Source organism: Winogradskyella psychrotolerans RS-3, from assembly GCF_000427335.1.
In the GTDB taxonomy this organism is placed as follows: Bacteria; Bacteroidota; Bacteroidia; order Flavobacteriales; family Flavobacteriaceae; genus Winogradskyella; species Winogradskyella psychrotolerans.
Genome location: NZ_ATMR01000081.1, coordinates 1 through 93,905 on the forward strand (window position 1 = coordinate 1; position 93,905 = coordinate 93,905).

71 protein-coding genes, 1 tRNA gene and 8 pseudogenes are annotated in these 93,905 nt (G+C 32.9%); 44 read left to right on the forward strand and 36 right to left on the reverse strand.

Features of this window, described 5'->3' with window-relative positions:
• Positions 1 to 64 precede the first annotated feature (64 nt).
• Positions 65 to 1,454 (reverse strand): annotated as a pseudogene (locus ADIWIN_RS05435) (dipeptidase).
• 154 nt (positions 1,455 to 1,608) lie between these two features.
• Between ADIWIN_RS05435 and ADIWIN_RS05440 the strand changes: the two are divergent.
• The 4 genes from ADIWIN_RS05440 to ADIWIN_RS20305 all read left to right on the forward strand — a co-directional run bounded on the left by ADIWIN_RS05440 (position 1,609) and on the right by ADIWIN_RS20305 (position 3,766).
• Positions 1,609 to 1,690, forward strand: a tRNA-Leu gene (locus ADIWIN_RS05440).
• A gap of 642 nt (positions 1,691 to 2,332) precedes the next feature.
• On the forward strand, positions 2,333 to 2,560 hold the full coding sequence (locus ADIWIN_RS22135) for a PLDc N-terminal domain-containing protein (RefSeq protein WP_020895873.1): 228 nt from the start codon (positions 2,333 to 2,335) through the stop codon (positions 2,558 to 2,560).
• A gap of 100 nt (positions 2,561 to 2,660) precedes the next feature.
• Positions 2,661 to 3,293, forward strand: a complete 633-nt coding sequence (locus ADIWIN_RS20300) for a phospholipase D-like domain-containing protein (protein WP_161624666.1) — start codon at positions 2,661 to 2,663, stop codon at positions 3,291 to 3,293.
• A gap of 44 nt (positions 3,294 to 3,337) precedes the next feature.
• Complete coding sequence (locus tag ADIWIN_RS20305; RefSeq protein ID WP_235047039.1) at positions 3,338 to 3,766, forward strand: phospholipase D-like domain-containing protein; 429 nt, start codon at positions 3,338 to 3,340, stop codon at positions 3,764 to 3,766.
• 254 nt (positions 3,767 to 4,020) lie between these two features.
• On the opposite strand, the gene ADIWIN_RS05450 is transcribed toward ADIWIN_RS20305, so the two are convergent.
• The 3 genes from ADIWIN_RS05450 to ADIWIN_RS05460 are packed head-to-tail and all read right to left on the reverse strand — an operon-like array spanning position 4,021 to position 5,508.
• Positions 4,021 to 4,371 (reverse strand): hypothetical protein, encoded by a 351-nt coding sequence (locus ADIWIN_RS05450; protein WP_020895876.1) that lies wholly within the window; start codon positions 4,369 to 4,371, stop codon positions 4,021 to 4,023.
• 58 nt (positions 4,372 to 4,429) lie between these two features.
• Positions 4,430 to 4,837, reverse strand: coding sequence for a hypothetical protein (locus tag ADIWIN_RS05455; protein WP_020895877.1), 408 nt, complete (start codon positions 4,835 to 4,837; stop codon positions 4,430 to 4,432).
• Positions 4,838 to 4,854: 17 nt separating this feature from the next.
• Complete coding sequence (locus ADIWIN_RS05460; protein ID WP_020895878.1) at positions 4,855 to 5,508, reverse strand: sigma-70 RNA polymerase sigma factor region 4 domain-containing protein; 654 nt, start codon at positions 5,506 to 5,508, stop codon at positions 4,855 to 4,857.
• 352 nt (positions 5,509 to 5,860) lie between these two features.
• On the opposite strand from ADIWIN_RS05460, the gene ADIWIN_RS05465 reads away from it, so the two are divergent.
• The gene (locus ADIWIN_RS05465) at positions 5,861 to 6,514 is read left to right on the forward strand and encodes a BON domain-containing protein (RefSeq protein ID WP_020895879.1); all 654 of its coding nucleotides are present in this window, start codon (positions 5,861 to 5,863) and stop codon (positions 6,512 to 6,514) included.
• A gap of 79 nt (positions 6,515 to 6,593) precedes the next feature.
• Here ADIWIN_RS05465 and ADIWIN_RS05470 read toward each other — a convergent pair whose 3' ends face one another.
• The 8 genes from ADIWIN_RS05470 to ADIWIN_RS05505 all read right to left on the reverse strand — a co-directional run bounded on the left by ADIWIN_RS05470 (position 6,594) and on the right by ADIWIN_RS05505 (position 11,340).
• A complete protein-coding gene (locus ADIWIN_RS05470) occupies positions 6,594 to 6,959 on the reverse strand; it encodes an arsenate reductase family protein (protein WP_040756620.1) in 366 nt (121 codons plus the stop codon).
• Positions 6,960 to 7,181: 222 nt separating this feature from the next.
• Positions 7,182 to 7,388, reverse strand: coding sequence for a hypothetical protein (locus ADIWIN_RS05475; protein ID WP_020895881.1), 207 nt, complete (start codon positions 7,386 to 7,388; stop codon positions 7,182 to 7,184).
• A 283-nt stretch (positions 7,389 to 7,671) separates the two neighbouring features.
• Positions 7,672 to 8,052, reverse strand: coding sequence for a hypothetical protein (locus ADIWIN_RS05480; protein WP_040756622.1), 381 nt, complete (start codon positions 8,050 to 8,052; stop codon positions 7,672 to 7,674).
• A 243-nt stretch (positions 8,053 to 8,295) separates the two neighbouring features.
• On the reverse strand, positions 8,296 to 8,484 hold the full coding sequence (locus ADIWIN_RS05485; RefSeq protein WP_040756623.1) for a hypothetical protein: 189 nt from the start codon (positions 8,482 to 8,484) through the stop codon (positions 8,296 to 8,298).
• A 57-nt stretch (positions 8,485 to 8,541) separates the two neighbouring features.
• The gene (locus tag ADIWIN_RS05490; protein ID WP_051155417.1) at positions 8,542 to 9,138 is read right to left on the reverse strand and encodes a BON domain-containing protein; all 597 of its coding nucleotides are present in this window, start codon (positions 9,136 to 9,138) and stop codon (positions 8,542 to 8,544) included.
• Between the two features lie 185 nt (positions 9,139 to 9,323).
• Positions 9,324 to 9,539, reverse strand: a complete 216-nt coding sequence (locus tag ADIWIN_RS05495; protein WP_020895886.1) for a hypothetical protein — start codon at positions 9,537 to 9,539, stop codon at positions 9,324 to 9,326.
• Between the two features lie 20 nt (positions 9,540 to 9,559).
• Positions 9,560 to 10,006 carry a hypothetical protein gene (locus ADIWIN_RS05500; protein ID WP_020895887.1) on the reverse strand — a complete coding sequence of 149 codons (447 nt, stop codon included), beginning with the start codon at positions 10,004 to 10,006 and terminating at the stop codon, positions 9,560 to 9,562.
• Between the two features lie 245 nt (positions 10,007 to 10,251).
• Positions 10,252 to 11,340 (reverse strand): L,D-transpeptidase, encoded by a 1,089-nt coding sequence (locus ADIWIN_RS05505; RefSeq protein ID WP_051155418.1) that lies wholly within the window; start codon positions 11,338 to 11,340, stop codon positions 10,252 to 10,254.
• 221 nt (positions 11,341 to 11,561) lie between these two features.
• Here ADIWIN_RS05505 and ADIWIN_RS05510 point away from each other — a divergent pair, with 221 nt between their 5' ends.
• The 5 genes from ADIWIN_RS05510 to ADIWIN_RS05525 all read left to right on the forward strand — a co-directional run bounded on the left by ADIWIN_RS05510 (position 11,562) and on the right by ADIWIN_RS05525 (position 17,861).
• Positions 11,562 to 12,620 carry a response regulator gene (locus ADIWIN_RS05510; RefSeq protein WP_020895889.1) on the forward strand — a complete coding sequence of 353 codons (1,059 nt, stop codon included), beginning with the start codon at positions 11,562 to 11,564 and terminating at the stop codon, positions 12,618 to 12,620.
• A 371-nt stretch (positions 12,621 to 12,991) separates the two neighbouring features.
• Positions 12,992 to 15,511 (forward strand): cation-translocating P-type ATPase, encoded by a 2,520-nt coding sequence (locus tag ADIWIN_RS05515; protein ID WP_020895890.1) that lies wholly within the window; start codon positions 12,992 to 12,994, stop codon positions 15,509 to 15,511.
• A gap of 78 nt (positions 15,512 to 15,589) precedes the next feature.
• Complete coding sequence (locus tag ADIWIN_RS05520) at positions 15,590 to 16,150, forward strand: helix-turn-helix domain-containing protein (RefSeq protein ID WP_040756633.1); 561 nt, start codon at positions 15,590 to 15,592, stop codon at positions 16,148 to 16,150.
• An 855-nt stretch (positions 16,151 to 17,005) separates the two neighbouring features.
• Positions 17,006 to 17,173 carry a lmo0937 family membrane protein gene (locus ADIWIN_RS20310; RefSeq protein ID WP_152487221.1) on the forward strand — a complete coding sequence of 56 codons (168 nt, stop codon included), beginning with the start codon at positions 17,006 to 17,008 and terminating at the stop codon, positions 17,171 to 17,173.
• A gap of 13 nt (positions 17,174 to 17,186) precedes the next feature.
• On the forward strand, positions 17,187 to 17,861 hold the full coding sequence (locus tag ADIWIN_RS05525; protein ID WP_040756624.1) for a DUF6565 domain-containing protein: 675 nt from the start codon (positions 17,187 to 17,189) through the stop codon (positions 17,859 to 17,861).
• A gap of 282 nt (positions 17,862 to 18,143) precedes the next feature.
• Here ADIWIN_RS05525 and ADIWIN_RS21205 read toward each other — a convergent pair whose 3' ends face one another.
• The 7 genes from ADIWIN_RS21205 to ADIWIN_RS05545 form a co-directional block, all read right to left on the reverse strand.
• Complete coding sequence (locus ADIWIN_RS21205) at positions 18,144 to 18,737, reverse strand: ShlB/FhaC/HecB family hemolysin secretion/activation protein (protein ID WP_020895894.1); 594 nt, start codon at positions 18,735 to 18,737, stop codon at positions 18,144 to 18,146.
• Positions 18,738 to 19,159: 422 nt separating this feature from the next.
• Positions 19,160 to 20,911, reverse strand: a complete 1,752-nt coding sequence (locus ADIWIN_RS21210; RefSeq protein WP_020895895.1) for a hypothetical protein — start codon at positions 20,909 to 20,911, stop codon at positions 19,160 to 19,162.
• A 65-nt stretch (positions 20,912 to 20,976) separates the two neighbouring features.
• Positions 20,977 to 21,807, reverse strand: a complete 831-nt coding sequence (locus ADIWIN_RS21215; RefSeq protein WP_020895896.1) for a metallophosphoesterase family protein — start codon at positions 21,805 to 21,807, stop codon at positions 20,977 to 20,979.
• Between the two features lie 34 nt (positions 21,808 to 21,841).
• The gene (locus ADIWIN_RS05535) at positions 21,842 to 24,157 is read right to left on the reverse strand and encodes a hypothetical protein (RefSeq protein ID WP_020895897.1); all 2,316 of its coding nucleotides are present in this window, start codon (positions 24,155 to 24,157) and stop codon (positions 21,842 to 21,844) included.
• Positions 24,158 to 24,173: 16 nt separating this feature from the next.
• Positions 24,174 to 24,689 (reverse strand): Pycsar system effector family protein, encoded by a 516-nt coding sequence (locus ADIWIN_RS21220; protein ID WP_020895898.1) that lies wholly within the window; start codon positions 24,687 to 24,689, stop codon positions 24,174 to 24,176.
• Positions 24,690 to 24,702: 13 nt separating this feature from the next.
• Positions 24,703 to 25,341 (reverse strand): HD domain-containing protein, encoded by a 639-nt coding sequence (locus ADIWIN_RS21225; RefSeq protein ID WP_020895899.1) that lies wholly within the window; start codon positions 25,339 to 25,341, stop codon positions 24,703 to 24,705.
• A gap of 287 nt (positions 25,342 to 25,628) precedes the next feature.
• Positions 25,629 to 27,020 carry a M20/M25/M40 family metallo-hydrolase gene (locus ADIWIN_RS05545; RefSeq protein ID WP_051155419.1) on the reverse strand — a complete coding sequence of 464 codons (1,392 nt, stop codon included), beginning with the start codon at positions 27,018 to 27,020 and terminating at the stop codon, positions 25,629 to 25,631.
• Positions 27,021 to 27,681: 661 nt separating this feature from the next.
• Here ADIWIN_RS05545 and ADIWIN_RS05550 point away from each other — a divergent pair.
• Together ADIWIN_RS05550 and ADIWIN_RS05555 are read left to right on the forward strand one after the other, a co-directional pair.
• Positions 27,682 to 28,802, forward strand: a pseudogene (locus ADIWIN_RS05550) (MFS transporter).
• A 542-nt stretch (positions 28,803 to 29,344) separates the two neighbouring features.
• Positions 29,345 to 29,524: a hypothetical protein gene (locus ADIWIN_RS05555; protein WP_020895903.1), complete on the forward strand. Its 180-nt coding sequence runs from the start codon at positions 29,345 to 29,347 to the stop codon at positions 29,522 to 29,524.
• 91 nt (positions 29,525 to 29,615) lie between these two features.
• Here ADIWIN_RS05555 and ADIWIN_RS05560 read toward each other — a convergent pair whose 3' ends face one another.
• The 4 genes from ADIWIN_RS05560 to ADIWIN_RS05575 all read right to left on the reverse strand — a co-directional run bounded on the left by ADIWIN_RS05560 (position 29,616) and on the right by ADIWIN_RS05575 (position 38,591).
• Positions 29,616 to 32,498: an alpha-amylase family glycosyl hydrolase gene (locus ADIWIN_RS05560; RefSeq protein WP_040756635.1), complete on the reverse strand. Its 2,883-nt coding sequence runs from the start codon at positions 32,496 to 32,498 to the stop codon at positions 29,616 to 29,618.
• Between the two features lie 66 nt (positions 32,499 to 32,564).
• Positions 32,565 to 33,704, reverse strand: a complete 1,140-nt coding sequence (locus tag ADIWIN_RS05565; RefSeq protein ID WP_020895905.1) for a SusE domain-containing protein — start codon at positions 33,702 to 33,704, stop codon at positions 32,565 to 32,567.
• Positions 33,705 to 33,720: 16 nt separating this feature from the next.
• Positions 33,721 to 35,646 (reverse strand): RagB/SusD family nutrient uptake outer membrane protein, encoded by a 1,926-nt coding sequence (locus tag ADIWIN_RS19970; RefSeq protein WP_020895906.1) that lies wholly within the window; start codon positions 35,644 to 35,646, stop codon positions 33,721 to 33,723.
• Positions 35,647 to 35,660: 14 nt separating this feature from the next.
• On the reverse strand, positions 35,661 to 38,591 hold the full coding sequence (locus ADIWIN_RS05575; protein ID WP_020895907.1) for a SusC/RagA family TonB-linked outer membrane protein: 2,931 nt from the start codon (positions 38,589 to 38,591) through the stop codon (positions 35,661 to 35,663).
• A 360-nt stretch (positions 38,592 to 38,951) separates the two neighbouring features.
• Between ADIWIN_RS05575 and ADIWIN_RS05580 the strand changes: the two genes are divergently transcribed.
• The 16 genes and pseudogenes from ADIWIN_RS05580 (at position 38,952) to ADIWIN_RS05655 (ending at position 62,612) form a co-directional block, all read left to right on the forward strand.
• Positions 38,952 to 39,998 carry a LacI family DNA-binding transcriptional regulator gene (locus ADIWIN_RS05580; RefSeq protein ID WP_020895908.1) on the forward strand — a complete coding sequence of 349 codons (1,047 nt, stop codon included), beginning with the start codon at positions 38,952 to 38,954 and terminating at the stop codon, positions 39,996 to 39,998.
• Positions 39,999 to 40,130: 132 nt separating this feature from the next.
• Positions 40,131 to 41,489 carry an MFS transporter gene (locus ADIWIN_RS05585; protein WP_040756625.1) on the forward strand — a complete coding sequence of 453 codons (1,359 nt, stop codon included), beginning with the start codon at positions 40,131 to 40,133 and terminating at the stop codon, positions 41,487 to 41,489.
• Between the two features lie 4 nt (positions 41,490 to 41,493).
• On the forward strand, positions 41,494 to 42,150 hold the full coding sequence (gene pgmB, locus ADIWIN_RS05590; protein WP_020895910.1) for a beta-phosphoglucomutase: 657 nt from the start codon (positions 41,494 to 41,496) through the stop codon (positions 42,148 to 42,150).
• Positions 42,151 to 42,195: 45 nt separating this feature from the next.
• Positions 42,196 to 44,502, forward strand: coding sequence for a glycoside hydrolase family 65 protein (locus ADIWIN_RS05595; protein WP_020895911.1), 2,307 nt, complete (start codon positions 42,196 to 42,198; stop codon positions 44,500 to 44,502).
• Positions 44,503 to 44,856: 354 nt separating this feature from the next.
• Positions 44,857 to 46,619: pseudogene (locus ADIWIN_RS05600) on the forward strand (glycoside hydrolase family 13 protein).
• Between the two features lie 80 nt (positions 46,620 to 46,699).
• Entirely contained in the window at positions 46,700 to 49,081 is a 2,382-nt protein-coding gene (locus ADIWIN_RS05605; protein WP_020895913.1) for a TIM-barrel domain-containing protein, read from the forward strand.
• A gap of 4 nt (positions 49,082 to 49,085) precedes the next feature.
• The gene (locus tag ADIWIN_RS05610; protein WP_020895914.1) at positions 49,086 to 50,966 is read left to right on the forward strand and encodes an alpha-amylase family protein; all 1,881 of its coding nucleotides are present in this window, start codon (positions 49,086 to 49,088) and stop codon (positions 50,964 to 50,966) included.
• Positions 50,967 to 51,094: 128 nt separating this feature from the next.
• Entirely contained in the window at positions 51,095 to 52,771 is a 1,677-nt protein-coding gene (locus ADIWIN_RS05615) for an alpha-amylase family glycosyl hydrolase (protein WP_040756638.1), read from the forward strand.
• A gap of 48 nt (positions 52,772 to 52,819) precedes the next feature.
• On the forward strand, positions 52,820 to 54,940 hold the full coding sequence (locus tag ADIWIN_RS05620; RefSeq protein ID WP_020895916.1) for a glycoside hydrolase family 97 protein: 2,121 nt from the start codon (positions 52,820 to 52,822) through the stop codon (positions 54,938 to 54,940).
• A 253-nt stretch (positions 54,941 to 55,193) separates the two neighbouring features.
• Positions 55,194 to 56,755: pseudogene (locus ADIWIN_RS05625) on the forward strand (protein adenylyltransferase SelO).
• 23 nt (positions 56,756 to 56,778) lie between these two features.
• A complete protein-coding gene (locus tag ADIWIN_RS05630) occupies positions 56,779 to 57,504 on the forward strand; it encodes a flavodoxin family protein (protein ID WP_020895919.1) in 726 nt (241 codons plus the stop codon).
• Positions 57,505 to 57,566: 62 nt separating this feature from the next.
• Entirely contained in the window at positions 57,567 to 57,848 is a 282-nt protein-coding gene (locus ADIWIN_RS05635) for a DUF427 domain-containing protein (RefSeq protein ID WP_020895920.1), read from the forward strand.
• 9 nt (positions 57,849 to 57,857) lie between these two features.
• Positions 57,858 to 59,075 (forward strand): bifunctional alpha/beta hydrolase/OsmC family protein, encoded by a 1,218-nt coding sequence (locus ADIWIN_RS05640; RefSeq protein WP_020895921.1) that lies wholly within the window; start codon positions 57,858 to 57,860, stop codon positions 59,073 to 59,075.
• Positions 59,076 to 59,091: 16 nt separating this feature from the next.
• Positions 59,092 to 60,249, forward strand: coding sequence for an ergothioneine biosynthesis protein EgtB (gene egtB, locus ADIWIN_RS05645; RefSeq protein WP_040756639.1), 1,158 nt, complete (start codon positions 59,092 to 59,094; stop codon positions 60,247 to 60,249).
• Complete coding sequence (locus tag ADIWIN_RS05650) at positions 60,250 to 61,188, forward strand: L-histidine N(alpha)-methyltransferase (protein WP_020895923.1); 939 nt, start codon at positions 60,250 to 60,252, stop codon at positions 61,186 to 61,188. It begins immediately after the preceding gene.
• 110 nt (positions 61,189 to 61,298) lie between these two features.
• Positions 61,299 to 62,612, forward strand: a complete 1,314-nt coding sequence (locus tag ADIWIN_RS05655) for a DUF2254 domain-containing protein (RefSeq protein WP_040756626.1) — start codon at positions 61,299 to 61,301, stop codon at positions 62,610 to 62,612.
• A gap of 3 nt (positions 62,613 to 62,615) precedes the next feature.
• On the opposite strand, the gene ADIWIN_RS05660 is transcribed toward ADIWIN_RS05655, so the two are convergent.
• The gene (locus ADIWIN_RS05660; RefSeq protein ID WP_020895925.1) at positions 62,616 to 63,425 is read right to left on the reverse strand and encodes an SdiA-regulated domain-containing protein; all 810 of its coding nucleotides are present in this window, start codon (positions 63,423 to 63,425) and stop codon (positions 62,616 to 62,618) included.
• A gap of 84 nt (positions 63,426 to 63,509) precedes the next feature.
• Here ADIWIN_RS05660 and ADIWIN_RS05665 point away from each other — a divergent pair, with 84 nt between their 5' ends.
• Positions 63,510 to 64,727: a BaiN/RdsA family NAD(P)/FAD-dependent oxidoreductase gene (locus ADIWIN_RS05665; RefSeq protein WP_020895926.1), complete on the forward strand. Its 1,218-nt coding sequence runs from the start codon at positions 63,510 to 63,512 to the stop codon at positions 64,725 to 64,727.
• Here ADIWIN_RS05665 and ADIWIN_RS05670 read toward each other — a convergent pair.
• Complete coding sequence (locus ADIWIN_RS05670; RefSeq protein ID WP_020895927.1) at positions 64,694 to 66,910, reverse strand: response regulator; 2,217 nt, start codon at positions 66,908 to 66,910, stop codon at positions 64,694 to 64,696. The genes ADIWIN_RS05665 and ADIWIN_RS05670 overlap by 34 nt on opposite strands.
• A gap of 347 nt (positions 66,911 to 67,257) precedes the next feature.
• Between ADIWIN_RS05670 and ADIWIN_RS05675 the strand changes: the two are divergent.
• From ADIWIN_RS05675 to ADIWIN_RS05735, 13 genes and pseudogenes are all read left to right on the forward strand, one after another.
• A pseudogene (locus ADIWIN_RS05675) lies at positions 67,258 to 67,708 on the forward strand (DUF1697 domain-containing protein).
• A gap of 73 nt (positions 67,709 to 67,781) precedes the next feature.
• Positions 67,782 to 68,891 (forward strand): diphosphomevalonate decarboxylase, encoded by a 1,110-nt coding sequence (locus tag ADIWIN_RS05680; RefSeq protein ID WP_020895930.1) that lies wholly within the window; start codon positions 67,782 to 67,784, stop codon positions 68,889 to 68,891.
• A 34-nt stretch (positions 68,892 to 68,925) separates the two neighbouring features.
• Positions 68,926 to 69,855 carry a mevalonate kinase family protein gene (locus ADIWIN_RS05685; RefSeq protein ID WP_020895931.1) on the forward strand — a complete coding sequence of 310 codons (930 nt, stop codon included), beginning with the start codon at positions 68,926 to 68,928 and terminating at the stop codon, positions 69,853 to 69,855.
• 65 nt (positions 69,856 to 69,920) lie between these two features.
• Complete coding sequence (locus ADIWIN_RS05690) at positions 69,921 to 70,823, forward strand: geranylgeranylglycerol-phosphate geranylgeranyltransferase (protein ID WP_020895932.1); 903 nt, start codon at positions 69,921 to 69,923, stop codon at positions 70,821 to 70,823.
• A 107-nt stretch (positions 70,824 to 70,930) separates the two neighbouring features.
• Positions 70,931 to 71,791: a pseudouridine synthase gene (locus ADIWIN_RS05695; RefSeq protein ID WP_020895933.1), complete on the forward strand. Its 861-nt coding sequence runs from the start codon at positions 70,931 to 70,933 to the stop codon at positions 71,789 to 71,791.
• A gap of 126 nt (positions 71,792 to 71,917) precedes the next feature.
• A complete protein-coding gene (locus ADIWIN_RS05700) occupies positions 71,918 to 72,298 on the forward strand; it encodes a hypothetical protein (RefSeq protein ID WP_152487222.1) in 381 nt (126 codons plus the stop codon).
• A gap of 824 nt (positions 72,299 to 73,122) precedes the next feature.
• Positions 73,123 to 74,571 (forward strand): arginine decarboxylase, encoded by a 1,449-nt coding sequence (locus ADIWIN_RS05705; RefSeq protein WP_040756628.1) that lies wholly within the window; start codon positions 73,123 to 73,125, stop codon positions 74,569 to 74,571.
• 28 nt (positions 74,572 to 74,599) lie between these two features.
• A pseudogene (gene speB / locus ADIWIN_RS05710) lies at positions 74,600 to 75,539 on the forward strand (agmatinase).
• Positions 75,529 to 76,506, forward strand: a complete 978-nt coding sequence (locus tag ADIWIN_RS05715) for a deoxyhypusine synthase family protein (RefSeq protein WP_020895940.1) — start codon at positions 75,529 to 75,531, stop codon at positions 76,504 to 76,506. Before speB ends, ADIWIN_RS05715 begins: the two are co-directional and overlap by 11 nt.
• A pseudogene (locus ADIWIN_RS05720) lies at positions 76,506 to 78,037 on the forward strand (carbon-nitrogen hydrolase family protein). The gene ADIWIN_RS05715 and the pseudogene ADIWIN_RS05720 overlap by 1 nt, the downstream one beginning before the upstream one ends.
• A 134-nt stretch (positions 78,038 to 78,171) precedes the next feature.
• On the forward strand, positions 78,172 to 78,498 hold the full coding sequence (locus tag ADIWIN_RS05725; protein WP_020895942.1) for a hypothetical protein: 327 nt from the start codon (positions 78,172 to 78,174) through the stop codon (positions 78,496 to 78,498).
• Between the two features lie 121 nt (positions 78,499 to 78,619).
• A complete protein-coding gene (locus ADIWIN_RS05730; RefSeq protein ID WP_020895943.1) occupies positions 78,620 to 79,033 on the forward strand; it encodes a VOC family protein in 414 nt (137 codons plus the stop codon).
• Between the two features lie 171 nt (positions 79,034 to 79,204).
• Entirely contained in the window at positions 79,205 to 79,576 is a 372-nt protein-coding gene (locus ADIWIN_RS05735; RefSeq protein ID WP_020895945.1) for a hypothetical protein, read from the forward strand.
• Positions 79,577 to 79,604: 28 nt separating this feature from the next.
• On the opposite strand, the gene ADIWIN_RS05740 is transcribed toward ADIWIN_RS05735, so the two are convergent.
• The 5 genes and pseudogenes from ADIWIN_RS05740 to ADIWIN_RS05760 form a co-directional block, all read right to left on the reverse strand.
• Positions 79,605 to 80,996 (reverse strand): MptA/MptB family glycosyltransferase, encoded by a 1,392-nt coding sequence (locus tag ADIWIN_RS05740; protein ID WP_020895946.1) that lies wholly within the window; start codon positions 80,994 to 80,996, stop codon positions 79,605 to 79,607.
• A pseudogene (locus ADIWIN_RS05745) lies at positions 80,993 to 82,482 on the reverse strand (cellulose synthase family protein). The gene ADIWIN_RS05740 and the pseudogene ADIWIN_RS05745 overlap by 4 nt, the downstream one beginning before the upstream one ends.
• Positions 82,479 to 83,171 carry a glycosyltransferase family 2 protein gene (locus ADIWIN_RS05750; RefSeq protein WP_020895949.1) on the reverse strand — a complete coding sequence of 231 codons (693 nt, stop codon included), beginning with the start codon at positions 83,169 to 83,171 and terminating at the stop codon, positions 82,479 to 82,481. The pseudogene ADIWIN_RS05745 and the gene ADIWIN_RS05750 overlap by 4 nt, the downstream one beginning before the upstream one ends.
• 269 nt (positions 83,172 to 83,440) lie before the next feature.
• Positions 83,441 to 85,030 (reverse strand): 4Fe-4S binding protein, encoded by a 1,590-nt coding sequence (locus tag ADIWIN_RS05755; protein WP_040756630.1) that lies wholly within the window; start codon positions 85,028 to 85,030, stop codon positions 83,441 to 83,443.
• A gap of 2 nt (positions 85,031 to 85,032) precedes the next feature.
• Positions 85,033 to 86,337, reverse strand: a complete 1,305-nt coding sequence (locus ADIWIN_RS05760) for an NAD(P)/FAD-dependent oxidoreductase (RefSeq protein WP_020895951.1) — start codon at positions 86,335 to 86,337, stop codon at positions 85,033 to 85,035.
• A gap of 96 nt (positions 86,338 to 86,433) precedes the next feature.
• Here ADIWIN_RS05760 and ADIWIN_RS05765 point away from each other — a divergent pair, with 96 nt between their 5' ends.
• A complete protein-coding gene (locus ADIWIN_RS05765) occupies positions 86,434 to 87,441 on the forward strand; it encodes a glycoside hydrolase family 113 (RefSeq protein ID WP_020895952.1) in 1,008 nt (335 codons plus the stop codon).
• A gap of 20 nt (positions 87,442 to 87,461) precedes the next feature.
• Here ADIWIN_RS05765 and ADIWIN_RS05770 read toward each other — a convergent pair whose 3' ends face one another.
• On the reverse strand, positions 87,462 to 88,991 hold the full coding sequence (locus tag ADIWIN_RS05770) for a carboxypeptidase-like regulatory domain-containing protein (protein WP_020895953.1): 1,530 nt from the start codon (positions 88,989 to 88,991) through the stop codon (positions 87,462 to 87,464).
• Positions 88,992 to 89,161: 170 nt separating this feature from the next.
• Between ADIWIN_RS05770 and ADIWIN_RS05775 the strand changes: the two genes are divergently transcribed.
• Positions 89,162 to 89,893 (forward strand): metallophosphoesterase family protein, encoded by a 732-nt coding sequence (locus ADIWIN_RS05775; RefSeq protein ID WP_020895954.1) that lies wholly within the window; start codon positions 89,162 to 89,164, stop codon positions 89,891 to 89,893.
• Here the strand turns inward: ADIWIN_RS05775 and ADIWIN_RS05780 are convergent, their stop codons facing one another.
• The 5 genes from ADIWIN_RS05780 to ADIWIN_RS05800 form a co-directional block, all read right to left on the reverse strand.
• Positions 89,894 to 90,736: a TIGR04283 family arsenosugar biosynthesis glycosyltransferase gene (locus ADIWIN_RS05780; RefSeq protein WP_020895955.1), complete on the reverse strand. Its 843-nt coding sequence runs from the start codon at positions 90,734 to 90,736 to the stop codon at positions 89,894 to 89,896.
• Between the two features lie 32 nt (positions 90,737 to 90,768).
• On the reverse strand, positions 90,769 to 91,629 hold the full coding sequence (locus tag ADIWIN_RS05785; protein WP_020895956.1) for a DUF547 domain-containing protein: 861 nt from the start codon (positions 91,627 to 91,629) through the stop codon (positions 90,769 to 90,771).
• A 27-nt stretch (positions 91,630 to 91,656) separates the two neighbouring features.
• A complete protein-coding gene (locus ADIWIN_RS05790) occupies positions 91,657 to 92,565 on the reverse strand; it encodes a sterol desaturase family protein (RefSeq protein ID WP_020895957.1) in 909 nt (302 codons plus the stop codon).
• A gap of 71 nt (positions 92,566 to 92,636) precedes the next feature.
• Complete coding sequence (locus tag ADIWIN_RS05795) at positions 92,637 to 93,449, reverse strand: purine-nucleoside phosphorylase (RefSeq protein WP_020895958.1); 813 nt, start codon at positions 93,447 to 93,449, stop codon at positions 92,637 to 92,639.
• A partial coding sequence (locus ADIWIN_RS05800) for a TIGR04282 family arsenosugar biosynthesis glycosyltransferase (RefSeq protein ID WP_040756631.1) occupies positions 93,442 to 93,905 on the reverse strand: 464 nt, incomplete at its 5' end. The genes ADIWIN_RS05800 and ADIWIN_RS05795, both read right to left, overlap by 8 nt.

Genomic DNA, 93,905 nt, shown 5'->3' on the forward strand with positions numbered 1-93,905 from the left:
CCTTATGATTAGTACTAATCATAAGGCTTTTTTGAAATTAAATAAGTGTTTTTAAATCACTTAATTATTTTGATAATTCTGTAAAATATTTATAAAACCATGGAATAGTTTCAATGCCTTTAAGGTAATTCCATACTCCAAAATGTTCGTTTGGTGAGTGAATCGCATCGCTATCTAAGCCAAAGCCCATTAAAATCGTCTTACTATTTAATTCTTGCTCAAAAAAGCGATACAATAGGAATACTTCCTCCACTACGTTGAGGGATTGGCGTTTTTCCAAAAGTTTCTTCATAAGCTTTTGAAGCTGCTTTGTAACCTAAACTATCAATAGGAGTCACGTAACCTTGTCCACCATGATGTGGTGTTACTTTTACTGTCACTCCTTTCGGAGCGATACTCTCAAAATGTGTTTTAAACAATTCTGTAATCTCTTCCCATTCTTGGTTAGGTACTAAACGCATAGAGATTTTGGCATAAGCTTTACTAGCAATTACTGTTTTGGCACCTTCACCTGTATAACCTCCCCAAATACCGTTAACATCTAATGTTGGTCTAATGGAGTTACGCTCATTGGTAGAATACCCTGCTTCACCATAAACAGCATCGATATCTAAGGATTTTTTATAGGCGTCTAATGAAAATGGAGCTTTTGCCATTTCAGCACGTTCAGCATCTGATAGATCTTCAACCTTATCATAAAAGCCAGGGATGGTAATATGATTGTTTTCATCGTGAAGCGACGCAATCATTTTCGTTAATACATTAATTGGATTGGCTACTGCGCCACCATAAAGTCCAGAATGTAAATCTCTATTTGGTCCTGTAACTTCAACTTCAACATAACTTAAACCTCTTAAGCCAGTTGTAATTGAGGGTACATCTGGTGCTATCATACCAGTATCTGAGATTAAAATCACATCATTTGCTAATTTTTCTCTGTTTTTTGCTACAAATTTTGCCAAGTTTACACTCCCAACTTCTTCTTCACCTTCAATCATGAATTTCACATTACAAGGCAATTCGTTGTTAGCCGTCATGTATTCCATGGCTTTCACGTGCATATACATTTGACCTTTATCGTCACAAGCTCCTCTAGCGAAAATGGCACCTTCAGGATGTAACTCTGTTTTTTGAATAATAGGATCAAAAGGAGGTGAATTCCACAAATCTAAAGGATCTGGTGGTTGCACATCATAATGACCATATACTAATATTGTTGGTAAATTTTTATCAATTATTTTTTCACCATAAACAATAGGATAACCTTCAGTTTCGCAAATTTCGACATGGTCGCAACCTGCTTTTTCTAAACTTATTTTAATGGCATCCGCTGTTTTTAGAACATCCGCTTTGTAAGCAGAATCTGCACTTATCGATGGCATTTTTAATAAATCGATAAGTTCGCTAAGAAAACGGTCTTTATTGTCGTTGATATAAGATTTTATTGATTGCATAATAGAGCTTTGATTTTAATCAAAAGTAGGAATTTAAAGAGGAATAAATTAATCATGACCAAACTTTAAGAAATCATTTAGAATTCTTGAAAATTTAGTATTTGTTTATTCAAACTATTGTTTATATTTGCAACCCAATATTTATTGGATAGTTGCAGGCGTGGTGGAATTGGTAGACACGCTAGACTTAGGATCTAGTGCCGCGAGGTGTGAGAGTTCGAGTCTCTCCGCCTGTACTAAAAGCCGAAGAGAAATCTTCGGCTTTTTTTGTTTAAAATTGACCTCAAAAAATCAGTGGTACAACATTTTATCATTTTCGTTGACTTAAAATTATGGGCGTAAATCTCATAATACTAGGTGAATGTCAACGGTTCTAATTTTGTTATCACTATTAGTAAAACTAAACCTTTCAAGAAATTTAAAGGTTTTTTTTAAAATAGTGGAGAATATCATTGTCATTCTTCGACTTAATAACTTCCATTTTTATTCAGTAATTTATATAAAATTAAATTTTTAATTTACCTAGTAACCCAGAATAGCGCTTCTCAGGGGTTGTTATTGTTGTTATGAATTGAGTAATTTTTATATCGCTTTAATCAGAAAAGGTAATCTCTCCTAGAATTGTTTCTGCTTTAAAAATGGGTTCATTATCGCTTGTAAATCGCATTGAAGGATTTTTTTTATTAATAATTAATACGATTATCAATGAAAGAGAGGCTATCGGTTTGGTTTAGTTACTGATATGATTTAAATCAGCTCATACTATATTTTAAATAGGGAAATTTGTTCTGCAATTTAAATTTTACAATAGGACTAAGATTAAGATTTTGATGATTAGTCTTTTGTTGTAAGGTGAAAAATAGTTGAACCTTATCGTTATGGTTGTAGCACTTATTTTATACTTTCTTGTAGCCATTTTTTTAATGGTTAAGTTATTGCTTTACGGCGTTAGACCCACTAAAACATTAGCATGGTTATTGGCTGTTTTTACGATTCCAATTGCCGGAATGCTATTCTATTTTGTACTTGGTCGCAACAAAAAAAAGAACAAGTTCTATAAGCAAAAGAAAACTAAAGATATTAAGCAGTATCTGAAAAAAAGTTGAAGATTATTATAATACTATTGATGTAAAAGAAGAAGAAATTCCATTTGAACTTAAGGATCATATTAAACTAGTAAAACTAATTACAAAAAGTGCTAAATTTTTGCCTTGTACAAAAAATGAATTGACTCCTTTAGAAGACGGAGTAGCCACTTTTGATGCCATTTTTAAAGCGATTGAAAGTGCAAACCAATTTATACATATACAGTACTATATTTTTGAAGAAGGTGATTTGGCGCAACGATTTTTAACCCTCTTAAAACAGAAAAAAAAAGAGGGTGTAGAAGTGCGATTTATGTATGACGATTTAGGGAGTAGGCTATTAAGCCATAACTATCTAAATCTGCTTAAAGAAGCAGGGATAGAAGTGACTAGTTTTTTGCCTATGCGTTTTGGTCGACTTATGTCTTCTTTAAACTATCGTAATCATCGAAAAATTGTTATAGTAGATGGTTTGGTGGCTTTTACTGGTGGTATTAATGTCTCAGACAAATACATAAAAGGTGATCCCAATCTAGGTGTTTGGTACGATATGCACCTACAATTAAAAGGACCCATTGTAAATAGTCTACAATCTGTTTTTGCAATAGATTGGAGTTTTGCGAGTGGAAAAGATGATCTTTTGTCTTCCAAGTACCTCATAACACATCCTGGTATAGGGACCTCAATAGCTCAAGTTATTTCTAGTGGGCCAGACTCAGATTTTCAATCGATACATCAACTTTTTTTTCAATAATTACCAGGGCAAAAAAGTATGTCTACATTACCAATCCGTATATAATTCCTGGAGAAGCTTTAATGGCAGCTATGCAGGTAGCTGCGTTAAGTGGTGTTGATGTGCGGATTTTGCTGTCATCTAATTCGGATAGTTTTCTTGTTAAATGGACAGTCCGCTCATATTTTGAAGATTTTTTAGAGGCTGGAGTGAAAATCTATATTTACCCTGATGGCTTTCTGCATAGCAAGGTTATAATTTCTGATGATGAGTTAACAACAATCGGAACCGCTAATTTAGATATTAGAAGTTTTGAACAAAATTATGAGGTAAACGTGTTAATCTATGAAAAGGAATGTACAACAAAGCTAAGACAAGATTTTTTAAAAAGATGCGAAAAAAGTATACAAATAAACTATGAGGAGCACCTAAAAAGACCAAAAATTGAGCGCTTAAAAGAAGGCTTGGCTAAAGTTTTTAGTCCTATTTTATAGTTTTTTCAGATGATTATAAAATTTTTCAATTCAGAGAATACAAATACTTTTACATTAAAATAGCTATATAATGACAAATGGATTTATTCAACATCTTTGCGAAAATTAAGGCAAATGGAAGCACAAAGAGATAGGGTTACAATCGTTTTTAATGACATTAATAATTATTGCCTTTAATTCACAATTTGTAGATAAAAACGAGGATGCTTTGGTATCACATTAATTTAAAAATCAAAGCTAATTTTTAAATATGCTCATTCGAGAAAACGTTCTAAAAGATTCACCTGCCATTTACCTACAACACCTAGCTCAACATCTGCATTAATAAGTAAAAGTCCATATCCTAATTGGGAGAGTTTACAATCACTAATAATTTTAGAATTCACCTGAGTAAAAATAGGTAAAAAATGCTTTTCTATTTTTAAGCCAGAAGATTTGCCAACCTTAATTGCTTTTAAAATAGCGTCAGTAATTTGCGGAGGAGACAATCCTTTTTTTAATAAATCGCTAGCCAAATATGTCATGTTTGTTGTATTGTAAAACCTAAGAAAACGATCTATAGTATCTACATTTTTATATTCCTCTCTGTAAAGTATTACTTCCATATTTGGTGTTTTTTAAAACTAAAAATGAGCTCATTAAAATCTAAAATCTTTTTTAATCTTAAAGCTGCTTGGCGTAATCAAAAACGATTTTTTTAAATGCACGGAAATCATTTGTAAACGTTGTCATTCTGTCTTTGATTTTACGATGCTCTTCTCTATATGTTCCATCTGCTAACCCTTTTTTACCATCTTCAATTTTTGAAAGTTGGCGCTCGTGTTTCATAATAGTTGCTTGCAAATCCTCAAAAAGGTCTTTATGGATTTTGTCTAAAGTTGTTAGCATTTTTGAGTGTTCTTTTTGCGCTTCATTTTTTGCTTCTTTATTTTTTAGCAAATTTTCAAAAAATCGAGCTTCATCTTTCCAAAAGGCGATGTCTTCTAGCCATTCTTGACTTTCAAAATGTAGAATGTCTAATCCTGCGCCGAGTAATAATGCTGTTTTTGGGTTTAGTTTTTTAGTTTTCATAATTTATAAATTCGTGTTTATGTTTTAGTAGTTAAATATCTGTTTAAAAAGCTGTTACGAATTCTGTTTCTTGTATTCTTTATTTGCTTATCAACCTCTTTTGTGGTTAAACTTTTAATTTTTGCTATTTCTTCTGTATTGAAGTTATGACTTGTGAATAGATTAAAAACAGTTTGCATGTGTATTGGTAGTTTGTGTAATACCATTTGCATATGTTTTTTTACTTCTGCTTTACTTAATTCTTTATCAAGTTTGTCTATATAATCTTTCTCATTATCTTCAATGAAAACATGATTTAAGGTATAATCATTATGGTTATAAGAACTATCAGCTAACTCTTCAATCAGTAGTAAATCGCCCCCTCCATCTGTACTAAATTTTTCTTCCATTGCATCCCATTCAGGTTTAGAATAATCGTCAATATTCTTAAAAAATAAGTCGTCAAATTCTTCTTCTACGATGATATCTTCAAGTAGTTTATCTGTTTTTTTAAACAGCCATAAGTAAAAATCTTTTGCTTCTTTTACTTCATCTATGTGATCGTAGACTTCAATAAATAGTTGATCTACAAAATCATTTGCTTTGTACTTGTTTTTAGAGAAATGCCCATTATGAATTGCGGTAACCAATCTTCCATTAATATACTTTTTAATATTTGGTAGTATTTTCAATATTAATTTATTGAAAGCTTCTTGATCCTCCTCTTTTTTAATTGAATGAGATTAGGAAAGGTTCGTTCAACAAACATGTGAAATTCGCGTTGCTTGTAAAATCTGACAGTCTTTTTCATCTTTTTATATTTATTTACAGCTTTTAACTTAAATAGTAAAGTTGCATAATTACTTTACGATTTGAAATGATATATATCATTCACAGTATAATTTTAATTGCTAAAAATCAATCTGTTAAATGTTTGGTGACAGCCGTGGCTTAATATTCAAACTGATAATTATCATTCCCGTAGGGTAATAATGATTGTACATTTAATAAGACAAATGATTGTTTAATTAAATCTATTTAAAAATGAAAACAGATGTAGAAATCAGAAATGATGTCCTCGATGAATTAGCTTGGCAACCAAATATAGATGAAGCGGAAATTGGTGTTATTGTAAAAGATGGTATTGTAACTCTAACGGGAACAGTTGATAATTACAATAAAAAAATTGCTGCTGAGAACGCTGTAAAAAGTGTTAAAGGTGTTAGGGCAGTGGCTGAAGATATCGAAGTAAACTATGGTAGCTCTTTCAAAATGAATGATACAGAAATTGCAAAAGCGGCGGTTACTTCTCTCGAATGGAATGCTTCTGTTCCAAATGAAAAAGTATTGATAAAAGTTGAAAATGGCTGGATAAACTTAACAGGTGAAGTGCAATGGTCGTATCAAAAAGATGCAGCAAAAATGGCTATTGAGAATTTGCAAGGAGTACGAGGTGTTAGTAATTTAGTAACTATTAAACAAGCCGTAGAACCCTATCAAATTAAGGAAAACATAAAAAAAGCCTTGGAGCGTTCTGCGGAACTTGAAGCAAAAAACATAATGATAACTGTAGATGGTCATAATGTTAAACTAACTGGTAAAGTACACTCACTTACTGAAAAAGATGAAGCTCAAAAAGCAGCCTATTTTGCTCCAGGCGTTTGTGAAGTAGATAATGAATTGGAAGTTACGTGTTAGCAACAGTTTGTAAAGAAGCCCTAACTGAGAATATTAGTTAGGGCTTCTTTTTTTAGCATATTGGCTATATTGGTCTTTGCTATAATTTTAAGATGTCACTTGGTGTATTTACATGTATGGTCTTATCTCCAAGAAGCACAATTGGCTCCTTTATTAAATGAGGATTCTTACGCATTATTTTTATCCAATCATCATCACTGAACGTTGAATATTCAAAATGTGTTTTAAAATCCGGGTGTTCTTTATTTACCAATCCATCAATTTTTAAATGAAGTTTATCGGCAAGCTCCTCCAGTTGTGTTCCGGTAAAAGGCGTTTTTAAAATATCTACATCTCTCACGGCATATCCTTCTGCTTTGGCATATGCTAATACTTGTTTGCCAATTATAGAGTTGGGATTGTAAAATAAGATAAGTGCTCTGTTTGATGTGGCTATTTCTCCCATCATTTAGTCTTTTTGAAGTGTTTTTTTGAGGTTTTAATTGTCTGATCAATCCGTTTTATTTGAAAAAAATTGATTAAAATTAGCGATAATTACGGATGGTGACACATCTATTCTAGACGATTAAAAAGTCCAAGTCCTGTGCCAATTATAGCTGTTGCTTATAGATCTAAAAAGGATATTTATACTATTGTTTTGTGTAATTTTAGAGTTCTAATTAAGTACTTATTCATTTGAATTTTCTTTTTCGAATAGAATTGTTAATGTAAAATGAAATTGTTCTTCTTCAGAAAAAGTGTTGTAATACGACGATTCAGATTGTGCAATTTCCGTGGCGGAATAATGCTCAAGGTACATTTCGTTAATTTCTTTATTAGCTTTTTCTATAGCCTCTGTTGGGTTTTTTTGAGAAGTGAATGTTTTTAGAATCATTTTCATCTATTTTAAATTGTCCATTATATTTTATTCTTGCATAACTAATGTGTGGCTATCCTTCTTTTAAAATGGGATTAAAATACCGTTGCACAGGTTCTGGCAAACTATCCAATTGATTTTTCTGAAATCTCTAATGAGATTTGCTTTTTGATTGCGCAAAAAGATCTTTTATGTGTTTGCTCAATTTTGTGGACAGATTTATTTTGCCAATGACAAGAGTTAATATATGAAATCCAGTTAGGGTGAATATAATTATTATGCTCTGCACCTTTCAGATATCCTATTCAATTCCGAAATGTTTCCTTACAAAAGCATCTTGTTGATTGTCTGACATTTTATCTGCGGCTTCAATATCAATTTTTATATCCTTGAAATGTAAATCAGTATTCAGGTAATTATGTAGCTCTGTTTTGGCATTGGTTGGACCAAACAAGAGTACATGTTTATATTTCAAAATTTCATCTGAAATCTCTTTATAATATGCTTCATTCATTTGTTGACGCTTATTATGCATAAGATTTTCGCTTCTTGTTAATGCTTCTTCTTTTGTATCAAAAGTGAATTTTGACACTATAGAATAACTGTTTTTTTTAGAATTTAAATCAATCATATTTGCAGTTGAATGATCCATCCAAATACCTAAATTTTTTTGTGTTTTCATGTGTTTCTTTTTTAGTTGTCAGATGGAATTCGCCAATAAACATGTTGGTTGGTGTCAACTGAATTGTGATGGCTCATTCTATAAGACTATTTTGAAATAGGGTTATTACCAAAGTTAGGCATGTTGCTTAGTAATAGAAATGATATTAGTCATCTAGGTTTTTTAATGTGAACTTAATTTGTGTTCCTATTTTGAATTGAAAACCTCTCCGAATCTAAAATCTGAGAGGTTTGTAACCTTATTTTAAAACTTAGGATGTAATCTTTTCATTAAATCTGCAAGCTCTTTTTCTGTTTGTTTTAATTCTTTTTGAGCTTCTATCAATTTATCCGTTTCATTATTAGAAGAATGGTCATAAACATTCATAGAAAATCTTTTATGTCGATCATGTAATGCCGCTAATTGATTGCGTTCGTCTGGGTGATGTTGCATAATATTTGAATTTTAAATTAATACTATTTAATTATTGAATTTCTTTGTTTTTAAAGTTTATGAAATAATCTCTAATTCGTTCTCTATCTCATAAATGCCTGGTGCATAAAATGCCGCTTTTTGTGCTTCTATTTTTTCGGCAAACGAATTTACTTTACCTCGTAGTTTTATAATATGAGCATCTACTAACTCCACAGTAATAGTGTTAGCATCAATATATGCCGAGCGCTCAAATGCTTTTACAATGCGTTCTTTTATCTGATATAGTTTTTCTGCCTTTTGCTTAATAGAGATATTATTAATGATGCCTTTAACTCCTATTAGATGTTGTGCAACGCGTTTTGCGGCTTCCCTTTGATACCACCATTCTACTTTTCCGGATAAATAGACCCACCCATCTTCAACTTTTATGCTTATATTATTTTTTGGTACAGCTATATTCCAAGCTAAGGCATCTATAACTACATTTGCAATTTCGGTATCGGTTTTATGGTCTTGCGAATCATATCCAACCTCAATATCTTCAGCTACAGCTTTCACTCCTTTAATTTTTTTTACCGCTTTTTCTGCCGCAATTTTATTGGCATAACTAAACACTTGTCCTGTTAGAGTAACCACACCATTTTTTAACAATGACACCAATTTGGGTTTCATCTATACTGGGTTGAAATACTAGCTCATCTAAGACATCTTGTTTAATTTGTGCATCTGTTCTCATAACACCTTGCTTTTTTAATTGTATTAATCCTCATTTTTATTAAAAAGGTCAGTTATTGCTATACCACTAGTTACGGCAATTAAAAACGTTTTGTTTTTCATAATACTAGAATTGAATAGTGTTATTTTTTGTCTTTATGAGATTTTATGTAATGATTCAATACTTGTTTTAAATCGTCTAAATACTCTTTCATTATTTTTTTATTCATATTTGGATGCTTAAAAGCAGGTATGGTTATAGGTTGTTCATCTAGAAATGTATAGAGTTCAGGGTGATCCGTTTCGATAGTGTTGGTTAACGCTGTGATTTCGGTTAGAAGGGTTTTTAAATCAGACATTTTGAAGTGTTCTTTTGATACTATTTTAATAGTCCACTCAATGTATCACCATCTAAAACGCGCTTTGTAATCATAAAAACATCGTTACGGCTTTTTCTAAATGATTTTACAAACAAAGCAATGTTATCTTCAAGTTGTTCGTGCTTAGCTCGAAATGCGTGTGAATCATTTTTAAAAGGATCGTCTATTAAGTTTCCCAAATAGATTAAATGTTTCGCTATTTTAGTTTCTAAGTGGCTACAATTATTAGTTGTTTCTACTAGAATAGTCTCTATTTCCCTAACATCATCAATATCCTTTTTGCTAGCCATCCGAATAAAATATTTGTCTATAATGTGCTGCAAAAATTCTAAATCGAGTAGATAAAATTCTAAATCGCTTTTCCAATGCTCTGTTAGCACAAATAATTGTTCCCAATTAGCTTCTTGTATGTAATCATCTTTAGGTCTAATTCTAAATTTATTCATAATCAAGTGTTTAATAGTAATGTAAAGTTAGATAGACATAAAGACAACCCAAATGATATAAATCATCTAGAACTATGGTTTAATTAAGAATGGCCTGCTAATGATTTTAAAAGCATCCGGAAAATTATATTTAGGGATAAATTGATGTGATGATTGTATAACTAAAATTAAGTCCTTAGAAAGGGAATAGGTGAATTTTTAGTTGACCTGTTTCTGTTTTTAATATTATAAATAGACATTCTATCTCACTTTAAAGTACTGCAATTGCAAACAGGAATTGGTTCTCCATCAATTGCTTGTAGAGCTGCTTCTATGGCCTCTTTTCTATATGTTTTATTTTCAAATCCTGGATAGATATTTGTAAGTTGAATGTCATTGCCTTCCTCATCCTTACCGCGTAAATCATACCTAATAACTACTTTTGTGTTTAAGGGAGCATAGTAATACACAAACCAGGCATCAGATTCTCTTAAGCCTATGCAACCATTAGAATAGGCTTTTCCTAAAGTAGCCATATTCGTTGTAGGATGTATAAGTTGACCAAAGCGTTGACCATTTATTTCTGGCTCTATCCACGGTATTGCTGGTAGCTTCGTTACATTATTGTCATCTCGTTTTGTGGTGTAGTATTTATGGTTGTCTTTGGGATTAATAAATAAAGGTGCTTTATTAACTCTAACTATTTTACCTATTCCAGGTTTTGTCCGCATATCGACTTCGCGTTTTGCCATTTCTAAATAACGTTGATTATTCTGGCCAACTCGTACAGGAAATCTGTGAAGTTCTTTTCCATTTTCTATAATTCTGAGTTTAAACTCTGGTACATTAACATCAATATAGGTATTTGCCATGCGTTCCCTAATGTTAAGGGTTTGTATAGAATCTGGTAAAACTAAAATTTGCCCTTTTTGAAGTGCGAGTAACGATTGAGAATCTTCGTTAAAAATTCCTTTTTCTTTTAAGTAATAATAATCTGTATGTGCCAATGTATCTAATATCCAAGGATTAAATCTTACAATAATATACTCATCAATAGAATAATTGCTTTTTTCATTTTGCGTTGTAACCAAACTGTCCATCCATTTAAAATAGGAACGTATCGTCACATCTTTTTTAACCGTTATTTTAGTATTAATAATTGGTTTTTTTAGAACACTGTCTTTTTTAATCGATTGTTCGGCAATAGTAGTTGAGTCTAAAGCAGAATTGCTCTTATTTACATATTCGCAGCTAGTAAGACAACTAAATGATAGCAGAACTACAAAAACTATAGGTTTTAATTGAGGCCTCTTTTTAGTACTTAAAAATATAAGGGTTCGGGATATCTTTATCATGCAGTATGTTTTAAAATATTAAGGTAGACATGAAAAATGTATGTCCAAATGATAGATATCAGTACTTGTAAAATAATGTGAATTGTAATTCTTATTATTATTTAGACAAACCATATCCTTTTTGGATAAATAGCTATATATCTATATAAATGAGGTATATTATAAAATAATCAAAAAATGCGGCAAGCTTAAGATTGTTCATGCTAATTCGATATTAAGTGATGAAAAAAACCATATTATTAATTAAATACGATAAAGCCTTATTAGAAAGTACATCAGAGCTTTTAGAATTAGAAGGCTATAATGTTATTACAGCCACTAATGGCGAATATGGAGTTGAAAAAGCTAAAGAGATTATACCAGATGTTATTCTTTGTGATTTAATGATGCCAGAAATTGATGGTTATGACGTTTTAGAGATGTTGTCTAATCATCATACTGCAAATTATATTCCTTTCGTATTTCTATCTAATAGTTCATCGCTTAAGGAGGTTCATAAAAGAATGGATTTTGATACCGATGATTATGTTACAAAACCATTTACTAATGAGAATTTAATTACAACTATAGAAAAACGTTTAGAAAAGTCAACACTACTAACCCGAGTTTTAGAAAAAGAAAATGGCTCTAACAAAACGGCAGCTGAAAGTGAAATTAATAATTTAAACGACCTCAAAAATTTTTTCGATAACAATGGAGAACTCACTAATTATAAAGAAGGACAAGCCATTTATAGTAATGGTGATCATTCTAATAACGTTTATCTAATAATAAAAGGAGTTGTAAAATGTTTTAGAGTAGATGAAAAGGGTAAATTATTTACAACAGCACTTTATAAGCCTGATGAATTTTTAGGTTTTGCCTCTTTTAAAAAAAACACAATTTATCACGAATGTGCTTCTGCCTTAAATGATGTGCAACTTGCAGGAATATCAAAAAAAGAACTTAATAAAATTCTGAATGAGGACAATAATATATCTATGGAATTAATGGAGATGCTCAATCAAGATCTCGAAATAATAAAAGAACAATTACTGCGTATGGCTTATGGTTCGGTCCGTAGAAAAACAGCACAATCCTTATTGTATTTTGCCGAAGCATTAAATAAAAAACCTAAAGAAAACATGCAAATTTTAAGAACCGATATAGCAAATGTTGCAGGCATTGCTACAGAAACTTTAATTCGCACATTGTCGGTATTTAAAGAAGCGGGTTATATAGAAGTTGATAAACAATATATTAGAATCATTGACCAAGATAAGCTTCAATTAATGAAATAAGTACTTACCTTTTGTAGTCTTTAAACAGCCCAATTTTTAAGAAAATTGGGCTGTTTTTGTTCGTGTTTAGATCTTAATTTATTTAGATAGGACTGATAATTATCATTGACTTCAATTTATTACTCATCTATATTTGGTTAATAATGCGAACTAGATCTTCAAGTTAAAAGCAAAATATTCAACCATTAAGTAAATATTTTAAAGCCGAAGTAAAACAATATGAGATGATAATACCTCTTACCATAAATCTGGCATTATATAAAAACGCTAACGTAGATTGTTTAATTCCAGCCCATAGATTGATGCATCTATTGCCAGTAAATAACGTTGAGTTCTAAAATAAACATAGGCATTTAAAAAGAGTACTTAAAATGATAGAAAACAATTTTAATATAACAGGATTAACACAAAATCAGGTACTTGAAGCGAGAAAAAAGTATGGACATAACATATTGCATTTTAAGAAAGAAAGTGGGTTTCTGTATTTAGTAAAGAACCTCATTAAAGAACCGATGGTTATTTTGCTATTGGTTACCTCTTCGATATATTTTATTACAGGAAATAGTGGTGATGGTGTTTTTCTAGCGGTCGCGATTGTTTTAGTCTCAGCAATTTCTTTGTATCAGGATTCTAGAAGTCGTGATGCTTTAGAAAAATTAAAAATTTATACACAGCCCAATTGTAAGGTCATTAGAGAGGGTGTAATAACCGAGATTAAAATCGAAGAATTAGTTATTGGAGATTGTATGATGGTGGAAGAAGGTACTACAATACCAGCAGATGGCAACATTGTGCATTCTAACGATTTTTCGGTTAATGAATCTATTCTCACCGGAGAATCTTTTTCTGTTTATAAAAATCAAATAGAAGGCACTAATTCAATTTATATGGGAACAATGATTGCTAGCGGACTAGCCATTGCTATCGTAACCCATATTGGTAACGAAACTAAATTAGGAAAAATAGGAAAAAGCCTTGAAGATGTATTAGAAGAAAAAACACCATTAGAAGTACAAATCAACAATTTTGTAAAGAAAATGGTGATTGTAGGTGTTGTCATTTTCCTAATTGTTTGGGTCATAAATTATTTCAATTCTTATAATGTATTAGACAGTTTACTCAAGGCACTTACTCTCGCGATGAGTATTTTGCCAGAAGAAATTCCGGTAGCATTTACCACTTTTATGGCAATGGGAGCTTGGAGACTTATGAAAATGGGCGTTGTTGTAAAGCAAATGAAAACCGTTGAAACCTTGGGCAGTGCCACTGTAATTTGTTCAGACAAGACAGGTACTATTACTGAAAATAAAATGAGTCTTGCAAAACTTTATAGTTTTGAAAGCAAAAGAATTATTTCAACCAAAGAAGAAATAAATAAAGAGGAAAAAGAACTGATCCGAACCGCTATGTGGGCAAGCGAGCCCATTCCGTTTGACCCTATGGAAATAGCGTTGCACGAAAATTATAACAAATTCTTTACGTTAGACGAAAGGCCGTTATATAAAATGTACCATGAGTATCCATTAGATGGTAAACCACCAATGATGACCCATATTTTTCAGGATGATGCTGGTAATAGAATTATTGCTGCTAAAGGAGCACCAGAAGCCTTATTAAATGTTTCCAATCTCATTCCTTTCGAAAGAAAACAAATTGAGGAAACCATAAATATTTTGGCTAACGATGGTTATCGTGTGCTAGGCGTTGGTAGAACTGTTTTTAAAAGTGATAATTTTCCTTCTAAACAACAAGATTTTCAATTTTCGTTTAAAGGATTGGTAGCGTTTTATGATCCACCAAAGCAAAACATTCAATCTGTTTTTGATGATTTTAATACTGCAGGAATTACAGTAAAGATAATTACAGGAGATAATGCTGCTACTACTAGAGCCATAGCAAAACAGATTAGTTTTAAAGATTATGACAAAAGTATTTCAGGAGATGAGTTAATGAATTTATCTGATTCAGAACTGTCTAAAACAGTTTCAGAAACTCAAATATTCACTCGAATGTTTCCAGAGGCCAAACTCAAAATTATTAATGCCTTAAAGTTAAATGGGGAAGTGGTCGCTATGGTAGGTGATGGCGTTAATGATGGACCAGCATTAAAAACAGCTCATATTGGGATTGCTATGGGTAAAAAAGGAACGGAGATAGCCAAAGATGCCGCTTCACTTATTTTAGTTGACGACGATTTGTCTAAAATGGTTGATGCTGTGGCAATGGGCAGAAAGATTTATACCAATCTTAAAAAGGCCATTCAATATATCATATCTATTCATATTCCAATAATTTTAACGGTATTCATTCCATTAGTGTTAGGTTGGATATATCCTAATATCCTATCTCCAATTCATATTATATTATTAGAATTAATAATGGGGCCAACCTGCTCTATTGTTTATGAGAATGAACCTATGGAAGAAGATACAATGCTTCAAAAACCACGTCCATATTCAGTCGCTTTTTTTAATTGGAAAGAGTTAACCACAAGTATTATTCAAGGCCTAATGATTACCATAGGAGTGCTTATTATGTATCAATACGCAGTAGCCCAAGGTTACAATGAAGCCATTACTCGCACAATGGTGTTTATCGTTCTAATGTCTGCAAATATTTTTCTAACTTTTGTAAATCGGTCGTTCTATTATTCGGTTTTCACCACAATAAAATATAAGAATAGATTAATTCCAATTGTAATTGGCGTTACTACTTTTATCACGACTTTACTACTGTTTGTGAGGCCTTTAAATGAATTTTTTCAATTTGAAATATTAAATGCCTCTCTTATAGTTAAAAGTATAGGAGCAGGATTTGTATCTGTTATTTGGTTTGAAATCGTAAAGTGGTTAAAAAGAAAGAATAGACCATTAAATGAGGTGCTACGATAATAATTTGACTAATAATTGATTTGGAAATACTTTTTTGATCTATCGCTAACTATAATAAAATCATTAACTTATAAAATAATGAAACTCTATATTAAATACATGGTAAGTCTAAGGTGTAAGCTTATGGTAAAACAGGAGTTAGAAAAACTAGGATTACATTATACAAATATTGAACTTGGTATGATTGAAATAAAGGAGGACATTACTAATGAATTAAAACAAAAATTGAAATCAAATTTGGCCGAATCTGGTTTAGAATTATTGGACGACCAAAAAAGTATACTTGTAGATAGGATAAAAAATGTAATTATTGAAATGATACATTATTCTGAAGAGCTTCCAAAAGTGAATTATTCAGATTTTATAAGTGAAAAATTAGGATATGATTACACGTATTTGTCAAATTTATTTTCAGAAGTCAAAGGCATCACCATACAATATTTTATTATCAATCATAAAATAGAAAGAGCCAAAGAACTCCTGCTTTATGACGAGTTAAATCTAACGGAAATAGCCTTTAAATTACACTATAGTAGTGTGGCACATCTATCTAACCAATTCAAGAAAGTAACAGGGCAATGTCCTTCATTTTATAAAAAAATTGGTGAAAAAAGGAGGAGTAATTTAGAGAATTTGTAATCTTCAATTTTAGTTGAGTAGTATAATTTTATTCATACCTATCAAACTGTATGCAGATGATTCACCCGAATTAGGCAAAAGTGATTTTAGTATAGAACTTATGAAAAGCCATGAAAAAACAACTTGGTTCTTACGTTTCTACATCAAGAACAGTGATATGATTAATTATGAAGATTGCCACTTTTTGGAGAATGCATTCCATTCGGAGCGTTGGTTAGAGTGTCTTATTATTTTGGATGTTCGCTACGCTATACTCAATTCTTATTCAAAGATAAAAGCACACTGCTAGGTCTGTTTTTTTTAAATGAAATAATTGCATCTGTGATATGTGTAAGGTTATGAGTTAGTTGTGTAATGTTAAAATAATATTTGTAACTACATTTATATCAGTACAATTAAGTGCTGTTAAATCACAATATCATGGATAACAAGAAAAAAGTAGAAGACGCCAAAAAGAATGCTACTAGCAACGTAAAAAAGCCTACGGATACTAAAAAGAAAACAGAAGACAAAAAGAATAAATAAACCCATTAGTCTTTTTTGTTAATTATAAAGTCCGTTTTTAAACTAATGTTAGTTGATTGAAATCAGTTTAAAATTAAAAGAGCAGTTAAATAGCAAACTGCTCTTTTTTTTTGCAGAATAATTATCTGTGATTTATGTAAATCTATTAAAAATTGATATAACTATATTCCCTTATAATCAAGCATCTTTGTAGGGCTATTAATCGTTTTTTTAGGGGAAAGTCCATATGAATAATATCGTTTGGCAATAAAAAGCAGACTTAACCGTCTGCTTTTTAATATTACTATCAAAAAGTTTGGTAGAGGTTTTCACAATTAAAATCATTAAGAAATGAGAGGTTTATTATACATCATCGCAGTTATTCTTGTCATTGGTTGGGCACTAGGTGTCTTTGTCTATAGTGTAGGAGGTTTAATACACATTTTATTAGTTATAGCAGTCATAGCTATTCTTTTTAGACTAATAGGGGGAAAAAAATTTAATAACAAAAAGAGTTGAAAATATTAAAATTATGAAAACAATAAATTTTACAATCGTATTATGCCTAACCGCTTTACTATTTACATCATGTAAAGATGAAACAATGAGTAAAGCCAAACAAAACATAGATGAATATACAAGCTATGTAGACTCAGTATCAGATTTAAATGGAACCGAAGCCAATTTAAATTGGAAAGAAATTGAAAATGGTTACAGCAATCATAAATCTATGGCGATGCTTAACTTAAATAATATTAAAAAAAATGAAGCGTTAAAAATTGATATAGATAAAGCTACATCGAAATTTGAAGCGTATAAAGTTCAGATTGAAGAAGAAATGCAACAACAAAAAATACAAGATTTACGAATTCAAAAAGACAATTTTAGAATGTCTCTTTTGGGAAAAAATTACATCAACGATGACATGAAGTTTGAATGGATAAACAAAAACAATATACTAAGTGTTTACCAAAACTTTGTTGATACTACTGAGGCAAATAAAGACAATTATTCAAGAGAAGACTGGGACGAGATTAAATTGTTATATGAAGCTATAGACACTAGAAAAAATACAGTTGAAAAAGAAGGCCTTTCAAGTTCAGATAATAGAAAAATTGCAGGATTAAAATTAAAGTTTGCACCTATGTATACTTTAAATAGAATGGGAGCGAAGTCTGAAGAAAACGCCAATTCAAAAAAGAATTAGTACTATCTTTTTCTACATTGAACAACAGCATAAACCGGTTCACCTTTAATATCTAGTCCTAAATACTCAGTAGAAATTTTTATCTGCATTCAGGTACAAGAGAGGTACAACAAATATTGAGGCTACATGGCTTTATCTAGCCTCAATATTTATTGATTGAAAATAAACTATACCATTAAAGTTATAGGTTATTGACAAGAGTTACAGGTTGTGAAAGAACTTAAAAATAATTATTTTTATTATTTGTTCTTGTCATCATTGCTGAATCTGATTTCTATGTTTTTAAAAATCAAAGCCCATTCCAAAAGCTATTCTAATACCATCAGAAGAATTAAAAACCCCTAAGTTTGCAGATAGTAAATCCACAGCGTTAACAAAAAATCCACCACCATAAGCGTTATGCCATTTTTCGGAGGTATCATCATCAATCCAAACACGACCATAATCGAAGCCTCCATACATGCCTAATTTTATAGGAATTAATTTTGTTTTCATACGATTGAAACTATATCTCAAATCTGTATTTTGATAAAAGGCATTCTTCCCCGTAAAACGTTGGTTTCTATAGCCTCTTAGACCATCAAGCCCACCTATTGAAGCCGCTTGGTAGAATTCAAAACCATCTCCAAAATTTAAATGACTTTTTAATTTAGTAGCGAAAACCAAACGTCCTGATGGATTTAATTTTCTTGCAAAGGCTATATCAGTTATAAGATATCCAAAATCACGATTGCTGACTTCTAAATTATCTTTATAACCTGTTTCAATAGAGAAATTCATTCCGTTGGTTGGGTAGGTCTCATTATCGTAGTTAGAGTAGGTGTAACTTGCATTTACACCTCCAAAATGCTCTTCGTCAAACACATTACTTGGCAATAAATTATTGTCTGATACAAAACGATTATCACTGTTTTGAATTTCATTTACCTCATAACTAATACCAAAATGAATAAGACTTCCGCGTTTAGAATTCCAGATAAGCTGTGGGCTTAATCGGAAAACTCTAGTTTTTACGCGGTTGTAGTCTAAGCCAAAGTCGTCATCAGAATTTTCAGTTTCATTTCCGTATCCAAAGAAATTGACACTATAATTCGGACTTTGAAAATGTGCTTGAAATCCAAAATTTAAGCTTCCAATAACATTTGCAAACTCACCTTTATAGTTTAATTCATAACCATCGGTTGCAAAATAATAGGCGGCTTTAAGTTGGTGTTGTGATGTAAATGGATTGCGCTCAAAACCATAAACAGTATAGGTATTTGTTAAACCTAATTTTAATCCATCGTCTGGGTTCGCACCTAAGGTAGGAATGATTTGATTGACATTATTTTTATTTTTCGATAATCATACACGTTTGTATTATAATCGTCTGTTAATTTAATTCGCGCCTTTTTAGCTTGTGATAAATCATTTTTCTTCGATTTGTAATCGTATATCACAATGTTTTTACCCGATTCAACTTTGTAATCATCATTATTTTGTCCACCAATAAAACGCACTTTAATTTTAGAGATTTTTCCCTCAACTTCAAAGCTATCGTCATCGTCTAAACCATATATCCAGATTTCTTTAGTTGATTTTGGTTCATAAATTTTATGATGAAAACGATCTTTAATGGTGTCATCTTTTTTACGATATAGTGAGACCTCGACCTTTCCATTTTCTAAAGCTTTAACATGGATATAGTCATCTTTATTTGTTCCTGTTACAATAGCATATCTACTAATTAGTTTTACATATCGATCTGAAATCTTTTGAAGGTTAGCCCGTCTTTCTTTTAAAATCTTTTTAATTTCAATAATAGATTGCGGGTCTACTTCTTTAGGAATATTGTTAAAAGCGTCATCTATAACAGCATCTGTAATTTGAGATTGAATGAATTGCACTTGTTCATCCCAATCTAACTTACTAGATTCTGGAATAAAGGCTACATCCAATGAAAAACCTGATACATTAAATCCTTTGACATCTTTTAAATCGTCTTCATATTTTCTAAATTTTCTTGCTGCCGGAATAAGCGTTACGCCAGAGGCAAACAAAAAGCCATCAGACATTTTAGAAAACGCAAAATCTCTGTCTCTTGGTAAGGGTTTGTAAATTGTTTTGCTGTCGTTTTCAAATACCAACCAACGCCATTGGTCTTGGTGTCTGTCTGCATCTCCAATGAGCATATCAAACAATCGCGCTTTAATAAATTCTTTTTCGTCTATAATTTTAGATTCGTCACTTAATACATCCTGCAGCATATCTACTGTGCTCACAATCTCCCCTGTGAAATTTCCTGTTGCTAATTCGTTATGACCATCAGAAGGGTGTTCTTCAAAAAGGTAAAGTTCGTTTCCGAAACCGTCGTTATAAGCCCCTAAAGCACTTTGTTTTGGGATGTAATATAATTGGGGATTTAAATGGGCTAGATTTATGGCGTTAGATAGTGCTCCTACAGCAAAAGGGGCGTATGGATAGGCACCAGCAAAAATATCTTCTAATAAATCTTCGGATGCTGTTTCTGTAAACTGTCCTTCAACATACTGATCCTTAAAAATAGCAGATTGCATAAATTGGTCTGCTTGCTTTTTCATAGCACGCATTACATAGCGTTTACCGTTTGAAGCCTTTAAATGAAGGGTTTTAGATTGTGTACCGCCTCCTTTTCTAAAAGGTTTTAAACCCCCCATCAAGGTATCTAAGTTAGCGACCTTTGCCTTAACATTTGTACTGTATTCATCTCTATAGCGATCTCCCCATAAGAATTTATAAAAACCTGATTTATCGGTGTCTTCTTTTGAATAAATGGAAGCACTTACAGAATCTGAAGTTATTTCGGCATATTCAGTTTTAGAAACCTGTTCGGGTTGTTTTATTTGTTTAAAAAACTCGACTTCTTCAGAAGTTGAATTAAAAAACTGAACATCTACAGCCTTATCATTTCCTATATTTAATACCGCGTAACCAGGAATAGCATGTCCATAATTATCAGAATTACGGATTCTTAAAGGTGTTGTTTTAGAACCCGAACCACTAACGATTTGAGATACATTATCGGACTCCAAATATTGTAAATTATGCTCATGTCCTGATAAGAAAATTACATTTTCGTTTTGTTGCGCCGTAGCAATTAAATTTTTCTTAATTCGTTATAAAAAGGATTAGAAAAGTCAGCATTTACAATACCAGTAGATGTTCTTAAAATATTTTTTAGAGTTCCAAGAACAGGTATAGGTTTCATGTTTTCCTTTACACCATAACGTCCATTGTGTGGTCCATTACTATACATAGGATGGTGTATGGCAACTAAGGTAACCTTGCCTCTAGCTTTTTTTATTTCACCTCTAAATTCGTCTAAAAAATCAGCTCTAGTTTTTATTTCGCAATCATCATTAATTGTTGGGTGATTATTCCAGTTGGTAACGTACCAGTGTGAATCTACAATCAGCATAACAATATCATCGCTAATGTCTATCTTTTCAATAGGACAGCCGTTTTCTGGTTGAAATGTGTTTTTCCCTAAGGCTTCTTCAACCATTTTTTCTTGTTCCTTTAGGCCTTTTAAACCGCTGTACCAATCATGGTTTCCTGGGATAAAATAAACACTTCCAGGAAATGTTTTGGCAACGTCTAATTGAAGCTTTAGAGCATGTTCTGCCGCTTTAATGGCGTTATCGTTTTTTAAAGGGATACCACGTGGATAGATGTTATCTCCTAGAAATAAAAGGAAATCGTCTTTGTCTGCTTTTTCAAATTGAGTTTGCAGTTTTAATAATGTTTTTGGTGCTGAGCCATCGTCTTCAGGCTTTCCTACATCTCCAATTAAAAAAACATTGGTGGTGTTTTTATCGATATGTTTAATTTCTTTGTCGCTAGCATTAACATTGTGCGCATTATAAGTAGCACAACTACTAATAATTAATCCCATACTAATTAAACCAAATAGTAGTTTTGCTTTCATTTTGTTATCTTTTCTTATGCGGTTTGTAAATCTTCTATTGTAAAAATATCCGATACTTTTTAAGTTTTCTGTTTATACTTACTCTAAGCGCTTTCATTCCACTTGCACCTTGAAGTTCTTCTAACTCTACTATTTCGAAATCATTTTCAATATAATTTTTGGCTTGTAAAAACTCGAAATAAGCCAAGTATTCTTTTTCTATGGCATTGCTAGAATACACTACAGAAAGTTTATGCGGTTGTGTTAAACGCTCGTTTGTATTTTTAATATGGGCTTTATCAATACGTTTTTTAATCATTTCGTAACGTACATTATAAGCGCCATCAACATCAAATTGCTTTTCATCTATGCGATAGCGAATTGTAATCGGAATATCATAAGCGAGTATTAAGGATGCCACTTCTAATTGCAAAGGGAATTCTTTTTGCTTTTCATAATACATCGCTTCCATTTCGCAAGTGACTTGAAGCTGCCACAAACGTAGGTTGTACAAAACAGTTGGATGATAGTTTAAATGCTTTGAAATAGATTGTCCTATATATAAGTTGTGTTCAATACCATCTGTTTTGAATTTTTCAAAATAATGTGGAAATATTTCTTGAGCTCTAAGTTGTTGTTGGTCTAAAAATGAAGACAAGGCCTTATTTCCTTTCTCAATAGTAGTATCATAAGCTTTTCGGGCATCATATAAACTACTTGTTGCTTTATCAATCGTTTTAAGAAATTCTTCGACATCTTCAACACCTTTAGAATTATTCTGAAAATGTTCGAATAAAGGAAAGAGTTGTTTTTCGAAAAAGATATTAATTTCTTGTTCTGAATTGGTGTGAAAATTGTCTTCTAATTCAACTAAATAGTTATCAATTTGAAAAATTAATTGTTCGTAAAAAGGCAGACTTATTTTAATCCTATTTCTAAGGATGTCTTTACTTTTTTCTAATTGCCTTGTGAGGTCAATTCTAATGGCTTCGTTTCTTGCATTTGATGAACCAACCACATCGATCTGTCCAAAAAGAGGAACGACATCTTTAAATACAATCTCTTTAAATACTGGATTCTCTCCAAAATTTCGTTCTTGTATGTATTTGCTAGCTTCTTCTTCAAAACGCCATTGAACAGAAGGATGAATAGCTGTACATTCTTGTTGTATAATGGCACTGATTTCATTTTGATGTTCAGAAAATGTACGTTTAGAATAGCTTATAATAAATGGCAAAATGGTATCTAACTTTACCATATTAATGGCATTAAGCTGATTGGGTTTAAACGCTGCTAATTCTATAATAAAACCTAATTCTCCATTGACAGGAACAGGAATAAGCGCAACACTTTTTAATCCTTTTTTTAATAAAGCATTACTTAGTCTGTTACCACCGCTTCTTTTATGATACGTTTCTACATTTGAAATAATAATAGGTTTACGATCTTTAAATAGCTGACAATTAATGTGTTCGCAAGCGTATTCATTAATGCTTACATCTTCATCTGCTACAAGTGTTAACATATTAAAATTTCTATCAAAAGGAGAAATGATTTTATCATGTTCAACACTATAGCTCCCAAGTTGCAAATCGGGATTGTTAAAAATGCGTCTAATGTCTTCAATTAAATATTGAAAACTTTCATTATTAGGCTCTATTAAATGGGTTTTAAAATCATCTATGCGTTCGTCTAACGAGGTGTCTATAAGATTTACTATTCCAAAGCCTTCAATGGTCCAAGAATCTTTTGGAAAGTACTTTTCCCAGATTTCAATATTATTTGCGTTACTTAATAATTCATCTAAAATATCATCTGTAATTTCAATTGCATTTTCGTTGGGATATATATCTAAGAAATCGGCATTAAAAGCCACGCGATAACGTTTTCTATTGCCGTTTTTATCTATAATAGATAGGGTTTTGGGTCTTTCAAAATCGACATTGAATTTGTAATGAATATTTAATATAATAGCATAGGTGAGCAGATCAAAAGAGTCTTCATAATCCTTATACAATTCATTAAAAATAGTATCGCTTACTTCTGCATTGCTAATAATATGCTCTAATCTAGAACTGCAATAAAAAACCTCACTTGTATACGGAGTCACTGCAGCCTTAATTTCGTTTTCAGATAAAGCTGAAGGGAATATATAAGACATTAGCTGATCTACGATGGGCTTATTCTTTAAGAAATCTTCCGTTGTAGTTGATCCGGATGATAAAACAGGATACTTTTCAAATAATTCTAAAGCTTGCTTCGCTTGTGTTTGAACCGAAGCATTATTGGAGTCTAATAAACCTATAAACTTATCCTTTAACAAACGTAAAGATATATTTACCTTGAAGGGTCCTGTAGTTTTATTTTTCATACATTTTAAATTAATACTATAAAGGCATGTTTATATAATAACTATAAATAAATGCTGATGCCGATATAATAATTCCGAACATAAAAACGGTATAAGTGATGCGTAGTAATTTATATTTTCTATTAAGCACCAATCCTAAAAAATACAAATCTTTTGTAAGTGAATTGTATAACGTTTCTTCATTATCCATTAAGTAGTCGATTCCCCATTCAAAATCTTGCAAATTCATTTTATGAAAATTTCCAAAAAAGAGGATGTTGGTTTTTTTCTCCTTAATCATTTCTTTTGTAATAGCTACATTAGATATTTTAGGACGTGTAGACAACACGGATAAAACAACAGATGCAACACTAAAAAGCATTAAAATTAAAGTGGGATACACTAAAAATAAATTAGAAGGATTATCTAGTTTTGGTATTAAATTAGATAAAGCAACCGAAATAATAATAGCGTTTACAGAAAGCAAGATGTTGGCTTTGGTATCTGCAATGGCACTTAATTCTATATGATTTTTTAATTGTACACGATACATAGTTTCCACACCTCTACCAAATCTTGTGCTTTTCTTTTTTTCTTCTTTTTTTTATGAGATATTTTATATATTTTTTTTGAACTTCTAATAGATTAAGTTCCTTTTTAGGCTGCCAAATTTGTTTAGCCGAATCGGAATAAAACGAATGAGTTTTAAGAAAGTCGAGGTTCTGTTTCATCCATTCTATATCAGAAAGATGATTGCCATTTTTCGCATTCATTTCTTTAAATAAATTCTCTGAAATATCTAAATAATCATCAGAAGCAATATGGCCGCAATCGGCATCCCTAATTATAGATTCTAGTTTATTATTAGGTTTAAGATCAATTTTTGTTGCTAGAATTAATTGCTCAACTAAATTCTGTGTGTCTTCGGGTACATTTTGCTCCTTTAGAAAAGAATGCGCAATCTTAACGCTTTCTTCTTCATGACCAATATCTGTATAAATGAAACCCGTATCATGAAACCAGCCAGCCAATAACAAGGCCAAAGTCTCCTGTTCGGTGCATTGTTCTCTGTTGGCTAATTCTGTAATACTAGCAATAACGTTTCTAGTATGAATAGCATTGTGATAATAGTTTGTTGAAGCTAGCTGCTTATTTAGCAGTTCTGCAACGTATATTTCTACATCGAGTAAGAGCTTTTCTTTCATATTACAAATTTACATTGTTTTAATAGTCGAATAAAGTGATATTTACTATCATTTTTTATAAATGAAGGATAATGAGGTTTGTCTTATGCTTCACTATAAATTTAATTCAAGACATTTTTAACCTCGGAATTATCAATAAAATTAGAGTCTAAATGTGATAATTATTTTGTGCTTGCTGATATTTTCGACTTGTATTTAAAAAGTCAAAAGAAGATATAATTTGATATCTTAACATATATAAACAAGAACGTTTTTCTAAATTTAGTAGACAATTTAAAACATTTACATCAATCTGTGATGCATAGTTCCATAAAATGGATATAAGTTTGTGTTCCTTTTTCTATAATGCCTTTTGGAATCCGTTCGTTGTAGTTATGAATGGTTTCTAGGTATTTACGTTCTAGTTTTATGGGGATTAAGGAATATGCAGGGATGTTGTGTTCTCTAAAAACACTGATATCGTTGGAGTTTGGTAATAGCACAGATGCCGTTTTACTTTTAGGATAACTTTTAAGTATAGCGGTATTTAAATGTTTAAAAAAGGAGGTTTTGGTTGAAGAAATCCCTCCATCTTTCATTTCACTTATAATCTTTATTTCTATAGCTTCATTATCTAACTTAGCTTTTAGATTGTTTATAAACGTTTGAGATGATTCGTCTGGAAGCAATCTGCAATCTAATGTCGCCATTACTTTGGTTGGTATAGCATTAACTTTTTCATTTTCGTCTTTTATACTTGTCAATGTTATGGTGTTAGAAAATAAAGACAGCATCAGAGGGTCTTCTTGTAGTTTTTTTAGAATTTCTTTTTTAAACAATTTAGGGTGTTTTAGTGCGTATCCTTTAACGCCACCATTGAGTTTTCCTAACTGTTTTAGTAAGTTCGTATTTATACTATTGAAAATGACATCAGGTTTATCACTTAATAATTTATTGAGAGCAATCACCATTTCCTTATTTGCATATTGAAAAGGAGTTACAGCACTATGTCCATTGGTTTTAATTTCGAGACTAAGCTCTAGCCATAATGCTCTTTTTTGAGCCACAGAAATTCCAAATAATGCTAAATCTGGTTTAGCCTCAATAAGACCTTTTATTGCAGGAGGCCCTTCTCCTAAAACTACGGCTGCATTTAAATCGTTGAGATAATTATCTACAACATATTTAATACCTCCATCGCATTGTGTTTCTTCACAAGAAACAGACAGAAATGTGAAATTATAGTTTAGTGATTTATTTTTATAGCGTTGAGCGATTTCAATAATACTAAATAGTTGCATTACTGCAGCACCTTTATTATCAAATGCACCACGACCCCAAATCTCTGTATCTGTAATCTTTCCTGAAAAGGGAGGATGTTCCCAAAGGTCATAATTACCAGCGGGTACAATATCTAAATGATTTAGAAAAATCACATTGGGTTTCTTTTGGTCTAGAGGAAAAATGGACGCCGTAAAATTGTAATTACCATTTTCATCTCCCATCTGTTTAATATGCAAGCCATTCTCAATGCATATACGTTTAAGAAACTCACCGGCTTCCAACTCTGAACCACTTGGTGAATTTATCTGCAAGTACTTGCTTAAGATCTCTTCTATTCCATACGCCTTTTTTTCATAATATATCACAGAGGCTTTTTCAGGGTCTGTTGATCCATAAGAGTGATGTGGAACAGTCATCACAAATAAAAAATAAATAAAATTTTTCGGGTCAATAAATTACGGATAGAAATTCTAAGATATTGGGATCGAAAACACATTTTAAATATTTTTTATCTGGTTGTAAAGCAGAGTAGGTTAGGAATTTGAAATATAAAAAATAATTAAAAAGAAATAGATAAAATAAAGCGTAGTTTTTTGTAATGCCTAATGTTTTACGAATCGAAGCCTAATAGGCTACTTTGATTATCGCTATCGTAAAAATGTACTAATCCAACTAAGTTATGAGAAATCACGAATGACGCCTAAAACCTAAAGTATAAAGCACCAAAATTATAACGGGTGAAGGTTGACTTACAATTGATAATATGTTATAAGTGTTTGTAGTCCTTTGACTTACTTAGGCTAAGAAATTGGACGTGTCAAAGTTAGCTTCATGTTTTGTAATAATCAGGTCTTCTATGCTAAATTAACTACTGAGTTTTAATATAACATTAGCAAGGTTAAAATAGCATATATATAAGATAAGCAACTTGTGATGAGATCAAGGTTTTGTTTGGAAATTTGCACTCTAAAATTTAGGGAGTAAAAAGCAATATATGAAAGTTGAATTTTCAAATAAAAAGCCTTATTGTCATTAGCAATTGGTGGTTTTGGGATAGGGCTTACCGAGTTTGTAATAATGGGTATTTTACCAAATGTTGCCAATTCTTTAGGGATTACTATCCCACAAGCTGGTCATTTTATTTCAGCTTATGCCTTGGGTGTGGTGGTCGGCGCTCCTTTATTAACGAGTTTTAGTCATAAGTTATCTCCTAACCGTATGCTGTTATTGCTGATGGTATGGTTTACTGTTTTTAATACGCTTTCCGCTTTTGCAACAGACTATAATATGTTATTAGTTGTGCGTTTTTTATCTGGACTACCACATGGTGCATTTTTTGGAGTAGGGGCAGTGATAGCAGGAAAATTGGCAAAAAAGGAAAGTCGGGCCAAGCTATTGCGGTAATGTTTTCAGGACTTACAGTCGCTAATGTTATAGGTGTTCCCATAGGAACTTATTTGGGAAATCAATACCATTGGAGTGCTTCTTTTTTAATGGTTGGTGTTGTCGGTCTATTAACTCTAGCTAGTATTTTTTACTGGATGCCACAATTTAAAAAAGAAGAGAAACAGCCATTAAGTGATGAAAACAAGGGGCTTAAAAATCCTGAACTTTGGGGGTTAATTGCACTTACAACTATAGGAACGGGTGGTTTTTTTGCTTGGTACAGTTACATTGCTCCATTATTAACCGAGGTGGCACATTTTTCTGATAACGTCGTAAGTTATGCTATGATTGTTGCAGGGTTAGGTATGTTTGTAGGGAATTTTTTAGGAGCAAAAATGGCCAATATTTTTACGCCTTTGCGTTCTGTTATGATTAGTCTTGTAGCTATGGCAATTGTTTTAGTAGTGAACTCATTTCTTGCTTCTAACGGACTATTGGCTTTGGTATTAACTTTTACAATAGGGTTAATTGCTTTTAGTATTTCAACTCCAATACAAATGGCTATAATTAATACGGCTAAAGGCTCTGAAATGCTTGGGTCTTCCATGAATCAGAGTGCTTTTAACATGGGAAATGCTATGGGTGCTTACTTGGCAGGATTGCCAATTGCATACGGTTATAGCGTAACCTCTTCTTCATTGGTGGGTGCATCGCTTGCTTTTTCAGGATCTCTAATTGCCATATCAATATTGGTCTATAGAAAGCAAAAACTAAAGAAAATTGGTGAACCGTCAGTTTGTACTGAAAAATAGTTTTTACACTATTTGATGTAAAACGAAAGTTAGTTATGTCTAGAAAATCGTCAAATTGAAAGCTCCATGAGTTCCATTAAATAAAGATTACTCAATATCCGAGGTTTTTAAAGGTTCAACAAGAACGCACTCAAATGTTCTAATTCATTTGGTTTTTGCATGGTTTCCAAACTAATAGTATTTAAGTCTTACGTGTCTTCTAAATGTGAGAAGTTAACTTTTGTATCTAGAAAAATAGATTGAATCTGAGCAATAACATCTAAGTTAAAGCGGGATGTAACACATGGCGACTAGCAACCTCTACTTTTTATAAGGTGTTATATGTTGCTAAATGAAAGAATTCTGAATCTCAAATCAATTTACTTTTACATAATTACCATAAAAGTGTGTTATATTGACCTGTGTACGTATTTATATTTTGTGATACTGTTAAAATAGCATATATATATGATAAAGGGGTAATGTTTGCATAACGTTTTTCTTCCGAATTTTGTACCAGAGATAATTAACAAGTCTCTTTGAATAATTTAAAACGAAACACTATGAAAAATACAGCAATAAATCCAACAATTTGGCAGCCTATTTCTTATTCAGCTTATAGAGCAGAAAAATCTAATCGTAAAAAAAGACAGACTTCATTATTTAATTCCCTACGTAATTATAAACCATTCAAAGATTTTTATAGTGAATCAACAGATTTTACAAATACATTTAACGTGTAATTTAGAAATTGAATTAAAGTTAAAATGATATTAAAAAAAGGTGCTCAATTGAGCACCTTTTTGTTTTTAAATAATATAGAGATTTCACTAATTAAAGTTTTATTAGTTTAGTTGTGAGTATTTGGTTATTAGTGTTTTGAGCTTTAACCATATACATTCCAGAGTTCAGTGAAGATACATCAATAGTATCAACTCTAGTAAAATTGCCTTTAAATGACTTCACTAATTTTCCTGTTAAGTCGTAAACTTCAACATTTGAAACATTAACGTTAATACTAAACGTTGTTTGTGAAGGATTAGGATATATGCTGAATCCTAATAATTTCTGATCATCAACATTTAACACATCTGAAGCTTTGTTTCCTAATATTCTAAACTGACCAGCAGGTATTGTAATTGCTGAGGTAGAATTGCTAACGGTTGTATTTCCTGTAGCGTCCATAAGATCATACCATGTAGTGGTTACACCTCCAGGGAAATTGGTATCAATACTTCGTGTAACAACATCAAAATTTGCATAAATAATTACATTCTTTAATTCTGAAGTTGGAATTGAATTATCAAAAATATCAATTCTTGGAGTTAAATCTCCTGAAGTAATTTCGTAATCACCTTCAAAAACGGGTTCTTCAATTTTAAGTTTGTGCAGTTTAGACCAATCTTCATAAATCTGACTTCTAAGCGCATCGGTTAACCAATTATTTGTCCATTGTGGTTGCGGTTTTGTATCTAATTTACAACCGTCGTTATTATAGCTCCCATCGTTACAAGTAAAAATAGAAGTATCCATTCCTAGTTCTCCAAAATGCCATATCATTTTTGGACCAGGTACCATTACAGAAACAGCACCTAATGCAGACATTCTAGACAATGCCGTATTTAAATCGCGTACATTATGACTGCTATTGCTAGTGTTACCAAAGGCTACATTTTTGTACATTAGACGTTCTTCATCATGACTTTCAGTATAACCAACCAATCTTGGTCCGTTGAAACCAGAATGTGCTTTATGCCCCATTCTGTTGATGTTTTTGTTACCACTTTCAGCCATTGTGATTTCTCCGTATTGGTTATTCATATTTCCCCACATCATCACACCTTTCCCTTCACTAAGTCTGTAATTGGCCCATTCTTTTTCTTCATTGTCAGATCCTAAATGCTCAAAAATCACATAATGATCAGGGTCTAATGACCATGAATGATCGGCATATTCTTTTAAAACATCGACACGGTCTTGTTGGTAGTTTCCGGTACAGCCTTCATCTCCGCCATCAGAACCATTTCCACAATTTTGTGTAAATCCTTTTGTTAAATCCCAACGGAAACCATCAATTTTATATTCTTCAATCCAATATTCTACAACTTGTTTTACATAGTCTCTAGTATAATCTGAACTGTGATTAAAATCATTACCAACACTATATGAATGTGTAGGTAAGACATTAAAATAAGGGTTTTCGGTTGAAGGACCTCCCCAACCATCACCATCTGGATCATCCATCCACATTCTGACCATTGGATTTCTTCCGTAAGCATGATTAAAAGCGATATCTAAAATAACGGCAATACCGTTTTGGTGGCAAATATCAACGAGTTCTTTAAATTTTTCTTGTGTTCCATAAAACTTATCAATAGCCATATGAAAAGACGTGTTGTAACCCCAACTTTCGTTACCCTCATATTCCATTATCGGTAATAATTCAATAGCATTGACATTTAGATTTTTGAAATAATCAATTCTATCAATAATATCTTGAAAATTACGATCAGCATCAAAATCTCTAATTAAAACCTCATAAATAATTAAATCTTCTTTAGCAGGCTTCGTGAAATTAGCGACTTCCCAATTATAAGGTGTTTGTCCGGTTTGTAAAACGGTTACTTCACGTTCTTGGCCTGCAGGGTAAGCTGGCATATTTGGATATGTTGAAGCCGAAATATAGGGATCATCAAAAGGAGATAAAACCAAAGGCGAGTATGGGTCTGCTACTTTAACCAATGAAGGCGATCCAGATATTGGACTTGCATCACCAACCCAATATTGGTAAGTTTCAATTTTACCAGCTGTTAAACCGGTTAACTCAATCCAAAATTTAGTTGATGAGTTATCCTTTTTCATGGCATATGTACTTGTAGGATTCCAATCGTTAAAACTTCCAGCGACATATATAAAATCTTTATTAGGAGCATCCACAACTAAAGTGGCTTTTGTTGGGTCAGAAGAATTATAATTAATTCCATCAATCATATTTGCAGGCAATGTTTCAATAACTGTACTATTAACAATTATTGAAAATTGTTTAGAGATCGTTGAAGATCCTTGTGTGATAATTAATTCGCAATTTTGGTTTTGAGTCAAATTAGAAAACAAATATCCATTGTAAAATGTTGTATTGTTTTGTGTATGAATACTAGTTCCATTTGCGAAAAGTTCATAATTAGCAGGTCCTCCAGTATTTTGAGCTAAAATTTGAGTGTTAGAACCATTATTAACAACAACAATTCCATTTGCACTTGCTGAAGGGTTGATCATTGTAACTTGAAAAGCACCAACATTGAAAATAAAGTTAGCACATCCGGAAGCTTTAAATTGTTGAGATCCATCTTCATTTCTAAAAACCATTCCCATTTTGGTTACACTATTTTCTTCAGCCGTACTTAGACCAAAATAAGTGTTTGGAGTAATGGTAATACTCCAAGTGCCATCATTATTATTTGTCATTTCACCAACACCATCGTCAAATCCCCAATTTCCTATAACGGCAATTCCGTATTCATCACTTTCATTTCCCACACCTAAATGTGCATAAACTTTTGATGGGTTATTAAAACTATTACAGTCTGTCTCAGTACTATTGGCATCAATTGTTATCGTAACCGTTTCGTTTACTAAAATAGGACTAGTACTAGTTGTAACTTGAGCGATTGCTATTAAAGGAAGTAATAACAACAAGTTAAGTAAGATTTTTTTCATATTAAGATTTTTAAAAGCTAAAAAAAGGCTATGATAATTCATAGCCTTTTTTTTAAATATGTTATATTATTCTACAGCTATTAAAATATAGCTACCATCTAGGTCATTAAACCAAATGTTATAAGTTCCAGCCGTAACAGGTATATCTGCTCCTCCTAGGTCTCCAAAACCACTTATAGCATTTGCACTACCCCAACTAATATCCCATGCATCATCTGCTCTGAATTTTAGAAAACCATCACCTAATTCTACACCATTCATATTCCAAATATGTGGATCGAACGTTGTTTGCGTCATATCAGTGTCTGCATCCCAACCTCCTGCAGTTGAATCTCCAATGATACCAATAGTAGCATATATCGCAGCTGCTGAAGCATCATAAGTTTCTAACGTGTAGGTCATTTCATCAATGTTTAAATTAAATGCATAATAACCATCTGTAGTGATTACAAATGCTGATGGGTCGTCTGTACTACCATCATTTACAGCTGCTTCTCCAGCGTTTGCACTAGCTCCCCATTGTGGCTGCCATTGTCCTAATACTTCAATTAATTTAAAGCCTTCAGGGTTAGTCGCATCTGGTGAAAAGTAACCTGTGTAACTATAGATGTTTTCATTATCAGGGTGTCTAACTAAAGGGGTGTTGTTATTTAAATTATCCCATCCTGCTGCAGTAGCGTCACCAATCAAAAATAAATTTTTGAAAGTTTCTTCAACGTCAATATCACCTCCAAGAAGTCTTAAGTTTAACGCTTCAGTTTCAGAAATAATTTCTAAGGTAGCATCCGTTCCTACAGTAGCTCTTACTCTAAAATATACACTACCAGCATCTGGCATATCTTCTGTATTTGGGTCAGCATCTAAACCAGCTTCTTCTGCGTAATCTAATAAATTACCAATAGTAACGGCATAGGAATTTTCGTTAGTCGTTCCTACGATCTCCATATCGCTAAAATCACCAATTATCGATTTTTGTAATTCGTAATTAATGTTTGTTTCTATATCAAAATCAGCATCACCCCATGTAAAACGTTCTCCTAGATTTGCTGAAATAGAAGGTATTAAAAGATATTCTGATTGAAATGAATTTGTAAAAACTAATTCACCATTAGGTTGCGCAATATATGTTAAACTGTCGTCAGTATCACATGCATTAAAGCTAATTGCAGTGATAAGTAATAGCGCTATAAATTTTATAGTTTTCATTGTTTTGAATGTTTTATTAATATCCGTCATTTTGAATTAAATTAGGGTTAGTTGATATGGTGTTTGATGGAATTGGAAATATATTTCTAAATGAACTAACTGAAGCTCCATTGGCTTGGTTTCCTTTAAAAGGCCATAAGTAAGCATTTGTTGTAAATGAATTAAAACGAATTAAATCAGTACGTCTTTGACCTTCCCAATATAATTCACGAGAACGCTCATCTAAAACAAAACCTAAGTCTAAATCTGAAGATGAAATGTTTCCAGATGCATCACCATAAGCTCTTGCTCTTAGCTCATTTATTGCTGAAACTGCTCTGTTATTATCACCTCCACCACCTCTTAGGTTAGCTTCTGCATAATTTAAATAGATTTCAGCCAAACGAATAATAGGGATATCTGTATCTACAAATTCTCCACTACTATCATTTCCTTGATTACCGTTTGAGTCAATGTTTTTAAACTTAGTTACCGCATAACCTTGATCAAAAGGAGGAATGCTCTCTATTTCTAAGCTTTGACCATCGGTATAGAACATCGCTCTGTGATCACCTTCTATATATGATTCTAGTAGTGTATTAAAGTCTACGGTTTCAATAGTATAGGTTAAGTTGTCTAGGTCAAAAGTAATGTAATATTCACCTGCAGTTACTGGAATATTATCTCCTGCAGCTTCTAAAATTCCATCAGCTCCAGTATCTCCATAATTATTTCCCCAATCTTCATTAAATCTGAATTTTAAAAACCCATCTGTTAACTCAGTATATAAAGCAAATTTATTTGTAGCTATTTCAAACATTTCAGTGTCTGGACCATCCCAACCATTTGGAGTCCCATCACCAACGATTCCCCAATCAGTTATAGCTCCTAATGCATTATTAATATCTGAGAGTTCTTGAACGACTAAGTTGTAATCAAATTTTTCTACAAGCGCTTTAGTTGTTCTGTAGCCTCCCCAGCCACCATTAACACCTAAACTTAATGGATCCATACTACCTCCTGTTGCTGCATGAACTATAAATGTTGATCCTCCATAAGTTTGAGACTGAATGCCGTCAAAATTTAAGGCAAAAATAAATTCGTTTTGAGCTCCGTTAGAGTTGTTATCTGCTAAAAATAATTCGTCATAGGCTGAACCATTACCATTTGCATCTGTTGTATTAATAACATATGATGAGTTCATTACATTCTCAGAGTAAATAACGCAGTCAGTATAACGAGCGGTTCCTGTCCAAACCTCTGCATTCAAATATAACTTAGACAATAATGCCCATGCTGCCACCTTATCTACACGACCATATTCATTTGATTCTGATAGTAAATCTTGAATTTCTAATAATTCAGACTCTACATAATTAAATAGATCTGTTCTTGAACTCTGAGAAGGTAAGTCTGTAGTAATTTGTGTTACTAAAGGTACATTAGCATAAAAGTCAATTAAGTTATAATAAGCAAAAGCTCTTAAAAAACGTGCTTCAGCAATATAGCTTTGAGCTTCATCGTCAGATAACGCTGATGCATTTTGTATAAAAGCATTAGTAAAAGAAACTTCTTGTGCTAAACGTAAATACATTGCACCAGTAAAATCGTTTCCAGCAGACCAATATAAACCATGTAAATCTGGTAAACCTGGATCTCCCCAACCTACAACAGCGTGGTCTGTAGTTAATTCATTTAGGTTAAATAGCATACGTGTATACTGTGAGGCTCCTTCATCAATTCCAGAAATATCTGGTTGACCTGCAGGGCCTTGTTGTCCTGTTAATGCTAAACTAGCATAAAGTTTAGCTAAAGCACCTTTAGCCTCGGTGATGTCTACAAAAACATCTTGTTCTGTGAAACTATCTGGATCAATTGGATCTTGATTTAAATCATCATGACATGCCGTCATAAAAAGTGAGATAGTAACAATAAAAATAATTTGTTTCATTCTATTTTTCATAATTCAATTATTTTTTAAAAATCTACATTTACTCCAAAAACAAATGATCTAGGTCTTGGATAGAAATTACTATCAATACCACCAGTGATTTCTGGATCTAAGCCTTTATAGTCTGTTATGGTTGCAACATTCTGCACAGAACCATACAATCTTAAGGATACATCTTTAATAGCATTATCTAAGGTATAACCTAAGGTAATATTATCAATTTTAAAGAATGAAGCGTCTTCAATATAATGACTACTTAAAAACGTGTTTTCATTAGATTGATTTACAAATCCATTATCTAAATAGCTTGAATGTAAATTTGATAAAAAGTTATTAGTTGTTGGTATTACACCATCTAAATAAGAGTTTCCCGCGGATACATCATTGTACGCATAGTTTCCTATATTGGCTCTAGTGACAACAGCCAAATCCCATTTTTTATAGCTTAAGTTGGTGTTTAATCCCATTAAGATATCAGCATAAGGATCTTTATAGATGTATTTGTCAGCATCATTTATAACGTTGTCTCCATTTCTATCAACAAACGCGCCTTCTATTGGTTTTCCGCTAGTATCATATACTTGTTGAAAGACGTAAAAGCTATAAGGTGCTTCACCTTCAGTGTGTAATTGTACATTGTTTCCTGTTCCTGCACTAATTCCTCCTGTTTCTTGTACGAATGGTAAATCAGTGATTTCATTTTCATTAAGTGAAATATTATAATTTATAGACCACTCAAAATCGTCTGTTCTTATAGGTATTAGATTTAATGTAAATTCTACACCTCGGTTTTGCATGTCTCCAATGTTCTTTTCTATTTGAGATCCAAAATTTGTAAAAGGATCTACAGATGCTGAAGCGATTAAGTCTTTAGTTTGTTTTTGATATAAGTTAACCGAACCAGAAATTCTTCTATTAAACAAACTGTAGTCGATACCAATATTAAAGGTGTTACCAATTTCCCATTTTAAATCTTCATTTAAAGGATCTGGTCTGTAAGTTTGATAGAATGAATTTCCAAATTGATAATTCGCAGTAGACTGACTACCAGTATAGCGTGTTAAAAATAAATAATCACCTAAACCATTGACGTTACCAACTTCACCATAACCAACACGTAACTTAAGTTCATTTACATTATTACTAGCATTTAAAAAGTCTTCATTGTGTAAATTCCAAGCTAATGCTACAGAAGGGAAATAACCCCAACGATCATCTGGATTTAATTTAGAAGAAGCATCAGCTCTTAAAGTTGCTGTTACTAAATACTTCCCATCATAATCGTAATTTAAACGACCAAAATAAGATAAGAGTACATTTTTAGATTTGTCTATAAATTCAAAATCATTTCCGTCTTCCTCGGCCTCACTGTCGTAACTAAAATTATCATATTCAAATGATTGATACGAATATCCCGCAACGGCATTAATATTATGCACGTCTTTTATTGATTTTGTATAGGTGAAATAAGCATCAAATAACTGATTTGTAGAAATATTAGAATAAGTATTTCTCGATCCATTCCATGTTAAATCTGAAGTTGGTATTAAATCAGAAACTAAAGTTCTACCATTACTATTAGATTTATCAATACCAGTACTTATAGTAGCAGTAATATCTGGAAAGAAATGTAACTTGTAATCTGCTTTCGCATTTAAGATATAACGTCTAACCTCCGAACTATCATCTCTTAAATTTAATAAGGCAACAGGATTGGTTCCTGCTAAGTTAGGTTGTTGACCAGTTGAAGCATCAATCCAAGAAAAATAACCTCCAAACTGTGAGTTTGGGTCATAAACAGATTGTGTAGGATCAAAACTATTGGCATTGCCAATTGCTCCTCTATCTGCAAATGTATTTTCCGTATAATTTCCTCTAGCAGAAATATCAAATTTTAAATGATCATCAAAGAATTTTGGTGATAAGTTTAAAGACGCTGTAGTTCTTTGGAAATTATCTCCAATTAAATTACCATCATGGTCTGAGTGACCAAGTGAAACTCTCATTGGTACTCCAAATGCACTACCTAGCGCACTAAAAGAATGGTCTTGCCCAAACGCCGTTTGATATATTTCATCTTGCCAGTTCGTATTAGAATTACCTAAAAGTGCAATAGTAGCAGCATTCGCATTAGGATGGCTATTTACGATGTCTCTAAATTGATCCGCACTTAATACATCAACTCTGTCTATAGATGTATGAACAGTTGTAGACGTTGTTGCGCTAAATCTAAAATCGGTGTCTTTACCTTTTTTAGTCGTAATCATAATTACACCATTAGCTCCTCTAGATCCGTAAATTGAAGTAGCAGACGCATCTTTCAATACGGTCATACTTTCAATATCGTTAGGATTAATGAGGTTAAGGGGGTTTCTAGAACCTCCTACACCGCCTCCATCTAATGGTACACCGTCTAATACGATTAATGGATTACTAGATAATGATAAAGACCCATTACCTCTAATGATAATGTTCTGTCCATCACCTGGAGATCCACTTCCAGAAGTAACTGACACACCAGCTATTTTACCAGATATTAATTGTTGTGCAGAAACAAGAGGACCTTGATTGAAATCATCAGACTTTATTAAGTCTGCAGCTCCAGTTAAATCATCCTTTTTTACAGAGCCGTAACCAACAAGTATAACTTCATCTAATTGAGAAGCATCCTCCTCTATAACGATATCAATACTAGCTTGGCCTGTAAACTCAATCTCTTGTGTTGTGTAACCAAGATAAGAGATTACAATAATTTCACCTTGGTTTACTTCTAAAGAATATTTACCATCGAAATCCGTAGAGGTTCCTCTGGCAGTACCCTTAATAATAACATTTACGCCTGGTAGAGGCATGGCGTTTGCTTTATCTGTAACAGTACCAGTTACGGTAGATTGTGCCATCAATATTGCTGGCAGCATAATGAGACAGAATAGTAAAGCATTTAAAACTGTTTTCATAAAATGTATTTAAGTTAATTGCTTATTTAATTGGTTTATATTTTCACTTCTCGGGTTAAATCTATGTAAATTTAATGTGAATTGATGCTTAAAAAAGATGACGAAAGTCACGAAAACGTTTTCGTGTTAAGAACTTTTCTTAAAATATTAATATTAATAGTAGATTAGCGAAAAACTGAGCATCTTTTACTAAAGATATCGAAAAATTGCGAAGTCAAAAATTCTTTAATTTAATATTTGACTTATATTCGTTTATTCTTAGTCTTATTTGAGAATCAAACGTATTAAGCGTTTTGTTATTTAAAAGAATTGTTTTTGTCGAAATAAGATGTGATAAGAATAAAGAATTAATATATACACATGAAAAGAAAAATAACATTAAAACAAATTGCTAGGGAACTCGATGTTTCTATCTCTACGGTGTCTAAGGCGTTGCGTAATAGTGCAGAAATTAGCGACGATACCAAGCAGAAAGTTCAAGCATTTGCTAAACTCTATAATTATAGACCAAATAATATTGCATTAAGTCTGAAGAACAGAAGGACAAATACAATAGGGATTATAATACCTGAGATTGTTCACCATTTCTTTTCTAAGGTTATTAGTGGAGTGGAGCTTGTAGCGAACAAAAGAGGTTACAATGTTATTATTGGTTTATCTAATGAGTCCTTTTCTAAAGAGGTAATTAATATGGAAATGCTAGCCAATGGTAGTATTGATGGTTTTATTTTATCAATGTCTAAAGAAACCTTAAAACTGCAAGATTATCACCACTTTAATGAAACGATGACCCAAGGCATGCCTATTGTAATGTTTGATCGTGTGGTGTCAGAGGTAAAATGTGATAAAGTTATAGTTGATGATTTTAATGGAGCAAAGAAAGCAGTTAAAAAGCTGATAGAAAACGGCTGTAAATCAATAGCTTTAATTACTACAAAAGATTATGTAAGTGTAGGTAAACTGAGGACTCAAGGCTATCTTGAAGCTTTAGAAGAACACCAAATGCCACCAAAGGCAGAATTAATTCTAAAAATTGATGAGTCTTTAGATTATGAAGCTCATTTAGAAGCACTTGAAAAGGAAATAGAACAATTATTTCAGTCCAATCCCAAATTAGATGGTGTTTTTGCGGTGAATGAAATTTATGCGTTATTGGCCATGAAAGTCGCTCGAAAATTAGGACTCGATGTGCCTAATGATGTTCAGGTTATTGGCTTTACAGATGGTGTGTTATCAAAGCACGCAACGCCGAGTCTTACTACGGTGAGTCAACATGCGCAGCAGATGGGCGAAAAAGCAGCAGAACTATTAATTGATAAATTAGAGAGCGAATTTAATAGTGCGGATGAGGTGTTTCAAACCGTGGTAATTACAACCGATTTAGTTGAGCGAGAATCTACCAAATAAAAATTTATCATTGCCGTTTTAAAATCTTTTATATCTTTGCCGCATATTCAAAACTTATATTTTCACTTCTCAACATAAGTTTTGATAAGCTAAGCTTGTCAGAATAGTATTAACTCTAATTATACTATTTTAATGGAAAAGCGTAGATTAAGTTTCTGGCAAATTTGGAACATGAGTTTCGGATTTCTGGGGATACAGATGGGTTTTGCCCTTCAAAATGCCAACGCAAGTAGAATTCTTCAAATTTTTGGAGCAGATGTTCACGAACTATCATGGTTTTGGATCATTGCACCTTTAATGGGGCTAATCGTTCAACCAATTGTTGGATATTACAGCGATAAAACTTGGGGTAAATTAGGACGACGAAAACCTTATTTTTTAGTAGGTGCTATTTTATCGTCAATTGGTCTTGTGCTAATGCCACAAGCAGACATGTTCATTGCGTTTTTACCAGCATTATGGGTTGGTGCAGGAATGCTAATGATTATGGATGCCTCTTTTAATATTGCGATGGAGCCTTTTCGGGCTTTAGTTGGTGATAATTTAAGAACCGATCAGCGTACGGCAGGTTTTAGTATTCAAACCGCTTTAATAGGTTTCGGAGCCGTTATTGGGTCTTGGTTACCTTATACATTAACCAATTGGTTTGGTGTTTCAAATGAGACGATTGCAGGTATTGTTCCAACAAATTTAATTTTATCATTTATTATTGGAGCCGTTATTTTAATTATATCAATTTTAGTAACCGTTGTAACCACAAAAGAATATTCTCCAGAAGAATTAAATAGCTTTGAAGATCAACACGAAGGTTCTAATAATGAACACGTAGGTGATGAAGAAAAATCGAGTCTTTTCGATATTTTCGATGATTTCAGAAAAATGCCAACAACAATGCGTCAGTTAAGTTGGGTGCAGTTCTTTTCTTGGTTCGGTCTTTTTGGGATGTGGGTATTCGCAACACCAGCAATTGCACAACATATTTATGGTTTGCCTTATACTGATAGTAGCAGTTCTACCTATCAAGATGCTGGCGATTGGATTGGTATTCTCTTTGGAGTCTATAATCTTGTTTCTGCCTTTTACGCTTTTGCGCTTCCTTACATCGCAAAGAAAATTGGAAGAAAGCGTACACATGCGATATCATTGGTCATTGGTGGATTAGGATTACTTTCAATTTATATCATGCCAGATAAAAATTGGCTTATCGTTTCTATGATTGGTATCGGAATCGCTTGGGCAAGTATTTTGGCAATGCCTTACGCCATTTTAGCGGGTTCAATTTCTCCAAAAAAGATGGGAGTTTATATGGGGATTTTTAATTTTTTCATTGTAATTCCCCAAATAATTAATGCCTTAATTGGCGGACCTCTTGTTAAATATGCTTATGGTAATCAAGCCATATTTGCTTTAATGATGAGTGGTGTCAGTTTTTTAATCGCAGCAGCATTAGTATCAAAAGTTAAAGACGTTGATGACGTTATTCAAAAATAAATAGATGAACAAAAAAGGATTCATATTCGATTTAGATGGTGTCATTGTAGATACCGCAAAATATCACTTTTTAGCATGGCAACAACTGGCTAAAAGTTTAGATATAAATTTTACAGAAGAAGAAAACGAACAACTAAAAGGTGTAAGCCGCGTGCGTTCTTTAGAAAAAATCTTGGCCTGGGGGAATAAAACCATTTCGCAAGATTTATTTAATGAACTCATGAGTAAAAAGAACGAAGAGTATTTAAGTTACATCGCAGGAATGGATGAGAATGAAATACTACCTGATGTTCCTAGAGTGCTTAATACATTAAAAGAAAAAAATCAACCTATTTCATTAGGCTCTGCAAGTAAAAATGCTAGAATAATTTTAGAACGTGTTCACCTAAAATCTAGTTTCGATGCTATTGTAGATGGAAATGATGTAACAAAAGCAAAACCAGATCCAGAGGTGTTTTTAATAGCAGCGAAGGAAATTAACATAAAGCCAGAAGATTGTATCGTTTTTGAAGATTCAGTCGCAGGTATTACTGCAGCTAATGCCGCAAATATGATTTCAATAGGAATCGGAAGTAAAGATGTCTTAGGGCATGCCACATACGTATTCAATGATTTTACTGAAATCTCAGATGATTTTTTAAAATCTCTAATCGAAAATTAATCCAAAGTAAAACGTCTCATTGAGAGATTTTTAAATAATATTATAATGAACCTAGATTACATCATCCCAAACAACTGGTCAATTTTAGAAGAAGGATTCGACCCAAATCAGGTAAAGGCATCAGAAAGTTTGTTCAGTATCGGTAATGGTGCGATGGGACAACGTGCCAATTTTGAAGAAAAATATTCAGGCCCAACTTTTCAAGGTAGCTATATTGCTGGCGTTTACTATCCAGATAAAACCAGAGTAGGTTGGTGGAAAAATGGGTATCCAGAATACTTTGCTAAAGTATTAAATGCTCCAAGTTGGATCGGGATTAATGTAAGTGTTAATGACGAGCAACTCGATTTATTCGCCTGTAAAAACGTGAAAGACTTTCGTAGAGAATTAAACATGAAGGAAGGTTGGTTATCTCGTAGTTTCGTAGCAACGCTTCAAAATGATATTGAAGTTGAAGTGAAAACCACACGATTTCTAAGTTTAGATTTAGACGAAGTAGGTGCTATTAATTTCAATATAAAACCATTGAATTCAGATGCTGAAATTACATTTCAACCGTATTTAGATTCAGGTATTACCAATGAAGACACCAATTGGGATGATAAGTTTTGGGACACTTTAAACGTTAATCACGAGAATAATCAAGCCTTTATTCAGGCTAAAACCATGAAAACAGATTTCTACACCTGTACGTTTATGGAATCTCAAGTTTTTATTGATGGCAAATCAGTAATAAGTAAACCAGATTTTGCTTCAGAAGCTAATCTGGCGTCATTCAGTTATACCTATGATGTTAAGCAGAATGAAACGTATACCATTCATAAATTTGGTGGTTATACGGTTGATCGCAACCACGATAAAAATGAATTAGTTGCAGCGGCAAAAGCCACATTAGGTAAAGCTACAGAAGCTGGCTTTTCTAAATTGTTAGACACTCAGAAAGAAGCTTGGTCTAAAATTTGGGATACGGCAGATATCACAATAGATGGTGATGTTAAAGCACAACAAGGTATTCGTTTTAATATTTTTCATTTGAATCAAACCTATTCAGGTACAGATGCCACTTTAAATATTGGTCCAAAAGGATTTACGGGCGAAAAATACGGAGGGAGTACGTATTGGGATACTGAAGCCTATTGTATTCCATTTTACATGGCAACAAAAGACCAAGAAGTTGCTAGAAATCTTTTAAAATACCGTTATAACCATCTTGAAAAAGCCATTGAAAATGCTGAGAAATTAGGGTTTTCAAACGGAGCTGCGCTCTATCCTATGGTAACGATGAATGGTGAAGAATGCCATAACGAATGGGAAATTACGTTTGAAGAAATTCATAGAAACGGAGCCATTGCTTTTGCTATTTTTAACTATTACAGGTATACAGGCGATTTTAGTTACATTCCAGAAATGGGACTTGAGGTTCTTATCGGAATTTCGCGTTTTTGGCACCAAAGAGCCAACTTTTCTACTCATAAGAACAAATACATGATTCTTGGTGTTACTGGACCAAACGAATACGAAAACAACGTCAACAATAATTGGTACACTAACTATATTGCCAAATGGTGTATTGATTATACTTTAGAAACGATTGAAAAAGTAAAGGAAGGTCATAGTGTTGATTTTGAAAGAATTTCAGGGAAAACAAATATTTCACATGAAGAATTAGCGCTTTGGAAAAAAGTAGCTGACAATATGTATTTCCCATATTCAGAAGAACATAATGTGTTTTTACAACAGGATGGCTTTTTAGACAAAGAATTAATTACAGTTGAAGATTTAGACCAAGCACAACGACCAATTAATCAAAAATGGTCTTGGGATAGAATCTTACGTTCACCATATATTAAGCAAGCCGATATTCTTCAAGGATTCTATTTCTTTGAAGACGATTTTTCAACTGAAGAATTAGAACGCCACTTCGAATTTTATGAGCCTTTTACAGTTCACGAAAGTTCATTATCTCCTTGTGTACATAGTATTCAAGCGGCTAAGTTAGATCGCATGGATCAGGCCTATACATTCTACTTAAGAACATCGCGTTTAGATTTAGATGATTATAATCACGAAGTACACGAAGGGTTACATATTACCTCAATGGCTGGTACTTGGATGAGTATTGTTGAAGGTTTTGGTGGCATGAGAATTAAAAATGACACCTTGTCTTTTGAGCCTAAAATTCCAAACCAATGGGATGCTTATTCTTTTAAAGTGAATTTTAGAAATCAAATTATCAAGGTCAGTGTTAACCAAAATGAAACGCAATTTCAATTGGAAGGAGATACTGATTTAGATATTTTGGTTAATGGAAAGGGAGTTACTATTAGTGCTAATAATTTAGTAACGGTTTGATTTAATTTTAATAAAAACACCCTTAAAGTCCCCTCAAGGGGACATTCCACTCAGTTGAATCAATGGATTGTCCCCTTGAGGGGACTTTAGGGGTGTAAGACATAATAAAAACGAAAATACTCTTAAATACCAACGTTTCAAAAACCTTTGATGTAAAGTAATACTAGTATAAATAAAATGAAAGCACTAAATCAAATCCTAATAGTTTTGCTCGTTACAACTGTGTTTTCATGCAAAAAAACGACTTCAGAAGAGAAAGTTGTTTCCGAAACTGTCACAGAAATTAGAAACGACATTCAACGTGTCGAACCTCCAAACTGGTGGATAGGTTTTAAAAATCAAAGTGTCCAATTGTTGGTTAAGCATCCAAATATTGGAAACGCAACACCTAAAATTTCTTATCAAGGTGTTTCTATAACTAAAGTTCATAAAGCGGATAGTCCTAATTATCTCTTTTTAGATTTAGAAATTTCTAAAACTGCAGAAGCAGGACAATTCAATATTAGATTTAAACTGGAAGATGATTCAGAACTAGTTCAAACCTATGAATTAAAATCACGAGAAAAACCAGCTAAAGATTATATCGGATTCGATAGTTCTGATGCTATTTATTTAATTACACCAGACCGATTTGCTAACGCTAATCCTAAAAATGATGAGGTAAAAGGATTACTTCAACAAGGAATTGATAGAGCGGATGATTACGCTAGGCATGGAGGCGACATTCAAGGGATTACTGAACATTTAGACTATATAGACGATTTAGGATTTACAGCGGTTTGGCCGTGTCCGGTTTTAACTAACGATATGCCAAGTGGCTCGTATCATGGGTATGCGATGACGGATTTTTACGAAGTAGATCCTCGTTTTGGAACCTTAGAAGAATATCGAAAATTAGCCGATGATTTAAGATCGCGAGATATGAAACTCATCATGGATCAGGTGGCGAATCATTGTGGATTACAACATTGGTGGATGACAGATTTACCGTTTAAAGATTGGATAAATTACCAAGAATTATACGAAGAAAACATTGATAATTGGGATTGGAAAGTGACTAAAACATCCAACCACAGACGGACTACCAACCAAGATCCGTATGCGTCTAAAAAAGATCATCAGGAAATGGCAGATGGTTGGTTTGTGTCTGATATGCCAGATTTAAATCAACGTAATCCATTTATGGCCAATTATATTATCCAAAATAGTATTTGGTGGGTAGAAACTTTAGGTTTAGGCGGCATTCGTCAAGATACCTATCCGTATTCCGAAAAAGAATTTATGAGGAATTGGGCAGGAGCTATTATGAGCGAATATCCTAATTTTTCAATTGTTGGAGAAGAATGGAGTTACAATCCGCTTTTAATTGGGTATTGGCAAGATGGTCAGAAAAATAAGGACCAATATGATTCTAACTTAAAATCAACTATGGATTTTGCGATGCAGAAAAATATAGTTGATGCCTTAAATGAAGCGGAATCATGGGACAAAGGTCTCGTAAAAATATACGAAGGCTTAGCTAATGATTTTGCTTATACCGCTCCAAAAGATATTATGGCATTTTTAGATAATCACGATAAAAGTCGTGTTTATACAGAGTTTGATGGAGATCTGATTAAAACCAAAATGGCTTTAAGTTACTTATTAATGATGCCAAGAATTCCTCAAATTTATTATGGCACAGAAATCTTAATGGACGATTTTGATAACCCAGGAGACCATGGTTTAATAAGAACTGATTTTCCTGGTGGCTGGGAAGGTGATACCGTTAATGCATTTACAGGAGAAGGCCTTTCAGATGCTCAAAAAGAGATGCAGTCTTTTCTTAAAAAAATATTGAATTACAGAAAAACAAGCGACGCTATTCACAATGGTAAAACGGTACATTTTGCGCCACAAGATGGAGTATATGTTTTAGCACGAATGATAGAAAATGAAACCATGGTTCATATAATCAATAAAAATGAGGACCCTCTAGAGTTAGATTTAGAACGATTTGAAGAATTAGAGCTGAAAGGAAAACGTTAAAAAATATTATTTCCGATGAAACACTAATTTGGAATAATAGCCTGTCTTTACCTTCTAAAGGCAGTTTAATATTGACTACTAAATTTTAAAAAGAATTAACAGGTCTAAAAAATCCAATCAATACATATCCTGCAAGGTTTCAAAAACCTTGTAGGTATAAAAGCTAAATATGAAAAAATATAGTTTCTTAATCATAAGTTTAATATTTGCGATTTCAATCACTGCGCAAAACTCTAATCGTATTTTTAAAAATATTGAGGATAAGAACACTCATTTTGAAGTCAATGTAAGTGATGGGAAATATATTATTTCTCGCTACTCATCTCAAGCTATAGAAACTACTTTTATACCAAATGGTGAAAATGAAAGTTATAATTCTCATGCTGTAATTTTAAAATCAAATATTAACAATTCAATTATTAGGGAAGACAATAATTCAATAACTATTTTAACCGATGGAATAAACGTTAGTATTTCAAAAAAACCATTCCAAATATCATACTATTACAAAGACAAACTCATCACTTCCGAAAAAGCAGGTTACGTAAAAAACGATAGTTTAGAAACCATAGAATTCAATCTTACTAAAGACGAAGTCTTATATGGTGGAGGCGCAAGGGCTTTAGGAATGAATCGTCGTGGACACCGTTTGCAATTATATAACAGAGCACATTACGGTTATGAAACACATAGTGAATTAATGAATTTTACGATGCCAATTGTGTTGTCGTCCAACAAATACATGATTCATTTTGATAACGCACCCATCGGTTTTTTAGATTTGGATAGTAAAGGAGATAATACGTTAAAGTATGAAACTATTTCTGGTAGAAAAACCTATCAAGTTATCGTAGGAGATTCTTGGTATGATATCACTAATAATTATACCGACTTAACCGGAAAGCAACCCATGTTACCACGTTGGGCGTTGGGAAATTTCTCAAGCCGTTTTGGATATCATTCTCAGGAAGAAGTAGAAATGACGATTGATAAATTCAAAGAAGAAGAAATACCTGTAGATGCTATTATTCTCGATTTATATTGGTTCGGAAAAGATCTAAAAGGCACTATGGGAAATTTGGAAGTGTTTAGAGATTCCTTTCCTGATTTTGAAGGCATGGTAAAACGTCTGAATAATAAAGGAGTTAAAACCATTACGATTACTGAACCGTTTGTTTTAACCACGTCTAAAAAATGGGATGAAGCTGTTGAAAAAGATGTGTTGGCTAAAGACTCTATAGGAAATCCTGCGAAATATGATTTCTATTTTGGAAACACAGGACTCATAGATATTTACAAACCCGAAGCCGAAAAATGGTTTTGGAATATTTATAAAGGCTTAGCCGATAAAGGCGTTGCAGGTATCTGGGGAGATTTAGGAGAACCCGAAGTACATCCTAATTGGGTGCAGCATCACACAGGTAGCGCAGACGAAGTTCATAATATCTATGGACACGATTGGGCGCGATTAATCCATGAAGGTTATAAACGCGATTTTCCAAATACAAGACCATTTATTCTAATGCGAGCAGGTTATTCTGGGTCGCAACGTTACGGCATGATTCCATGGTCTGGAGATGTGAACAGAACTTGGGGCGGATTACAAAGTCAACCCGAAATTGCCCTACAAATGGGAATGCAAGGTTTGGCATATATGCATTCTGATTTGGGTGGATTTGCAGGTGATAATTTAGATGATGAGTTGTATGCACGTTGGTTGCAATACGGAGTGTTTAACCCAATTTTTAGACCACATGCACAAGAAGATGTACCTAGCGAACCTATTTTTAGAAGCACGAAAGCAAAAGCTTTAGCAAAGCAAGCCATTGAATTACGTTATAAATTATTGCCTTACAATTACAATTTGGTTTATGAAAATAACCAATTCGGGAAACCTTTAATGCGACCATTGTTTTTTGAAGAATCTGATAATCCTGAATTATTCAATTACTCAAAAACTTATTTATGGGGAAATGATATTTTGGTATCGCCAGTTTTGGAAGCAGGACTTACCGAACAGGAGGTTTACTTTCCAAAGAATAATGTGTGGTTCGATTTTTATACTAATGAAAAGGTTGAAGGTGGACAAACAAAAACGGTTCAACTCAAAGAAAATTCTATTCCAACCTATGTGAGAGCAGGAAGTTTTGTGCCGCTTACCAAAGTGGTTCAAAGCACAGATGAATATGATTCAGTAAATTATGAATTACACTATTATCATGATGCTTCCATTACTAAAAGCGATCGTGAGTTTTATAATGATCGAGGAAACAATAAATTAAATGAAATATATGAGATTATCAATTATAGAGCAAAAGGAAAACGTAACGTTCTAAATTTTGAGTTTGAGATGATGTCAAAAGTAGATTTTGATTATCTAAAATCTATTAAACTAGTGATTCACAATGTTGCTAAAAAGCCAAGAAGTATTACAGTTAACAATAATAAAGAATCCGTTAATTGGAATTCAGAAAATAATATGTTGACAATACCAATAAAATGGTTTGCCATAAATAAATTGAAAACGATAAAAATCAAATTAAAAAAATAATGCAATGCATATAAAAAATCTTATTTTAATTGTTTTCGTTTTTACGGTGCTTGTAGGTTGTGAAAACGAAGTGAAAGAGTTGCCTAAATCAGAAGAAATTAAACCAGAAATGAAGAAAAAAGAAGTCGTTTATCAAGTTTTTACACGTCTATTCGGAAACACAAATACGACCAATAAACCTTGGGGAACTTTAGAAGAAAATGGTGTTGGTAAATTCAATGATTTCACGGATAAAGCCTTAAAAGAAATCAAAGATTTGGGTGTCACACATATTTGGTATACTGGTGTGCCGCATCACGATGTGATTACAGATTATACGGAATTCGGAATTTCAAACGACGATCCAGATATCGTAAAAGGGCGTGCAGGTTCTCCTTATGCCGTGAAGGATTATTATAATGTGAATCCAGATTTAGCAGTCAATGTAGACAACCGATTAGAAGAATTCGAAGCCTTAATTGAGCGTTCTCATGACGCAGGCTTAAAAGTTATAATCGATATCGTTCCAAATCACGTCGCTCGCAATTATCAAAGTTTAACCAATCCTGAAGGGACAACCGATTTTGGTGCAGACGATGATAAAACTAAGACTTACGACGTTAATAATAATTTTTACTACAATCCAGGTGAAGGATTTAAAGTGCCAGAGTGGAAAAATGGCTACCAACCTTTAGGTGGAGAACAACATCCTTTAGCAGATAGTAAGTTTGAGGAAATTCCTGCAAAATGGACAGGAAACGGTTCGCGAGCATCACAACCAGATGTTAACGATTGGTACGAAACTGTAAAAGTGAATTACGGAGTAAGTCCTGATGGGAGAAAAGATTTTAACGAATTACCAGACGGTTTCGACAATGAAGATTACAAAAAGCATTTCGACTTTTGGAAGGATAAAACCGTACCAAGTTCTTGGGTGAAATTCAAAGATATTGCTTTGTATTGGACCGCAAAAGGTGTCGATGGTTTCCGTTACGATATGGCAGAAATGGTACCTGTGGAGTTTTGGAGTTATATGAATTCACATGTAAAAATGGAAAATCCAAATGCCTTTTTATTAGCCGAAGTTTATAATCCGAGTTTATATAGAGATTACATCAAAAGAGGAAAAATGGATTACCTCTATGACAAGGTGCAATTATACGATACTATAAAAAACGTCATGCAAGGTCGTGGTAGTACAGATAATATACCTCCAATTTTACAAGATTTATCAGATATTGAGCACCACATGCTTCACTTCTTAGAAAACCATGATGAGCAACGTATTGCGAGTCCAGATTTTGCAGGAAGCGCACAAAAAGGAAAACCAGCAATGGTTATTTCTGCAACATCTTCTACAGCACCAACAATGATTTATTTCGGACAAGAATTTGGTGATGCAGGAGCAGAAGATCTAGGTTTTGGAGATCCAACGAGAACATCAATTTTCGATTATGGCTCCGTGCCTAGTTATGTGCGTTGGGTCAACGATAAAAAGTTTGATGGTGGGCAATCCACAAAAGAAGAATTAGAACTTCGAGATTTTTATAAGCGACTGTTGAATTTCACTATAAATAGTTCGGCTTTAATGGGCAACTATCAAGATATTCAACATTACAATCATCAAAACACAGAATGGTATAATGATAAAGTCTTGTCGTTTGTGCGTTGGAGTGCTGATGAAAAATTAATTATCATTTCAAACTTTAATCCGGAAAGTACTTATGGATTCGAATTGCAATTACCAGCAGATTTGGTTCAAAAGTTACAACTAGAAGATGGAGACTATGACGTAAAAGACCAATTGTATAATCAATATACTTCAACCTTAAAGGTTGAAAATGGTAAAGCTAAAGTGAGAATTGATATCAAGCTATTAGAATCTTTCATATTAAAGATTAATTAAAGTCACGCCAAAGAAACCTAAGTCTAGACCTGACGGGTTTTAAATTATCCAACTTGCAAGGTTTCAAAAACCTTGTAGGTTTAAAAAAAAGTCTAATAAAAAGTTACCCATTTTCATGGGCACAAAAGATGAAAAAGCTATTTTTATTTACCCTAATTCTTATCACTTTGAGTTGCAAAAATGAGAACACCGAAAACCAAATAACTACAGTGGAAACACCAGAAGTCGAGAAAACACCATTTGTTTGGGAAGGAGCAAACCTTTACTTCTTATTAACAGACCGTTTCAATAATGGAGATCAGTCAAACGACATTAATTTCGATAGAACCAAAGAAACCGCAAAATTGAGAGGGTTTAAAGGAGGCGACATTAAGGGCATCACTCAAAAAATAAAAGATGGCTATTTTACCGATTTAGGAATCAATGCTATTTGGATGACACCGATTGTTGAACAAATACACGGAGGAACAGATGAAGGCACAGGAGTCACTTATGGTTTTCATGGCTATTGGACCAAAGATTGGACAAGTATGGATCCAAATTTTGGAACCAAAGAGGATTTGCACGCGTTGGTAAAAGAAGCACATGCAAAAGGGATTAGAATTGTATTAGATGCTGTGATTAATCATACAGGACCAGTAACAGAAAAAGATCCAGTTTGGCCAGAAGATTGGGTAAGAACAGATAAGCAATGTTCTTACGATAATTATGAAAATACCGTTAGCTGCACCTTAGTTGCTAATCTGCCAGATATAAGAACAGAAAGTAATGACAATGTAGAATTACCACCACAATTAGTAGAAAAGTGGAAAGCAGAGGGTCGCTACGAACAAGAAGTAAAAGAACTCGATGCATTTTTTGAAAGAACAGGTCATCCAAGAGCCCCACGTTTTTACATTATGAAATGGTTAACGGATTACATCACAGAATTTGGAGTCGATGGTTACAGAGTAGATACTGTAAAACATGTAGAAGAATATGTTTGGCAGGAATTTAAGGTGGAATGTGATTTTGCTTTTGCCGAATTCAAAAAGAATAATCCTGACAAGGTTTTAGATGATAATAATTTTTACTTGCTTGGTGAAGTCTATAATTACGGTGCAAGTACAGGCCAGGAATTTAATTTTGGGGACAGAAAAGTGAATTATTTTAATCCACCAAGTTTTCAGAGTTTGATAAATTTTGAGTTCAAATACAATTCAAAAGACAAAGGTTATGAAGATTTATTCACACATTATAATGCTATTTTACATAATGAATTAAAAGGATTCGGAACCGTAAATTATTTAAGTTCGCATGATGATGGTCAACCTTTTGACGCTCAGAGAAAAAAACCATTTGAAACCGCAAATAAGCTATTGTTATCACCAGGAACATCACAAGTTTATTATGGAGATGAATCATCGCGTTCACTCATAATTCCAGGTACAGAAGGTGATGCAACCTTACGTTCTATGATGAATTGGGATTCTATTGCAAATAATAAGCGTACAAAAGAGGTGTTAACACATTGGCAAAAGTTAGGGCAATTTAGAGCAAAACACCCAGCGATTGGAGCAGGAACTCACCAAATGATTTCAGAGGCTCCTTATTATTTTTCTAGAAGTTACCAAAACGATGATTTTAAAGATAAAGTTGTTGTTGGTTTAGATTTAAATAGCGGAGAAAAAATAATTGATGTCTCTAAGGTATTTCAAGAACGCGTCATGCTACGTGATGCCTACTCTGGAGAAACAGCAACTGTAGAAAATGGAAAAGTCACTATAAACACTAAGTTTAACACGGTATTGTTAGAGCGAGAATAGATTATAAATATCTTGCATACTATCATAAATATTTAAATAAAACGTAATATGAAAACACCTTTAATTACACTCTTAATTGCATTAGTTTTTTGCTCATGTCAGTCAGAAGATACTCAAAAGACTGAAGTAGCATCACCAAATAAAAACCTAGTAGTTGATTTCGATGTTAATACAGAAGGTCGTCCATATTACGTCGTTAAATTCAACAATAAAACCGTCGTTGATACCTCTTATTTAGGTTTTGAATTTAAAGATGCTCCTGCTTTTCATAAGAATTTCATAATTAAAAATACAAGCAGTTCAACGTTTAACGAAACATGGCAAATGCCTTGGGGAGAACAGTTAGATGTGGTTAACCATTATAACGAATTAAAGGTTGAGCTTCAGGAAAAAACAAGTCCAGAGCGCTTTTTTAATATCGTATTTAAAGTCTATGATGACGGTATTGGATTTAGATATGAGTTCCCAAAACAAGCACGATTAAAAGGGGATATTTTTATCACGGAAGAACACACAGAATTCAACCTTACAGAAGATTACAATACATTTTGGATTCCTGGTGATTGGGATATTTATGAGCACTTATATAACACGACAGCATTGTCAGAAATTAATGCTTTACAATTCGCTAATCACAAAAATTTAGCGCAAACTTATATTCCAGAAAATGCGGTAAATACACCAGTTACTATGGTGGGAGCTGATGGCACACATTTAAGTTTTCATGAGGCGGCATTAGTCGATTATTCGGGTATGACTCTAAAAGTGGATACAGAAAATCTTAACTTGAAGAGTAATTTAGTAGGTTCAGAAAATACAGATTATAAAGTAAAGCGAACGATGCCTTTTAACACTCCTTGGAGAACAATTCATATCACAGATAACGCTCCCGATTTAATTGAATCTAATCTTATTGTTAATTTAAACGAGCCGAATAAACTTGGAGATGTGTCTTGGTTTAAACCAATGAAATATACAGGGGTTTGGTGGGAAATGCATTTAGGAAAATCATCTTGGGATTACGGGATGACTCAAGATATGAGTACATGGACAGATGGTGATAAATCTAATGGAACCCATGGAGCGAATACCGAAAATGTAAAACGATTTATTGATTTTTCAGCTAAAAATAACATAGGAGGCGTTTTAGTTGAAGGCTGGAATACCGGTTGGGAACATTGGATTGGTTTTGAAGATAGAGAAGGAGTTTTCGATTTTGTAACCACGTATCCAGATTACGATATTGATGAAGTCGTGCGTTATGGAAAAGAGAAAGGAGTGGACATTATAATGCATCACGAAACCTCTGCAGCAACAGAAACCTATACAAAACAGCAGGACACTGCTTTTGCTTTGATGCAGAAATATGGCATGCACACGGTTAAAACTGGCTATGTTGGAAAGATTCTTCCAAAAGGAGAGTATCACCATGGGCAATATATGGTGAATCATTATAACAATACGGTTATAAAAGCTGCGAAATATGAAGTTGCCATCAATGCCCACGAGCCGATTAAAGCCACAGGTTTAAGACGAACGTATCCCAATACAATTTCACGTGAAGGTTTAAGAGGGCAAGAATTTAATGCTTGGGCAACAGATGGTGGCAATCCACCAGAGCATTTACCAATTGTAGCTTTTACAAGAATGTTGTCTGGGCCAATTGATTTTACACCTGGTATTTTCAATATTAAGTTCGACGAGTTTAAAAAAGACAATCAAGTGAATACAACTATTGCGCAACAATTAGCATTGTATGTGGTTATATACAGTCCGGTGCAAATGGCTGCCGATTTGGTAGAACATTACGAGGCTAACCCAGAACCTTTTCAGTTTATAAAAGATGTTGGAGTGGATTGGGAAACGACTAAAGTTTTAAATGGTGTTGTTGGTGATTACGTCACGATTGCTAGAAAGGAAAGAGAAACAGGCAATTGGTTTGTTGGAGGCATCACAGACGAAAAGGCTAGAGATATAGATGTCGTTTTCGACTTTTTAGATGCGGACCAAACTTATGAAGTTATCATTTATAAAGATGGTGAAAATGCACATTGGGACAACAATCCTTTAGCTATAACCATTGAGAAAATAGAGGTGAGCAAAGGGTCTAAAATAAATGTAAAGTTAGCTGAAGGTGGTGGTTTTGCTATTAGTCTCATTAAGAAGTAACCATAAAATAAAGTTTTAATTTTATTCAATAGTCTAAATTTTGAGATAGTAACTAATTCTATCATTATTGTTTTTTTTTGTTTAATAATTTTAAAGTGATTTTAGAATTTTAACTAAAATTTATAAGCCTCAATCGGCTGATTTGTCATATGAGTTAATATGAAATCGTATTTTTATAAACAATTGTAATATTAATTGGTTTATTGCAATAGTGAATTTACATATCATATTACTCAAATGCCAAGTAAGATAGATGCAGTTACATATAAAAGATACGTTTAATAAAGAATTACCATCAGATCCTATTACGGATAACAGCAGGCGTCAAGTTTCTGAGGCGACGCATTCTTATGTTAGTCCTAGAATTCCATCGCAACCAAAATTAATTCATGCTTCAACAGCCATGGCAAATGCCATTGGTTTAGAAGAAGACGCTATCAAATCAAACGATTTTTTAGATATTTTTTCGGGTTCAAAAATTTACCCAAAAACAAAACCGTATGCCATGGCTTATGCAGGTCATCAGTTTGGGAATTGGGCAGGGCAACTAGGAGATGGTAGAGCTATTAATTTATTCGAAGTTGAAGAAAACCATAAACGTTGGGCAATTCAACTTAAAGGTTCTGGCGAAACACCATACTCAAGGCAAGGCGATGGATTAGCTGTTTTAAGATCTTCGATTCGCGAATACTTATGTAGCGAAGCCATGCATCATTTAGGTGTGCCAACAACAAGAGCACTGAGTTTAATGGTGTCTGGCGATGACGTTCTACGCGATATGCTTTACAACGGTAATGCCGATTATGAAAAAGGAGCCATAGTCGCTAGAGTCGCACCTACTTTTATTCGCTTTGGTAATTTTGAATTATTTGCAGCTCGTAACGATATCAAAAACCTTAAAAACTTACCGATTACACCCTGAAGAATTTTTATCCTGAATTGGGTAAACCTTCAAAAGAAACCTATATCAAACTTTTTGAAGCCGTGACACAACGCACTTTGGATATGATTATCCATTGGCAACGCGTTGGTTTTGTACATGGAGTTATGAATACCGATAATATGTCCATTCTAGGTTTAACCATAGATTACGGGCCTTATGGTTGGCTCGAAGATTTTGATTTTGGCTGGACACCAAACACTACAGATAAACAGAACAAACGGTACCGTTTTGGTAATCAACCCAATATTGGACTTTGGAATTTACTACAATTAGCCAATGCATTGTATCCTTTAATCGAAGAAGCCGAACCTATAGAAGCTATTTTGAATCAGTATCAAGTTGATTTTGAAAAGCAATCCCTTCAAATGATGCGCTCTAAATTAGGGTTGCAAGTAGAACTTGAAGACGATGCAAAATTGATACAAGATTTTGAAGATTGTTTATTGTTGTTTGAAACCGATATGACGATAGCATTTCGATTATTAGCGAACTACAAAAAAGATAATCTGGACAATGGTATAGAAATCATAGAAAACGCATTCTATAAACCTGAAGAATTAACCGAAGATAATTTAATGCAATGGAAAGTTTGGTTCAAAGCTTACGACCAAAGATTGCATAAGGAGACAATTATAGATTCAGAGCGTCAAAAAAATATGAATGCTGTGAACCCTAAATATGTGCTTAGAAATTATATGGCGCAATTAGCTATTGATAAAGCAGATGGGGGTGACTATGGTTTGGTAGATGAATTATTTCAAGTATTAAAAAAACCTTACAACGAGCAGCCAGAGCACGAGAAGTGGTTTGCCAAACGCCCAGAGTGGGCAAGACATAAAGTCGGTTGCTCAATGCTGAGTTGCAGCTCTTAATTTTAATTTAAAAAAACAGAACAATGGATTTTTCAAAACTAAAAGTATTATACATCAATTGCACACTAAAGAAATCACCTGCTGTAAGTCATACAGAAACACTCATGGAGGTGTCACAGAATATTCTAAAAAAGGAGAATGTTTCTTTTGAAACGGTTCGACTTATAGATTTAGATGTAGCCGTTGGTGTGTATCCAGATATGACGGAACATGGTTGGGAAAAAGATGATTGGCCAAGTATTTATAAAAAAGTGAGTGAAGCCGATGTTTTAATCGTAGGAACACCAATTTGGTTAGGTGAAAAATCTTCTGAAGCCCAAAAATTAATTGAACGTTTGTACGCCATGAGTGGAGAAACCAATGAAAAAGGACAATATGTGTTTTATGGTAAAGTAGGAGGATGTATGGTCACAGGTAATGAAGATGGAGTAAAACACTGTGCCATGGGTATATTATATGCTATGCAACATGTTGGGTATTCTATTCCACCGCAAGCCGATTGTGGATGGATTGGTGAGGTAGGACCAGGACCAAGTTATGGAGATACCAAATGGAAGGATAAAACTATTAATCCACCCGTAGGTTTTAATTCTGAATTTACCAATAGAAACACCACATTTATGACTTACAATCTTTTACATTTAGCAAAACTGTTGAAAGAAAATAAAGGCTATAGTAATTACGGTAATTCTAGAGAAGCTTGGGACAGTGGCACACATTGGTCTTTCGAAAATCCGGAATACAGATAGAAATTAAACATCCACAAATAGAGTAAGATTAAAGTTTCTGTTTGATATAAAAAACAATAAAGATGAAAGCAATTTGGAATAATAAAGTCATAGCAGAAAGTAATGACACCATAGTAATAGAAAGAAATCATTATTTTCCTCATGAGAGTATAAATAAAGAATTTTTTAAAGCAAGTGAATTACACTCTGTATGCCCTTGGAAAGGCACAGCCTCTTACTATACTATAGAAGTTGATGGCAAAGAAAATAAAGATGCTGCTTGGTTTTACCCAGAAGTATCAGAATTAGCAAAAGGGATTAAAAACTATGTGGCTTTTTGGAGAGGTGTAACAATTGAAGACTAAAATTAGGTTATGAAAAGCACAAAACTCAAAATAAAAAACAGAAAAGGTATAACTCTAAATGCTAATTTAGAATTACCAGCCAATCAGAAACCAAATTACTACGCCATTTTTGCGCATTGTTTTACCTGTAGCAGTAGCTTAAGTGCTGTAAGAAACGTGAGTAGAGCATTAACCCAAAACGGATTTGCGGTGTTGCGTTTCGATTTTACAGGTTTAGGTCGAAGCGAAGGAGAATTTGCTGATAGTCATTTTTCCGCAAATGTTGATGATTTGTTAGATGTACATCAATACATGGAAGAACATTACCAAGCGCCAAGTTTGCTTGTTGGTCATTCTTTAGGTGGAGCAGCAGTATTAGTTGCCGCTTCAAAACTAGAAACTATAAAGGCGGTTGCTACTGTAGGTGCACCATCAACAGTAAATCATGTGAAACATTTGTTTTCACATCAGGTTGAAGAATCTGCAGAAAAAGGAGATGTAGAGGTAAATATTGGTGGTCGTCCTTTTATTATCAATAAAGATTTTGTTGAAGAATTTGATAAAACCGATTTACCTTCGATAGTTGAAAATTTACGTAAACCATTATTGATTATGCATTCGCCTTTCGATAAAATCGTAGGTATAGAAAATGCTGAGAAATTATACAAAAAGGCACACCATCCAAAGAGTTTTGTAACTTTAGATAATGCGGATCATTTATTAACTAAAGAAGAAGATAGCCAATATGTTGGTGAAATTATAGGTACTTGGGCAAAGCGTTATTTTCCTAAGGCTAAAAATAAAATGTTAAGTACTGAAGGTGAACAACTAGTTGGTCATTTAAATATTGTCGAAAACAACTTTACCACGGAAATCCAAACTAAAAATCACGCGTTCATTGCCGATGAACCTGCAAGTGTTGGAGGGAGTGATTTTGGCCCTTCGCCGTACGAATATCTTAATGCAGCATTGGCAGCATGTACGGTAATGACTTTGAAAATGTATGCAGAGCGAAAAAAATGGGACCTGAGAGAAGTATTTGTTTATATTTCGCATTCTAGGAAGCATAGCGATGATATGAAAGATAAAACAGACAAGCCAAAATACTTAGACCATATTAGTAAAAAATTAAAATTTGTCGGTGATTTAACGACAGAACAAAAAGACCGTTTAAAAAGTATTTCGTCGCGTTGCCCTGTGCATAAAACCATAGCGAGCGAAGTTGTTTTTGAAACTGAAATAATATAGATTATACGTGGAAACCATAACAAGACATAGTATTTCAAAAGAACGATTTTTAGAAGTTAGACATCAAACGGAACTGATTTGTAAATCGCTTCAGGCCGAAGATGTTTCAATCCAACCCGCAGAATTTGTATCGCCTCCAAAATGGCATTTGGCACATACCACATGGTTTTTTGAGCAGTTTGTATTGACTGAATATCAGTCAGATTACAAGGTGTTTAACGACGATTTTGCGTATTACTTTAATAGTTATTACAACAATGTTGGTAAACGTGTTATGAGAGCTGAACGTGGTTTAATGACACGACCAACGTTGCAAGAGGTTTTAGAGTATAGAGCTTATGTGAATGCGCAACTTTCAGAATTTATTTCTAAAGGTACTTCTGAAGATATTTCAAATATTATCGAAATTGGTTTACAGCACGAGCAGCAGCATCAAGAACTATTAATTTACGATATCAAATATATTTTCGGGAACCAGCCTTCATTTCCTGTTTTAGATTATAAAATTCAATTACAAGCAGAAAACGAACCTCAAAAATTTCTTCAAATTAAAGAAGGTATTTATGAAATTGGTCATAATAATGAAGGGTTTTGTTTTGATAATGAATTAGGACGACACAAAGTGTATCTTCATGATTTTGAGATTTCAAATCAACTCGTAACCAATTTAGAATACATAGCATTTATAGATGCTGGTGGTTACGAAGATTTTAATTATTGGCATGCTGAAGGTTGGGATTTTGTACAGAATAATGATTTAAAAGCTCCATTATATTGGCATAAGGTCGATGGAAAATGGATGCATTACACTCTTAATGGTTTTCTTAAGGTTGATGGTGATTTACCTGTAACTCATGTCACTTTTTATGAAGCTTTTGCCTTTGCACAATGGAAAGGTATGCGTTTACCAACCGAGTTTGAATGGGAAGTGGCGTCACCCAAATTTAATTACGGTCAGTTATGGGAGTGGACCAATAGTGCGTATTTACCTTATCCTAATTACACCAAAGTAGACGGTGCGCTTGGTGAGTATAATGGTAAATTTATGGTGAATCAAATGGTATTGCGAGGCGGCTCAGTGGCGACTTCAAAAAATCATTGTAGTCCAACTTATAGAAATTTTTTTCAGCCAGACATGCGTTGGCTTTTTTCAGGAATTAGATTAGCAAAATAAATGACAGATAACTTTTCAAAAGATGTGCTTAAAGGCTTAACTGCTAAAAGCAAACACTTGCCATCTAAGTATTTTTATGACGATAATGGCAGTCGAATATTTCAGGAAATAATGAATATGCCAGAATATTACCCAACCAATGCAGAGTTTGAGATTTTGTCTATGCAGTCCAAACAAATCATTGAAGCCTTGAAGTTTTCAGGACCTTTTAATATTGTAGAATTGGGCGCTGGTGATGGTTTTAAAACGTTTAAGCTTTTAGAGTATTTAGTGAATAACAAAGTGGACTTTCATTATATTCCAATAGACATTTCTCAAGAAGCCATAGATATTCTCACACAACGGTTAAAAGAAAAATTACCGGCTTTAAAAATACATCCAAAAGTTGGCGATTATTTTGAAATCTTAAAAGATAACAGACAGAGTGATTTTCCTAGTTTATTGTTGTTTTTAGGTGGTAATATCGGAAATTATTTAGAAGATAAAGTCAAAGAATTATTAGAGCTTTTTAATAAAAACATGAAACGTGGTGACAAGCTTTTAATTGGATTCGACTTAAAGAAAAACCCAATTACTATTCAGAATGCGTATTATGATAAGCATGGCATTACAAAGCGTTTTAACCTTAATTTATTGGTTAGAATTAATAGGGAGTTAGATGCCGATTTTAAGATTGATGATTTCGATTTTTATTGCCATTACAATCCAATGACTGGAGATGTAAAAAGCTACATTGTTAGTCTTAGGAAGCAAACCGTCCACCTAAAAGCTATAAATGAGTTTATTCATTTTGATTACGATGAATTGATTTGGACAGAACTCTCAAAGAAATACGCCTTAGAAGAAATCAATGATTTGGCGGAAAATGCGGACTTCAAAGTAGAAAACAACTTTTTAGATTGTAAACATTACTTCACGGATAGTTTGTGGACAAAATGATACCGATTAAAACCTAATGTGTTTGGGGTAAGTTATAAAAATATAAAGGCGTTTCTTATCGCTAAATTGAAAGATCATTTCAATGCTGCATAATTTTATAACGAACAAACGTGAAAAAGTATTTATACAACGTAATAAAGTCATTAGATAAGCTAGAAAGTAATATTGCTTTTTACCCTTCAATCATTAGTCTTTTTGGGATACTTTTTGCGTTCTTCATGATTTATTTAGAGAGCATAGGCATTTCTAAATACCTGGTTGAGCATGCACCAATTTTAGTCGTTAATAATGCCGAAACAGCAAGAAGCTTACTAACCACATTTGTTGCCGGATTAATTTCTATAATGGTGTTTAGTTTTTCATTGGTGATGATTTTACTAAATCAAGCCTCTAGTAACTTTTCACCAAGATTACTTCCAGGATTGATATCCAATAGAAGACATCAAATTATTTTAGGGATTTATAATTCTACCTTGCTTTATTGCATTTTTACATTGGTTTCTATAACACCTCAAGGAGATAAGTACCAAATGCCAGGTTTTTCGGTATTATTAGGTATTGTTTTTATGACCTTAAGTTTAGGATCTTTCATTTATTTTATTCACTCAATTTCTCAGGAAATTCAAGTAAATACAATAATGGACAAAATCTTCAAAAAATCTAAAGTACGATTAGAGAAGCTGATTGAAGCCGAAAAACATATCGATATAGATTTTGAAGATACTTCAAATTGGAAAAGCGTAATGGCTAATTCTACAGGCTATATGCAAGATGTGAGTTTAAAGTCTTTAGCCGATTTGGCAGAAGAACAGCATTTGAAAATTGAGATTGTACCAATAAAAGGGGCTTATATTTTAAAAGGGATTCCGATTTTAAAATATAAAGGTGACAGCGATGAAGACCTAGAAAAAAAGCTAGCTGAAGCCATAACGTTTTCTAATAGCGAACTTATAGAGGATAACTACGTACTAGCGTTTAAACAGATAACCGAAATTGCGCTAAAAGCAATGTCGCCAGGGATTAATGATCCGGGAACCTGTATTAATTGTATCGATTATCTTACTGAATTATTCGCCTTACGGATGACTAAGAAGGATAAGAGTTATTATTTCAGTGAAGATGAAACTGCGCTTATATTTATTAATACGGTAAGTTTTGAGCAGTTACTTTATAATGTAATGGCATCGCTTAGAACCTACTGTAAGCATGATATTGTTATTGTACAGAAATTGTTTTTAATGCTGCAATATTTACTTCAAAATAGTAATGTATTAAACGAAAACTACAGCAAAGTTGTGGTTAAGGAAATAAAAAATCTTGAAAAGGACGCTTCAGATAATCATAAAAACGAAGCAGATATTATTGTTATACAATCTTGTGTTAAAAGGTTACAACAGGTTAATAGCTCAGAATATGAGATTTAAAAGTTAATTCAAATTAAAAGAATAGATATAGCCTCCTTCAGAATTTTTTCTTTCATCTGTAATAATAATGGTTGAGTCGGTTTTAAAACAAATACCTTCTTTTTGAGAATCATGATCAAATTTATGTTCAGTTATTGCTCCAGAGAAAATATCATCAGTCTCAAAATTTGTGATTTCCCATAATTTATCATGATTTAAGAGTATCACTGTTTTACCATTGTCGCTAATATCGGCTGAGGTTATTTTGTTGTTTTTACCACTAAGGTTATATTCAGTGTGTAATTCTGCAACATGCTTTCCGATGCTATTATTAACTTTTAAAACAATGAAATTTTTGTTCTCTTTACTAAAAATGTAAAAAGAGTTATTGTATATAAAAAAGGACTCAAAATCTTCAGGGTTTTTGTTTTTTGGGAGTGAGAACTCAATGATTTCAGCAGTAACTGAATTTAAATTTAAATCGTCGTAATTTACTTTATAGATTTTAAATGTTTCTCGCTTTTTTTTATTGTTTCCAAAATCGCCTATGTAGATGTTGCCTTGGCTATCACAAGTTAAATCTTCCCAATCTTTGTTTTTGGCATTAGTAATACGGATGTTTCTAACAATGTTTCCGTTTTTATCTAGTCCTATGAGATTATTGCTGTTTCCAGCATCTTGAATGACCCAAAGGATATCAGAATCTTTGCCTATTTCTGCAGCAGACACTTCCGTTAATTCGTTAACAATACGCGACTCAATTTTTAATTGTCCTATAGATTGACAAGAACTCACAATAAATATTAGAAATATTAGTCTTTTGATGTATATCATTGTAATTTTATACTTTGACTCAAAGTAGTATTAGTCATTAAAAAACACAAATAAAAACTCACAAAATCTTCTTAATAAAACGGTTTGAATACGCAAAAAGATATTATAATTATTGGTGGTGGAGCTGCAGGTTTTTTTGCAGCAATTAATATTGCAGAACAGCATCCGGAATTGTCTGTGGCCATCCTAGAACGTGGAAAAGAAGGTTTGCAGAAAGTGAAAATTTCTGGTGGTGGACGTTGCAATGTAACACATGCCGAATTTATACCGTCAGAATTGGTACTAAATTACCCACGAGGAGAAAAAGAACTTCTAGGGCCTTTTCATAGTTTTATGACTGGCGATACGATTGCTTGGTTTGAAGAGCGTGGTGTAGAATTAAAGATTGAGGATGACGGTCGGATGTTTCCGGTTTCAAATTCATCACAAACGATTATAGATTGTTTTTTAAATGAGGCTGAAAAGCATAATGTAGATGTGCTTTATAATCATTCCGTAAAAACAGTACAAGCATTAGAAAATGGTTTTACAATTGAAACCTCTCAAGGGGGTTTTCAATGTAAAAAATTATTAATTGCCACTGGAAGTAACCCAAAAGTATGGAAACTTCTCGAAGATTTAGGACATACCATTATCAACCCTGTACCATCACTTTTTACTTTTGATATTAAAGATAATCGCATCAAGGATATCCCTGGTGTGGTGGCTAAAAACGTAGAAATTAAAGTTGTCGGGACCGATTTAGAATCTCACGGACCTTTGCTAGTTACACATGTTGGAATGAGTGCGCCAGCCATATTAAAGCTCTCTGCTTTTGGCGCTGTAGAATTGGCGAAAATGAATTATAATTTTAAGATTGAAATTAATTTCATCCAATTAGATTTTGAATCTTGTTTAGAAGAACTTAAAAATTTCAAACAAGAATTCGCCAAAAAGACGGTTATTAAATTATCGCAATTCGATTTACCAAAACGCCTTTGGAAACAATTGGTTTTAGCTTCAGATATCAGTGAAACAACGCGATGGGCAGATCTTAATAAGCAGCAATTAGAGGCATTTGCAAATCAGTTAACTTCTGCTGTTTTTCAAGTTACAGGAAAAAGTACGTTTAAAGAGGAATTTGTAACGGCTGGAGGTATCGACTTAAAAGAAGTGAATTTTAAAACTTTTGAAAGCAAGCGTATTCCTAATCTATATTTTGCAGGTGAAGTTATAAACGTAGATGCCGTTACAGGTGGTTTTAACTTTCAGAATGCATGGACGAGTGCTTATATTGCTTCAGCATCAATAATTTTGCAGTAGTTGTCATTACTGCCACTGTAAGACGTGATAATGGCTTTAAAATCGTCGAAAATATAAGGTTTAGTAATAATTTGATCGATTCCTGATGCTTCTGCTCTTAAAGAAATTTCATTAGAATTTAACGCTGTAAGTGCTAAAATAGGGATTGTGGTATTGAACATTCTAATGTGCTTAGTCACGTCATAACCATCCATATCTGGCATGTTAATGTCCATTAAAACCAAATCAAAATCTTTTGCCTTCACTAGAGATATAGCTTCTTTGCCATTAGAGCTTGTTTGACAGCTATAACCTTCTATTTTTTCGATATTCTTTTGAGTAATCAATAAGTTTATCTTATTATCATCTACGACTAAAATGCGCATGTCTCTGTGTGGTTTAACAGATATGATTCCTTGGCTTTCTTCGTCTGTAGCAAGTGTAAAGGTAATTTCAAAGAAAAAACAGGTGCCTTCGTTTGGTGTTGAAACAAAATCGATATCTGAATCATGGCTTTTTAATAAGGTTTTTACGATGTATAATCCTAAACCAGAACCACTACTATTTTTATTTAAAAACGTCTTATTTTCAAAAGCACTAAACACAATAGACCTATGTTCTTCTTTAATTCCTATACCAGTATCTTTAACTTCAAAACGCAGTGTAATATCCTTAGTGTCTCGCTTTTTTTCAAAAACATTTATAGCAATGCTTCCAGTTTTTGTATATCGAATAGCATTGTAAGCCAAGTTTATTAATATTTGACTAAAGGCCACTTTATCAACTAAGATAAATTCTTGGTCATCAGATTTGTCAATATGTACTTTAAGTTCTAAGCCTTTGTTTTCTGCAGCTACAGCAACTGTACTCATAACATGATTAACAATCTTCGCCATCTTACCAGGTTTTAATCGAAGATTTTTCTTTTCAAATTTTAAACGATTTGCTTGAAGAATATTATCTATTAAGATAGATAGATAATTACTAGATGATATTAATGAATCTAAATACGATTGCTTTTTAGTGTCATCGCTCTCTTGGTCTATAAGTGTTGCTAAGCCGCTAATGCCATAAATTGGTGTACGTAATTCATGACTTAGTATTGAGAAGAACTCTAGTCGATCTTTATCAATTGCAAGAAGTTTAGAGTTAGAGGCTTTTAATGCATCATTGATCTTACAAATATTCTTTCTGGCTTTAAAATAAAAGTAAAAACTAGTTAGTATTATTGCTAAAGTAATACTCATAATTATTGTACTAGCTAAAAATATTTTAGAGGTAAGTGCGTCTTGTTTTCGGGTTTCGTTTACTAAAGCTAACTTTTGCTCTGCATCTATAATTTTATATACTAAGTCTCCATTTCTGCTGTTTTTGGCTTCAATATTTATAAGGGCTTCGTATTTATAATTATCAGATTTTAAAATGTATTTATTAGCAGAATCTAAATTTTTCTTAGCATTAGTATAATATAAATATTTATAATAATTGAAGGTTGCTATTTTTCTGTAAGAGTTAATATCTGTATTTAAAGATGCTTTTAACTCTTCGCCATTTATAGAAAATAAGAGGTGATAATTTTTAGGGTTTGAATCGTCTGTTTTAACTTGTGCAAGCGCATTATAATATCTAAAGGACTGTATTAAATTTTCTTTTAAGTTGTCAGTATGATATTCTTTAGAAATATTTAAGGTTGTAAAATCGGTATTGTCTAAGAGTGTTAAACCCATACTAGAAACCTCTAATAAGCTCTCATTATTAAAGCCGTAATAATCTCTTTTTACCTTATTTTCTAAATTTATAAAGTAAATTTCGCTATTTAAAGATTTTGAAAGTTGCTGTGCCTTTGGATAAATACTATCAAATTTTGCGTAATTTTTTTCCTGAGTGTATACGTTTATTAATCCAGATAGAGCAAGGTCTTGCCCTTTCTTATTGTTTAGCGAATCATAAATTTGTAATGCTTTTTCAAGATAGCTTTCAGCTTTCTTAAAATTAGACATTTTCGTCAAAACATTTCCTAAAGCATTATATGATTTGGCTTGTGTAGTCTTTAAATTGTATTTTTTTGAAAAACTTATCGCATCGTTAAGAAGAAGTGTAGCCTTGTAAAGACTATCGTTTTTTACTAATAAATCCAGTTTATAACTGTCAAAAGTACAAGCTGTAGTGTTATTGTTAGTTACAAGTTTTTCTTGGGCATCCATATGATGCCAGTTAAAAAATAAGACCGTAAATAATACAATTACAGCGTTTGATTTGGGGAAACACATGTAGTTAGGGGATTATTACGGCAAAACTAAACTTTTTATTAAACCAAACAACATTTAATCGGCTTTATTTGCGTTTTAAAGACTTCAAAATGACGTGTAAATACCTGTTTTTGTACGGTTAATTTGGGTTACTAGTCTCATATTTAGTTTTTTGTGTGGTATTTTTCATAGAAATGTGTTTTCTCTATATTTACATCAGAAAAATAAATTAGAATTATTAAATGCAAACCTATATCGCACTTTTAAGAGGAATAAATGTTGGTGGACACAAAAAAGTGCCAATGGCGGAGCTTAAAGAATTATTATCAAAATCGGGATTGAATAACGTAAAAACCTATATCCAAAGTGGAAATGTTATTTTTCAGTCTTCAAATGGGGATTCAAAAATTCATTATAGATCAATTTGGATTTGAAGTCCCTGTTTTGGTTAGAACTAAGGATGAGTTAACTACAATTTTTAATAACTGTCCTTTTACAGATGCTAAAAAATCAGAGAGTTATTTTGTGTTGTTAAGTGCTGTTCCAGGTGAGAATTTAGTTAGAGAGGCTTCTCAAAAAACATATCCAGATGATGCCTATGTGATTCTTAATGACTGTATTTATCTCTTCTGTTCTAAAGGTTATGGTCGCGCAAAATTTAATTTAAGTTATTTTGAAAAAAAGTTGAATAGCAATGCCACTGCCAGAAACTATAAAACAATGGTAAAACTACTGGCATTGTCAGAAGAATAAAGATAAGACCATTAGATATTTCTTATTTTTGTAACATATAATTGAACGCGCATTGTCAATTTAAGATTAATACATGACAGAACAAGACTTTATACCTAAAAGCTACAATTCCACACTAGAAAGTGGTTCCGTAAAATGGGCATCACCAAGTAATATTGCTTTGGTAAAATATTGGGGAAAAAAGAAAGATCAAATTCCAGAAAACCCATCGATTAGCTTTACGCTTTCAGATTGTAAAACCATAACTGAAATCACTTTTACTAAAAAAGAAAGTGCAGATTTTAGTTTCGATATTTATTTTGAAGGTGAAAAAAACGAAGCGTTTAAACCAAAGATTCAAACCTTTTTTGAGCGTATTGAAATTTATATGCCTTTTTTAAAGGACTATCACTTTAAAATTGAAACGTCAAACACCTTTCCTCATAGTTCTGGTATTGCATCTTCAGCATCAGGCATGAGTGCGATTGCTTTATGCTTAATGAGCATTGAACAGTCATTAAGTTTGGTTACTGAGCGTAGCCGAAGTGACATGGAAGAATCTCAATCTTATTTCAATCAAAAAGCATCATTTCTTGCGCGTTTAGGCTCAGGAAGTGCCTGCCGAAGTATCGAAGGAGAACTTGTGGTTTGGGGAAAAAATAAAAGTATTGTTGATAGTTCAGATTTATATGGAGTAAAATTTGAAGGAGAGGTGCATTCAAATTTTAAAAATTATCAAGATACTATTTTGTTAGTTGATAAAGGTGAAAAGCAGGTGAGTAGTACCGTTGGTCACCAACTAATGTATGGCCATCCATTTGCGAAAGAACGCTTTTCTCAAGCACATGATAATTTAGCAAAACTAAAAACAATTTTAGCTTCAGGTGATGTAAATGAATTTGTAAAAATTGTAGAGAGTGAAGCTTTAACGCTTCATGCTATGATGATGACGAGTATGCCGTATTTCATATTAATGAAGCCAAATACTTTAGAAATCATTAATAAAATATGGGCTTACAGACTAAAAACGGATTCAAAAGTATGTTTTACACTTGATGCAGGAGCCAATGTTCATGTTTTATATCCAGAAAATGAAAAAGAATCCATCCTAGAATTTATTAAGAATGAATTGGTTAGCTATTGTCAGAATGGACACTACATTTGTGACCAAATTGGACTTGGCGCCAACCAAATAGAATTTTAATACGTATATTTGTTAAAGAAATTGCTTTTAATATATGAAGGGACCACTATTTTATTCTAAAATACTTCTATTTGGAGAATACGGAATCATAAAAGATTCTAAAGGTTTATCTATTCCTTATAATTTTTATAATGGAGCACTAAAGACAGATGAAAATCCATCAAAAGAAGCTCAAAATTCTAACGAAAGCTTAAAGCGTTTTGCAACGTATTTAAAGGGTTTAGATAACGATTTAGTTATTTTTGATATCAACAGATTACAAAAAGATGTTGATGGTGGTATGTACTTTGACTCTTCTATTCCTCAAGGCTATGGAGTAGGAAGTAGTGGAGCATTAGTGGCTGCTATTTACGATAAATACGCCAGTGATAAAATTACTGTTTTAGAAAATTTAACGCGCGAAAAACTATTAATATTAAAAACGATTTTTGCTGAAATGGAATCTTTTTTCCATGGTAAATCTTCAGGTTTAGATCCTTTAAATAGTTATTTAAGTCTTCCTATTTTAATCAACTCTAAAGATAATATTGAAGCTACAGGTATTCCTTCTCAAAAAGCAGAAGGTAAAGGTGCTGTCTTTTTATTAGACAGTGGTATTGTTGGAGAAACGGCACCAATGGTGAGCATTTTTATGGAAAGTATGAAGAATGAAGGGTTTCGTAGCATGCTTAAAGACCAATTTATAAAACATACAGATGCTTGTGTAGATGATTTTTTAAAAGGAGACATGAAATCATTATTTAAAAATACAAAGCAATTATCTAAAGTAGTTTTAAATAACTTTAAACCGATGATACCTGCTCAATTTCACGAGCTTTGGAAAAAAGGATTGGACACTAACGATTATTACTTAAAACTTTGTGGTTCTGGCGGAGGAGGTTATATCCTAGGGTTTACTGAAAACATTGATATAGCAAGAGAGGCTCTTAAAGGTCAGAAGTTAGAGGTTGTTTATAACTTCTAAATCTTTGGTTTTGTAATACTGAGTTTAAACATACTGTTGTTTCATAATTTTACATATTCAAAATAATGTTATCAAGACGGCAGAAGCACATTCTAATAAAATCTTTCAGCCTATTTTCTGTAGTTAGAGGTTATAATATTCTAGTCGTTGTAATTGCACAATATTTAGCTTCAGTGTATATTTTTGCACACGATAAGCCTTTAAAATCAGTGCTTTTAGATCTTAATCTCTTAATGCTTGTTTTAGCATCTTCTGCAACAATAGCAGGTGGTTATATTATTAATAATTTTTACGATTCCGAAAAAGACTTAATCAACAAACCTAGAAAAACAATGTTAGATCGTTTAGTTAGTCAAAACACTAAACTATCATTTTACTTCGTTTTAAATTTCTTGGCTGTCGTATTCGCGAGTTATGTATCCTTTAAAGCCGTTATCTTTTTTTCAATTTATATTTTTGCGATATGGTTATATTCCCATCGCCTAAAAAAACAACCTATGGTTGGCAATATGGTGTCTGCGATATTAACTGTAACTCCGTTTTTCGTTATTTTTATTTATTATCAAAATTTTGAGCCTGTAATATTTGCTCATGGTTTGTTTCTGTTTTTGCTAATATCCATGCGAGAACTTACAAAGGATTTAGAGAATCTAAAAGGAGATTTAGCATTAAATTATAGAACAATCCCTGTTGTTTATGGAGAAAAGGTTTCTAAATTAATGCTAACTATAGTGGCTGTTTTAACTATTATTTCAGCAATTATTCTTATTCTGTTTTTTAAGATTGGCCACATGTATTACTTCTTCTATCTTAGTATTGTATTGTTATTCCTTTATCTCATTGTTTTGCTAAAATCCAATAAGAAAAATCATTATCTCATTCTTCATAACATCTTAAAATTTATTATTGTACTTGGCGTGTTTTCTATTCTTTTAATTGATGTTTCAGTCGTTTTAAACAGAATTTAGAAACGATTTTATTGGCTTTCAAAAATATTCTAATGCCTCGGTGTAAACATCTTAAATAATTAAGCACTAGATATAAACTATTGTTTATCTTTGCAAAAAATTGAAACATGAGCAGAAATCAAGATAGCAAAGGAAAAGGAAAGACTTCAGGAAGAGGAAATGCTAATAGCAAAACGACTAGTTCTGCTAGAGGGAACGCTCCTTTTAAAAAGAAATCACCAACAGTTAATAAGACATCTTCGTCTTCAAAATCATCAAATCCAGATGAGATTCGTCTAAATAAATACATTGCCAATAGTGGTATGTGTTCGCGTCGCGAAGCCGATGAGAATATTGCCATTGGTTTGGTTATGGTTAACGGCAAAGTTGTTACCGAAATGGGTTTCAAAGTCAAGCGTACAGACGATGTTCGTTTTGATGGGCAACGTGTTACACCAGAACCTCCTGTTTATATTTTATTAAACAAACCAAAAGGTTTTGCAACAACTACTGCAGAAGGTAAAGGAAGAACGGTTATGGATTTAGTAGCTAATGCGACTAGTTCTATTATTAAGCCTATAGGTCGTTTAGGTAGAAACTCTTTAGGTTTACTTTTATTTACTAATGATGATAAAGTCGTTCAGAAGTTTACAAACTCTAAAAGCGGAGTGCCAAGGTTATTTCAAGTTGAATTGGATAAGAATCTGAAATTTGAAGATTTAAAAAAGATTCAAGAAGGTTTTAAAGTTGAGGGTAAGCTAGTTTCTGTAGAAGAGATAAGCTACATTCAAGGTGAATCTAAAAGCCAAGTAGGTATTAAGATTAAAAACACAGGTAACACCATATTACGTACAATATTTGAAGAACTTAATTATGATATTGTAAGAATTGATTGTGTTGCGATTGGTCATTTAACAAAGAAAGACATTCCTCGTGGTCACTGGAAACACCTTACAGAACAAGAGGTGAATACCTTAAAAATGATATAGTTATTAGTCTGTAAGTCATATTTTTACATTTTTACATTACCGTTCATCGAATAAATGGTTCATTTTGTCGACTGATTGTAGGGTTTTTATATATTGCCGCCCCAATCAATTAAAAATAACCTACTTATGAAAAATGTTAGACTTATGTTTTTGCTTTTGCTTATAGTGAATTGTACAACGGATTCACCCGAAATACAAGAAAGGCAAGATGATTTAAATTATCAAGTTCTCAATTGTATCGATGATTTACCACAACTTAAAATTACAAACAATGGTACGGACAGTTTTGATTTTGCCATTTACGGACAAGATTATAGCCAACTGCATTCCCAGATATTATCCACGTCGGAAAATACTGGTTGGCTCGAATTGTCTAATTACGAAGTTGTTGTTGTAGCAACAAATGACGTTGTTTACGGACAAAAATTGGAATTAACCCTTGTGCCTTGTGATACAATGGAAATAGAGATTGATGTAAACAATGGACTCACACTTTCAGGTATCTAAAAAACTACGCTGTATAAATGAATTCACTTGTTTCTTATCAAAAAGAGAAGCATCGTTAATATTCATTTATATGATAAACTTAAGAATCTGCATTAGGATTCTAGTTTAGACATTCTATTTCTTAGGAATTTAGCACCCAAATGATCTTTGGGTGCTTTTTTTGTGATTTATTTCTATTTATTTAAATTCATTTCATACAACATTAAAAACTGAAAATTCACAGTTACTTTTGAAATGTTTTAGTCTTGATGCTGTGTGTAAAATAGGATACTATAAACCATTAAAAACACTAAAAGAAAGCCTGTTTTAAAATTAAAATATCCACTTGTATTCTGTATCTTCATTTTATATTTATGGGAATTAGTTCGGTCAGCATAAAATGGGGTTTTATGCCCTAATTTCTTAACTTAAATAAGTGCTTTTCTATGCTGTTTACAACTTTTAACTTATGTTAATCATTTTAAGACAAGCGATTTAAGAAATAGTTTAAAAAATAAAAAAAAGATTAACGTATTAAAAAATAATATACATTTGTAATGAAATTGGTGTCGATCTAACAAGATTATAAAGCCAATTTTAGCTGAACAATTGAAACATGTTTTTATGTTCGCGTTCTTGAAAATTAGGAAGTCATATTCAAGAGCAGCTTATAGATTAAGTAACCGAATTTTAGAGCTAACTTCCGCATCTGCGATTGCTGCTAGTCAGCATATTTATGGTTTTGTACCTACTACACAAAGCCAGATTCAGGTATGATATAACGTAACCTTAACACTTTTTACGCTTATATTTTTTAATTTACACTTGAATATTTACAATACGACATGAATAATAAATATATTGATCTCATCGATCAATCCTTTCACTTTCCACAAGACGAATTTAAACTTGAGGACAAAGAGCTACATTTCCATGATATAGACCTAATGAAATTGGTTGAAGAACATGGAGTACCTTTAAAGTTTACGTATTTACCACAAATATCTAATAACATACAACGTGCAAAGACGTGGTTTGCTGATGCCTTTAAAAAGCATGATTATAAAGGCAAGTACCACTATTGCTATTGTACTAAAAGTTCACACTTTAAACATGTTTTAGATGAAGCCTTAACTAATGATATTCATATTGAAACCTCTTCGGCTTTTGACATCGATATCGTAAGAGCACTTAAAAAAGAAGGCAAGATTACAGATAAAACGTTTGTATTAAGTAACGGTTTTAAACGTGAACAATACGTTACTAATATCGCCGACCTTATTAATAGTGGTCATAAGAATTGTATTCCTATTATAGATAATTATGAGGAAATCGATTTGTTATCTGAAGAAATAGATGGAAAATTCCAAGTTGGAATCAGAATCGCTTCAGAAGAAGAGCCTAAGTTTGAGTTTTATACCTCACGTTTAGGAATTGGCTATAAAAACATTGTACCTTTTTATAAGAATCAAATTCAAGATAATAAAAAAGTAGAGTTAAAAATGCTTCATTTCTTTATTAATACTGGGATTAGAGATAATGCCTATTATTGGAATGAATTACACAAATGTTTAAAGGTTTATACCGCTTTAAAGAGAATTTGTCCAACTTTAGATAGTTTAAATATCGGAGGAGGCTTTCCTATTAAAAATTCATTGGCTTTCGATTTTGATTATGCGTATATGGTTGATGAAATCGTTAATCAGATCAAGTTAGTTTGTGAGGAAGAAGAGGTAGATACACCAAATATTTTTACAGAATTTGGAAGTTTTACGGTTGGAGAAAGTGGTGGAGCACTTTACAAAATTTTATACCAAAAGCAACAAAATGATCGTGAAAAATGGAATATGATTAATTCATCTTTCATTACAACATTACCAGATACGTGGGCCATTAATAAACGTTTTATAATGCTACCGCTTAACCGTTGGCACGATAGTTATGAACGTGTACTTTTAGGAGGTTTAACTTGCGATAGTGACGATTATTACAACAGTGAGCAGCATACTAATGCTATTTATTTGCCTAAATACAATAAAGACAAACCATTATATATTGGCTTTTTTAATACAGGAGCTTACCAAGAAACGATAGGAGGTTTTGGTGGTTTGCAGCATTGTTTAATTCCAACTCCAAAACATATTTTGATTCAACGCGATGCGGATGGAAACTTAAAGACAAGAGTATTCGCAGAGCAACAAAAAAGCGAAAATCTGTTAGGTATTTTGGGATATGAGCCAGAAACTAAAGTTGAAGCAGCTAAGGCTAATTCGATTTCAAAATCAAAAATTTAAATTTCTAATTACTTAGAATAACTTAATAATGAAAACAAAAACTTACGCTGGTATTCCAGAAGAATTAGCAAAATTAGAAACTGCTAAAATTGTATTAATTCCTGTACCTTATGATGGTACAAGTACATGGCAAAAAGGAGCTGATAAAGGTCCTGATGCGTTTTTAGATGCTTCAGAAAATATGGAGCTCTATGATATTGAAACCGGTTCTGAAGTGTATCAACAAGGTGTGTTTTTAGCTGATGCTGTTACTGAAAATTCGTCGCCAGAGGCGATGGTAGAAGCCGTGCATCAAGCCACGAAAAATACATTAAAAAGAACAAATTTGTGACTGTTTTTGGTGGTGAACATTCGGTGTCTATCGGAACCATTAGAGCTTTCAATGAAATGTTCGACGATATTACAGTTTTACATATCGATGCGCATGCGGATTTACGCGAAAGTTACGAAGGTTCTGCATGTAATCATGCGTGTGCCGTTTATGAAGCGAGTCAAACGACGAACTTAATTCAGGTTGGTATTCGCTCAATGGATATTATTGAGAAAACTGTAATGGATGAGGAGAAAACATATTTCGCTCACGAAATGGCTGTTGATGATAGCTGGATGGATTCTGCAATCGATCAAATGACAGATAATGTATTTATCACATTTGATTTAGATGCTTTTGATCCCTCAATTATGCCAAGCACAGGAACACCAGAACCGGGAGGTTTATTATATTATGAAACACTCGAATTCTTAAAGCAAGTATTCGAAGAAAAGAATGTCGTTGGATTTGACATCGTAGAATTATGCCCAAATAAAACGAAAAATCTTCAGATTTCTTAGCGGCCAAATTGTACTATAAAATGTTGAGCTACAAATTTAGAGACCAAAATATTGAAGATGGTTTCGAAAGTAACTTCAACGATTCAACAAACTCAGGAAATAAAAAATCTAAATTTGATACAGAAGATGACTACTAATAAAGGAGAAATTTCAAAATTTATAGAAAAGTATTATTTACACTTTAATGCAGCAGCTTTAGTTGATGCAGCAAAGGGTTACGAAGATCAGTTAAATTCTGGCGCAAAGATGTTGGTGTCTTTAGCTGGTGCTATGAGTACTGCAGAATTAGGTAAGATTTTTGCCGAAATGATTCGTCAAGATAAGGTGCAAATTGTGTCTTGTACAGGAGCGAATTTAGAAGAAGATATCATGAATTTAGTGGCGCATAGCCATTATAAACGTGTACCAAACTACAGAGATTTAACACCTCAAGATGAATGGGATTTATTGGAAAAAGGACTAAATCGCGTCACTGACACTTGTATTCCTGAAGAGGAAGCATTTAGACGTATTCAAGAACATATTGTTAAGATTTGGAAAGATGCTGAAGCTAAAGGTGAACGTTACCTTCCGCATGAATATATGTACAAATTGTTATTATCTGGTGTTTTAGAAGAGCATTACGAAATAGATCTTAAGGATTCTTGGATGTATGCAGCAGCTGAAAAAAATCTACCAATTATTTGCCCAGGTTGGGAAGATAGTACTATGGGTAATATTTTTGCAAGCTACGTGCTTAAAGGTGAATTGAAAGCTAGTACCATGAAATCTGGTATTGAATACATGACATTTTTAGCAGATTGGTATACAAATAATTCGCAAAATGGCATCGGTTTCTTCCAAATTGGTGGAGGTATTGCTGGTGATTTTCCTATTTGTGTAGTACCAATGTTATATCAAGATATGGAACGTCCGGAAACACCTTTCTGGAGCTATTTCTGTCAAATTAGCGATAGTACAACCAGTTACGGGTCGTACTCTGGAGCTGTGCCAAATGAGAAAATTACTTGGGGTAAGTTAGATATTAATACACCAAAATTTATCATTGAGAGTGATGCTACTATTGTTGCACCTTTAATTTTTGCTTATCTTTTAGATATGTAATGGAAGAGCATAGAATTGATAATATAGAATTAAGTTTTTAACGGTTGGTGATTTTGAAGAATTGAAATCAGCAACCTTAGAAGCGTATGGTGGTGTTCTGAATTCGTATTGGAAAAAGGACCATATTGCACGTTTGACCTCTATTTTTTCTGAAGGTCAAGTAGTCATTCGCATCGACGGTCAATTGGCAGGTTGTGCTTTGTCTTTAATTGTGGATTACGATAAAATTGACGATAACCATACTTACGCGGACATTATAGAAGGGGATAAATTCAAAAATCACGATCCAGATGGAGATGTGCTTTATGGAATTGATGTTTTTATAAAACCAGAATTTAGAGGCTTACGTTTAGGCCGTCGTTTATATGATTACCGTAAGGAATTATGTGAAAATCTAAATCTAAAAGGGATTGTATTTGGTGGTAGAATGCCAAATTACTACAAATATAAAGATCAATATTCACCAAAAGAATACATTCAGAAAGTTAAACATAAGGAAATTCATGATCCGGTTTTAAACTTTCAGACGTCTAATGATTTCCATCCCATTCGGATTATAAAAGGGTATTTAGAAGGAGATACAGCTTCTAGTGAGTATGCGGTGCTAATGGAATGGGATAATATTTATTATACTAAACCCAACAAAAAAGCGAGTAGCGTAAAGACAGTAGTGCGTTTGGGTTTAATTCAGTGGCAAATGCGTCCGTATAATGGTTTAGACGATTTAATGCAACAAGTAGAATACTTTGTAGATAGTGTTTCTGCTTATCGTTCGGATTTTGCGGTGTTTCCTGAGTTTTTCAATGCACCATTGATGGCCAAGTATAATCATATGCACGAGCCACAAGCGATTAGAGAACTAGCAAGTTATACGCAGACTATTGTAGAGAGAATGCAGCAGTTATCAATTTCTTACAATATCAATATCATTACAGGCAGTATGCCAGAGGTTGTTAATGATGTGCTTTATAATGTGGGTTATTTATGTCGTAGAGATGGAAGTTTAGAGCGTTATGAGAAAATTCATGTCACTCCAGATGAAGCTAAAGTTTGGGGAATGCAAAGAGGTAATCAGTTAAAAACCTTTGAAACCGATGCCGGAAAAATTGGTGTTTTAATTTGCTATGATTCTGAATTTCCTGAATTATCAAGATTATTAGCAGATGAAGGTATGGATATTTTATTCGTTCCGTTTTTAACAGATACCCAAAATGGTTATTCTAGAGTACGTTTGTGTGCGCAAGCAAGAGCTATAGAAAACGAATGTTATGTTGCTATTGCCGGTAGTGTTGGTAACTTGCCAAATGTAAATAATATGGATATTCAGTATGCGCAATCGGCTGTGTTTACGCCTTGTGACTTTTCATTCCCTAGTAATGGTATAAAAGCAGAAACGACACCAAACACAGAAATGATATTAGTTGCTGATGTAGATTTGGGATTATTAAGAGAATTACATTCCTTTGGAGCGGTGAAAAATTTAAAAGATCGTAGAAAAGATTTTTATGATGTTATTCGAGTAAACAAATAAGTATTATATTTAAAAAAAAATTAGCCTCAGAAATAGTATTACAAATGAAATAGCCGCTGCTAAAAGTTTATCACGGAGAATTAATTTTGAAATAACTATAACATCTGACATATAGAAAAAATAGAATTTACCTAATGAAACCAAAAGACGCACATTTAAAACGAGTTATAGTTGATTTTAAAAAATTGACACCAGAAATTTTATCTCTTCTGGTTGAAAAATATCCTGATGGATATGACGACGATAATGTTATCTCGTTTAAAAATGCAAAAAACGAAACAGTCGAAGCCGTAGAGGTCACTACAGAAGATACCAAGTATTTGGTAAAAGTGAGTACGAAGTTAGAGCAAACCATGGAAAATTACGACGAAGACGATTATGAAGACTTCGAAGATGACGATCCAGATGCTGTTGTAGATCCAGATTTAGAGCCTGGAGCAGAGGACGAAGATTTCGATTAAAGTTTAGTTTAGTTGAAACTAATTTTGTAATTTACTATAAGATTTCAACTTAACTTTTTGGTCTACTAAAAGTTAAGTTGAACTTTAAATTAAAATTGTATAAATTTTAAATGGTTGAATTATGGAATCATCATTTCACATGTCATTACCATGTTTAAGTGTAGAAGACACAAAAAACTTTTATACTAACAATATTGGCGCTTCTATAGGAAGAACTAGTGAGAACTGGTTGGATATAAATTTATTTAATCATCAGCTCACTTTTATTCAAGCCGAAAAATTCAATTTCAATAGTCCAAATTATGTGTTTGAAGGTAAGTTATTACCCTCATTTCATTTTGGTGTTATTATTGATGTTGAAAAATGGGGAGAACTCTATGCTAAACTGAATCATTTGAATTTAAAAGTGGTCACTCAAACTACGTTTTTAAAAGATAAGGAGGGTGAACATTTATCATTCTTCATCAAAGATTCAAATGATTACATGTTAGAATTTAAGAGTTTTAAAGACTCCAAAGACATATTTAAAATATAATTGCTACTATTTATTTAGTACGATACAGAAAAATAAACGTCACTTATATCCACGTAATTATAACCAAGAGGTTGTAATCTAAAAGCATTTGGGCTTGAGGTGGCAAATTCCCAAAACCACAATCTATATTTAAAACATGCTGATAACAATTCAGCATAAAAATTAAACGCAATGAATACAAAAAAAATTACAGTATTTGTGCTTCTGGTAATGGTGTTAAGCGCAAATGCATTTTCAATATCACATGAAAATATTCAGGAAAAGATAAAAGTAACAACTACTGGTACTTTTGATGGTTATGATCCCGATGATGGGTATGCTTTTTTAATTAATGAGGATGCAGACGATGAGGATAGTGAAGAAACAGTATATTTTTCTGAAATTACAGCAGAAGCTCTTAAGGCTATAAATCTTAAATCAAAGGATATGGTTGGTAAGCGTTTTGAAATCACTTACGAAATTACTGAGTTTGAAGAAGTAGATGAAAATGGATACACAGAAGTCTATGAAACTTATAAAATAGTTCAAATAAAGAAGTTGTAGTTACAACTTAATTCATAAAATTAGACTGCTAGGAAACTAGCGGTCTTTTTTTTATAAAAATCTCCCAGGTGAAAAAGGATAAAACAATTGCATATTCTAAAGCAATTATCCAAAGGTTTTCGGAATAGGTACTATTAGAATATGCTAAATAACTTAATGCAATCACTAAGGACCAAACCAGTGGAAACTTGTAATTTGTAAACACACTAAGTATAACTAATGTGGCAATATACCATGGATGCACCGTTGTGCTTAAAAATAAATAGAACGTTAGCGCTAACAACATTGACGCTGCTAATCTAGGTAAGCTATTGTTTTGTTTTAGGAATGAAAACCCGAGAATTATAGCTACGGAAATGATAGGTAGAACTTTACCTATTATAGCAATTTCATTATAACCGGTTAGTGCATATCCAATAGCTCTTGCGACATAATATATGCTGGCATTAAATTCAAAATTACCAAACCATAGTCCAACTGTTTTAGAGTAGTTTGTTACAAATTCCATGGAAAAGAATGGTAAGAACAATAATAATGTGGTTGCAATAACAATGGAGTAAAACGCAATTAATTTTAAGAGACCTAATCTCTCAGTTTGACCATTCAACTTATTGGAGTTGAACCATCCAAAAAATAAAGGTAACAACATTAGTGGGATTAATTTTACAGAAATAGAACAGGCCAACACTACAGCAGCCCATTTCCATTTACGAGCGTGTAATAAGTACAATGCCCATATTATGAAGAATATCATGACACCTTCAAAATGTAGATTGCCTGTAAGCTCAATTATAATAAACGGATTTAAAATATACCAATAAATTCTATTTGACGGTAGTTTTAAGCGTTCTAGAAGTTTCTTCCCAAAGTATAGTGTTCCAATGTCTGCGGCTATAATAACTAGCCTTAAACCAATTACAGAGCTTAAAATACTTTGACCAGGAAATAGATTAGCAATAACAAAACACAATTGATTTAAAGGAGGGTAATTAGAAAAATGAGAGGAGCTTAAGCTTCCCATGCCATTGTACAATTCCTGAGCCTGATCTACGGGGAATTTTCCACTATTAATAAAAGAATCTGGAGTGTAGAGATAAGGGTTAAAGCCTTCAAGAATTAAGCGGCCATCCCAAATAAAGCGATAGAAATCTTGAGATAAATTCGGAATTGAAAAAAGGAGTAATACCCTAAAAGCAATAGAAAAGATAACTAATAGTCTAAAGCCTGTGCTGAGCGAAGTCGAAGTATTAAACCCGGAAGTCTTAATGATTTTATAAGCAAATACAAATAATGCGATATATAAAAGCAGTAGTTGAGTCGTTTCAATGCGTGTTATATGGTAAGCAAACCATAAATAAACAATACAACTAGCAATGAAAAATAGAAATGGAATTTTGTGATATTTCCAAAGCGCAATCACGCCTTAGAGCTAAGTGATTTAAAAAACACATATCCAAAGCCAATAAATAGCATTAAATGAAAAGGAAATAATCCAAAATCACCACCTTGGTCTCCAACAACAAAAGCGCTATACATACCAAAAGCAAAATAAAGCATTAATATACCTTCAATAATAACATGAGGAGATACTTTTTTTATGATGTATTTATTGCCTTTCCATGAATCTCTAATGGTACTAATATTGAACTTTGGAGTCCGTACAAACTCACTTCGTTTTCCAATGTGCCCTTCAATTACAGCAATAGAATTATGAAGCGAAAAGCCCATAGCTATTGAAAAAAGGTAAAAAACATACCTACATAATTAAAGAATTTTTTGAAGCCACTACCATAAATACTACGGTACATAAACCAGTAACATACAAAGAAAATAATGGTACTCATTACAAAGAAACTCATCACATAAAAGTAGTTTCTTAAATGTTCATATTCGTTCTTTATATACAACATCGGAATACTCAAAATAGCAACCGTAAATATACTTAAGAACATTGTACTGTTTAATAAATGAAGTAAACCATGAACTTTAGTTTTTGTCGAAATATTATCAGATTTTAAAACGCGCCAAAGCATTTTTCTAAAGTTTTCTGCACCACCTTTATTCCAACGGAATTGTTGAGAACGTGCTGCGCTAATCACCACAGGTAATTCTGCTGGAGTTTCAACATCTTCAAGATATTTAAATTCCCAGTTTCTTAATTGTGCTCTATAACTTAAATCTAAATCTTCGGTAAGTGTATCTCCTTCCCAATTACCAGCATCAATAATGCAAGTTTTTCTCCAAACGCCAGCTGTACCATTAAAATTAATAAAGTGCCCTTTACTATTTCGTCCGACTTGCTCTAAAGTAAAATGTGCATCTAAAGCAAACGCTTGAATTTTAGTTAGTAAAGAATAATCGCGATTAATATGACCCCAACGTGTCTGAACAACTCCTATTTTTTCATTTTTAAAATAAGGGATGGTACGTTTTAGCCAGTTAGGTTGCGGTAGAAAATCGGCATCAAAAATGGCAATATATTCACCTTTTGCAATTTTTAAGCCTTCTTTAAGCGCACCAGCCTTAAAACCACTTCGGTCTGTCCTTGTAATATGTGTGATGTCTAAACCTGTTTTAGCCAATTGTTCTACATGTGCTTTTGTTGTTGCAACTGTTTCATCTGTAGAATCATCTAAAACCTGAATTTCTAATTTGTCTTTAGGATATTCTAAAAGCGCAATATTGTTTAACAGGCGCTCCATTACATACATCTCGTTAAATACAGGAAGTTGAATGGTAACTACAGGAATTTCTTCAGAATTTGAAAAATCAAAGGTTTCACAATCTTCCCTCTTCTTTTTTGAAGATAAATAATTGTAAAGTAGATTGAGTTGCGCCAAAGCATACATGAATATTAGTACAATGGCAATGGTGTAAATGACAATAATAATCGATTCGAGAATCATTTTTTAAAACTATATTTAAAAATCCAACCTAGGATTTTTATGCCTGCAAAGATAGCACCTTTTATCGTACCTGAAACTTTTGAGACACCTATTCTGTTTCTATAATTAACAGGAATTTCCCTATAGCTTAATTTTTGCTTTAATACTTTGAGCTGCATTTCTACCGTCCAACCATAGGTTTTGTCTTCCATGTTTAAACCTAAAAGCGTATTGTATTTAATAGCTCTAAACGGACCTAAGTCTGTAAAAGTTGAACGGAAAAACAGTGACATAAGGCTCGTTGCTAGCCAGTTACCGAAAATTTGAGGCGAGGTCATAGAGCCTTCTTCTCGTAAGTCTTTGTCGCGAGCACCAATGACAAAATCAACATTATCTTCTAAAATAGGTTGAACGATTTTTGTTAATTCTTCAGGATAATCACTATAATCTCCATCTAAGAAAACAATTATATCTGGTTTTATTTTAAGTTTAGAAACATAATCCATGCCTTTTAAGCAGGCATAACCATAGCCTTTTCTGTTTTCAATTAAAACCGTTGCACCAGCATTTTTGGCATTAATTTCTGTGTTATCCGTTGAGTTATTACTCACCACAATAATTTCACTGACAATTGAAGGTATGTCTCTAACCACAAGAGGAATAGACTCTTCTTCGTTATAAGCAGGAATAATAACTATTATATTGGGCATTGAGTTGGTTTGAAGGTGCAAAAGTAAGAATTAAATCGCGCACAGCCGCAAAACTGTAGAGCTGCAGTGATACAATACAATTCTTTTAATATTTTTTATGACAAAAACGATTCGAAATTTTTAATAAAATTTAATGTTTATCTTTTTATCCGAGTTTCTCTATGTAAACTCCATGAATCTTTAAATATTTTTACAATAATTAGAATCCATGGAGTAGGTAAAACTATATCAACTTTTACTTATTTTTTTATTGAGACTGCAACTGAGAACTATTTCTGATTTACTAAATCCATTAAATCAACATCGTTTCCTAAAAGGATTTCTGTTGGATTGATACGTCCTTTCATAGTGTCATTTTCTAATTTTAATACACCTCTTGGGCAAACTGCAGAACAAATACCACAACCGACACAGCTAGAACGCACAATGTTTTCACCTTTTTGAGCATAGTGTCTTACATCGATACCCATTTCGCAACTGTTAGAACAGTTACCACAAGAAATACATTGACCACCATTAGTAGTAATTCTAAATTTTGAAAACATACGTTGTTGGAATCCAAGAATCGCTGCCATTGGACAACCAAAACGACACCAAGAACGATTTCCTAAAATGGGATAAAATCCAGTTCCAATCACTCCAGAAAAAATAGAACCTATGTAAATACCATAAGCAGATCTTAAGGCTCCGGCTTTAATATAAAACAGATGATCGGTTGTGCCTGTATAATGCATAATCAGTAAAAGAGCAATCACAATGAAAAATCCTATAGCTCCGTATTTTGCATCTTTTCCTAATTCATGTCTTTTAAATAACATTACTGCCGCGAAAACTAGAGTTAAAAAACCAATGACTAAGCTTATAAAAACACCTCTAGTTAGCCAAAAATCATTTTTATCGTAACCTAAGTAAGAATAAACCATCGCAGCTGTCATTACAATAGAAAACACTAAAACGGTATGGATTAACCAACGTTCTAATTTCCAAGCCGACATCTTTTTAGAGGATAATTGTCTAAAGGAATCACCTGCAGTTTCTGCTAGTCCGCCACAACCACATACCCAAGAGCAATACCAACGTTTGCCGTATTTATAGGTTAAAATAGGTGTAAACACAAATATGGATAGGACACCAAATATGAGTAAGGCGATACCAATATTTCCATTAGATAAAAAGCCGTTTACAGACCATTCGTCAAAAATGTAATAATTAAGGGGCCATATACTTTTAAGATCGTAGTATGGTAAATCGTTATTCATAACGTACATAAATTCAGGAATCAAGAAGGCAAAACCTAACTGAAAAAACATGACTGAAACGGTACGCAATTGTTGGTAACGATTATGTCTGTATTTTAATATAAATTTATATCCAAAGGCTAAAATAGCAACGGTATAAAGAGTTCCGTACACAAACCATTGGCTCGCGTTTCTGCCACTTAATAGGTGACTTAATGGGTCGAATAAACTAATTAAACCTGTGTTTTCAGCACCATCAACACCTAAACCTAAATATTTAGGAAAGAAGTAAAGGACGATATAGAATGTGGTTAAAATAACACCAACAATCCAACCCCAAACTCCACGCGAGGAAATAGATTTAAACCAAACTCCATCATTTTTTATACCTTCTAATTTAGATAAATAGGCCTCTCTAGAATAGACAACGATACCACCAATTATTAAACCTAATGAAAGCGTTAAAAACACGGCTTTGTTTGGGAAATTAGTATTAAAAAGTGCTAAGGCTAAAATAAATAACCCAATGACTCCTGCAGAAAGTGCTACTTTTTGTTTGTTTGAAATATCTAAAGCATCTGGTTTTGCCAAAGACATACTATGATTTAATTTATTGCTCATTTTTATGCAGTTTGTAATTGGTTAGTGTATGCTTGTAAAATTTCATTTTCAAATCTTGAATAAAATTCAGGCTCAAAATTGGCTTCAGAGAGGTTCTTCATTACGTAATCAACATCCCGTTTTTCGGTAAGCCATTTGTCAAAAACTTCATGGCGCATTCTAATACCGAATGTGTTAATACCTAAAAATTGATTGGTGTTTTTATCGTAAGCGACAGTTATACATTTCGTATCGTCTTCATGTTTCCAATGAAAATGTTGTTCGTAATCCGGACGTCCATTTTTTCCAAACACCCAACCATAGGTTTGATATTCGATATCTAAAAATTTAGCCGAATTAAACCAATGACCTGGTTTATACTCCATTTTATTACCACAAATGGTTTGCGCTAAAACTTCACCCATCATACGACCAGTGTACCAAACGGCCTCAATTGGTCTTCTGTTTCCAATAGCTTCATGTTGTTCAGCACAATCACCAATGGCATATACATCTGGTATGTTGGTTTCTAAAAATCGATTCACTTTAACACCACGACCAATTTCAATACCAGAATCTTTTATAAAATCTATATTTGGTGTGACTCCAGCAGTTAAACCAACAACGTTACACTCTAATTCTTCACCTGTTTCTTCAATAATTACGGATTTTACATTACCATTTTCGTCTGAGTTAATGGCTTTTAGATTTGTAGAAAGTCGTAAATCGATATGATGATTCTTAATGTGTCTGTTAATCATTTCACTTTCACCTTGAGGCAAAACACCATTCCAAAAGCTGTCTTCTCTAACAAGGAATGTTACTGGTATACTTCGGCTATTCAACATTTCAGCCAATTCAATACCTATTAATCCACCACCAACAATCACGGCACGTTTACATACATCCTTATTGGGTGCATGTGTTTCAAGCGTTTCCAAATCTTGTTTGTGATACATGCCCATTACACCGTTTAAATCTTGTCCTGGCCAACCAAATTTATTGGGTTTACTTCCTGTTGCAATAATTAATTTATCGTATTGAAGCGTATCACCTTCGGCAAAATGAAGTGTTTTAGTTTCTGTTTCAACCTGTTTTACATAGCCTTTTTTGAGTTCAATTCTGTTTTTTTTCCAGAACCAATTTTCGTAAGGTTGTGTATGTTCAAATTTCATATGTCCCATGTAAACGTACATTAATGCGGTACGAGAGAAGAAATAATCGGCTTCGACTGAGACGATAGTTATTTTTTTGTCGGATAACTTTCTGATGTGTCTCGCAAGCGTAACTCCAGAAATGCCGTTGCCAATAATAACGATGTGTTCCATATAATTAGGTTGTTGATATGGACTATAGGTCGAAGCTTTTGTTAAAACCTTAATCTATTAGTCGAATTTCTTTAAATTTAGGCATAATTTTACAGTATGCGATATATTTTTTATTTCCTTTTAAGCGTCATTTTTATTAGTTGTGCTGCGATTCCACATCAACCTTCTAAGATTAATGGTGTTAGTTTTGTCGCTTCTAGAGGAGTCGTGGATTCGACACATGTTAAACCCATACTGAACATTAATGCGAATGCTGCTGCTGTAATGCCTTTTGGTTTTATTGCGGATCTTAATCACCCTGAAATAATTCATAATACCGAACGTCAGTGGTTTGGTGAAACACGATCTGGTGCCGGACAGTATATTGAGGCACTTCACAAGGAAGGTATTAATGTGATGGTGAAGCCGCAATTATGGATTTCTCATGGTGAATTTACAGGGTTTTTAAAAGCGTCTTCGGAGGCCGATTGGCTATTGTTAGAAACGTCGTATACCGACTTTGTTATGGAATATGCTGAATTGGCTGAGGAATTAAATGTGGAAGTATTTTGTATAGGAACCGAGCTTGAAGAATTTATAAAAAATAGACCAGAGTATTGGCATCAATTAATAAAGGAAATCAGAACGGTCTATACCGGGAATCTAACCTATGCTGCGAATTGGGATGAATTTTGGACGACACCTTTTTGGTCGGAATTAGATTATGTTGGTATTGATGCTTATTTTCCAGTGAGTGAAATGCAAACACCAACGATTGAAGATTGTATAAAAGGTTGGGAAAAACATAAACCGGGTTTAAAGCGTTTTTCTGAAAAATTAGATCGACCGATTCTGTTTACGGAGTTTGGCTATAGAAGCGTCGATTATTCAGGAAAAGAACCTTGGCGCTACGATCGTTCTATGACTTCTGTAAATCTCGTAGCACAAAACAATGCTACGGAAGCTTTATTTGAAGCCGTATGGCAAGAAGATTGGTTTGCTGGTGGTTACTTATGGAAATGGTTTATAGATCATCATAAAGTTGGTGGTTTAGAAGACAATCAATTTACTCCACAGAATAAGCCCGTGGAGCAAATTATAAAGGCACACTACTATAAAAAATAGTGGCTGTGTATTCGTTTTGTTTATTCACCTTCGAGAACCTTAAAATCTTTTATGGCTTTATTAGGTTCAATAATATTATAACCTTTCCAAAACTCAGGATCGTATTGGTTTAATTGCGTAGGAGTAACAAGTGATTTTTCTTTAAAATTTTTAAAATCAGACTCAGAAATGGCATTGGTTTCAAAGACAATAAGCTCTGTTTTTTCAATATTTCTAACGATAAAATGAATGTCTCCTTTTAGTTCATTTTGTTTGCGTCTGCCTTTTACATTTTTGTTTTTCTCTACAATTTTTATGGGTCTTTTAATACCAACTTGCTCTCCTAAAGTTTCATCTTTGTATTTAAGAGTATATTTTTCATTATCGTTTTTCTGAAAAATAATAGTCCCTTCTTTTAGAAATTTTTTCATTGAAATACCAAGAAGAGAAAACTTACTTAGTGGCTTCACATTTTTATAATCAACTCTTACAACCGCAAAGTCTTCAGTGTTCACATACATGGTTCCAGAAAAGTCTTCACTTCGTTTGGGCTTAAATGGAATAACATACACAAACATATCATTGATATAAGCATAATCTGCGATTTCAAATTCGTACCGTCTAGATTTATGAATAAAATTGAGGTCATTGTCGTCATCAATAAAATTATCGTTTTCAAAATTATGGATCTGCATTTTTCGCCAATGTAAAAAACCGATTTTACGGATCGAATCTTTTTTCTTTTGTTCGGCAAGTAAAGCATCAGTTGCGGTTTCCTCCTTCTCATTTGAATCCCCAAATAATGAAGAATCCATTTCTTCTTTTACACTAAACCAACCCGATTTTATTTTAAAATATGAATCGCGTTTTACATATTTTTTAAAGATATCATTGAAGCGTTTTTCGTAGTTATCCATATTGATATCCTTAGATTTATCATATAAGTAACAGGCTTTTAAGATGTCCATTTTTTGAGTTGCCTCAGGATCAATTTCTCCGTAGATTTCTCCTAAAATTTCAGTGTGGTTACTATTGTTTTTAGGCATAATTTGAAGTAGACTATCTATGAATTGTTGGTTAAATTCTGGTATAGTCGATTTTTCTAAAGTAACATCGTATTTGTCCATTTCAGTATAATAGGATGTTCTGTAAAAGAGTTTGCGTTTGTTATAACTGTAATCATAATTAACAGTTAAACCTTCTTTTATTTTATCTAAAATTTCGTCAATAGTATAGTTTTTATTGGTGACTAATACTTCCGATAAATCCACAGATTTTGGTTTTAAGTAAATAGGGGAGTTGTTGAAGTTAAAAAGCGGAATTCGCTTTTCTTCATAACCCAAACAACTTATCATTAGTGAGTCGGTTTCTACTACAGCACGTTTTATGGTGATGTTGAATTCGCCATTGTCATTACTGATTACTCCTGTTTTTGAGTTGAACTGAATGGTTGCGAAAGGAATGGGTTTCTCTGTGCTTAGATCTAAGAGTTTTGAAGTAAATGTTTGCTGTCCGTGTGATGTTACCATAGCAAATAATGCTATAGCAACGATGATTTGATTGATTTTCATGATGATGGATTGGTTGGTTGATTTTCAGCCAAAGTATAAGATTGATATATTTTAGAAAGCCGATTTAATCTTTTGTTAAGTAAGATTTATCTTAAGTTTAACAAGTTTAAGCCTATTTAAGGGTGTCTTTATTAGAAATTAAGCTTTAGCTTTGAAAAAAATGAAGTAAGATGAGAACATTAGCGATTGGGGATATTCATGGTGGATTAAGAGGTTTAACTCAAATTATAGATAGAGCAAATGTAAACTCAGAGGATTCATTAATTTTTTTAGGAGATTATGTTGATGGCTGGAGTGAATCTGCACAAGTGATTCAATATTTAATTGAATTGTCTAAAACCAATACCTGTGTTTTTATTAAAGGAAATCATGATGTTTGGTGTGAGCAATGGTTGGCGTCGGGTATTATAAACGACGTGTGGTTTGAACATGGAGGCAAGGAAACCATTGAAAGTTATGATGCATTTTCTAAAGACCAAAAATTAATGCATCTCCATTTTTTTGAGGTGATGCCGTTATATCATTTAGATGCCGAAAATAGATTATTTGTGCATGCAGGCTTTACGTCTATGAAAGGAGTAGAAAGCGAATTACATAAAGAAAATTTCTATTTTGACCGAACACTTTGGGAAATGGCATTAACAATGGATAAAAATATTGATCAAAGTTCAGTCCTTTATCCAAATCGCCTAAAGCATTATTCTGAAATTTATATTGGTCATACACCTACCATTAATTTTAGTGAAGACCAACCGATGAATTGTGGTAATGTATGGAATGTAGATACAGGAGCAACCTTTACAGGTAAATTATCTGCTATAGATATTGATACAAAAGAAGTTTTTCAGAGTAATAGAGTCATGGGTTTGTATCCTGATGAATTGGGAAGGAATAAGAAATAGTTAACAAATATGCTTTTTGTAATAAGCTAACAATTCCTCAGCTGAAGCACCAAACCATTTCTTGACGTAAATTGTCCAAAAATGATATTGTAGTTTCCAAATACCATGTTTACGATAGAGTCTTGCTGAGGTTGTCAATTTTTTATTGATAACCGTAAATTCATTCCGAGCATACAATTCATTAATCAAAACATTGTCTTCGTAGATAATATAGTTCTCGTTATAACCACTAATGTCGTTAAATAGTGTTTTTGTAATAAACTGACTTTGGTCGCCACCTCTACTGGCACGCCAAGAAAATTGGGTGAGCCAACTAGCTAAACACAGCCACCAATGGTTACTGTCAAACTGCATTCTAAAACAACCTGCTTGGTTCCCTTTTTGGACTTCATTTATAATAAGTTGATCGAAGTCTTTAGGTGGGAAAGAATCAGCATGAAGAAAGTACAGAATACTTCCGGTTGCATGTTTTGCCCCCAAATTCATTTGTTTTGCTCTTCCTTTTGGCGAATTAATCAAAAGAATATTTGATTTATTTTCCAATCCTGAACTTGATTCAGGATCTCTTTTAGCGTTATCTTGTACGTCAGTTCGAGTGAAATCCTTTTTTTGGAATTTTGTGTCGAGAACATCTGAAAAAGCTTCTCGATACAATTCTTCACTGCGTTCAGAATTACTCGAAGTGACGAAGTCTTTAACAATGCCCAAAGTCCCATCCGTACTGCCTCCATCAACCACAATAATTTCAGAAATGTTCTTAGGCGACGAATTCTCAATTAAATGCGTTAACAAACGACTAATAGTATCAGCTTCATTTAAAACAGGAATAATTATACTAATCATATATTACTAACGATAAAATAATGATTGTAGTTTTAATCATTTAAATTCCAATTGTAATCGGTGTAGCTTTTTTTAGTAGATTCTGAAATGGTAATGTCTGAGTATTTATTCAAGAAATCAATTAAACTTCCATTTTGTTCAAAGTCATCTTTAAACCATCTGAATATTTTTGAAATCTTTATGTTGTCTTTTGAAAGTTCGTTCTTAGACGTATCTGCTAAAAATTCTTTTGTAGCATCGGTTAATTGTTGGTCTAGATTTGAAGCTGTAAATGCTGTATTCTGAAGTTTAGGACACGATACAGAAGCACAAACAATAGCAAAATGAATTCTAGGTTCATTCATTTTTCTGAGTATTTCATGCTCTATATCATTTAAATTTTGCCAAGTATTACCAAATTTCCAAAGACGCTGATCCCAAGGGTCTTTTATATCTTTAATACTTTTTGTTGGGTAATTTCTGAGGATTAAATCTATGGTCAAAGCGTTGTATGCGTTAATCCAATAAGCGAGTTTATCGTTCTTCGTCCAATCATCATTGGGTTGATGCAATTTTAATAAGTCAATATAACGTTGAAATGTTTTTGATTCACTTTTGATGCTTTTATAATTAACATTTCCATTTTCTGAAACATGCTTTTTTAGCAATGCATTAAAAATAGCATGGTCAAAAGCTTCGGTGTAAATAATCTCTGTAGTTTCTGTAATGCTATCATCACTTATGGTACCGTCTTCCTCTAAGCTTATTTTAGTAAAATTATCTTCTTTTTTGGGTTCCGCAAAAACAACCTCAGAAGTATTTGTTTCTATAGCTTTATCTTGAGTTGTTTGTTGCAATCCACAACACGATAAAGTAAATATTAAGGTGACGATTAAGGCTGATAAATATTTCATGTATGGTGTTTTTAGATGTTAAATATGCTATTCTGAACTCTTGATGTCATGCTTTTTTGAAAACGCAGGATACAATTCTTGTTTTAAAAAATCTTTAGGAAAATTTTCATCACCTTCAAAACCGAGTTCAATATCTCTACCGTCGTGTGGTATATAATCGGTTTTAAAAATGTAATCCCAAATACTTAAAGTCAGTCCAAAGTTGACACCAAACCTTACATCTTTAGGTAATTCTTTAACATGATGCCAAATGTGCATTTTAGGATTATTGAAAATGTATTTTAAAATACCATAGTCCCAACCCAAATTAGCATGATTGAGATGACCAATAGCAATACTAAAGAAATAGACGATAGCAACATCTTGTGCATCAAAACCGCCAATAATAGCGATAGGAATGTAAAGTATAGATTTATAAACTACAGGTTCCATCCAATGGTAACGTAAGTGTGCGGCAAAGCCCATTTCTTTTACGGAATGGTGTACTTTGTGGAAATTCCAAAGCCATTCAAAACGGTGTAAAAGCCGATGGGTATTCCATTGTACAAAATCTGAAACAATAAAAAAGATAAATAGACCTAACCACTTAGGAAGTTCATCGACATCAAAAAGTTGAAAGCTTGAAACTGACAGCCCAACAACTCCCAAAACATCATTAAATAGTTCTGAAACGGTATTCGTTAAGGCAATAAAAACAATAAGATTCAATAAAAAGAAATTGAAAAACATGTAAAACGTATCTAGCCAAAAATCTTTTCGAAATAAGGCCTGCTCTTTTCTCCATGGAAATGCAATTTCTAAAATCCAAACTAAAACAGAAATAAGGATAAGACCATAAAAAAAGTTGTCCCAATGATTAAGATCAATGAGTTCGTATTTGAGGTAATTCCAATATCCGGAATAAGAATTTTTAATGAGGTCTAAGTATTTTTCCATAGTTGCTTCCTGAGTAGGCAGGAATCTCTTTTGTTATCCTGCAAGGTTTTTAAAACCTTGTAGGTCTTTTTTTATAAGGTCTTAATCAACTCTTTAAAAAGTGTAATCATATTCGGTTCTGCTTTTCCCGCCATTGCAATGATTTCTGAAATATCAACGGGTTTTAAATTTTCCGGATCACATTCATCTGTTAACACAGAAACGGCAGCAACCTTTAAATTCAAGTGATTTGCCACAATAATTTCCGGAACCGTACTCATACCAACCGCATCAGATCCCATAATTTTTAACATGCGATATTCGGCGCGAGTTTCGAGTTGAGGGCCAACCACACTAGCGTAAACACCTTTGTGTAACGTTATATTGTGTGCTTTAGCAATGCTTTCAAATTTCGAATTAATTTCAGCATCATAAGGGGCACTCATGTCTGTAAAGCGTTCTCCTAATTCTGAAACTCCTTTAAAAGCTAAAGGGGAACCTCCCTGAAGATTAATATGATCGTCAATAAGCATTAATTCTCCTTTTTTATAATCGAGATTAATGGCGCCAGAAGCATTAGAAACCAATAAGGTTGTTATACCCAATTTCTCCATAATTCTTACCGGAAACGTTACATCTTGTAAAGAGTAACCTTCATAAACATGAAAACGGCCTTGCATAACAACCACCTTTTTACCTTCTAAAATGCCGTAAATAAGTTTGCCTTTATGGAACTCTACGGTTGCCGTTGGAAAGTTTGGAATGTGATTATAACTTGCTTCGGCTAAGATTTCAATTTCATTAATTAGCTGCCCTAAACCAGTACCTAAAATGATACCGATTTCTGGTTTTTCAAAACCTTTGCTTTGTAAATATTCTGTGCTTTCTGTAATTAATTTAATCATTGAGTTGCTGTATTTTTTGTTGTAATTTGATGTTCGATTTATAAAAATCTGAAGCAATTAGGTCTTCATAAGTATCAATATCGTTTAAAGTGTCTAAGGTACCAACTGAAATTTGATTACTCTGTAACTCTTGTAACGTTAATTCTAATAAATTGGGTTGACTCCATGGTTTATTGGTGAAAATTTCGGTATTCAATTTAGACATACCTACTAAATAATAGCCACCATCTTCTGCTGGTCCAAAAACCACTTCATTAGTGTTTAAGGCCTCTAAACCGTTTTTTATGTGAGCGACATCTATATCTGGTAAATCAGAACCAACTAAAACGATGTTGTCATAGCCAGCATCAAAGCCATCTTTAAAAGCATTAAGCATGCGCTCACCTAAATCAGCTCCATGTTGCACCGCTTTAAATTCACCTTTCCATTGATCATCTACAATAGCATTAGAAAAAT

Excerpts from the sequence above, each read along its gene's own strand:
- pgmB (WP_020895910.1), top strand. The coding sequence starts at position 41,494 with ATGAACAAAAAAGGATTCATATTCGATTTAGATGGTGTCATTGTAGAT.
- ADIWIN_RS05735 (WP_020895945.1), top strand. The coding sequence starts at position 79,205 with ATGAATACAAAAAAAATTACAGTATTTGTGCTTCTGGTAATGGTGTTA.
- ADIWIN_RS05705 (WP_040756628.1), top strand. The coding sequence starts at position 73,123 with ATGAATAATAAATATATTGATCTCATCGATCAATCCTTTCACTTTCCA.
- ADIWIN_RS05695 (WP_020895933.1), top strand. The coding sequence starts at position 70,931 with ATGAGCAGAAATCAAGATAGCAAAGGAAAAGGAAAGACTTCAGGAAGA.
- ADIWIN_RS05555 (WP_020895903.1), top strand. The coding sequence starts at position 29,345 with ATGAAAAATACAGCAATAAATCCAACAATTTGGCAGCCTATTTCTTAT.
- ADIWIN_RS05660 (WP_020895925.1), bottom strand. The coding sequence starts at position 63,425 with ATGATATACATCAAAAGACTAATATTTCTAATATTTATTGTGAGTTCT.
- ADIWIN_RS05525 (WP_040756624.1), top strand. The coding sequence starts at position 17,187 with ATGAAAACAATAAATTTTACAATCGTATTATGCCTAACCGCTTTACTA.
- ADIWIN_RS05765 (WP_020895952.1), top strand. The coding sequence starts at position 86,434 with ATGCGATATATTTTTTATTTCCTTTTAAGCGTCATTTTTATTAGTTGT.
- ADIWIN_RS05680 (WP_020895930.1), top strand. The coding sequence starts at position 67,782 with ATGACAGAACAAGACTTTATACCTAAAAGCTACAATTCCACACTAGAA.
- ADIWIN_RS05580 (WP_020895908.1), top strand. The coding sequence starts at position 38,952 with ATGAAAAGAAAAATAACATTAAAACAAATTGCTAGGGAACTCGATGTT.
- ADIWIN_RS05700 (WP_152487222.1), top strand. The coding sequence starts at position 71,918 with ATGAAAAATGTTAGACTTATGTTTTTGCTTTTGCTTATAGTGAATTGT.
- ADIWIN_RS05670 (WP_020895927.1), bottom strand. The coding sequence starts at position 66,910 with ATGGATGCCCAAGAAAAACTTGTAACTAACAATAACACTACAGCTTGT.
- ADIWIN_RS05510 (WP_020895889.1), top strand. The coding sequence starts at position 11,562 with ATGAAAAAAACCATATTATTAATTAAATACGATAAAGCCTTATTAGAA.
- ADIWIN_RS05620 (WP_020895916.1), top strand. The coding sequence starts at position 52,820 with ATGAAAACACCTTTAATTACACTCTTAATTGCATTAGTTTTTTGCTCA.
- ADIWIN_RS05520 (WP_040756633.1), top strand. The coding sequence starts at position 15,590 with ATGAAACTCTATATTAAATACATGGTAAGTCTAAGGTGTAAGCTTATG.
- ADIWIN_RS05635 (WP_020895920.1), top strand. The coding sequence starts at position 57,567 with ATGAAAGCAATTTGGAATAATAAAGTCATAGCAGAAAGTAATGACACC.
- ADIWIN_RS05515 (WP_020895890.1), top strand. The coding sequence starts at position 12,992 with ATGATAGAAAACAATTTTAATATAACAGGATTAACACAAAATCAGGTA.
- ADIWIN_RS05630 (WP_020895919.1), top strand. The coding sequence starts at position 56,779 with ATGGATTTTTCAAAACTAAAAGTATTATACATCAATTGCACACTAAAG.
- ADIWIN_RS05505 (WP_051155418.1), bottom strand. The coding sequence starts at position 11,340 with ATGATAAAGATATCCCGAACCCTTATATTTTTAAGTACTAAAAAGAGG.
- ADIWIN_RS05770 (WP_020895953.1), bottom strand. The coding sequence starts at position 88,991 with ATGAAAATCAATCAAATCATCGTTGCTATAGCATTATTTGCTATGGTA.
- ADIWIN_RS05575 (WP_020895907.1), bottom strand. The coding sequence starts at position 38,591 with ATGAAAACAGTTTTAAATGCTTTACTATTCTGTCTCATTATGCTGCCA.
- ADIWIN_RS21215 (WP_020895896.1), bottom strand. The coding sequence starts at position 21,807 with ATGAAAGCAAAACTACTATTTGGTTTAATTAGTATGGGATTAATTATT.
- ADIWIN_RS05755 (WP_040756630.1), bottom strand. The coding sequence starts at position 85,030 with ATGAGCAATAAATTAAATCATAGTATGTCTTTGGCAAAACCAGATGCT.
- ADIWIN_RS05565 (WP_020895905.1), bottom strand. The coding sequence starts at position 33,704 with ATGAAAACTATAAAATTTATAGCGCTATTACTTATCACTGCAATTAGC.
- ADIWIN_RS05465 (WP_020895879.1), top strand. The coding sequence starts at position 5,861 with ATGAAAACAGATGTAGAAATCAGAAATGATGTCCTCGATGAATTAGCT.
- ADIWIN_RS05585 (WP_040756625.1), top strand. The coding sequence starts at position 40,131 with ATGGAAAAGCGTAGATTAAGTTTCTGGCAAATTTGGAACATGAGTTTC.
- ADIWIN_RS05490 (WP_051155417.1), bottom strand. The coding sequence starts at position 9,138 with ATGAAACCCAAATTGGTGTCATTGTTAAAAAATGGTGTGGTTACTCTA.
- ADIWIN_RS05780 (WP_020895955.1), bottom strand. The coding sequence starts at position 90,736 with ATGATTAGTATAATTATTCCTGTTTTAAATGAAGCTGATACTATTAGT.
- ADIWIN_RS05605 (WP_020895913.1), top strand. The coding sequence starts at position 46,700 with ATGAAAAAATATAGTTTCTTAATCATAAGTTTAATATTTGCGATTTCA.
- ADIWIN_RS05685 (WP_020895931.1), top strand. The coding sequence starts at position 68,926 with ATGAAGGGACCACTATTTTATTCTAAAATACTTCTATTTGGAGAATAC.
- ADIWIN_RS05495 (WP_020895886.1), bottom strand. The coding sequence starts at position 9,539 with ATGTCTGATTTAAAAACCCTTCTAACCGAAATCACAGCGTTAACCAAC.
- ADIWIN_RS20310 (WP_152487221.1), top strand. The coding sequence starts at position 17,006 with ATGAGAGGTTTATTATACATCATCGCAGTTATTCTTGTCATTGGTTGG.
- ADIWIN_RS22135 (WP_020895873.1), top strand. The coding sequence starts at position 2,333 with ATGGTTGTAGCACTTATTTTATACTTTCTTGTAGCCATTTTTTTAATG.
- ADIWIN_RS05455 (WP_020895877.1), bottom strand. The coding sequence starts at position 4,837 with ATGAAAACTAAAAAACTAAACCCAAAAACAGCATTATTACTCGGCGCA.
- ADIWIN_RS05500 (WP_020895887.1), bottom strand. The coding sequence starts at position 10,006 with ATGAATAAATTTAGAATTAGACCTAAAGATGATTACATACAAGAAGCT.
- ADIWIN_RS21225 (WP_020895899.1), bottom strand. The coding sequence starts at position 25,341 with ATGAAAGAAAAGCTCTTACTCGATGTAGAAATATACGTTGCAGAACTG.
- ADIWIN_RS05615 (WP_040756638.1), top strand. The coding sequence starts at position 51,095 with ATGAAAAAGCTATTTTTATTTACCCTAATTCTTATCACTTTGAGTTGC.
- ADIWIN_RS05795 (WP_020895958.1), bottom strand. The coding sequence starts at position 93,449 with ATGATTAAATTAATTACAGAAAGCACAGAATATTTACAAAGCAAAGGT.
- ADIWIN_RS19970 (WP_020895906.1), bottom strand. The coding sequence starts at position 35,646 with ATGAAAAATAGAATGAAACAAATTATTTTTATTGTTACTATCTCACTT.
- ADIWIN_RS05560 (WP_040756635.1), bottom strand. The coding sequence starts at position 32,498 with ATGAAAAAAATCTTACTTAACTTGTTGTTATTACTTCCTTTAATAGCA.
- ADIWIN_RS05775 (WP_020895954.1), top strand. The coding sequence starts at position 89,162 with ATGAGAACATTAGCGATTGGGGATATTCATGGTGGATTAAGAGGTTTA.
- ADIWIN_RS05760 (WP_020895951.1), bottom strand. The coding sequence starts at position 86,337 with ATGGAACACATCGTTATTATTGGCAACGGCATTTCTGGAGTTACGCTT.
- ADIWIN_RS05480 (WP_040756622.1), bottom strand. The coding sequence starts at position 8,052 with ATGAAAACACAAAAAAATTTAGGTATTTGGATGGATCATTCAACTGCA.
- ADIWIN_RS05470 (WP_040756620.1), bottom strand. The coding sequence starts at position 6,959 with ATGGGAGAAATAGCCACATCAAACAGAGCACTTATCTTATTTTACAAT.
- ADIWIN_RS05785 (WP_020895956.1), bottom strand. The coding sequence starts at position 91,629 with ATGAAATATTTATCAGCCTTAATCGTCACCTTAATATTTACTTTATCG.
- ADIWIN_RS05475 (WP_020895881.1), bottom strand. The coding sequence starts at position 7,388 with ATGATTCTAAAAACATTCACTTCTCAAAAAAACCCAACAGAGGCTATA.
- ADIWIN_RS05690 (WP_020895932.1), top strand. The coding sequence starts at position 69,921 with ATGTTATCAAGACGGCAGAAGCACATTCTAATAAAATCTTTCAGCCTA.
- ADIWIN_RS05595 (WP_020895911.1), top strand. The coding sequence starts at position 42,196 with ATGAACCTAGATTACATCATCCCAAACAACTGGTCAATTTTAGAAGAA.
- ADIWIN_RS05730 (WP_020895943.1), top strand. The coding sequence starts at position 78,620 with ATGGAATCATCATTTCACATGTCATTACCATGTTTAAGTGTAGAAGAC.
- ADIWIN_RS05790 (WP_020895957.1), bottom strand. The coding sequence starts at position 92,565 with ATGGAAAAATACTTAGACCTCATTAAAAATTCTTATTCCGGATATTGG.
- ADIWIN_RS05715 (WP_020895940.1), top strand. The coding sequence starts at position 75,529 with ATGACTACTAATAAAGGAGAAATTTCAAAATTTATAGAAAAGTATTAT.
- ADIWIN_RS05450 (WP_020895876.1), bottom strand. The coding sequence starts at position 4,371 with ATGGAAGTAATACTTTACAGAGAGGAATATAAAAATGTAGATACTATA.
- ADIWIN_RS05750 (WP_020895949.1), bottom strand. The coding sequence starts at position 83,171 with ATGCCCAATATAATAGTTATTATTCCTGCTTATAACGAAGAAGAGTCT.
- ADIWIN_RS05485 (WP_040756623.1), bottom strand. The coding sequence starts at position 8,484 with ATGCAACATCACCCAGACGAACGCAATCAATTAGCGGCATTACATGAT.
- ADIWIN_RS05535 (WP_020895897.1), bottom strand. The coding sequence starts at position 24,157 with ATGAAAAATAAAACTACAGGACCCTTCAAGGTAAATATATCTTTACGT.
- ADIWIN_RS05725 (WP_020895942.1), top strand. The coding sequence starts at position 78,172 with ATGAAACCAAAAGACGCACATTTAAAACGAGTTATAGTTGATTTTAAA.
- ADIWIN_RS05610 (WP_020895914.1), top strand. The coding sequence starts at position 49,086 with ATGCATATAAAAAATCTTATTTTAATTGTTTTCGTTTTTACGGTGCTT.
- ADIWIN_RS05640 (WP_020895921.1), top strand. The coding sequence starts at position 57,858 with ATGAAAAGCACAAAACTCAAAATAAAAAACAGAAAAGGTATAACTCTA.
- ADIWIN_RS05545 (WP_051155419.1), bottom strand. The coding sequence starts at position 27,020 with ATGACTGTTCCACATCACTCTTATGGATCAACAGACCCTGAAAAAGCC.
- ADIWIN_RS21220 (WP_020895898.1), bottom strand. The coding sequence starts at position 24,689 with ATGTATCGTGTACAATTAAAAAATCATATAGAATTAAGTGCCATTGCA.
- ADIWIN_RS05650 (WP_020895923.1), top strand. The coding sequence starts at position 60,250 with ATGACAGATAACTTTTCAAAAGATGTGCTTAAAGGCTTAACTGCTAAA.